The 110965-nt window shown below is 72.3% G+C and carries 104 protein-coding genes, 2 tRNA genes, 3 pseudogenes and 1 riboswitch (1 of these 110 cut by a window edge); of the genes and pseudogenes, 46 read left to right on the forward strand and 63 right to left on the reverse strand.

From position 1 onward, the window contains the following. Positions 1–175 precede the first annotated feature (175 nt). Positions 176–1462: an extracellular solute-binding protein gene (locus tag ACGFYU_RS25840; protein WP_393829702.1), complete on the reverse strand. Its 1287-nt coding sequence runs from the start codon at positions 1460–1462 to the stop codon at positions 176–178. A 292-nt stretch (positions 1463–1754) separates the two neighbouring features. Between ACGFYU_RS25840 and ACGFYU_RS25845 the strand changes: the two genes are divergently transcribed. From ACGFYU_RS25845 to ACGFYU_RS25855, 3 genes are all read left to right on the forward strand, one after another. Next, complete coding sequence (locus ACGFYU_RS25845; protein WP_362393062.1) at positions 1755–2519, forward strand: GntR family transcriptional regulator; 765 nt, start codon at positions 1755–1757, stop codon at positions 2517–2519. Positions 2520–2623: 104 nt separating this feature from the next. Further along, entirely contained in the window at positions 2624–4843 is a 2220-nt protein-coding gene (locus ACGFYU_RS25850; protein ID WP_393829703.1) for a carbon starvation CstA family protein, read from the forward strand. Next, on the forward strand, positions 4843–5037 hold the full coding sequence (locus tag ACGFYU_RS25855; protein WP_393829704.1) for a CstA-like transporter-associated (seleno)protein: 195 nt from the start codon (positions 4843–4845) through the stop codon (positions 5035–5037). The genes ACGFYU_RS25850 and ACGFYU_RS25855 overlap by 1 nt, the downstream gene beginning before the upstream one ends. A 54-nt stretch (positions 5038–5091) precedes the next feature. Here ACGFYU_RS25855 and ACGFYU_RS25860 read toward each other — a convergent pair whose 3' ends face one another. Next, positions 5092–5676 carry a Uma2 family endonuclease gene (locus tag ACGFYU_RS25860; RefSeq protein WP_393829705.1) on the reverse strand — a complete coding sequence of 195 codons (585 nt, stop codon included), beginning with the start codon at positions 5674–5676 and terminating at the stop codon, positions 5092–5094. Positions 5677–5754: 78 nt separating this feature from the next. Between ACGFYU_RS25860 and ACGFYU_RS25865 the strand changes: the two genes are divergently transcribed. The 3 genes from ACGFYU_RS25865 to ACGFYU_RS25875 all read left to right on the forward strand — a co-directional run bounded on the left by ACGFYU_RS25865 (position 5755) and on the right by ACGFYU_RS25875 (position 9963). Next, positions 5755–6255, forward strand: coding sequence for a GNAT family N-acetyltransferase (locus ACGFYU_RS25865; protein WP_393829706.1), 501 nt, complete (start codon positions 5755–5757; stop codon positions 6253–6255). A gap of 44 nt (positions 6256–6299) precedes the next feature. Continuing rightward, positions 6300–6431, forward strand: a riboswitch (cobalamin riboswitch). Between the two features lie 140 nt (positions 6432–6571). Further along, positions 6572–8947 (forward strand): ribonucleoside-diphosphate reductase subunit alpha, encoded by a 2376-nt coding sequence (locus ACGFYU_RS25870; RefSeq protein ID WP_393829707.1) that lies wholly within the window; start codon positions 6572–6574, stop codon positions 8945–8947. Then, on the forward strand, positions 8947–9963 hold the full coding sequence (locus ACGFYU_RS25875; RefSeq protein WP_393829708.1) for a ribonucleotide-diphosphate reductase subunit beta: 1017 nt from the start codon (positions 8947–8949) through the stop codon (positions 9961–9963). The genes ACGFYU_RS25870 and ACGFYU_RS25875 overlap by 1 nt, the downstream gene beginning before the upstream one ends. Here ACGFYU_RS25875 and ACGFYU_RS25880 read toward each other — a convergent pair. Next, a complete protein-coding gene (locus ACGFYU_RS25880; protein ID WP_393829709.1) occupies positions 9915–10115 on the reverse strand; it encodes a hypothetical protein in 201 nt (66 codons plus the stop codon). The two genes, ACGFYU_RS25875 and ACGFYU_RS25880, sit on opposite strands and share 49 nt — an antisense overlap. 81 nt (positions 10116–10196) lie before the next feature. Here ACGFYU_RS25880 and ACGFYU_RS25885 point away from each other — a divergent pair, with 81 nt between their 5' ends. After that, entirely contained in the window at positions 10197–11168 is a 972-nt protein-coding gene (locus ACGFYU_RS25885; protein ID WP_393829710.1) for a helix-turn-helix domain-containing protein, read from the forward strand. A 149-nt stretch (positions 11169–11317) separates the two neighbouring features. Continuing rightward, entirely contained in the window at positions 11318–11518 is a 201-nt protein-coding gene (locus tag ACGFYU_RS25890) for a hypothetical protein (protein ID WP_393829711.1), read from the forward strand. Between the two features lie 85 nt (positions 11519–11603). On the opposite strand, the gene def is transcribed toward ACGFYU_RS25890, so the two are convergent. The 8 genes from def to ACGFYU_RS25930 form a co-directional block, all read right to left on the reverse strand. Next, positions 11604–12236, reverse strand: a complete 633-nt coding sequence (def, locus tag ACGFYU_RS25895; protein WP_393829712.1) for a peptide deformylase — start codon at positions 12234–12236, stop codon at positions 11604–11606. A gap of 82 nt (positions 12237–12318) precedes the next feature. After that, a complete protein-coding gene (locus ACGFYU_RS25900; protein WP_393829713.1) occupies positions 12319–13314 on the reverse strand; it encodes a tetratricopeptide repeat protein in 996 nt (331 codons plus the stop codon). A gap of 130 nt (positions 13315–13444) precedes the next feature. Beyond that, a complete protein-coding gene (locus tag ACGFYU_RS25905) occupies positions 13445–14707 on the reverse strand; it encodes an HD-GYP domain-containing protein (protein ID WP_393829714.1) in 1263 nt (420 codons plus the stop codon). Next, positions 14704–16170 (reverse strand): HD-GYP domain-containing protein, encoded by a 1467-nt coding sequence (locus ACGFYU_RS25910; protein ID WP_393829715.1) that lies wholly within the window; start codon positions 16168–16170, stop codon positions 14704–14706. Before ACGFYU_RS25910 ends, ACGFYU_RS25905 begins: the two co-directional genes overlap by 4 nt. Positions 16171–16362: 192 nt before the next feature. Next, positions 16363–16668 (reverse strand): mycothiol system anti-sigma-R factor, encoded by a 306-nt coding sequence (rsrA, locus tag ACGFYU_RS25915; RefSeq protein ID WP_385171360.1) that lies wholly within the window; start codon positions 16666–16668, stop codon positions 16363–16365. Then, positions 16665–17309 carry a sigma-70 family RNA polymerase sigma factor gene (locus tag ACGFYU_RS25920; RefSeq protein ID WP_030709911.1) on the reverse strand — a complete coding sequence of 215 codons (645 nt, stop codon included), beginning with the start codon at positions 17307–17309 and terminating at the stop codon, positions 16665–16667. The genes rsrA and ACGFYU_RS25920 overlap by 4 nt, the downstream gene beginning before the upstream one ends. A gap of 334 nt (positions 17310–17643) precedes the next feature. Beyond that, positions 17644–18282: an alpha/beta family hydrolase gene (locus tag ACGFYU_RS25925; RefSeq protein WP_393829716.1), complete on the reverse strand. Its 639-nt coding sequence runs from the start codon at positions 18280–18282 to the stop codon at positions 17644–17646. Between the two features lie 25 nt (positions 18283–18307). Next, entirely contained in the window at positions 18308–19126 is an 819-nt protein-coding gene (locus tag ACGFYU_RS25930) for an SOS response-associated peptidase (protein ID WP_393829717.1), read from the reverse strand. Positions 19127–19179: 53 nt separating this feature from the next. On the opposite strand from ACGFYU_RS25930, the gene ACGFYU_RS25935 reads away from it, so the two are divergent. The 4 genes from ACGFYU_RS25935 to ACGFYU_RS25950 all read left to right on the forward strand — a co-directional run bounded on the left by ACGFYU_RS25935 (position 19180) and on the right by ACGFYU_RS25950 (position 22737). Beyond that, entirely contained in the window at positions 19180–19893 is a 714-nt protein-coding gene (locus tag ACGFYU_RS25935) for a M50 family metallopeptidase (protein WP_393829718.1), read from the forward strand. Between the two features lie 53 nt (positions 19894–19946). Further along, entirely contained in the window at positions 19947–21290 is a 1344-nt protein-coding gene (gene aroA, locus ACGFYU_RS25940; protein WP_393829719.1) for a 3-phosphoshikimate 1-carboxyvinyltransferase, read from the forward strand. Between the two features lie 10 nt (positions 21291–21300). Beyond that, positions 21301–22311, forward strand: a complete 1011-nt coding sequence (rsgA, locus tag ACGFYU_RS25945) for a ribosome small subunit-dependent GTPase A (protein ID WP_393829720.1) — start codon at positions 21301–21303, stop codon at positions 22309–22311. 102 nt (positions 22312–22413) lie between these two features. After that, positions 22414–22737: a multidrug efflux SMR transporter gene (locus ACGFYU_RS25950; RefSeq protein WP_069921864.1), complete on the forward strand. Its 324-nt coding sequence runs from the start codon at positions 22414–22416 to the stop codon at positions 22735–22737. Here ACGFYU_RS25950 and ACGFYU_RS25955 read toward each other — a convergent pair. Beyond that, positions 22703–23245, reverse strand: coding sequence for a TetR/AcrR family transcriptional regulator (locus ACGFYU_RS25955; RefSeq protein WP_393829721.1), 543 nt, complete (start codon positions 23243–23245; stop codon positions 22703–22705). The two genes, ACGFYU_RS25950 and ACGFYU_RS25955, sit on opposite strands and share 35 nt — an antisense overlap. A 125-nt stretch (positions 23246–23370) precedes the next feature. On the opposite strand from ACGFYU_RS25955, the gene hisN reads away from it, so the two are divergent. Then, positions 23371–24174 (forward strand): histidinol-phosphatase, encoded by an 804-nt coding sequence (gene hisN, locus ACGFYU_RS25960; RefSeq protein ID WP_393829722.1) that lies wholly within the window; start codon positions 23371–23373, stop codon positions 24172–24174. A 155-nt stretch (positions 24175–24329) separates the two neighbouring features. Then, positions 24330–24722: a cyclic nucleotide-binding/CBS domain-containing protein gene (locus tag ACGFYU_RS25965; protein ID WP_393829723.1), complete on the forward strand. Its 393-nt coding sequence runs from the start codon at positions 24330–24332 to the stop codon at positions 24720–24722. Between the two features lie 71 nt (positions 24723–24793). Here the strand turns inward: ACGFYU_RS25965 and ACGFYU_RS25970 are convergent, their stop codons facing one another. Continuing rightward, positions 24794–26263: a catalase gene (locus tag ACGFYU_RS25970; protein WP_393829724.1), complete on the reverse strand. Its 1470-nt coding sequence runs from the start codon at positions 26261–26263 to the stop codon at positions 24794–24796. A gap of 131 nt (positions 26264–26394) precedes the next feature. Here ACGFYU_RS25970 and ACGFYU_RS25975 point away from each other — a divergent pair, with 131 nt between their 5' ends. Further along, entirely contained in the window at positions 26395–26811 is a 417-nt protein-coding gene (locus tag ACGFYU_RS25975) for a Fur family transcriptional regulator (RefSeq protein WP_393829725.1), read from the forward strand. A gap of 122 nt (positions 26812–26933) precedes the next feature. Here the strand turns inward: ACGFYU_RS25975 and ACGFYU_RS25980 are convergent. The 4 genes from ACGFYU_RS25980 to ACGFYU_RS25995 form a co-directional block, all read right to left on the reverse strand. Then, positions 26934–27007: transfer RNA gene (locus ACGFYU_RS25980), tRNA-Met, on the reverse strand. Positions 27008–27078: 71 nt separating this feature from the next. Next, positions 27079–28935 carry a tetratricopeptide repeat protein gene (locus ACGFYU_RS25985; protein WP_393829726.1) on the reverse strand — a complete coding sequence of 619 codons (1857 nt, stop codon included), beginning with the start codon at positions 28933–28935 and terminating at the stop codon, positions 27079–27081. A 192-nt stretch (positions 28936–29127) separates the two neighbouring features. Beyond that, a tRNA-Met gene (locus tag ACGFYU_RS25990) sits at positions 29128–29201 on the reverse strand. A gap of 49 nt (positions 29202–29250) precedes the next feature. Further along, the gene (locus ACGFYU_RS25995; protein ID WP_393829848.1) at positions 29251–32139 is read right to left on the reverse strand and encodes a UPF0182 family protein; all 2889 of its coding nucleotides are present in this window, start codon (positions 32137–32139) and stop codon (positions 29251–29253) included. A 128-nt stretch (positions 32140–32267) separates the two neighbouring features. On the opposite strand from ACGFYU_RS25995, the gene ACGFYU_RS26000 reads away from it, so the two are divergent. After that, complete coding sequence (locus ACGFYU_RS26000) at positions 32268–32834, forward strand: PPA1309 family protein (protein ID WP_393829727.1); 567 nt, start codon at positions 32268–32270, stop codon at positions 32832–32834. Positions 32835–32853: 19 nt separating this feature from the next. On the opposite strand, the gene ACGFYU_RS26005 is transcribed toward ACGFYU_RS26000, so the two are convergent. The 4 genes from ACGFYU_RS26005 to ACGFYU_RS26020 all read right to left on the reverse strand — a co-directional run bounded on the left by ACGFYU_RS26005 (position 32854) and on the right by ACGFYU_RS26020 (position 36287). Then, on the reverse strand, positions 32854–33945 hold the full coding sequence (locus ACGFYU_RS26005) for a PDZ domain-containing protein (protein ID WP_393829728.1): 1092 nt from the start codon (positions 33943–33945) through the stop codon (positions 32854–32856). A 117-nt stretch (positions 33946–34062) separates the two neighbouring features. Next, the gene (locus ACGFYU_RS26010) at positions 34063–34287 is read right to left on the reverse strand and encodes a hypothetical protein (RefSeq protein ID WP_393829729.1); all 225 of its coding nucleotides are present in this window, start codon (positions 34285–34287) and stop codon (positions 34063–34065) included. Positions 34288–34445: 158 nt separating this feature from the next. Then, positions 34446–34907 (reverse strand): molybdenum cofactor biosynthesis protein MoaE, encoded by a 462-nt coding sequence (locus ACGFYU_RS26015; protein ID WP_393829730.1) that lies wholly within the window; start codon positions 34905–34907, stop codon positions 34446–34448. 201 nt (positions 34908–35108) lie between these two features. After that, positions 35109–36287 carry an SDR family oxidoreductase gene (locus tag ACGFYU_RS26020; protein WP_393829731.1) on the reverse strand — a complete coding sequence of 393 codons (1179 nt, stop codon included), beginning with the start codon at positions 36285–36287 and terminating at the stop codon, positions 35109–35111. A 193-nt stretch (positions 36288–36480) separates the two neighbouring features. Between ACGFYU_RS26020 and ACGFYU_RS26025 the strand changes: the two genes are divergently transcribed. Further along, on the forward strand, positions 36481–37890 hold the full coding sequence (locus ACGFYU_RS26025; protein WP_393829732.1) for a zinc-dependent metalloprotease: 1410 nt from the start codon (positions 36481–36483) through the stop codon (positions 37888–37890). Beyond that, entirely contained in the window at positions 37887–38417 is a 531-nt protein-coding gene (locus ACGFYU_RS26030; RefSeq protein ID WP_393829733.1) for an NUDIX hydrolase, read from the forward strand. The genes ACGFYU_RS26025 and ACGFYU_RS26030 overlap by 4 nt, the downstream gene beginning before the upstream one ends. Before the next feature lie 76 nt (positions 38418–38493). Here ACGFYU_RS26030 and ACGFYU_RS26035 read toward each other — a convergent pair whose 3' ends face one another. From ACGFYU_RS26035 to ACGFYU_RS26050, 4 genes are all read right to left on the reverse strand, one after another. Then, positions 38494–39249: an AIM24 family protein gene (locus ACGFYU_RS26035; protein ID WP_393829734.1), complete on the reverse strand. Its 756-nt coding sequence runs from the start codon at positions 39247–39249 to the stop codon at positions 38494–38496. A gap of 17 nt (positions 39250–39266) precedes the next feature. Continuing rightward, positions 39267–39947 (reverse strand): AIM24 family protein, encoded by a 681-nt coding sequence (locus tag ACGFYU_RS26040; protein ID WP_393829849.1) that lies wholly within the window; start codon positions 39945–39947, stop codon positions 39267–39269. Positions 39948–39967: 20 nt separating this feature from the next. After that, the gene (locus tag ACGFYU_RS26045) at positions 39968–41602 is read right to left on the reverse strand and encodes a TerD family protein (protein WP_393829735.1); all 1635 of its coding nucleotides are present in this window, start codon (positions 41600–41602) and stop codon (positions 39968–39970) included. A gap of 134 nt (positions 41603–41736) precedes the next feature. Beyond that, positions 41737–42333: a M48 family metallopeptidase gene (locus tag ACGFYU_RS26050; protein WP_393829736.1), complete on the reverse strand. Its 597-nt coding sequence runs from the start codon at positions 42331–42333 to the stop codon at positions 41737–41739. 160 nt (positions 42334–42493) lie between these two features. On the opposite strand from ACGFYU_RS26050, the gene ACGFYU_RS26055 reads away from it, so the two are divergent. Then, complete coding sequence (locus tag ACGFYU_RS26055) at positions 42494–43636, forward strand: ThiF family adenylyltransferase (RefSeq protein ID WP_393829850.1); 1143 nt, start codon at positions 42494–42496, stop codon at positions 43634–43636. A gap of 86 nt (positions 43637–43722) precedes the next feature. After that, positions 43723–45051, forward strand: coding sequence for an ABC1 kinase family protein (locus tag ACGFYU_RS26060; RefSeq protein ID WP_393829737.1), 1329 nt, complete (start codon positions 43723–43725; stop codon positions 45049–45051). Between the two features lie 22 nt (positions 45052–45073). Here ACGFYU_RS26060 and ACGFYU_RS26065 read toward each other — a convergent pair whose 3' ends face one another. The 5 genes from ACGFYU_RS26065 to ACGFYU_RS26085 all read right to left on the reverse strand — a co-directional run bounded on the left by ACGFYU_RS26065 (position 45074) and on the right by ACGFYU_RS26085 (position 48967). Continuing rightward, positions 45074–45280, reverse strand: a complete 207-nt coding sequence (locus tag ACGFYU_RS26065; RefSeq protein ID WP_393829738.1) for a hypothetical protein — start codon at positions 45278–45280, stop codon at positions 45074–45076. Positions 45281–45391: 111 nt separating this feature from the next. Then, positions 45392–45721: a hypothetical protein gene (locus ACGFYU_RS26070; protein WP_382646336.1), complete on the reverse strand. Its 330-nt coding sequence runs from the start codon at positions 45719–45721 to the stop codon at positions 45392–45394. Beyond that, positions 45718–46089: a WhiB family transcriptional regulator gene (locus ACGFYU_RS26075; RefSeq protein ID WP_393829739.1), complete on the reverse strand. Its 372-nt coding sequence runs from the start codon at positions 46087–46089 to the stop codon at positions 45718–45720. Before ACGFYU_RS26075 ends, ACGFYU_RS26070 begins: the two co-directional genes overlap by 4 nt. A gap of 199 nt (positions 46090–46288) precedes the next feature. Beyond that, positions 46289–46618: a hypothetical protein gene (locus ACGFYU_RS26080; RefSeq protein ID WP_393829851.1), complete on the reverse strand. Its 330-nt coding sequence runs from the start codon at positions 46616–46618 to the stop codon at positions 46289–46291. A gap of 180 nt (positions 46619–46798) precedes the next feature. After that, complete coding sequence (locus ACGFYU_RS26085; RefSeq protein ID WP_393829740.1) at positions 46799–48967, reverse strand: ATP-dependent DNA helicase UvrD2; 2169 nt, start codon at positions 48965–48967, stop codon at positions 46799–46801. Between the two features lie 177 nt (positions 48968–49144). Here ACGFYU_RS26085 and ACGFYU_RS26090 point away from each other — a divergent pair, with 177 nt between their 5' ends. Continuing rightward, positions 49145–49405 (forward strand): mycoredoxin, encoded by a 261-nt coding sequence (locus ACGFYU_RS26090; protein ID WP_393829741.1) that lies wholly within the window; start codon positions 49145–49147, stop codon positions 49403–49405. 49 nt (positions 49406–49454) lie between these two features. On the opposite strand, the gene nudC is transcribed toward ACGFYU_RS26090, so the two are convergent. From nudC to ACGFYU_RS26115, 5 genes are all read right to left on the reverse strand, one after another. Beyond that, positions 49455–50402, reverse strand: a complete 948-nt coding sequence (nudC, locus tag ACGFYU_RS26095; protein WP_393829742.1) for an NAD(+) diphosphatase — start codon at positions 50400–50402, stop codon at positions 49455–49457. Positions 50403–50463: 61 nt separating this feature from the next. Beyond that, positions 50464–51867, reverse strand: a complete 1404-nt coding sequence (locus ACGFYU_RS26100; RefSeq protein WP_393829743.1) for a dipeptidase — start codon at positions 51865–51867, stop codon at positions 50464–50466. Between the two features lie 10 nt (positions 51868–51877). Further along, positions 51878–55573, reverse strand: a complete 3696-nt coding sequence (locus ACGFYU_RS26105; RefSeq protein WP_393829744.1) for a UvrD-helicase domain-containing protein — start codon at positions 55571–55573, stop codon at positions 51878–51880. Between the two features lie 74 nt (positions 55574–55647). Next, a complete protein-coding gene (locus ACGFYU_RS26110) occupies positions 55648–59169 on the reverse strand; it encodes a UvrD-helicase domain-containing protein (RefSeq protein WP_393829745.1) in 3522 nt (1173 codons plus the stop codon). 174 nt (positions 59170–59343) lie between these two features. Beyond that, entirely contained in the window at positions 59344–59709 is a 366-nt protein-coding gene (locus ACGFYU_RS26115; protein ID WP_393829746.1) for an MGMT family protein, read from the reverse strand. A 110-nt stretch (positions 59710–59819) separates the two neighbouring features. Between ACGFYU_RS26115 and ACGFYU_RS26120 the strand changes: the two genes are divergently transcribed. Next, positions 59820–62597 (forward strand): YbhN family protein, encoded by a 2778-nt coding sequence (locus ACGFYU_RS26120; protein WP_393829747.1) that lies wholly within the window; start codon positions 59820–59822, stop codon positions 62595–62597. 316 nt (positions 62598–62913) lie between these two features. Here the strand turns inward: ACGFYU_RS26120 and ACGFYU_RS26125 are convergent, their stop codons facing one another. Next, positions 62914–63702: a YwiC-like family protein gene (locus ACGFYU_RS26125; RefSeq protein WP_393829748.1), complete on the reverse strand. Its 789-nt coding sequence runs from the start codon at positions 63700–63702 to the stop codon at positions 62914–62916. Positions 63703–63881: 179 nt separating this feature from the next. On the opposite strand from ACGFYU_RS26125, the pseudogene ACGFYU_RS26130 reads away from it, so the two are divergent. The 6 genes and pseudogenes from ACGFYU_RS26130 to hemG form a co-directional block, all read left to right on the forward strand. Then, positions 63882–65819 (forward strand): annotated as a pseudogene (locus tag ACGFYU_RS26130) (molybdopterin-dependent oxidoreductase); the annotation flags it as partial. A 16-nt stretch (positions 65820–65835) separates the two neighbouring features. Beyond that, positions 65836–66606 (forward strand): annotated as a pseudogene (gene narY / locus ACGFYU_RS26135) (nitrate reductase subunit beta); the annotation flags it as partial. Next, positions 66603–67262 (forward strand): nitrate reductase molybdenum cofactor assembly chaperone, encoded by a 660-nt coding sequence (gene narJ, locus ACGFYU_RS26140; RefSeq protein WP_393829749.1) that lies wholly within the window; start codon positions 66603–66605, stop codon positions 67260–67262. The pseudogene narY and the gene narJ, both read left to right, overlap by 4 nt. Then, the gene (gene narI, locus ACGFYU_RS26145) at positions 67262–67987 is read left to right on the forward strand and encodes a respiratory nitrate reductase subunit gamma (RefSeq protein WP_393829852.1); all 726 of its coding nucleotides are present in this window, start codon (positions 67262–67264) and stop codon (positions 67985–67987) included. The genes narJ and narI overlap by 1 nt, the downstream gene beginning before the upstream one ends. Continuing rightward, the gene (locus ACGFYU_RS26150; RefSeq protein ID WP_393829750.1) at positions 67984–69165 is read left to right on the forward strand and encodes a TIGR04053 family radical SAM/SPASM domain-containing protein; all 1182 of its coding nucleotides are present in this window, start codon (positions 67984–67986) and stop codon (positions 69163–69165) included. Before narI ends, ACGFYU_RS26150 begins: the two co-directional genes overlap by 4 nt. Positions 69166–69208: 43 nt before the next feature. Then, positions 69209–70582 carry a protoporphyrinogen oxidase gene (gene hemG, locus ACGFYU_RS26155; protein WP_393829751.1) on the forward strand — a complete coding sequence of 458 codons (1374 nt, stop codon included), beginning with the start codon at positions 69209–69211 and terminating at the stop codon, positions 70580–70582. Between the two features lie 38 nt (positions 70583–70620). On the opposite strand, the gene ACGFYU_RS26160 is transcribed toward hemG, so the two are convergent. Then, positions 70621–71049, reverse strand: coding sequence for a hypothetical protein (locus ACGFYU_RS26160; RefSeq protein ID WP_393829752.1), 429 nt, complete (start codon positions 71047–71049; stop codon positions 70621–70623). A 122-nt stretch (positions 71050–71171) separates the two neighbouring features. Here ACGFYU_RS26160 and ACGFYU_RS26165 point away from each other — a divergent pair, with 122 nt between their 5' ends. Beyond that, positions 71172–72752, forward strand: coding sequence for an alpha/beta hydrolase (locus ACGFYU_RS26165; RefSeq protein WP_393829753.1), 1581 nt, complete (start codon positions 71172–71174; stop codon positions 72750–72752). Between the two features lie 52 nt (positions 72753–72804). Here ACGFYU_RS26165 and moeZ read toward each other — a convergent pair whose 3' ends face one another. From moeZ to ACGFYU_RS26205, 8 genes and pseudogenes are all read right to left on the reverse strand, one after another. Next, positions 72805–73983, reverse strand: a complete 1179-nt coding sequence (moeZ, locus tag ACGFYU_RS26170; protein ID WP_393829754.1) for an adenylyltransferase/sulfurtransferase MoeZ — start codon at positions 73981–73983, stop codon at positions 72805–72807. 62 nt (positions 73984–74045) lie between these two features. Further along, positions 74046–74810, reverse strand: coding sequence for a spherulation-specific family 4 protein (locus ACGFYU_RS26175; RefSeq protein ID WP_393829755.1), 765 nt, complete (start codon positions 74808–74810; stop codon positions 74046–74048). Then, positions 74798–75808, reverse strand: a complete 1011-nt coding sequence (locus ACGFYU_RS26180) for an NAD-dependent epimerase/dehydratase (RefSeq protein ID WP_393829756.1) — start codon at positions 75806–75808, stop codon at positions 74798–74800. The genes ACGFYU_RS26175 and ACGFYU_RS26180 overlap by 13 nt, the downstream gene beginning before the upstream one ends. Further along, positions 75805–76836 carry a hypothetical protein gene (locus tag ACGFYU_RS26185; RefSeq protein ID WP_393829757.1) on the reverse strand — a complete coding sequence of 344 codons (1032 nt, stop codon included), beginning with the start codon at positions 76834–76836 and terminating at the stop codon, positions 75805–75807. The genes ACGFYU_RS26180 and ACGFYU_RS26185 overlap by 4 nt, the downstream gene beginning before the upstream one ends. Then, positions 76833–78413 (reverse strand): DUF3492 domain-containing protein, encoded by a 1581-nt coding sequence (locus ACGFYU_RS26190; protein WP_393829758.1) that lies wholly within the window; start codon positions 78411–78413, stop codon positions 76833–76835. Before ACGFYU_RS26190 ends, ACGFYU_RS26185 begins: the two co-directional genes overlap by 4 nt. Before the next feature lie 176 nt (positions 78414–78589). Further along, positions 78590–79147, reverse strand: a pseudogene (locus ACGFYU_RS26195) (ATP-binding cassette domain-containing protein); the annotation flags it as partial. A gap of 54 nt (positions 79148–79201) precedes the next feature. Next, positions 79202–80566: a DUF3152 domain-containing protein gene (locus ACGFYU_RS26200; RefSeq protein ID WP_393829759.1), complete on the reverse strand. Its 1365-nt coding sequence runs from the start codon at positions 80564–80566 to the stop codon at positions 79202–79204. A gap of 5 nt (positions 80567–80571) precedes the next feature. Next, complete coding sequence (locus ACGFYU_RS26205) at positions 80572–81540, reverse strand: alpha/beta fold hydrolase (protein ID WP_393829760.1); 969 nt, start codon at positions 81538–81540, stop codon at positions 80572–80574. Between the two features lie 131 nt (positions 81541–81671). Here ACGFYU_RS26205 and ACGFYU_RS26210 point away from each other — a divergent pair, with 131 nt between their 5' ends. The 4 genes from ACGFYU_RS26210 to ACGFYU_RS26225 all read left to right on the forward strand — a co-directional run bounded on the left by ACGFYU_RS26210 (position 81672) and on the right by ACGFYU_RS26225 (position 83442). Beyond that, entirely contained in the window at positions 81672–81890 is a 219-nt protein-coding gene (locus ACGFYU_RS26210; protein WP_393829761.1) for a hypothetical protein, read from the forward strand. Positions 81891–82016: 126 nt separating this feature from the next. Then, positions 82017–82655: a TetR/AcrR family transcriptional regulator gene (locus ACGFYU_RS26215; RefSeq protein WP_393829762.1), complete on the forward strand. Its 639-nt coding sequence runs from the start codon at positions 82017–82019 to the stop codon at positions 82653–82655. A gap of 125 nt (positions 82656–82780) precedes the next feature. Continuing rightward, the gene (locus ACGFYU_RS26220) at positions 82781–83008 is read left to right on the forward strand and encodes a DUF3107 domain-containing protein (protein ID WP_393829763.1); all 228 of its coding nucleotides are present in this window, start codon (positions 82781–82783) and stop codon (positions 83006–83008) included. Positions 83009–83142: 134 nt separating this feature from the next. Further along, on the forward strand, positions 83143–83442 hold the full coding sequence (locus ACGFYU_RS26225; protein WP_393829853.1) for a hypothetical protein: 300 nt from the start codon (positions 83143–83145) through the stop codon (positions 83440–83442). Positions 83443–83516: 74 nt separating this feature from the next. On the opposite strand, the gene ACGFYU_RS26230 is transcribed toward ACGFYU_RS26225, so the two are convergent. Then, entirely contained in the window at positions 83517–84275 is a 759-nt protein-coding gene (locus ACGFYU_RS26230) for a ferritin-like fold-containing protein (RefSeq protein ID WP_393829764.1), read from the reverse strand. Positions 84276–84722: 447 nt separating this feature from the next. Here ACGFYU_RS26230 and ACGFYU_RS26235 point away from each other — a divergent pair, with 447 nt between their 5' ends. From ACGFYU_RS26235 to ACGFYU_RS26245, 3 genes are all read left to right on the forward strand, one after another. Next, entirely contained in the window at positions 84723–86747 is a 2025-nt protein-coding gene (locus tag ACGFYU_RS26235; protein WP_393829765.1) for a DEAD/DEAH box helicase, read from the forward strand. Positions 86748–86871: 124 nt separating this feature from the next. Continuing rightward, complete coding sequence (locus ACGFYU_RS26240; protein WP_393829766.1) at positions 86872–87726, forward strand: alpha/beta fold hydrolase; 855 nt, start codon at positions 86872–86874, stop codon at positions 87724–87726. Between the two features lie 99 nt (positions 87727–87825). Continuing rightward, positions 87826–87978 (forward strand): hypothetical protein, encoded by a 153-nt coding sequence (locus ACGFYU_RS26245; RefSeq protein ID WP_164495937.1) that lies wholly within the window; start codon positions 87826–87828, stop codon positions 87976–87978. An 80-nt stretch (positions 87979–88058) separates the two neighbouring features. On the opposite strand, the gene ACGFYU_RS26250 is transcribed toward ACGFYU_RS26245, so the two are convergent. From ACGFYU_RS26250 to ACGFYU_RS26265, 4 genes are all read right to left on the reverse strand, one after another. After that, complete coding sequence (locus tag ACGFYU_RS26250) at positions 88059–88664, reverse strand: MarC family protein (protein WP_393829767.1); 606 nt, start codon at positions 88662–88664, stop codon at positions 88059–88061. Between the two features lie 87 nt (positions 88665–88751). Then, a complete protein-coding gene (locus tag ACGFYU_RS26255) occupies positions 88752–89615 on the reverse strand; it encodes a PHP domain-containing protein (RefSeq protein ID WP_393829768.1) in 864 nt (287 codons plus the stop codon). 200 nt (positions 89616–89815) lie between these two features. Further along, positions 89816–90454 (reverse strand): DUF6758 family protein, encoded by a 639-nt coding sequence (locus tag ACGFYU_RS26260; RefSeq protein WP_393829769.1) that lies wholly within the window; start codon positions 90452–90454, stop codon positions 89816–89818. Between the two features lie 72 nt (positions 90455–90526). Further along, positions 90527–91111, reverse strand: a complete 585-nt coding sequence (locus tag ACGFYU_RS26265; protein WP_393829770.1) for a suppressor of fused domain protein — start codon at positions 91109–91111, stop codon at positions 90527–90529. 413 nt (positions 91112–91524) lie between these two features. Between ACGFYU_RS26265 and ACGFYU_RS26270 the strand changes: the two genes are divergently transcribed. Then, entirely contained in the window at positions 91525–92640 is a 1116-nt protein-coding gene (locus tag ACGFYU_RS26270) for a magnesium and cobalt transport protein CorA (protein ID WP_393829771.1), read from the forward strand. Positions 92641–92671: 31 nt separating this feature from the next. After that, a complete protein-coding gene (locus tag ACGFYU_RS26275) occupies positions 92672–93187 on the forward strand; it encodes a hypothetical protein (RefSeq protein WP_393829772.1) in 516 nt (171 codons plus the stop codon). Positions 93188–93354: 167 nt separating this feature from the next. Here the strand turns inward: ACGFYU_RS26275 and ACGFYU_RS26280 are convergent, their stop codons facing one another. Continuing rightward, the gene (locus ACGFYU_RS26280; RefSeq protein ID WP_393829773.1) at positions 93355–94146 is read right to left on the reverse strand and encodes a hypothetical protein; all 792 of its coding nucleotides are present in this window, start codon (positions 94144–94146) and stop codon (positions 93355–93357) included. A 167-nt stretch (positions 94147–94313) separates the two neighbouring features. Between ACGFYU_RS26280 and ACGFYU_RS26285 the strand changes: the two genes are divergently transcribed. The 3 genes from ACGFYU_RS26285 to ACGFYU_RS26295 all read left to right on the forward strand — a co-directional run bounded on the left by ACGFYU_RS26285 (position 94314) and on the right by ACGFYU_RS26295 (position 97500). Beyond that, positions 94314–95588 (forward strand): magnesium transporter MgtE N-terminal domain-containing protein, encoded by a 1275-nt coding sequence (locus ACGFYU_RS26285; protein WP_393829774.1) that lies wholly within the window; start codon positions 94314–94316, stop codon positions 95586–95588. A 100-nt stretch (positions 95589–95688) separates the two neighbouring features. Next, positions 95689–96288, forward strand: coding sequence for a DUF1003 domain-containing protein (locus tag ACGFYU_RS26290; RefSeq protein WP_393829854.1), 600 nt, complete (start codon positions 95689–95691; stop codon positions 96286–96288). A 42-nt stretch (positions 96289–96330) separates the two neighbouring features. Continuing rightward, positions 96331–97500 (forward strand): Mrp/NBP35 family ATP-binding protein, encoded by a 1170-nt coding sequence (locus ACGFYU_RS26295; protein ID WP_393829775.1) that lies wholly within the window; start codon positions 96331–96333, stop codon positions 97498–97500. 63 nt (positions 97501–97563) lie between these two features. Here ACGFYU_RS26295 and ACGFYU_RS26300 read toward each other — a convergent pair whose 3' ends face one another. The 5 genes from ACGFYU_RS26300 to sigE form a co-directional block, all read right to left on the reverse strand. Further along, complete coding sequence (locus ACGFYU_RS26300; protein WP_393829855.1) at positions 97564–98313, reverse strand: hypothetical protein; 750 nt, start codon at positions 98311–98313, stop codon at positions 97564–97566. 113 nt (positions 98314–98426) lie between these two features. Next, positions 98427–98861, reverse strand: a complete 435-nt coding sequence (locus ACGFYU_RS26305; protein ID WP_393829776.1) for a sec-independent translocase — start codon at positions 98859–98861, stop codon at positions 98427–98429. A gap of 57 nt (positions 98862–98918) precedes the next feature. Next, entirely contained in the window at positions 98919–100253 is a 1335-nt protein-coding gene (locus tag ACGFYU_RS26310; protein WP_393829777.1) for a S1C family serine protease, read from the reverse strand. A 54-nt stretch (positions 100254–100307) separates the two neighbouring features. Beyond that, positions 100308–101012: a zf-HC2 domain-containing protein gene (locus ACGFYU_RS26315; protein WP_393829778.1), complete on the reverse strand. Its 705-nt coding sequence runs from the start codon at positions 101010–101012 to the stop codon at positions 100308–100310. Continuing rightward, entirely contained in the window at positions 101009–101788 is a 780-nt protein-coding gene (sigE, locus tag ACGFYU_RS26320; protein ID WP_382647078.1) for an RNA polymerase sigma factor SigE, read from the reverse strand. Before sigE ends, ACGFYU_RS26315 begins: the two co-directional genes overlap by 4 nt. Before the next feature lie 178 nt (positions 101789–101966). Here sigE and ACGFYU_RS26325 point away from each other — a divergent pair, with 178 nt between their 5' ends. Continuing rightward, a complete protein-coding gene (locus tag ACGFYU_RS26325; RefSeq protein WP_393829779.1) occupies positions 101967–102629 on the forward strand; it encodes an O-methyltransferase in 663 nt (220 codons plus the stop codon). 4 nt (positions 102630–102633) lie between these two features. On the opposite strand, the gene ACGFYU_RS26330 is transcribed toward ACGFYU_RS26325, so the two are convergent. Beyond that, on the reverse strand, positions 102634–103251 hold the full coding sequence (locus tag ACGFYU_RS26330) for a hypothetical protein (RefSeq protein ID WP_393829780.1): 618 nt from the start codon (positions 103249–103251) through the stop codon (positions 102634–102636). A gap of 107 nt (positions 103252–103358) precedes the next feature. Further along, entirely contained in the window at positions 103359–103526 is a 168-nt protein-coding gene (locus ACGFYU_RS26335; RefSeq protein ID WP_003966491.1) for a DUF3117 domain-containing protein, read from the reverse strand. 333 nt (positions 103527–103859) lie between these two features. On the opposite strand from ACGFYU_RS26335, the gene ACGFYU_RS26340 reads away from it, so the two are divergent. Further along, positions 103860–104663: an enoyl-CoA hydratase/isomerase family protein gene (locus tag ACGFYU_RS26340; RefSeq protein ID WP_393829781.1), complete on the forward strand. Its 804-nt coding sequence runs from the start codon at positions 103860–103862 to the stop codon at positions 104661–104663. 51 nt (positions 104664–104714) lie between these two features. Here ACGFYU_RS26340 and ACGFYU_RS26345 read toward each other — a convergent pair whose 3' ends face one another. Continuing rightward, complete coding sequence (locus ACGFYU_RS26345) at positions 104715–105293, reverse strand: DNA-3-methyladenine glycosylase I (RefSeq protein WP_393829782.1); 579 nt, start codon at positions 105291–105293, stop codon at positions 104715–104717. Beyond that, entirely contained in the window at positions 105290–105652 is a 363-nt protein-coding gene (locus ACGFYU_RS26350) for a DivIVA domain-containing protein (RefSeq protein WP_393829783.1), read from the reverse strand. Before ACGFYU_RS26350 ends, ACGFYU_RS26345 begins: the two co-directional genes overlap by 4 nt. A 76-nt stretch (positions 105653–105728) precedes the next feature. On the opposite strand from ACGFYU_RS26350, the gene folP reads away from it, so the two are divergent. Further along, the gene (folP, locus tag ACGFYU_RS26355) at positions 105729–106589 is read left to right on the forward strand and encodes a dihydropteroate synthase (RefSeq protein ID WP_393829784.1); all 861 of its coding nucleotides are present in this window, start codon (positions 105729–105731) and stop codon (positions 106587–106589) included. A 203-nt stretch (positions 106590–106792) separates the two neighbouring features. Here the strand turns inward: folP and ACGFYU_RS26360 are convergent, their stop codons facing one another. Continuing rightward, entirely contained in the window at positions 106793–107551 is a 759-nt protein-coding gene (locus tag ACGFYU_RS26360; protein ID WP_393829785.1) for a TIGR00730 family Rossman fold protein, read from the reverse strand. A 64-nt stretch (positions 107552–107615) separates the two neighbouring features. Continuing rightward, complete coding sequence (dapE, locus tag ACGFYU_RS26365; RefSeq protein ID WP_393829786.1) at positions 107616–108695, reverse strand: succinyl-diaminopimelate desuccinylase; 1080 nt, start codon at positions 108693–108695, stop codon at positions 107616–107618. Between the two features lie 86 nt (positions 108696–108781). Between dapE and ACGFYU_RS26370 the strand changes: the two genes are divergently transcribed. After that, positions 108782–109756: a hypothetical protein gene (locus ACGFYU_RS26370; protein WP_393829787.1), complete on the forward strand. Its 975-nt coding sequence runs from the start codon at positions 108782–108784 to the stop codon at positions 109754–109756. A gap of 215 nt (positions 109757–109971) precedes the next feature. Continuing rightward, on the forward strand, positions 109972–110334 hold the full coding sequence (locus ACGFYU_RS26375) for an ATP-binding protein (protein WP_393829788.1): 363 nt from the start codon (positions 109972–109974) through the stop codon (positions 110332–110334). A gap of 71 nt (positions 110335–110405) precedes the next feature. Here the strand turns inward: ACGFYU_RS26375 and dapC are convergent, their stop codons facing one another. Next, positions 110406–110965 carry the 3' portion of a succinyldiaminopimelate transaminase gene (gene dapC, locus ACGFYU_RS26380; protein ID WP_393829789.1) on the reverse strand. Its footprint extends 535 nt past the window's final position, so 560 of the gene's 1095 nt are visible here — the last part of the coding sequence; its start codon lies beyond the right edge, outside the window; the stop codon is at positions 110406–110408.

Consider the following 110965-nt stretch of genomic DNA (forward strand, 5'->3'; position numbering starts at 1 on the left):
TACTGGTGGTGGGCGGGTGGGCGCCCCGGGGGTGGGCCGGGTCTGGGGTTGGCTCCCTGGGGTTTGAGTGGGGTTAAAATGGCGCGCGGGGGGGGGGGGGGGGCGGCGCCCCCCCCACCGCGCCCCCCGGTGCGTTCACACTGCTGGGCTGTGCGGGTACTGCCGGATGGGGCTGTTACTTGTTGATGCGGTTCGCGATTTCCTTGTCCGCGTCCGCGCCCGCCTTGGCGGCGTCCTCACCCTTCAGGACCTTGGTCATGAACTCCTTGATCGGGTTGGGCTCCGTCTCGACGTTCGCCCATCCCGCGGTGACCGGGGTGATCTTGCCGTTGGCGCCGGCCTTGGCCATCGCCTCGGCGAAGGAGCCCGCGGCCGGGGCGAAGTTGGCGGCGGTCTGGTTCGGGAGCAGCGCGCCCTTGACCTCGGCCGCGTACTTCGTCATCTGGTCCTTGCCGGTGGCGAGGGCCAGCCACTCCTTGGCGAGCTCCTTGTTCTTGGAGCGCTCGGCCACGGCGAGGTTCGAGCCGCCGAGGAAGACGGTGCCGGGCTTGTCGGCGGTCTTGCCCGGGATCGGGAAGTAGCCGAAGTCGGCCTCCTTGCCCGCGTCCTTCAGGGCCTTCTCCGCACCGCCGGCCTCCCAGCCGAGACCGATCCAGGAGGCGACGCCGCCCTTGGGGACGATGTCGGTGGACTGCTGCGGGGTGGCCTCGTCCTTGTCCTTGGGGGCCGTGGAGAAGGACTGCAGCTTCTTGTAGAACTCCATGGCGGAGGCGGCCTGCGGGGTGCCGAGGCCACCCTTCCACTTGCCGCCGTCCTTGACGGCGAGGTCGCCGCCCTCGTCCCAGATGAGGCCGGCGAGGACGTACCAGCTCTGGCCGGGGAGGTAGATCGGCTGAGTGGCCGGGTCGGCCGCCTTCAGCTTCTCCAGGCCGGCCACCCACTCGTCGCGGGTCTTCGGCGGGGTGACGCCAGCCTTCTCGAAGGCCTTCTTGTCGTAGACGACGACGCGGTTGGCGGCGTACCAGGGGGCGGAGTAGAGCTTGCCGTCGATCTCGGCGGAGGCGAGCATGCCCTTCGCCCAGGCGTCGGCGCCGAGCTTGGCCTTGTCCTTCGTCAGGTCGGCGAGGCCGCCGGTGACCGCGTAGCCGGCGGTCTGGGTGTTGCCGAGCTCAAGGACGTCCGGCGGGGTGTTCTCGGAGAGGGCCGTGGTGACCTTCTCCTGGATGCCGGTCCACTTCTGCTCCTCGACCTTGACCGTCACACCGGGGTGCTTGGCCGAGAACTCCTTGTTGACCTCGTCGATCCAGGCCTTCGGTGCGGAGCCGTCCATCACCCAGACGGTGATCTCCTTGGCGCCACCCGACGCGTCGGCCTTCGGCTTGTCGTCGCCGCCGTTGCCGCACGCCGCGACTCCGACCATCATGCCCACGACACCGACCGCCGCAATGAGCTTGCGCTTCACGCCACCCTCCTCAGGGATGCTGCCTGCAACTTCCCTCGCCCGCCGCGGTGACGTACGTACCAAGTACTGCCCGTGGGGCCGGGATCTGATCCATATTGGTTTAGACCAGTAGCTGGAGCTTGGCCTAGACCTTTGGGGGTGTCAAGGGTCTAATGAGCGGGTGCTCGGTCCGTTATCGGACCGACACCTGGACAGAGAGAAGGCCTGTCCCCCCGTACGTGTCACGATGTGACCGCACATATCGGAGGAGCCGGTGACGGCAGCGAAACTGGAGTCGGGAAGGCGGGCGGCGATGGCCACCGAAGGGGCGATCACGGAGCCGGAAGGCGGGGCAGCCACTCGCACGGCGCGCGTTCCCAAGTACTACCGACTCAAGCGGCACTTGCTCGACATGACCGAAACCCTGCCGCCCGGCACCCCGGTGCCGCCGGAGCGGACGCTCGCGGCCGAATTCGACACCTCGCGGACCACCGTCCGCCAGGCCCTCCAGGAACTGGTCGTAGAGGGACGACTGGAACGAATTCAGGGCAAAGGCACCTTCGTCGCCAAGCCCAAGGTCTCCCAGGCGCTCCAACTCACCTCGTACACCGAGGACATGCGGGCCCAGGGGCTGGAGCCGACCTCCCAGCTGCTCGACATCGGCTACGTGACGGCCGACGACACCCTCGCCGGGCTACTCAAGATCAACACCGGCGGACGGGTCCTGCGCATCGAGCGGCTGCGGCTGGCGAGCGGAGAGCCGATGGCCATCGAGACCACCCACCTTTCGGCCAAGCGCTTCCCGGCCCTGCGCCGTTCGCTGGTCAAGTACACCTCCCTCTACACCGCCCTCGCCGAGGTGTACGACGTCCACCTCGCCGAGGCCGAGGAGACCATCGAGACCTCGCTGGCCACCCCGCGCGAGGCCGGCCTGCTCGGCACCGACGTCGGCCTGCCGATGCTGATGCTCTCCCGGCACTCGCTGGACGCCGACGGGGAGCCGGTGGAATGGGTGCGGTCGGTGTACCGCGGCGACCGCTACAAGTTCGTGGCCAGGCTCAAGCGACCTGCGGTCTAGCACTCGTTCCCGCATACCGGAATACGGACGGGGTCTTACGTTCACCGGGCGATCCCCCGTAGATTCCCTGCGCTCACGCAGTGATCAACGAGGGGACGAGAGCCATGGCGGAACCACAAGTTACTGGTACAGAACGGGACACGGCGAGTCCGGGCAGCAGGCCGGGCTCGCCTTCGCCGAAGTCCATCGCCGTGTGGGTGCTCGTCGGACTCGTCGGGGCCATCGGCTGGGGCGTCCTGGCCCTCTCGCGCGGCGAGGAGATCTCGGCCGCCTGGCTGCTCGCCGCCGCGCTGGGCTCGTACGCGATCGGCTACCGCTTCTACGCGCGCTTCATCGCCCACCGCGTCCTGAAGGTGGACAAGACGCGGGCCACCCCGGCCGAACGCCTGGACAACGGTGTCGACTTCCACCCCACCGACCGGCGGGTGCTCTTCGGCCACCACTTCGCCGCCGTCGCCGGCGCCGGCCCGCTCGTCGGGCCCGTGCTCGCCGCGCAGATGGGCTACCTGCCGGGCACCATCTGGATCGTCGTCGGTGTGATCTTCGCGGGCGCCGTCCAGGACATGGTCACCCTGTTCTTCTCCACCCGCCGTGACGGGCGTTCGCTCGGCCAGATGGCGCGGGACGAGATCGGCCCCGTGGGCGGAGCCGCCGCCCTGGTCGCCGTGTTCGCCATCATGATCATCCTGCTGGCGGTGCTGGCACTGGTCATCGTGAACGCCCTCGCGCACTCCCCGTGGGGCGTCTTCTCCATCGGCATGACCATCCCGATCGCCCTCTTCATGGGCTTCTACCTCCGCGTGCTGCGGCCGGGCCGGGTCACCGAGGTCTCGGTGATAGGCGTCGCGCTGCTGCTGCTCGCCATCGTCGCGGGCGGCTGGGTCGCCGAGTCCTCCCTCGCCGACACCTTCACGCTGGAGAAGGAGACGCTGGTCATCTGGATGATCGCGTACGGCTTCGTCGCCTCGGTGCTGCCGGTGTGGATGCTGCTCGCGCCCCGCGACTACCTCTCCACCTTCATGAAGGTCGGCACCATCGCCCTGCTCGCCGTGGGCGTGGTCATCGCGATGCCGACCCTGAAGATGCCCGCGGTCACCGACTTCGCGACCCGCGGCGACGGCCCGGTCTTCGCCGGCTCGATGTTCCCGTTCGTCTTCATCACCATCGCGTGCGGCGCCCTGTCCGGCTTCCACTCGCTGGTCTCCTCGGGCACCACCCCGAAGATGATCCAGAAGGAGACCCAGGTCCGGGTCATCGGCTACGGCGCCATGCTCACCGAGTCCTTCGTCGCCATCATGGCGATGATCGCGGCCACCATCATCGAGCCCGGGCTCTTCTTCGCCGTGAACTCCCCCGGCGGGGTCATCGGCACCACGGTCGAGACGGCTTCCGCGGCGGTGACCAACTTCGGCTTCGCCATCACCCCGGACGCCCTCGCGCAGGCCGCCAAGGACGTCGAGGAGGCCAGCCTGCTGTCCCGTACGGGCGGCGCGCCGACCTTCGCACTCGGAATGTCGGAGATCTTCTCGGCCGTCATCGGCGGCGCCGGCATGAAGGCCTTCTGGTACCACTTCGCCATCATGTTCGAGGCGCTGTTCATCCTGACGACGGTCGACGCGGGCACCCGCGTCGGGCGGTTCATGCTCCAGGACACCCTCGGCAACGTGCACAAGTCCTTCAAGAACGTCAGCTGGAAGCCGGGCGTCTGGCTGGCGAGCGCCATCGTCGTCGGCGGCTGGGGCTACTTCCTGTGGGTCGGCATCAAGGACCCGCTGGGCGGCATCAACCAGCTCTTCCCGCTGTTCGGCATCGCGAACCAGCTGCTCGCGGCCGTGGCCCTGGCCGTCTGCACCACGCTGCTGGTCAAGTCCGGCCGGCTGAAGTGGGCCTGGGTGACGGGCGTTCCGCTGGCGTGGGACGTGGCCGTCACGCTCACCGCGAGCTACCAGAAGATCTTCTCGGAGGACGTGAAGGTCGGCTTCTTCGCCCAGCGCGACAAGTACCAGAGCGGGATCGACGCGGGGAAGGTGCTGCCGCCCGCGAAGAACATGGACGACATGCACACCGTGGTCACCAACGCCACGGTGGACGGCGCGCTGTCCGCGCTGTTCGCGCTCCTGATCATCATCGTGCTGGCGGACGCGGCCCGGACCTGCTTCAAGGCCATCAGCAGCCCCGAGTCCGTGAAGCTCTCCGAGGTCCCGTGGACCGAGTCGAAGATCATCGCCCCGGCCGGGCTGATCCCGACCGCCGAGGAGCGGGCGGAGCTCGCCACGGCGGGCCTCGACTCGGGCGGCGGGCGCCCGAAGGAGCCGGTGGCCTGATGAGCGTGCGCAGCGCGCTGGCGCGGGCCCGGTACTACGTACGGGAGTTCTCGGGCGAGGCGGCGTACGACCGCTACGTCGCCCACGCCCGCTCCCACGACCCGGCCGCCGAGGTCCTGACCCGGCGCGCCTTCGAACGGGCCCGCACGGACTCGCGCGAGGCGGACCCCCGCGAGGGCTTCCGCTGCTGCTGAACACGTACGAAGGGCCCCGCCGTTCCCCGGCGGGGCCCTTCGGCGCGTGCGGGGTCAGCGCACCCAGTCCTTGAGGCGCTCGGTCTGGAGGGTGATGCCGACGGGGTCGGGAAGCTTGACCTCCCTGCCGAAGGGAACGGTGCGCACGGTCTCGTAGCGGCCGCCGTCCGGGTCGCTGTGGACGAGCACCTGGCACTTGAGCCGGTCGATGAGCAGGTAGACGGGGATGCCGGTCTCCGCATAAGCGCGCGGCTTCTCGACCCGGTCACGCTGCTCGGTGTCGGAGTCCCACGAGGTCACCTCGACGGCCATCAGGATCGGGCCCGGTTCCGCCCAGTCACCCTGCCCGACGAACGCGTCCTCGTGCGCCAGAACCCCGTCCGGAATCGCGCGGCCCTCCCGGTACTGTTCCGCCTTGATCCCCTGCCCTTGGTGCAGCCAGAAGTCCGGGTGGTGCTGCATACAGATCCGGGACAGCCACACGATGATCCGCCCGTGGTCCCCGTCTGGCATGGCCTTGCTCCTCAGCACCCCACCGATGAATTCCAGTCGCAGCCCCTCTTCCTCGCGGGCGGCTATGCGGGCCAGGTGCTCGAAGGACTCGGTCGACAGGTGGGGACGTTCGGTCATGACGCTCATGCCTCGCTCGCCTTCCTCGACGGTGCTGTCTCCGACGATAGCGCCGGGCACCGACAGGCGTCCGGCACACTCGACCGCATGGACATCGTGATCAGGGAAGCGCTGCCGGAGGAATACGAGGAGCTCGGGGAGATCACCGCGCGGGCCTACCTCGGGGACGGGCTGCTCACCTACGGCGAGGAGGACCCGTACCTCGCCCGGCTGCGGGACGTGGCCGGGCGGGCCGCCCACAGCGAGATACTCGTCGCCGCGCGCAGCGACGGCCGGCTGCTCGGCGGTGTGGCCTTCGCCCCGCCAGGCAGCGCGTACTGCGACATCGCCGGGGAGGGAGAGGCGGAGTTCCGGATGCTGGCCGTCGCCCGGGAGGGCCGCGGGCAGGGGGCCGGCGAGGCGCTCGTGCGGGCCTGCATCGACCGCGCCCGGGCCCTCGACGGCGTACGGCACCTCGTGCTGTCCACGTCGGACGACATGCCGGCCGCCCACCGGATCTACGAACGCCTCGGCTTCGTACGGACCCCCGCGCGGGACTGGGAGCCCTTCCCCGGCCTCACTCTGCTTACGTACGGTCTCGAACTGTAGCCGCGGCGACACAACATCTAGGGGGTCACACACGAGGCGGCCCCCACATGTATGCTCATGCTCGCTGTCGCCGCAGGGGAATCCGGTGTGAATCCGGAACTGTCCCGCAACGGTATGAAGTACACCCATCGGTGTACTCGCAAGTCCGAAGACCTGCCGACGGTGCGCCCGGCTCGACCGAACCGGGTGCCGATACGTCCGGGCCTCGCGGTTGGGCCGGTGGACGCCATGCGGTGTACGCGTACCTGCCACGCCCGCATGCGCCTCCCCGTGCCCTGCCCACCGACGCCGGGCCGAGCGAGGGAGAGCTCCCGCCGTGACCATCGCGCCTTCCGCACCGCGCGCCGAGTCCACTTCTGGCGACAACACCGAGGGCCCGGGGGCCACGCTGCTGCGTACCCTCACCGAGCTGACGGCCGACCTCCCCGACACCGACCCCGGCCGGGTGGCCGCCGCCGCGCTGCGCGGCCGCAGCTCCGCCGCCGACGAGGCCGAACTGCGCGGGCTGGCCACCGAGTCCGCCGCCGGCCTGATCTCCGAGGACCCGGCGTACTCCAAGCTCGCCGCCCGGCTGCTGACGCTGGCCGTGGCCGACGAGGCCGCGGGCCAGGGTGCCACCTCCTTCTCCACCTCCGTCGAGGTCGGCCACCGCGAGGGCCTCATCGCCGACCGCACGGCCGAGTTCGTACGGATCCACGCGAGCCGCCTCGACGCGCTGGTGGAGCACACCCTCGCCGAGGGCGCCGACGACCGCTTCGGCTTCTTCGGCCTGCGCACCCTGCACAGCCGCTACCTGCTGCGCCACCCGATCACCCGCCAGGTCATCGAGACCCCGCAGTACTTCATGCTGCGCGTGGCCTGCGGCCTCGCGGAGGACGAGAGCGTGCGCGCCGTCGAGGAAGTCGCCTCCCTCTACCGGCTGATGAGCCGCCTCGACTACCTGCCGTCCTCCCCCACGCTCTTCAACTCCGGCACCCGGCACCCGCAGATGTCCTCCTGCTACCTGCTGGACTCCCCGCTGGACGAGCTCGACTCGATCTACGACCGCTACCACCAGGTCGCCCGCCTCTCCAAGCACGCCGGCGGCATCGGCCTCTCGTACTCCCGCATCCGCGCCCGCGGTTCGCTGATCCGCGGTACGAACGGCCACTCCAACGGCATCGTGCCGTTCCTGAAGACCCTCGACGCCTCCGTCGCCGCCGTGAACCAGGGCGGCCGCCGCAAGGGCGCCGCCGCCGTCTACCTGGAGACCTGGCACGCGGACATCGAGGAGTTCCTGGAGCTCCGCGACAACACCGGCGAGGACCAGCGCCGCACGCACAACCTGAACCTCGCCCACTGGATCCCGGACGAGTTCATGCGCCGCGTGAACGCCGACGCCGACTGGTCGCTGTTCTCCCCGGCCGACGTCCCCGAGCTGGTCGACCTGTACGGCGCGGACTTCGACGCCGCCTACGTCAAGGCCGAGGCGGCCGGGCTCGCGAAGAAGACCATGCCGGCCCGCGACCTGTACGGCCGCATGATGCGCACCCTCGCGCAGACCGGCCAGGGCTGGATGACCTTCAAGGACGCCTCCAACCGGACCGCGAACCAGACCGCGCTGCCCGGCACGGTGGTCCACTCCTCCAACCTCTGCACCGAGATCATCGAGGTCACCAACGACGGCGAGACCGCCGTCTGCAACCTCGGCTCGGTCAACCTGGGCGCCTTCGTGGCCGACGGGGAGCTGGACTGGGAGCGCCTGGACGAGACCGTCCGCACGGCGGTCACCTTCCTCGACCGCGTCGTGGACATCAACTTCTACCCGACCGAGCAGGCCGGCCGCTCCAACGCCAAGTGGCGTCCGGTGGGCCTGGGCGCGATGGGCCTCCAGGACGTCTTCTTCAAGCTGCGGCTCCCCTTCGACTCCCCCGAGGCGAAGGCCCTGTCGACGAAGATCTCCGAGCGGATCATGCTGGCCGCGTACGAGGCCTCCTGCGACCTCGCCGAGCGCGGCGGCCCGCTCCCGGCCTGGGCCGAGACCCGCACCGCCCAGGGCGTACTGCACCCCGACCACTACGACGTGACCCTGCACTGGCCCGAGCGTTGGGACGCCCTGCGCGCCCGCATCGCCGAGACCGGCATGCGCAACTCCCTGCTCCTCGCCATCGCCCCGACCGCGACGATCGCCTCGATCGCGGGCGTGTACGAGTGCATCGAGCCGCAGGTCTCCAACCTCTTCAAGCGCGAGACGCTGAGCGGTGAGTTCCTCCAGGTCAACGGCTACCTGGTGGAGGAGCTGAAGCAGCTCGGCGTGTGGGACGCGCAGACCCGCGAGGCGCTGCGCGACTCCTCCGGCTCGGTGCAGGGCTTCGGCTGGATCCCGGCCGAGGTGCGCGAGCTGTACCGCACGGCGTGGGAGATCCCGCAGCGCGGCCTGATCGACATGGCGGCGGCCCGTACGCCGTTCCTGGACCAGAGCCAGTCCCTCAACCTCTTCATGGAGACGCCGACCATCGGGAAGCTCAGCTCGATGTACGCGTACGCCTGGAAGCAGGGCCTGAAGACCACGTACTACCTGCGCTCGCGCCCGGCTACGAAGATCGCCCGCGCCGCGCAGGCCGCCACCCCGGTGGCCCTCCCGCAGGCCGTCGACGCCGAGGCGCTGGCCTGCTCCCTTGAGAACCCCGAGTCCTGCGAGGCCTGCCAGTAATGAGCTCCACCGACAAGAAGAACCTCCTGGACCCGGGCTTCGAGCTCACGCTCCGCCCGATGCGCTACCCGGACTTCTACGAGCGCTACCGCGACGCGATCAAGAACACCTGGACGGTGGAGGAGGTCGACCTCCACTCGGACGTCGCCGACCTCGCGAAGCTGACGCCGGCCGAGCAGCACATGATCGGCCGTCTGGTCGCCTTCTTCGCGACGGGCGACTCGATCGTCGCGAACAACCTCGTCCTGACCCTGTACAAGCACATCAACTCCCCGGAGGCGCGCCTGTACCTGTCGCGCCAGCTGTTCGAGGAGGCCGTGCACGTCCAGTTCTACCTGACGCTGCTCGACACCTACCTGCCCGACCCGGAGGACCGCGCGGCGGCCTTCGACGCGGTCGAGAACATCCCCTCGATCCGCGAGAAGGCACAGTTCTGCTTCAAGTGGATGGACTCGGTCGAGAAGATCGACCGCCTGGAGACCCAGGCCGACCGCCGCCGCTTCCTGCTGAACCTGATCTGCTTCGCGGCGTGCATCGAGGGCCTGTTCTTCTACGGCGCCTTCGCGTACGTCTACTGGTTCCGCTCGCGCGGCCTGCTGCACGGCCTGGCCACGGGGACAAACTGGGTCTTCCGGGACGAAACCATGCACATGAACTTCGCGTTCGAGGTCGTGGACACCGTCCGCAAGGAAGAGCCCGAGCTCTTCGACGACGCCCTCCAGCAGCAGGTCACCGACATGCTGAAGGAGGCCGTGGAGGCGGAGCTGCAGTTCGGCCGCGACCTGTGCGGTGACGGCCTGCCGGGCATGAACACCGAGTCGATGCGCGAGTACCTGGAGTGCGTCGCGGACCAGCGCCTGGTCCGCCTCGGCTTCCCGCCGGTGTACGGCTCGCAGAACCCGTTCTCCTTCATGGAGCTCCAGGGCGTCCAGGAGCTGACCAACTTCTTCGAGCGCCGCCCGTCGGCCTACCAGGTCGCGGTCGAGGGCACCGTCGACCTGGACGAGGACTTCTGAGGCGCCGTCCGTAGCGTCCGACCGGATCGGCCGTCGGCTGCCTCGCGCAGCCGGCGGTCGATTCGGCGGTCGCGGGCGAGGCCGTACAGGGCGGGGGCCAGGAGGAGGGTGGCGAGGGCGAGGACCGTGAGGTAGCTCAGGAATGTGCTCATGGGTCCACGATCGCCGGGGGGACGAAAACCGGACAGTGGCAGGACTGTCATGGATCATCGAATTACTGCCACACTGGGGTCATGCTGACCAACGTGGCGGTGGCGCTCGTCAACGGAGTGGCGCCCTTCGAGTTCGGGATCTTCTGCGAGGTCTTCGGGATCGACCGGAGCGAGCAGGGGCTGCCCGTGTACGACTTCGCCGTGTGCGCGGCCGAGGAAGGGCCGCTGACCATGGCCGACGTCGGCTTCACCGTGCAGCCGGCGCACGGGCTGGAGCGGCTGGACGAGGCCGATCTGATCTGCCTGCCCGCCGACCGGCAGGCGCCCGTACGGGAGTACCCCGAGCCGCTCCTCGACGCCCTGCGCCGGGGCGTCGACCGGGGCGCGCGGGTGCTCAGCGTGTGCAGCGGGGCCTTCGTCCTCGGCGCGGCCGGGCTGTTGGACGGGCGGCGGTGCACCACCCACTGGATGCACGCCCCCACCCTGGCGCGCCGCTACCCGCGCGCCCTGGTCGACCCCGACGTGCTGTACGTGGACGAGGGCCAGGTGGTCACCTCGGCCGGCACCGCCTCCGGCATCGACGCCTGCCTGCACGTGGTCCGCCAGGAGCACGGGGCCGAGGTCGCGAACACCATCGCGCGGCGGATGGTCGTACCGCCGCACCGGGACGGCGGGCAGGCCCAGTACATCCAGCGCCCGCTGCCCCGTACGGCCTGCGACACGGTGGGCGAGGTGATCGGGTGGATGGCCCGGCACCTGGACGAGGAGATCACCGTCGAGCAGCTCGCGGAGCGCGCGCACATGTCCCCGCGCACCTTCGCCCGGCGCTTCCTCCAGGAGACCGGCACCACCCCCTACCAGTGGGTGCTGCGCCAGCGGGTGCTGCTGGCCCAGGAGTTGCTGGAGTCCACCGACGAGACGGTCGACGCGATCGCGGGCCGCTGCGGTTTCGGGAACGCGGCGGCGCTGCGCCACCATTTCCTGCGCACGCTCGGCACCACCCCGAACACCTTCAGGCGCACCTTCCGCGGGCCGGGGGCCGCCGTGGCCTGAGCGGAACCGACTGGCCGAGAATCGTAGAACACTTGACCCAAACCAACCCCCTCTGTAGTCGAATGGTGTCGTAACGTGATGACGCCTGGCCTGACCGCCCCGCACAGCGCCCGGTCGGACACCGCTCACCACAGCCCAGGGGGGCCTGTATGTCCCGCATCTCCCGCACCTCGCGCCTCGTCACCGCCGCCGCGTTCGCCGTTCTGCTCGTCGGTGGTGCGGCCGCCACCGCCTCGGCGGACTCCGGCTGGGGCTCCGCGCCGGCCGGCAGCGGCTGGAACGCCAAGCCCGCCGACTCCGGCTGGGGCTCCGCGCCCGCCGACAGCGGCTGGGGCGTGGCGCCCAAGTAGTCCCGGCGCCTCCACACGGAAGGGCCCCGCTCCGATCCGGAGCGGGGCCCTTCCGTGTGCGCACCGGGCCACAGGGCGCGCGGGATCAGGCGTTCGGGACCGTCTCGTAGCGCGGGGTGCCTTCTTCCATCTGCCGCAGGGCGTCCTTGCGGTCCCGCTTCGAGAGCCGGTCGATGTACAGGTAGCCGTACAGGTGGTCGGTCTCGTGCTGGAGGCAGCGCGCGAAGTAGCCGGTGCCGCGCACCTTGATCGGGTTGCCCTGGGCGTCCTGGCCCTCGACCTCGGCGTAGTCCGGGCGGGCCAGCGAGGCGTAGGCGGTCGGGACCGACAGGCAGCCCTCGTTGGAGTCGTCCAGCACCCGCGCGCCCGCCGGAAGCTCCACGAGCTTCGGGTTGACCACGACACCGGTGTGCCGCACGCCGTCGTCGTCCGGGCAGTCGTAGACGAAGACCTTGGCGTCCACGCCGATCTGGTTCGCGGCCAGGCCCACGCCCTCGGCGGCCTTCTGGCTGGCGAACATGTCGTCGATCAGCTGCGCCAGCTCGTCGCCGAACTCGGTGACGTCCTTGCACTCGCTGTGCAGGACCGGGTTGCCGACGACGGTGATCGGGCGGGCGGTGCCGCGCTCACGGTGGGCGAGCTCGCGCTCCGCGCAGTCCTCCGTGTCCACGACGTACCCGTCGTTCACGACCTCGACTACCTCGTTCTCCTGCGACATGTCCGCCGTACGCCTTCCGTAAGTCCAAGTCACCGGTGGTCGCCAATGGCCACCGACGTGCCCGTACAGCCTACGGCCCGGCTCAGCAGACTTCTTCGAGATCCCGCCACTCGCGGCTGTCCGGGCTGTCGGCGACCCATCCGTCGAGCAGCCCTCGCACCAGACCGGCCGGCGCGGCGATCCCGCACTCACGCTCCGGCACCCACAGCGAGCCGGAGCCGGCCGTGCGGTGCCCCAGCGGTCCGGGATGCCCCGGCTCGCTGTGGTCGTGCGGGTCCAGGTGCTCCCCGTCGCCCTCGTCGCTGGGCATCTCGCTCTCCGAGCAGGTCCGGCACAGCAGCCGTACCGACGAGGACCAGTCCTCGGCTGCGAATCCCGCGTCGGAGGCCAGCTGCTCCAGCGCGTCGCGGTCCGCCTCGGTGGCCGCCTCCAGCAGCACCACCCAGGTCGGCACCGGCGAGGGCGCCCACAGCTCGATCTCGTCGAAGACGGGGTACGAGGGTCCGGCCGCGGTGATCCGCTCGCCGTGCGGGACCCCGTCGTGCAGCACGACCTCGCCCCAGCGTCGCCCCGAGGAGGGCAGCGGGATCGACAGGACCTCCAGCCGTGCCGGGTCCAGCCGGCGGCCCCAGACCACCTCGGCCTCGCCCTCGGGCGACAGCCGTACGGCCGCGCTGCCGAGCTCCATGCCCACCGGTTCGCCGTTGCCACCCGCGCCGTGCGGGTCCCCGGGCACCCTCAGCCCGTACGCCTGCCAGGCCCGCCGGGCCAGCGGCCAGTCCTGGAGCGCGGTGGCGGCGATGCCGACGTTCCACCAGTCCGGGGCGCCCGTCTCGCGGTCGAGCAGGGCCACGGCGCGCAGTCCGGCGGCCCGCGCCTGCTCCCAGTCGTGGCGGAACTTGTGCAGCAGCGCCAGGTTGAACCAGGACTCGGACAGCCAGGGTTCCAGGTCCGCGGCTCTGGTCAGGAGCGCGCCCGCGTCCTCGTACCGCCCGTCGCCGATCAGCGTGAACGCGCGGTCGGTGGCCTGCCGCCACGAGGCGGAGGGCCGATGCCGTACCTTCCCGAAGATCCTCACGATTCCCGCCTGCCTGGGGGCACCTCCCAGCGGTGGCTGGGGGCTACGGTGCAGCCTTGCTGACACTCCTACGGTCCCTCTTACTGGCATCCAACCATGCCCACTCGGACGGCCGCTCATTACCCATGGGTTACCCAGGTGGGACGGGCACCACTCTGTCACGTCCGCCCCTGGCCAGAACCCTCGCCAGGCACTCCACGACCTCCGGCTGGTAGTCGTGCCCGGTGCCCAGGCGGAGGCGTTCCAGGGCGGCCAGTGAGCCGCCCGGGTGAGGGCTTGCGCCGGCGTGCCCGGTGAGGTCCTCGTACGCGTTGACCGTGCGCACGATGCGGGCGGCGACGGGCTGCTCCCGATAAGGGTCCGCCTGCCGCTCCACGACCACGGCGACCTCGGCGGGCACCCCGGTCTGGCGGGCCACCTCCCCGCCGAGCTCGGCGATCCGGCGGGCCTCGGCGGCGGGCAGCTCGGCGGTGGCGCCGGCCGGCACCGGGTCGACGAGGGAGAGCTGCCCGATGTCGTGCATCAGGGCGGCGTACTCCAGCACCGTGAGCTCCCGCTCCGACAGGCCCAGCTCCCGGCCGACGGCGCAGCTCAGGGCGGCGACCCGGCGGGAGTGGCCGGGCGGGGTGTAGCCGGCGATCTCGGTGGCGCGGGCCAGGGAGGTGATGGTCTGGCGGTAGGTGGTGCGGATCGCGGTGATCCGGTGGAAGGACATCTGGGTCAGCAGCAGGGGCACGCAGAAGACGGGCAGGGCCCACAGTCCGGCGACGGCCACGCCGAGAGCCATCACGACGCCGGTGGCGCAGATCGCGGAGCCGATGCCGAGCTGGGAGCGCAGTTCGTCGCGCAGCAGCGGCCCGTACGGCCAGCCGGTCCGGGCGCCGGCCAGGGCCGCGGCGAGCACGGCGTCGCACAGGGCGGTGAGGCCGAGGAGGCAGAGCAGGAAGAGGACGAGGTACGGGCCCTGGCCGACCCGGTCCTCCAGTCGGCCGGAGTTGTAGAGCGGCTGGAAGCAGACGGCGGCGAAGGTGACGGTCAGGACCCGGCGGGCGACGTGGTCGACGGCGGGACCGCGGCCGCGGGCGACGTGCGGGACGATCCCGGCGAGGGCGGCCGCGACGACGACGGCGACGATCTGGAGGACGCCGTGGTGGGTGGGCTGCCCGGCGTTCTGGCCGAGCAGGGCGTAGGCGAGGGCGCCGGCGGAGCCGAGCGGGGCGTGCCGGCGGTCGCCGCCTTCCGCGCGGCGGGCGAACTCGCCGAGGGTGATCAGGGTGCCGAAGGCCAGGGCGATGCCGGGTTCGACGATGCCGTTCCACAGGGTGTGGCCCAGGCCGACGACGGTGAGCAGCCCGGCCGCACCGCGCACGCTCCAGGTGGCGATCCCCCTCACGCCCCGCCCCCCGCCGCGCCGCCGCCGTCCCCGCCGGGGCGAACCCTTTCTCCTGGGGCGGCCTGGGCGGGGGCCGACTGGCGGGAGCCCTGTCCCGGCAGCGCGGGCAGCGTCGACGGACCGATCACCTGGAGGTCCTCGTCCGAGGTGACCACCGGATGCCAGCCGTGCCGCCCGATGGCCCCGGCCAGGGCCCCCACCATGGCGGGGTCGAACTGCGCCCCCGCACACCGCTCCAGCTCGGCCAGGGCGACCGCGACCGGCCGGGCCCTGCTGTACGAGCGGGTGGAGGTCATGGCGTCGAAGGCGTCGGCCACCGCCACCACCCGGGCCAGCACCGGGATCTGGTCGCCGGTCAGCCCGTACGGGTAGCCGGAGCCGTCGACCCGCTCGTGGTGGTGCAGGATCGCGGACCGGGCCTCGCCCAGGAAGCCGATGCCGCGCACCATCTCGTGCCCGTACTCGGGGTGGAGTTCGATGATCCGGCGCTCCTCGGGGGTGAGGGGGCCGTCCTTGCGCAGCAGCCGGGTGGGGACGCCGAGTTTGCCGACGTCGTGCAGGATCCCGGCGATGCGGACCACTTCGAGCCGGTCCTCGGCCATGCCCAGCTCGCGGGCGATCATCGCGGAGGCCTGGCCGACCCGTTCGCTGTGGCCGCGCGTGTAGCGGTCCTTGATGTCGACGGCCTGGACGAGGGCGCGGATGGTGGCCCGGTGGGCGGCGCGCTCGTGGTGGTACTGGGCGAAGACCCAGCAGGAGATGTACATCGGCAGCAGGACGAGCAGTGCGGCCGGGAGTCCGTACGGGCTGCGCCACATGACGGCCATCATCAGGCCGGCGAGGCCGTGCACGCAGTGCGGGGCGAGGGACCGGGTGAGCAGTCCGCGCCAGGCGGTGGCGGCCGGCCGGCGTTCGGCGGCGGCCAGGATGCCCCCGTCGAGCGCGGTGAGGACGAGGCAGAAGGCGACGGCCGCGGCCGCCGCGGGGAGCATCACGTACGGGAAGTCGGCCAACCAGACGGCCGGCTCACCGGGTGCGGGCGGCCCGGATCCTCCTCCGGGCGAGCCCAGCGCGGCCGGGCCCCTCAGCAGCCGGTAGGTCTGCCCCGCGGCCCAGGCGGCTATCGACTGCTGCGCCGCGTGCCACACGCGGCGCACCCAGGCGGGCCGCTGGACCACGGTCCCCGCCAGGCCCCCGGGCAGCGCCACGAGCGCGGCGGCCGCGGGCGGCAGCAGGAAGACGGCGGCCAGGACCACCGGGAAGAAGGAGCCGATGCCCTCGGGGACGCGGCTGCCCAGCGGCGGGCAGACCTTCACGAGCTCGCAGCCGAGGTAGAGCAGGGACAGCAGTGCCACGGCCCCCCAGGGCGTACCGGAATCCGCGAGGGCAGGCGTGACGCAGGCGAGGGCGGCGAGGACGGCGCAGAGGATGTATCCGCGCGCCGCCGGCGGAAGTACCCGCATCGCGCTCTCCTCCCCCTGTGCCGTGCACGCCAGGTACTGAATCAAACCAGCACCGAATGGGGAGAATAAGTGGGGCCCCTTGCGAAGTGGGCCACATTTTCACATTGCGGCATGCGGACGCCCCCGGATTAGCACCTTCGGGTGAATGAAGTACCCGTCCGGGGGCGGTGGTTCAAAGCTCCGGTGGCCGCGTCAACCGGCCGCGGGGTTCTCCGCGGTGATGTCATGATCGGGAACGGCCTGCCCCGACCGGATCAGCTCGATCCGGCCCATCACCTTCGACCGCAGGTCGCTCGGCACGTCGTCCGACCCGCAGCAGCGCTTGACCAGCTTCTTCACGGCCTGCTCCAGGCCGTACTTCTCCAGACAGGGGTTGCACTCGCCGAAATGGGTCTCGAACTTCGTGCAGTCACTGTCGGGCATCTCATGGTCGAGGAACTCGTAAAGGTGGTCCAGGACCTCAGAGCACTCCGTCTCGTGCGGCTCTCCGCAACTCATGAGCCCGAGCCTTTCCGGTCGTTCGACTCTCCCGCGCCCGCGGGGACCAGCCCGCGCTCACGGGCATAGTCCTCCAGCATTCCGCGGAGTTGACGGCGGCCACGGTGCAGTCGCGACATGACCGTACCGATGGGTGTACCCATGATGTCCGCGATCTCCTTGTACGCAAACCCCTCTACGTCGGCAAGATAGACCGCGATGCGGAACTCCTCCGGAATGGCCTGGAGAGCTTCCTTCACGTCGGAATCGGGCAGGTGGTCGAGCGCCTGCGACTCGGCGGAACGCAGTCCGGTCGACATGTGCGACTCGGCGCGCGCCAGCTGCCAGTCCTCGATCTCCTCCGCCGCACTGCGCTGGGGCTCGCGCTGCTTCTTGCGGTAGGAGTTGATGAAGGTGTTGGTCAGGATGCGGTACAGCCACGCCTTCAGGTTGGTGCCCTCGCGGAACTGGTGGAAGGACGCGTATGCCTTCGCGTACGTCTCCTGGACCAGGTCCTCGGCGTCGGCCGGATTGCGCGTCATGCGCAGCGCGGCCGAGTACATCTGGTCGAGGTAGCCGAGGGCGTCCCGCTCGAAGCGCGCGTTGCGCTCCGGGGTCGTCTCCTCCGCGTGGCCTTCGTCGGTCCCAGCGACAGGACCCACCTCCTCCGACTGCGTGGCGGCTCCGAAAGCGGATCCGCTCGAATCGGAGAATAGTCGACCATCCCGGCCCTCCGCCGCCCGAAGCGAGCTGCGCTTGGGGGCGGGCAGCACCGTCCAGTCCAGGTCAGCGGCCTGCGGACGGTTATGGCTGATGACCTGGGTCATGCGCTCCCTCTCCTCCGACGAGTTCCCGTGCGTACCGACATCCGGGACAACAGAAGGGTCGGGCGGCGCATTCCCCCGGGAGCGGCGGTTTTCGGCCCGTGTCGGGCCGCGGGAGCGGGGTGAGTCGCGTCACTGCCCGCCGGGTCCGCCGGAATCTGTCAGGTCGCGGTCATACGGGGAGCCCCGCGAGCCACTCCCCCACCGCCTCGGTGATCAGGCCGAGGGCCTCGTCCTGGGTGAGCTCGGCCTTCTTCGGCACCGCGAAGCCGTGGTCGCCGTACGGGACCTCCACGAGCTCGTACGGGCCCTGCGGGAACTCCTCGGGGCGCCCGAAGGGATCCCGGCCGCCCTGGACCACCAGGGTGGGCCGCCCGGCGCCGAGCAGTTCCTCGGCGCGGGACTTCTCCGGCCGACCCGGCGGGTGCAGCGGGAACGCCAGCGCCAGCACCCCGGCCGCGCCCAGCTCGACGGCGGTGCGGCAGGCCACCCGGGCCCCGGCGCTGCGCCCGCCCGCGACCACCGGCAGCCCGGGCTCGGCGAGGGCCGGCCACAGCCCGCGCCAGCCCTCGTCCAGCACCTTGGGCGCGGCGGCGACCTTCTTCCCGGCGACCCGCCACGGCTGTTCGACCAGCGCCACGGTGATCCCGCGCTCGGGCAGGGCGGCGGCCAGTGCCTGCAGGTCGCGGGCCTCGATGCCCCCGCCGGCGCCGTGGCTCGCGGCCAGGACGAGCCTCGCCTTGCGGGCGGTGTGCCAGGTGATGCGGGCCTGGCCCGCCGGGGTGTCGACCGTCTCGGTCCGCGTGGTCATGCCCCCATGGTGCCCCGTGGCCCGGCTAGAACAGCGTGCCCTCCTCCGGCGCGGCCAGTTCCTCCAGCAGCTCCGGCCCGTTGTTCCGTACGTTGCTCGCGGCGGTGGACACCGGGTAGGCCCGCATCAGCCCGCCCGGCGGGGGTGCCAGCAGGTCCCGCAGCGAGCCCTCGGTGTCGGTGTTCGCGGGGTCCAGCCAGGCGTCCCAGCGGTCCGGGGTCAGCATGAGCGGCATCCGCGGGTGGATGTCGGACAGCGAGCGCGGCCCCTCGGCCGGGGCCACGCCCAGCGGCCCGGTCTCGGCCTCGGTGGTGATCACCGAGCAGGTCACCCACCAGGCGCGGGGGTCGGCGTCGGGCACGGTCCGGTCGCGCCAGAACTCGTATATCCCGGCCATGGCGAAGACGGAGCCGTCGGAGGGGAGCACGAAGTAGGGCTGCTTGCGGGCCCGCTTCCTCTTGCCCTCCACCTCCAGCTGACGTTCGTCGTGGGCGGTGACCCACTCGTAGTAGCCGTCGGCGGGGATGATGCAGCGGCGCTCTGCGAAGGGGCGGCGGAAGGAGGGCTTCTCGGCGACGGTCTCGGCGCGGGCGTTGATCATCCGGGCGGCGCCTGAGGGGTCGGCGGCCCAGGAGGGCACGAGCCCCCATTTCAGGACGCGCAGCTGGCGAACCGGACGCAGGTCCGCGGCGTCTTTCAGGGGACGGTCGAGGACGACGTGGACCTCCTTCGTCGGCGCCACGTTCCAGTCCGGGGCCAGCGTCTCCTCCGGCTCCCACCTCTCGATGCCGAAGGCCTCCACCAGGTCCTCGGGCTTGCGACTCGCCGCATACCTTCCGCACATGGCTGCCACACTGCCATGAGCCCCGACCCCCATCGCAAGGAGTCCTCCACCTTATGGACATCAGCACCGCGTCCGGCCTGTGGGACCGGCTCACGGGTATACAGGCAGCGCCCGACCGGTGGCTGGTGATCGCGACCGGGCTGGTCGCGATCACCGCCGTGACCCCCCGCCCGGTGTGGCGGGTGTCGCGGAACGCGATCACCATCGCGCACGAGGGCGGGCACGGCCTGCTGGCCCTGCTGACCAGGCGGAAGCTCGAGGGCATCCGGCTGCACTCGGACACCAGCGGGGTCACCCTCAGCCGCGGCAAGCCGACCGGGCTCGGGATGATCCTGACCGCCGCCGCCGGATACACGGCGCCCGCGCTGCTGGGGCTGGGCGGGGCGGCACTGCTGTCGGCGCACCGGATCACCCTGCTGCTGTGGGCGGCGACCGCCCTGCTGCTGGCGATGCTGGTGATGATCCGGAACGCGTACGGGGTCCTCACGGTGGTCCTGACCGGCGCGGCGTTCGTCCTGGTGTCCTGGCTGGCCCCGGCGGACGTGCAGGCCGTGTTCGCGTACGGGGTGGTGTGGTTCCTGCTCCTGGGCGGGGTCCGGCCGGTCTTCGAGCTGGGGGCCAAGCGCCGGCACGGCGGGGCGCCGGATTCCGATGCCGACCAGCTGGGCCGGCTCACCCACGTGCACCCGGTGGTGTGGCTGCTCCTGTTCCACGTCGTCGCGCTGTGTTCGCTGGTGGGCGGCGGGCGCTGGCTTCTCGACCTCTGAGACGGCGCAGCGATCAAGATCTGGGGTCGGGGGAAGCCACTAAAGTGGGGGCCATGACCGAGACCCCCGCGCTCCACGCCCTCTGGCCCGCCCCGCTCGCGGACGGAGCCGTCCACGCCACCGTCACCGTGCCGGGGTCCAAATCGGTCACCAACCGGGCCCTCGTGCTCGCCGCGCTGGCCGCCGAGCCGGGCTGGGTCCGCCGCCCGCTGCGTTCGCGCGACTCCCAGCTGATGTCGGACGCGCTGCGCGCGCTGGGCGTCGGCATCGAGGAGACCGTCTCCTCCAGCTCCGCCGACGGCGACAGCGGCGAGGCCTGGCGGATCATCCCGGCCGCCCTGCACGGCCCGGCCACCGTCGACGTCGGCAACGCGGGCACGGTCATGCGCTTCCTGCCGCCCGTGGCCACCCTCGCCGACGGCGACATCCGCTTCGACGGCGACCCGCGCTCCTACGAGCGCCCGCTCGGCCAGGTCATCACCGCCCTGCGCACCCTCGGCGCCCGGATCGACGACGACGGCCGGGGCGCGCTGCCCATGACCGTCCAGGGCGGCGGGGCCCTGGAGGGCGGCACGGTCGAGATCGACGCCTCCAACTCCTCGCAGTTCGTCTCGGCGCTGCTGCTGTCGGCCCCGCGCTTCAACCAGGGCGTCGAGGTCCGGCACGTGGGCGGCAACCTGCCGTCGATGCCGCACATCCGGATGACCGTGGAGATGCTGCGCGCGGCGGGCGCCCAGGTCGACACCCCCGAGGCGGGCGGCGAGAAGGACGTGTGGCGGGTGGCGCCGGGCGCGCTGCTGGGCCGCGACATGGTCGTCGAGCCCGACCTCTCCAACGCCCAGCCCTTCATGGCCGCGGCGCTGATCACCGGCGGCACGGTCACCATCCCGGACTGGCCGCGCCGCACCACGCAGCCCGGTGACGCGCTGCGCCGGATCTTCACCGAGATGGGCGGCTCCTGCGAGCTGACCGACGCCGGTCTGGTCTTCACCGGCACCGGCAAGATCCACGGCATCGACGTGGACCTGAGCGAGGTCGGCGAGCTCACCCCGGGCATCGCCGCGGTGGCGGCCCTGGCCGACTCGGAGTCGGTGCTGCGCGGGGTCGCGCACCTGCGGCTGCACGAGACGGACCGGCTGGCCGCGCTGACCGCCGAGATCAACGGCCTCGGCGGCGATGTCACCGAGACCGAGGACGGCCTGCACATCCGGCCGCGCCCGCTGCACGGCGGCACGTTCCACACGTACGACGACCACCGGATGGCCACCGCGGGAGCGGTGATCGGCCTGGCGGTCGAGGGCGTGCGGATCGAGAACGTGGCGACGACCGCGAAGACCCTGCCGGACTTCCCCAAGATGTGGACAGACATGCTCGCCGGAACGGGAGCGGGAGCGTAGGGGCCCCGTCATGCGCAGGTACGGCAAGCACACCGACGAGGACGACATCCGGCAGCGCCCCAACCCCAAGGGCAACCGGGCCAGGACGAACATCCGGCCCAAGCACGAGGACGCCTCGGAGGGCTTCGTCCTCACCGTGGACCGCGGCCGGCTGACCTGCCTGGTCGAGGACCGCACGGTCACCGCCATGAAGGCCCGCGAGCTGGGCCGCAAGGCGGCGGTGGTCGGGGACCGGGTCTGGATCGTCGGTGACCTGTCCGGCAAGAAGGACACCCTCGCCCGCATCGTGCGGATCGAGGAGCGCAAGTCCGTCCTGCGGCGCACCGCCGACGACGACGACCCGTACGAGCGGGTGGTCGTCGCCAACGCGGACCAGCTGGCCATCGTCACGGCCCTGGCCGACCCGGAGCCGCGGCCCCGGATGATCGACCGCTGCCTGGTGGCGGCGTACGACGCCGGGCTGGAGCCGCTGCTGGTGCTCACCAAGTCCGACCTGACCTCCGCGGACAAGATCCTGGAGATCTACTCGACGCTCGGCCTGAACTACGTGGTGACCAACCGCGAGGAGCTCGCGACGGGCGACGCGGCCGAGCGGGTACGCGAGCGGCTGACGGGCCGTATCACCGCCTTCGTCGGCCACTCGGGCGTCGGCAAGACCACCCTGGTGAACTCGCTGGTGGCCGAGGGCCGCCAGCGTGCCACGGGCCACGTCAACGCGGTGACCGGCCGCGGCCGGCACACCACGACCTCGGCGCTCGCGCTGCCGCTGCCCTCCGGGGACGGCTGGGTCATCGACACCCCGGGCGTGCGTTCCTTCGGCCTGCACCACGTGGACCCGTCCCGGGTGATCCTGGCCTTCCCGGACCTCGTGCCGGGTACGGAGGAGTGCCCGCGGGCGTGCAGCCACGACGAGCCGGACTGCGCGCTCGACACGTGGGTGGAGGACGGCCACGCGGATCCGGCGCGGCTGTATTCGCTGCGGCGGCTGCTGGGCACGCGGGAGCGCCGCGAAGGCGACTGATCGGCCCGCTGATCGCCCGGCGGGTTTGCCGCACGCCATGTCTGGTAAATGCATAATCGCACCAAGTGACGCGACGTCACGTGACGCGGGGAGGCATTCGACATGGCGTGGCTGCTCGTCGTGGTCGCGGGAATCCTGGAGACCGGTTTCGCGGTCTGCCTGAAGCTGTCCCACGGTTTCACCCGACTGTGGCCGACCGTCGCCTTCGCGTGCTTCGCGCTCGGCAGCTTCGGGCTGTTGACGCTGGCCCTCAAGAAGCTGGACGTGGGTCCCGCGTACGCGGTGTGGACCGGCATCGGGGCGGCCGGGACGGCGATCTACGGCATGGTCTTCCTCGGCGACCTGGTCTCCACCCTCAAGCTCGTCTCGATCTCCCTGGTGATCCTCGGGGTCATCGGGCTCCAGCTGTCCGGATCTGCCCACTGAGCAGCCGGAGCAGCTCCGCCGACCCCGGCTCCTCGCCCGGCGCGACCACGTAGGACAGGGCGAGCCGTACGGCGAGCTCGCAGTGCCGCACCCCCTCCCCCGGCGGGAGCGCGGCGGCCGCCCGGTCGCGCACGGCGCGGGCCAGCTCGCCCGGCCCGGGCGCCCGGGCTCCGGCGGCGGGCAGGGCCGCGTCCCAGAACCCCGTCAGCAGGGCCCGTACGAGGGGGTAGGCGCGGGCCGCCCGTACGGTCCACTCCGCGACCGCGGCGAGGCGCTCGGTGGCCGGCGCCGGGGTGGCCAGGGCCCGGTCCACGCCCTCCAGGTAGCGCTGGGCCTCGCGCCGGACCAGCTCGCGGCCCAGGCCCGCCTTGCCCCCGAACTCGTTGTAGAGGGTCTGCCTGGACACCCCGGCGGCGGCCGCCACGTCGACCATCCGCACGGCCGGCCAGGGGCGGGCCGAGAGCGCCGCTCCCGCCGCATCCAGCAAGGACTCCCGGGCTGCCGGCATCCTCACGCCTCCCCGATCGGCTCCCTGACCAGAGTTGACGGGGCGGCAGATCCCGTCAAGGGCGCCTCCCGGCCGCACTGTGGACGTCGTTGGTCGGGGTCGGGGAGTGCCGATACTGTTCTGGCATGCCCGAGTATGACGATGACCTGCGCCTTGCCCTCGAACTCGCCGACGCGGCGGACGCCGCCACGATGGAGCGGTTCGGCGCCCTCGACCTGAAGGTCGAGACGAAGCCGGACATGACCCCGGTGAGCGAGGCCGACCAGGCCGCCGAGGAGATCATCCGGGCCGGCATCGCGGCCGCGCGCCCCGACGACGCCATCCTGGGCGAGGAGTACGGCCTCAAGGGCAGCGGCCCGCGCCGCTGGGTCGTGGACCCGATCGACGGTACGAAGAACTACGTGCGCGGGGTCCCCGTCTGGGCGACCCTGATCTCCCTGATGGCCGAGGGCGCCGACGGCGTCTTCCGCCCGGTCGTCGGCGTGGTGTCCGCACCGGCGCTCGGCCGGCGCTGGTGGGCGACGCGGGGCGGGGGCGCGTACGCCGGCGGCGCGCTCGGTGAGACCACGGAGATCGGCGTGTCGAAGGTGGCCACGCTCGGCGACGCCTCCTTCGCGTACTCCTCGCTGAGCGGCTGGGAGGAGCAGGGGCGGCTCCCCGGATTCCTGGACCTGACCCGCGCGTGCTGGCGTACGCGCGGCTACGGCGACTTCTGGCCGTACATGATGGTCGCGGAGGGCTCGCTGGACCTGTGCGCCGAGCCGGAGCTGAACCTCTGGGACATGGCGGCCATCGCGATCGTGGTCCAGGAGGCGGGCGGCCGGTTCACGAGCCTGGACGGGGTGGACGGGGTGCACGGCGGGAACGCGGCGGCGTCGAACGGACTGCTCCACGAGGAGATGCTGAGCCTGCTGCGCCCGCGCGCCTGAGCCGCCCGTGCGCCGAGCGCGCCCCCTTGATGACGGTGCGTGTCCATGGGAATCTGAGAATCCCCACGCTTGTGCGCTTGTGAATGCCTTCTCAAGAAGGCGTCCCGGGCGCACCCACCCAAGCGGGGGGCTCACCCCAGGAGGTGGCTCTCTTCATGCTCGTCCGTGACGCAATGAGCACCGTGATCCTCACCCTCGGACCCGCTCACACCCTCCGACAGGCGGCCTGCCTGATGTCCGGCCGGCGCGTCGGCGCGGCCGTCGTACTCGATCCCGACCACAGCGGCATCGGCATCCTGACCGAGCGCGACATCCTCAACTCGATCGGCGCCGGCCACGATCCCGACCGGGAGTCCGTGGCCGCGCACACCACCAACAACGTGGTGTTCTGCACCCCCGACGCCACCGTGCAGGAGGCCGCCGAGGCGATGACCCACGGCGGCTTCCGGCATCTGATCGTGCTGGAGCACGGCGGCCCGGTGGGCATCGTCTCCGTACGCGACGTCATCCGCTGCTGGGTGCCGGCGCGGCGGGCGGTCTCCGCGTAACGAACGACGACGGGCCGGAACCCTCCGAGGAGGATTCCGGCCCGTCGTCCTGCTACGGCAAGCGATCCTTATCAGCCGCGAAGGGCCTGGACCGCGGCTTCGAGCCGCTTGCCGAAGTCGCCGTCCGCCTGGCGGAAGTTGTTGATCGCCCGCTCGACGATGTCGTCACGGGAGACCTTGGCGATGAAGCCGGACAGGTTCTCGATCAGGCGGGCCTTCTCGTCCTCCGAGTACAGGCGGTACAGGTTGCCCGCCTGGACGAAGTCGTTGTCCTCGCTGTGCGCGGCGGCGGCGTGGTTGCCCGTGCCGCCGGTGACCTCGATCGGCTGCCACAGCGGGCGGTCGATCTGGTGCGGGCCGCCGAAGCTGTTCGGCTCGTAGTTCTTCGCACCCTTGTGGCGGCCGTCGTACAGGTAGCCGTCACGGGAGTTGGTGCGCGCCTCGGTGGCGTGCGGGCGGTTCACCGGCAGGTGGTCGGCGTTGATGCCGACGCGGTAGCGGTGGGCGTCCCCGTAGCCGAAGAGACGGCCCTGGAGCATCTTGTCCGGGGACGGACCGATGCCGGGGACGAAGTGCGCCGGGGAGAAGATCGACTGCTCGACCTCGGCGAAGACGTTCTCCGGGTTGCGGTTGAGCTCCAGCTTGCCGATCTCGATCGGCGGGTAGTCCTCGTGCGGCCACACCTTGGTGAGGTCGAACGGGTTGAAGCGGTACTCGGCCGCCTCGGCCGCGGGCATGATCTGGACCTGCACGGTCCAGGTCGGGAAGTCGCCGCGCTCGATGGCCTCGCGCAGGTCGCGCTGGTGGCTGTCCGGGTCCTCACCGGCGAGCTGGTTGGCCTCGGCCTGGGTGAGGTTCTTGATGCCCTGGTCGGTCTTGAAGTGGTACTTGACCCAGAAGACCTCGCCGGCCTCGTTGTTCCACTGGAACGTGTGCGAGCCGTAGCCGTTCATGTGGCGGTAGGTCGCCGGGATGCCGCGGTCACCGAACAGCCAGGTCACCTGGTGGGTGGACTCGGGCGACAGACCCCAGAAGTCCCAGACGTTGTCCGCCTCCTGCGAGCCGGTGTACGGGTCGCGCTTCTGGGTGTGGATGAAGTCGGGGAACTTGATGGCGTCCTTGATGAAGAACACCGGGGTGTTGTTGCCGACGAGGTCGTAGTTGCCCTCTTCGGTGTAGAACTTCAGCGCCCAGCCGCGGGGGTCGCGCACGGCGTCGGCCGAGCCGAGGTTGCCGGCGACGGTGGAGAAGCGCAGGAAGGTCTCGGTCTGCTTGCCGACCTCGGAGAGGAACTTGGCGCGGGTCCACTGCGAGACGTCGCGGGTCAGCGTGAAGGTGCCGTAGGCGCCGGCGCCGCGGGCGTGCACCACGCGCTCCGGGATGCGCTCGCGGTTGAAGTGCGCGAGCTTCTCCAGCAGGAGCTGGTCCTGGACCAGGACGGGGCCGCCGACGCCGGCGGTCTCGCTGTTCTGGTTGTCGGCGACCGGAGCCCCGGCCTCCGTGGTGAGCGGTCCCTGCGTCACGTGCGCCTCCTGCGTCATACCTGCGTGTTCCTGTCCTTGGCGTTTGCCGTAACCGATCCTACGATGGACATTGTCTAAGTCAAGTAAGCATCCAAGTCCGCAACGGTTCGGGAGTTACACCGGATCACCTCACTGTTAGGCTGACGTCTATGAGTGACCTGCTGGAACGACTTCGCGGACGCGGCTGGCGCATGACGGCGCAGCGGCGTGTCGTGGCCGAGGTGCTCGACGGTGACCACGTTCACCTGACGGCCGACGAGGTGCACGCGCGCGCGGTGGCCAAGCTGCCCGAGATCTCGCGCGCGACCGTCTACAACACGCTGGGTGAGCTCGTCACGCTCGGCGAGGTCCTGGAGGTCTCCACGGACCGCCGGGCCAAGCGGTACGACCCGAACGCCCACCGGCCCCACCAGCACCTGGTCTGCGCCCAGTGCGGCGCGATCCGCGACGTCCACCCGGCGGGCAATCCGCTGACCGACCTGCCCGACACGGAGCGCTTCGGCTTCGTCGTCTCGGCGGTCGAGGTGACGTACCGCGGGATCTGCCCGAACTGCGCGGGCGCCTAGCCGAAGGTGCGGGGGAAGGGCCCGGGGGCAGCGCCCCCGGGCCCTTCTTCACGATGTACGCCTTCCGTCACCGGAAACGACCGAAGGCCCGGATCCATGGGATCCGGGCCTTCGGCCTTCAGTAGCGGGGACAGGATTTGAACCTGCGACCTCTGGGTTATGAGCCCAGCGAGCTACCGAGCTGCTCCACCCCGCGTCGGTAAACACGACTTTACGTGAGGCCCCCCAGCAGATGCAAATCGCTTAAATCCGGCCCGCCCGGGAAGGTCAGGCCGAGAGCTCCTCGGCGAGGGCCTCCCGGAGACGGGCCGCCCGCTCCGAGACTTCGTCCGGGCCCAACTCCATGGCCCGCACGCACCACTTCTGCCCCTCGGCCAGGTCACCGTGCCGAGCGGCCAGCAGCCCCAGCCGCAGCGCGGCCCGGCCGTGGCCCGCCACCGCCGCGCGCGTCCACCACAGCGCGGCCTCCGGCTCGCTGCCCTCGCGCGCCAGAAGCAGCCCCAGGTTGAAGGCCCCGTTCCGGGACCCGGCCTCGGCCGCCTCCCGGTACCACTGCGCCGCGACCGCCAGGTCACCCCGGGCGGCGGCCAGCATGCCGACCCGCACCTGGGCGCGCCGGTGCCCCAGCTCGGCGGCGCGCTCGTACCACTCCTCGCTCTCGGTCTTCGGGGCGCCGCCCACCGGCTCGCCCAGCGCCACCGGCTCCGGCGGCGGGGCCAGCGACTCCAGCAGCGCGGCCAGCCGGAAGGCCGCCTCCGCGCTGCCGCCGCCCGCCGCGCACCGCAGGTGCCGCTCGGCGGCCCGCTCCTCGCCGTCCCGGACCAGCGCGATGCCGACCTGGAGCGCGGCGTCGGTGTGTCCGGCCGATGCGGCCCGCTCGTACCACTTCAGCGCCGTGCGGTCCTCGTCCCGGCTGGCGAAGAGGATGCCGAGGTTGAAGGCGGCGTCCACGCTGCCCGCCTCCGCGGCCTTCGAGAACCACGGCTCCGCGCCCGCCGCGTCCCCGCCCTGGAGGAGCAGGATGGCCAGCGCGTTGGCCGCCTCGCGGTGTCCCGCGTAGGCGGCGCGCCGGTACCACTGCTCGGCCTGAGCGGTGCGGTCCTGTGCGACGCACAGCAGAGCAAGGTTGTACGCCCCGTTCTGGTCGCCCGCGTCCATGGCGGTCCGGTACCAGCGCTCCGCGGTCTGGGTCTCCCCCCGGGCGGCGTGCAGCGCGCCCAGCGCGTTCGCGGCGTTGCCGTCGCCGTCCTGGGCGGCCCGGTGCCACCACGCGGCCGCGCTGTCCTCGTCGCCGGCGTCGCGCAGCAGGAAGCCGAGGGCGCAGGCCGCCCTGGCCTCGCCCTGCTTGGCGGAGGTCAGGTACCAGCGCCCGGCCTCCTTGAGCTCCCCGCGGGCCTCCAGCAGGGCCCCCAGGTGCAGGGCGGCGCGCCGGTGGCCGCGTGCGGCGGCCTGCCGGTACCACTGCTCGGCCTCGGCCGGGTCGCCCTTCCTGAGGTGCCGGGCCAGCCGGTACGCCGCTTCGCGGTGCCCCTGCTCGGCCGCGGCCCGGAACCACCGCTCGACACCGTTGTCGCCGCGGTGCTCCAGCAGGTCGGCCAGTCCGTACGCGCCCAGGGCGTGGCCGGATTCCGCGGCCTGGCGGAGCCAGTACTCGGCGGCCGGCTCGTCCCCGCGCTCGCGGAAGTGACGGCCCAGGGCGTGCGCGGCGGGCGCGGATCCGGCGACGGCGGCGACCCGCCACCAGCCGGCGGCCTCCTCGGGGTAGCCCCGCTGGTGCAGCAGGACGCCCAGGTTGTTCGCGGCGGCGCGGTCCCCTTCCCCGGTGGCGTTGCGCAGGTACGGCTCGGCCCCGTCCAGGTCTCCGCGGCGCAGCAGCAGCGCCCCGAGCACGCTCATGGCGCCCGGGTCGCCCTTGTCGGCGGCCACCCGGTGCCGCGCCTCCAGCTCGGCGTCGCTCGCCGCGTCGGTCTCGACGAACATGTCTTCCACGAGATCCGCATCGGTCAGTGCGGTCTGCGCGTTGTCAGCATGAGCCGTGGCACCGGCTCCCGTACCCGGCTCGGCTTCCGCCCTCGCAAACCGCCCTGTCTCCAGCAGAGTTGACCTGTCCCCCATAAATCCCATCGTCGCATCACCTGCTACCCGCGTACACCTGGTATGTCGCAGCCAGTGAGGTCACTACAGCGTTTTGTCGACATGCCCATAGAGAGTCAAGTCAAACACGCTCCCGCCCCAACTCACCCGTCCCGGCTACCGCGTGTCCGCGCCGGACATGACGAAGGCCCGGATCCCATGGATCCGGGCCTTCATCTTCAGTAGCGGGGACAGGATTTGAACCTGCGACCTCTGGGTTATGAGCCCAGCGAGCTACCGAGCTGCTCCACCCCGCGTCGGTGAAACCACAGTATCACGACGCGGGACGGAGCCATTACCGAGTGATCACTGCCCTGCCGGCTTGGGGGCCGTCAGCTTCGCCTCCGCGTCGATCGCCCGCTTCAGCGCCGCCTTGATCTCCTCCTGTGCCTTGCCGAAGGCCGCCCAGTCGCCGGCCTGTCGGGCCTTCTCGGCGTCCTCCACGGCCTTCTGCGCGTCGGCGAGCGCCGCCTTGACCGTGGGGTCCTGGCTGACCGGCGGCGTGGTGGTGCCCTCGCCCGGCGGCTGGGTCGTCGGCGGTACGGGCGTGGTCGGCGCCTCGGCCCCGAAGACCACGTTCAACGCCTTCTCCAGGGTGTCCTCGAAGGCCGTCTGGCCGCCGTAGGTCACGAGCACCTTGCGCAGCAGCGGGTACTTGAGCCCCGAGCTGCGCACGTACACCGGCTCCACGTAGAGCATTCCGTCGGCCAGCGGCACCGAGAGCAGGTTTCCGTACTCGACCTCGGAGTCACCGCCGCGCAGCAGGCGGATCGACTCGGCGATCTTGGGTTCGGAGTTGAACTTGCTCTGCACCTGCTTGGGGCCGTCCACCGGGCGGCTGGTCGGCAGCTTCAGGATCCTGATCTTGCCGTAGTCCGGGGTGCCCGGATCGGCGTTGACCGCCATGAAGGCGCTCAGGTTGTCCCGGCCGTTCGGCGTGAAGGTCGTCGTGAGCGAGAAGACCTGGTCCTTCTCCTTCTGCTCCGGCATCTTCATCGACAGGTAGTACGGCGGGACCGCCGTCCCCACCTTGGTCGTCGGGTCGTCCGGGACCGCCCAGGCCTCCGAACCGGAGAGGAAGGTCTGCGGATCGGTGACGTGGTAGCGGGTCAGCAGCTCGCGCTGGACCTTGAAGAGGTCCTGCGGGTAGCGCATGTGGTCCATGAGCGGCTTGGAGATCTCGCTCTTGGGCTTCACCGTGCCGGGGAACGCCTTCATCCAGGTCTTCAGGACCGGGTCCTGGGTGTCCCACTGGTACAGGTCGACCGTGCCGTCGTACGCGTCGACGGTGGCCTTCACCGAGTTGCGGATGTAGTTGACCTGGTTCTCCTGGGCCACCACCGCGCGCTGGCTGTTGGTCAGCGAGTCCGCGGTGCTCTGGCCCAGCGTGGTGCGCGAGGCGTACGGGTAGCCGTTGGTCGTCGTGTACGCGTCGACGATCCACTTGATCCGGCCGTCGACGACCGCCGGGTACGGGGCGCCGTCGATGGTCAGCCACGGCGCGACGGCCTCGACGCGCTGCTTGGGCGTGCGGTTGTACAGGATCCGCGAGCCGTCGCCGATGGCCCCGGAGTACAGGATCTGCGGCTCGGAGAAGGTGAGCGCGTACGCCGCCCGGTTGACCGGGTTGTCGAGGTTGACGCCGGAGCCGCCCTTGTAGCTCGTCTCCTTCTCGCCCTTGTCGTCCGAGTAGTCGAGCTCCTTCTGCGGTCCGCCGACGATCGAGTACTGCTTCGTCTGCTCGCCGTAGTAGATGCGCTGCTCGAAGTCCGTTCCGAACATGCCCTTGGAGGGCAGGTCGGACTGGGTGAAGTCGGGGGCGCCCTGATCGGTGGCGGTGGTGCCCTTGGCGGCGACCACGCCGTAGCCGTGGGTGTAGCGGAAGTGGTCGTTGATCCAGTTGTTCTTCGGGATGCCGCCGATGTTCAGTTCGCGCAGGCCGATGACCGTGTCCTGGCCGCTGTACCGGTCCACGGCGAGCGTGGACGGGAAGGCGTAGTAGCCCTTGACCTGCTGGAGCTGCTGGAAGGCCGGCGAGACGATGTTGGGGTCCAGGAGCCGGATGCTGGCGTTGGTGCCGGCCGCCTGCCGCAGCTGGTTCTTGTCCGCCTTCGGGTCCGGGATGCCCGAGTAGTCCTTGACGTCGGTCCCGTCGATCCCGTAGGCGTCGCGCGTCGCCTTGATGTTCTTCTCGACGTACGGCGATTCCTTGGCCTGCTCGTTCGGCTGGACCTGGAACTTCTGCACGATCGCCGGGTACAGCCCGCCGATGAGGATCGCGGAGAGCACCATCAGGCCGAAGCCGATGACGGGCAGCTGCCAGGTGCGGCGCCACAGGGTCGCGAAGAACAGCAGGGCGCAGATCGCGGCGATGGCGACGAGGATCGTCTTCGCCGGGAGGTACGCGTTCGCGTCGACGTAGCGCAGGCCGGTCCAGTTGTCCGCGGCCTTGAAGTCGCTGGACTTCACGGCGAGGCCGTACCGGTCGAGCCAGTACGCGATCGCCTTGAGGGTGACGAAGAGGCCGAGCAGCACCGACAGGTGCCCGGTCGCCGCGGCGGTGGCCCGGGCGCCGGGGCTGGTCACGCGCAGTCCGCCGTACAGGTAGTGCACGACGGCGGCGGCGATCACCGACAGCACGACCGCGGCGAAGCCGAAGCCGAGCAGGAAGCGGTACCAGGGCAGGTCGAAGGTGTAGAACGACACGTCCAGGTGGAACTCGGGGTCCTTCTGCCCGAAGGGCACCCCGTTCACATACATCAGCCAGGTCTTCCACTGGCCGGCCGCCGAGGCGCCCGCGATCAGGCCTACGAGCACCGAGATGCCCAGGAGCAGCCACTTCTTGTACGGGGCGACGCTCATCCGGTAGCGGTCGAGGCTCTGCTGCTCCATCGACATCGCGCTGAGCGGCGGCCGCAGCCGGTGCGCCAGCCAGATGTTGAAGCCCACGGCACCGGCCATCAGCAGGCCGAAGACGGCGAAGAGGCCGATCTTGGTCCACAGGGTGGTGGTGAAGACGCTGGAGTACTTCACGGAGCGGAACCAGAGCCAGTCCGTCCAGAAGCCCGCGAACATGATGAAGAGCATGGCCAGGACGGCCAGCACGCCCAAGGTCATGAGGAGAGTGCGGGCTCGCCGGGACGGGCGGCCGACTCTCATCCGTGGCCCGGAAGGGCCTCCGCCGCGGTCCGGCATCTGGAAAGCCAAGGTGCGCACCTCGAAAGTCGCTGTCTGGTAATGAACGGGCCCCCGATCGTAGAGCCCACTCATGCAACTTACTGAGGCTTTAGTCAGTTCCCGGTATCCGGGGGAAAGGAGGCAGGATGTTGCCCATGTCCAACCTTCCTTCCCCCGGCACGCCGATGGCGGCCAGCCCGCTGACCCGTGCCTGCCTCGAAATCGACGAGTACGCGGCCGGCCTCGGCTGGGACAAGCCCGCGCGGCTGTTCGCGCTCGTCGACACCGCCCGGCTCAAGAAGCAGGAGCCGCACCTGGCGAGCCAGCTCGGCCTCGACAAGGACGACGCCGGCCAGTCCTCCCTCACCCCGATCGAGCAGGACGAGGTCCCGGCCGGGACCCCGCTCGACAAGTTCCTCGGCACCATCGCCTGGCCCGAGGCCGTCGTCGGCTGCGCGCTGACGGTGGAGCGGCTGATGCTGCCGCCGTCCGCGGAGGCCTCCGTACCGGAGGGGCTCAGCGACAAGCAGCTGGCGAAGTGGGTGGCCGGGCACCCGGAGCGGCAGGAGGTCCGGCTGACCGTGGCCGTCCTGCGCGACGGCTCGCGCGAGTCCGCCGTGCGGCTGCGCGAGAAGGACTCCTCGACGGAGGTCCTCACCGGCGGGAACCTGGTGCCCGGGCTGGCCGAGGCGCTGGCCGCGACCTTCTCCTAGCAGGGGCCGGGGGGACCGGTCAGGGCTTGGCGCCGCACTGCGGCAGCCCGGCCGTGTCCCCCGTGCGGATCTTCTCCAGTGCCTTCGTGGCGTCGTCGATGGTGGAGACCTTGACCAGGGTCAGCCCGCCGGGCACGTTCTTGGCCGCGGAGGCGCAGTTCTCGGCGGGCGTCAGGAAGTACTCGGCGCCGGCCTTGCGGGCGCCGATGGTCTTCATCTGGATGCCGCCGATCGGGCCGACCTTGCCCGCGTCGTCGATGGTGCCGGTGCCCGCGACGAACTTGCCGCCGGTCAGGTCCTCCGGGGTGAGCTTGTCGACGATGCCGAGGGCGAACATCAGGCCGGCGCTGGGGCCGCCCACATCGGCGAGCTTGATGTCGATGGTGAACGGGAAGGTGTGGTCGGTGCCGGCCCGGATGCCGACGATGGCGTGACCGTCGCCCTCGGCCTTGCCCGCGGTGATCGTGACCTTGGTGGAGCCGGTGGGCTCGCGGTTCGCCTTCGCCGCCTCGGCCGCCTCCGCGGCGGGCACGATGGTGAACTCGACCGGCTCGCCGGGCTTGTGCTTGGTGACGAGCTTGGCCACGTCCTCCGGGGCGGTGACGGGCGCGCCGTCCACGGCCTTGATCACGTCACCGGCGTGCAGCTTGCCGTCGGCGGGGCTCGCCTTGACCACGGAGGCGACGATCACGCGGGCGGTGACCGGGATGCCGAGCTGCTTGAGGGCGGCCACCTTGGCGCTCTGCTGCGACTGGCTGAACTCCTCGGCGTTCTCCTGCGTGGACTGCTCTTCCGTCTTGCCGTCCGGGTAGAGGTTCTCGTGCGGCACGACGATGTTGTCGTCGGCCAGCCACCCGTACACCGCCTCCAGCAGGTTCATGTCGTAGTCCGCGCCCGTGACGCGGACCGTCGTCATGTTGAGGTGACCGCTGGTCGGGTACGTCTTGCGCCCCGAGATGTTGAGGACGGGCTCGCCGTGCGAGTCCCCGAGGGTGTTCACGGTGGGGCCCGGGCTCATCTCCGAGTACGGGACCTTGATGAAGACGCCTGCGCAGAGCAGCGCGAACAGCACGAGGGTGGAGGCGAGCATCGTCGCGGTGCGGCGTGGCATGGATCCGACAGTACGGGACGGCCCTGACGGGCGGCCCCCGGGGCCGGTCCGTACGGGGCCCGCGGGCGAAACTCTCAGGCGGATTTCAGATGAGGCCCGGCCCTTCTCACGGGACGCTCAGACGGCGTCGGAACCGGAGTGGGCCCCTGCTTTGGCCCTGACCTCTACGGACCTGTCGGTCTTGCCGGCCTTGTCGGCCTTGTCCATCACTTCACGGAACCGTGCGTATCCGGCCAGCTCGGATATGTCGCCTTGCGTGCGGTCGCGTGCCGCCCAGCTGCCCCATATCCCCGCGCCGATCGCGGCGAACAGCGGAATCAGCAACCACGCCAGAGACGCCATGGGCCTGCCTCCCTACCCCGAAGTGCTTACGTTTCGTTGTGGCTTCAACGCTGGTGCCCGGGAAGGGGTTACGCAAATCGAGGGCGTGTTGCGCGGCCGAACGGGTGCGAGGCTACCCCCTTCCGGGGGCGCCTCCACACGCGGGGCCCGCGCCCGCCTCAGCAGGCGCCGACCCACTCCTCGGTGCCGTCGGCGAACGTCTGGTGCTTCCAGATCGGGACCTCGTGCTTGAGGTCGTCGATCAGCATCCGGCAGGCCTCGAAGGCCTCGCCGCGGTGCGGGCAGGACACGGCGACGACGACCGCCAGGTCGCCGACGGACAGGTCGCCCACGCGGTGCACGGCGGCCAGGGCGCGGACCGGGTACTTCGCCACGACGCGCTCGGCGACCCGGCGCATCTCGGCCTCGGCCGTGGGGTGGCAGGAGTAGCCGAGCGAATCGACGTCCGAGCCGCCGTCGTGGTTGCGCACCGTGCCGACGAAGAGCGTCGTACCGCCCGTCGCATCGTCGCCGACGGCCTTGAAGACCTCGTCGATCGAAAGCGGGGTCTCACGGATCGCGAGCAGCCGGATGGGGTCCGAAGCGGCCTGCTCGCCGGGGTGATCGAAGTGCGGTGCCATACCGTCCATCGTGCCCTAGCCGCTGACGCGGCGGAATAGCAGTTTCGCCCGGGGCGCACCACCCCCCTTGGGAGCAACGTCCAGCCTCGGCCGAATCCAGCCTCGCCGGCGTTTGGGGCGCGGGGTCCGGGGCGGAGCCCCAGGAGCCCGGGCGCAGCCCGGGGGGGGCGCTTGCGCGGCGGCGCCGCGGGCAAAGGGCGGCTACAGCCCGCGCCGCCGACGGGCCCGCCGCACGGCTGCGGCAGCGCCCAGCAGGGCCACCGTCGCGCCGGCGGCCCCGGCAGCGGTGGCCGCGTCCTTGCGGCCCAGCCGGCGGCCGGCCACGGTGTGCCGCCCCGCCACCTCCTGGAGCAGCTCGGCCAGCACCTCCTCGTTGGTCCAGCGCGGCCGCCACCCCGCCGCGTGCAGCCCGCTCACGCTGACCACCCACGGGTGCATCGTGTACGCGAGGTCCCCGGCGGGCGACGGCGTCAGGCCGATCCGGTGCAGCCGGGCCGCCGCGCCCAGGGCCACCGCCGAGGGGAGTTCCATGCGGCGGATACCGCTCAGCTCCTCCACCTCCTCCTGCTCCAGCCACCCCTCGCAGCCCACCGCGAGCTCGCCCTCGACCTTCTCCAGGGCCGCGTACTCCAGCGCGCTGACCAGGTCCTCCACGTGGCAGAACTGCCACGTCGGCCGGGATCCGGCCACCACGAGCAGCCGCGGGGACTCGAAGTACCGGGTCAGGGCCGTGTCCGTACCGCCGACCAGGACCGCCGGGCGGATCACCGTGACGTTCAGGCCCGGGTGCGCCCGCGGGGCCCGCCGCCCCAGCCGTTCGATCTCCAGCAGGTCCCCGACGCCGGTGGCCTCCGCCGTGGCCCGCAGCTCGGAGTCCTCCGAGAGCGGGATGTCGTTGTCGGGCAGGGCCCCGTAGACCATCGCGGAGGTGCAGAGCACGACCCGGTGCACCCCGGCCGCCGCGGCGGCGGTGAGCACGGTCTGGGTCCCGCGCACGTTGTACGCCGTACGGGCCGCCGGGTCCGTCTCCAGATCGAGGTCCAGCGCGAGGTGGACGACCACGTCGGCACCCCGCAGCTTCTCGGCGATCGCGGGGTCCCGTACGTCCAGGACGTGCCACTGGGCGGTCGCGCAGTCCCCGCGCCGCTCGTCGATCGCCACGACCTGCTTGACCTCGTCGGAGGCGGCCAGGCGGCTCACCAGGGCCGCGCCCACCCCCGTCGCGGCGCCGGTCACGGCGATCACCGGGCTGTTCCGGCGGGGCTCGGCCGGGTTTCGCGGCTGGCGAACGCCGGGGGCGCTGTCACCGTGCTCGGGGCGGTTTTCGGGGTCGTGCGGCGTGCTGCGCTCATCCGAAAGGTGCGGATCTGGGGAACTCACCGGGCGTCTCCAGCGGTTGTCTTCAGTGGGGACGCGCCGTGACGCGTACCTACCAGGTGATGTCCATCCTGCCGCAGCCCAGGAGTCGGCGGAGCACCGAGCCCGTAAGCGGGTCAGGTGTCTACGCTTGGTGTGTTGTCGGACCATCCGCCCGTCGGCTCCTCGCCGGCGGCCCTACGAGCCGAGGAAACCCGTGAGCGACACCCCATTCGGATTCGGCCTTCCGCCGGAGGAGCCGGACAACGGCGACGAGGGCAAGAAGAAGGGCAATCAGGGCGGCCAGGGCGGCCCGGCGAATCCGTTCGGGTTCCCCGGCATGGGCCTGCCGGGCGGCGCGGGCGGTCCCGGCGGCGCGGACAATCCGTTCGCCGCGATGTTCGGTTCGATGAACCCGAACGACCTCGGTGCGGCCTTCCAGCAGCTCGGCCAGATGCTCAGCTACGAGGGCGGTCCCGTGAACTGGGACATGGCCAAGGACATCGCCCGCCAGACCGTCGCGCAGGGCACCGCGGACGGCGTGAAGGACACCAGCGTCGGCGTCGCCGAGAAGTCCGCGGTCGAGGAGGCCGTGCGGCTGGCGGACCTGTGGCTGGACGGCGCGACCTCGCTGCCCTCGGGCGCGGGGACGGCCGTGGCGTGGAGCCGCGCCGAGTGGGTCGAGGCGACCCTCCCGGTGTGGAAGGAGCTCGTGGACCCGGTCGCCGAGCGGGTCGGCGCGGCCATGGGCAGCGTGCTGCCCGAGGAGATGCAGGCCATGGCGGGCCCGCTGCTCGGGATGATGCGATCCATGGGCGGCGCCATGTTCGGGCAGCAGATCGGCCAGGCCGTGGGCGTGCTCGCGGGCGAGGTCGTCGGCTCCACCGACATCGGGCTGCCGCTGGGCCCGGCCGGCAAGGCCGCGCTGCTGCCGCTGAACATCGCGGCCTTCGGCAAGGACCTGGGCGTGCCCCCGGAGGAGGTGCGGCTGTACCTGGCGCTGCGCGAGGCGGCGCACGCCCGGCTCTTCGCCCACGTCCCGTGGCTGCGCTCGCACCTGTTCGGCGCGGTCGAGGGCTACGCCCGCGGCATCAAGGTCGACACCTCGAAGCTGGAGGACGTGGTCGGCCAGCTGGACCCGTCGAATCCGGAGCAGCTCCAGGAGGCGCTCCAGGGCGGCATGTTCCAGCCGCAGGACACCCCCGAGCAGAAGGCCGCGCTGGCCCGCCTGGAGACGGCGCTCGCGCTGGTCGAGGGCTGGGTGGACGCGGTCGTGCACGAGGCGGCCAAGCCCCGGCTGACCTCGGCCGACGCCATGCGCGAGACCATGCGCCGGCGGCGCGCCTCGGGCGGCCCGGCGGAGCAGACCTTCGCGACGCTGATCGGCCTGGAGCTGCGCCCGCGCCGGCTGCGCGACGCCTCGCGGCTGTGGGCCTCGCTCACCGACGCGCGCGGTGTCGACGGCCGCGACGGCCTGTGGGAGCACCCGGACATGCTGCCGACCGCCTCCGACCTGGACGACCCGGACGGCTTCGTCCACCGCGAGCAGCTGGACTTCTCGGAGCTGGACAAGATGCTCGGCGAGGCCGCCGAGAAGCGCGACGAGGACGGCGACGAGAAGAAGTGAGCCTGCACGAAGACGCGGTCCTCGTACTGAAGACCTACGAGGAGCAGCCCGAGCTGCGCGACCTCTACCTGGAGCACCTGTCGGCCCACCCGGACGGGGTCTACAAGCCCTGCCGGGCGGGGCACGTCACGGGCAGCGCGCTGGTGATCGACCCGGCGCGGGGGCGCGTCCTGCTGACCCTGCACAAGAAGCTCGGCATGTGGCTGCAGATGGGCGGACACTGCGAGTCCGGCGACGCGACCCTGGCGGAGGTGGCGCTGCGCGAGGCCCGCGAGGAGTCGGGCATCGAGCACGGTCTGACCCTGCTGCCGGGCGGCCCGGTGCGCCTGGACCGGCATCCGATCCCGGCGCCCTGCAACTGGCACCTGGACGTGCAGTACGCGGCGCTGGCGCCGGCCGGTGCGGAGGCGGAGATCAGCGAGGAGTCGCTGGACCTGCGCTGGTTCCCGTACGAGGAGGTGGCGGCGGTCGCCGACACCTCTGTCGTGCGGCTGCTGGAGGCGACCCTGGCGCGGCTGGACGGCTGAGCCGCGGACGTGAGGACGTGACGAAGGGGCGGTCCCTCGCGGGGCCGCCCCTTCGCCGTACCGGTTCCCTGAACGGCTAGTTCCAGGCGTTGTTCTGGTTCTGCGCGTGGGAGCCGTGCTGGCCCATGCCGAACTGCGCCGCGACGCCCTGGCCGAGCTGGGCGTTCTGCGGCGGCAGCACCTCGCTGGGCTGCACCAGCGCGATGCCGGTGCCGAGGAAGCTCAGCTCCCATCCCTCACCGGTGTTGCCGCGCCGCCGCCAGACTCCGCTGGAGTGCGTCTGGGCCTGCATCTGCACCCGCAGGGAGGTGGACCAGGCGACGATGGCGTCCGCGTCGACGTTGACGTACTTGTCGGGCGTGACGTGCATCATCAGCGGCTGCCCGGAGGTCATCAGCGCGACCTTGCCGCGGCCGCTGATGTTGAGCTGGTACTTGCCGGAGCCGGAGATCCCGTACTGGCTGTCCACCGCGATGACCTCGGTGTGCAGGGTGGAGTCCAGGGCCAGGACGTAGCTGCTGTCGACCGTGAGGCCGTCCTGGTCCACGTCCACGACGTGCACGTACTGGGCCAGGTTGGCCAGGTAGACCGTGCCCTGCCCGGAGCAGCGCATGAGGTCCAGGCCCTCGCCGGTGCGGGCGCGGGCGCGGCGCTGGTTGGAGGTCTGGTACTCGCCGTCGAAGTCGATGAGCCCCTGGTAGGCGACCATCGCGCCCTTGCGGGCGAGCACGTCGTCGGAGCCGGTCAGCGAGACCCGCAGCAGCTGCGGGTTCTGGATCGTGTACCGGTCCTGGGACTGGGCTTCGGCGTGGGCGAAAAGTGCGCTCTGCATGATGTGTCCGCTCCCCCTCAGCCCCGTACCCGGAGCCGGTCGGTGCTGTCCTCGCTGGGCTGTACGACGACGAGGCCCTGGCCGGAGAAGGCCATCTGGTAGGCCTCCCCGCTGCCCCGGCCGACCAGCGACGAGGCCTTGAAGCTGCGCTTCCCCTTGACCTTCAGGTTCGGCGACCAGGCGACGAGCGCGTCGGGGTCGACGTAGGTCTCGTCCTCGCCGCGGCCGCAGTCGACCACGATCGGGGTGCCGCGGGAGGTGAGGGCGACCCAGCCGGTGCCCGCGACCTCCACGTTGAACAGGCCCTGGCCCGCGAACTTGGCGAGGCCCTTGACCCGCTCGACGCCCCACTGGAGGTGGGCGTCGAAGGCGAGCAGGTTGGTGCCGTTGACCGAGAGCGAGTCGTTGTTGAGGTTGATGACGACGACGTCGGCGCCGTAGTCGGCGAGGTAGAGCAGGCCGTCGCCGGTGCACTTCATCAGTGGTGCGCCTTCGCCGGTGATCCACTGCGCGGCCATCTGGCGGACGGCCGGCGGGTTGGGCTCGTACTGGACGAAGCCCTCGTAGGCGACCATCGAGCCGGTGCGGGCGAAGAGGTCCTGGCCGCTCTGCATGGCGACCTTGAGCATGGACCGGCCGTGGTTCTCCATGCGGGCCGTGACGGGGGTCGGGGCGTAGCCCGCGAGCTGCTGGTTCATTGCGTTCATGTCGGGCTCCCTCAGACCTCGTACGGCTGGACGACGATGAAGTTGCCGGGAGCACCGCGGAACTGGAGGTTCACGGTCTCCCCGCTGTGGCCGGGGTAGGCGTTGCGCCGGAGCCGGACCTGGCTGGACAGGATCACCTGGGAGGCGGAGGACCACGCGACGATGGCGTTGCTGTCCGCGAAGGTGGTCGGGGTGACGGGCAGGACGACCGGGACGCCGTGCGTCTTGACGATCACCGTGCCGGTGCCCGAGAACTGCATGGTGAACAGGGCGCCGCCGGGGATGCCGTGGCCTTCGATGCGTCGCACCTCGTGCTGGAGGGACTCGTCGAAGGCGAGGACGGCCTCGGCGGAGACGCAGATCCCGTCGCCCTGGAGCTCGATGGCGTGCAGGTGCGCGCCGTTCTCGGCGAGGAAGACCTGGCCGCGGCCGGTGCAGCGCATGAGCTGCATCTCCTGGCCGGTGGCGTTGCCGACGATGCGGCCGGCGAAGCCCGCGCCCTTGTAGCTGAAGTCGACCTTGCCCTGGTAGAGCACCATGCTGCCCTGGCGGGCGAGGACGGCCTGGCCGCCCATGGCCAGGTCGACGCGCATGAGCTGCTGGTTCTGCGGGGTCCAGCGGCTACCGGTGGGGGCTTCCTTGTACGGCTGGAGGGCCGCGGCGAGACCGGCCGCGGCGGGGGCGGCGGCCTGCGGGGCGTAACCCGGCTGCTGGCCGGGGAACTGGCCCGGAACCTGGCCGTAGCCCGGCGGCGGCTGCTGCCCGTAGGGGGCGGGGGCCGGGGCGGGCGGGGGGACCTGGCCGTACGAGGGCTGCTGCGGCGGCTGTCCGTACGGCGCGGGGGCCGGCGGGGCGGCGAGCGGGGCGGCCATGGTGGGCGCCGAGTGCTGCGGGTACGCCTGCGGCTGCGGGGCGGGGGCGGGCACGGGCGGCGTCCCGAAGGAGGGCGCGGGGGCCGGAGCCTGCGGGGCGGGGGCCGGAGCGCCGAACGACGGCGCGGGGGCCGGGGCCTGCGGGGCCGCCGGGGCGCCGAACGACGGCGCGGGAGCGGCTGCCTGCGGCGGCGGGGCGAACCCGGGCGCGGCGCCGGCCTGGGCCGCGGGCTGCTGCTGCTCCTCCTCGGCGACCTCGCCGCCGAAGTTCTTGAGCAGCGCGGCGAGTCCGCCGTCGAAGCCCTGGCCGACGGCGGCGAAGCGCCACACGTCCTTGAGGTAGAAGTCGCCGAGCATCACGGCCCGCTCGGTGGTGAACTCCGAGCCGGTGAAGGCGTAGCGGACGACCTCTTCGCCGCCCGCGACGATGCGGATGTAGCCGGGCCCGATCTGCGACATCTGTCCGGCGCCGTCGATGGTGGCGGTGAAGGACAGCTTGTGGATGGACGCCGGAACGCGGTCCAGGGTCACCCGGAATGATTCGGTGTCACCGGCCTGGGCACCGAGCTGCTGGATCGACTCCTCTGGCGACTTCGGCTGGTTGAAGAAGACGAAGTAGCGGTCGTCCGACAGCTGCTCGTTCGCGTCGAGGCCGAAACAGCTGATGTCGAAGGTGAGTCCGGGCCCGGCGATCTGGACACCGACATACAGATCGGTGCCCGCCGTCAGATCACTGATCTTGGCCTTGTGGCCCCGTTGGAATTCCCTACCCATGCGTAACGACCGTCCCCCATCCCGACTGTGAATGCGTGCCGCTCAGGCTAACGGCAACTGCCGACATCCGGCCAAGTCGGTACCGACCCGGTACACATCTCCGTGTGCGATGTTGCCGGGCGCGTGGGGTCGGGCTATTCCTCGCGCGCGGCGGGGACCTTCGGGAGGCGTTCGGCGGCGACCACGCCCTCCAGGTATCCGCGGGCCCGCTCGGTGCGGGGGTAGGCCTCCAGCAGCTGCCAGAAGCGGGGGCCGTGGCCGGGCACGAGGAGGTGCGCCAGCTCGTGCAGGAGCACGTAGTCGACGACGTACTCCGGCATCCCCTGGAGGCGGTGCGAGAGCCGGATGCTGCCCTCGGCGGGGGTGCAGGAGCCCCAGCGGGTGTTCTGGTTGGTGACCCAGCGGACCGAGCGGGGGCGGGCGCGGCCGCTGAAGAACTGCTCGGACAAACGCTCGGCGCGCTCGGTGAGTTCCGCGTCCCCGAGGGTGCGCTTGCTCTCCTGCGCGGCCAGCTTGTCGAGCATGACGCCCACCCAGCGCTGCTCCTCGGCCTCCGACATGCGGGCAGGGATGAGGACGACCGTACGGTCACCCTCGCGATAGGCGGATACGGTCCTGCGGCGGCGCGCGCTCCGGCGGACTTCTACGGCGCGCTGCGGTGGGTCGGCGGACACGCCACGACGGTACCCGGTAGCCGTGGCGGAAGTCCCGCCCGTCCGGGGTTCGAACATGATCGATTCACGGGGTACACACGGAACGCCCTATTTCTTCATCCCATATGCCTAATACCCCTTGCCTGTGGACAAATTTCTGCGCGGACTTCGGCGGGCGGGCACTGTTGCGGTGGAACGAACGCAGAACGCGGAGGAATTTCGGGAACGGGGGATGGCGATGTATCCGAAGGTGAAGCCGGCGCTGGCTCGGGCCTGGCGGGATATGCAAACGGTGCAGTTCGGGGTGACTCCCGCGCACGCGGTGGTGCTCGGTCCCGTGGACACGGCGACGGGCACGCTCATCGACCGGATCGACGGGACGCGGGGGATGGAGCTGTTGCGGGCGGAGGCCTCGGGGATGGGGCTGCCGGACGGCCAGGCCGACGAGCTGGTCCGGCGGCTGGCGGGGGCGGGGCTGATCGACGACGTCACCGCCGGCGGCCCGCGGGCGCAGGCCGTGCGCGAACGGCCGGAGGCCCTGGAGCGGCTGGCGCCCGATCTGGGCTCGCTGTCGCTGGTCCACCGGGCGCCGGGCGGGGACTTGCGGGGCATCGCCGCACGCCGGGCGATACGGGTGCAGGTGCGCGGGAGCGGCCGCGTCGGCGCCCTGATCGCGGCGGTCCTGGCCGGGGCCGGCGTGGGCGGGGTCGAAGTGCTCGACGGGGGCCGGGTGGAGCCGGCGGACGTGGCCCCGGGCGGGCTGGGTCCCGGAAGCGTGGGCCGGCTGAGAGCCGAGGCCGCGGGAAAGCTGGTGCGCGAGTCCGCCCCGGGACGCGGCCCTCGGGCCGCCGAGAGCGGGGGGCCGGAGCCCGGGCTCGCACTGGTGGTGGTCGCGCCGCGCGACGGTCTGCACGCCTGGGCCCCGGATCCGGACACCGCCGCCGGCTGGGTCGCCACGGGCATCCCGCACCTGTACGCGGGAGTGCTGGAGGGCACGGGGCTGGTGGGGCCGCTGGTCCTGCCGGGGGCGACGGCGTGCGCGGGGTGCATGGAGCGCGACCGGGTGGACCTGGATCCGGCCTGGCCGCGCATGCTGGTGCAGTGGCGTTCGGCCCACCGCCGAAGAGCCCATGCCGCCTGCGACCTCGGCCTGTCCACCGCGGTGGCCGGCCTGGCCGCGGCCCACGCCCTGTCCTTCCTCGACGGCGAACTCCCCGCCTCCACCGCCTCCCGCTGGGAGGCCGCGCTCCCGACCCTGCACTGGGAGCCGAACCCCCTTCGCCCCCACCCCGACTGCCCGTGCGGGGCGAGCGGGGAGGGTCCAGCGGCGCTGGAGCGGTCGGGAGGAGGATCGGGAGCGGATCGCCCCGGAGGGCCATGACAGGATGCTTGGGGTCCGAGGTCTGAGGGTTGCCGGTCCGGCTGAACCGCCGCTGCGGCGCGGCTGTCTGGGAAATGGAGGGGCGTATGTCTGATCTTCCCCGGAAGGCGGTCACCCGTACCGTCAAGCTGGCCGCGCTGCCGCTCGGCATGGCGGGTCGGGCCACGTGGGGGCTGGGCAAGCGGATCGGGGGCAAGTCCGCGGAGATCGTGGCGCGGGAGCTTCAGAACCGCACCGCCGAGCAGTTGTTCCGAACGCTCGGGGAGCTGAAGGGCGGTGCCATGAAGTTCGGGCAGGCCCTGTCGGTCTTCGAGTCGGCTCTGCCCGAGGAGGTCGCGGGGCCCTACCGGGCGGCGCTGACCAAGCTTCAGGAGGCGGCGCCGCCGCTGCCCGCGGCCACCGTGCACCAGGTGCTGGCCGACCGGCTCGGTGCGGACTGGCGGGATCTCTTCGAGGAGTTCGAGGACAAGCCGGCCGCGGCGGCCTCCATCGGGCAGGTGCACCGCGCCGTGTGGCACGACGGCCGACAGGTCGCGGTCAAGGTCCAGTACCCGGGGGCCGGTGAGGCGCTGCTGTCGGACCTGAAGCAGCTGGGCCGGTTCGCGGGGCTGTTGGGGCCGCTGATACCCGGCATGGAGATCAAGCCGCTGATCAAGGAGTTGCGCAACCGGGTCGCGGAGGAGCTCGACTACGAGCTGGAGGCCGAGGCCCAGCGGACGCACGCGGACGCGTTCGAGGGGGACCCGGACGTGGTCGTACCGGATGTCGTGCACCAGGGCGACCAGGTGCTGGTGACCGAGTGGATGGAGGGGACTCCGCTGTCGGAGGTGATATCCGACGGCACACAGGAGGAGCGCGACCGCGCCGGACAGCTCCTGGCCCGGTTCCTCTTCTCCGGGCCCGCGCGGACCGGGCTGCTGCACGCGGATCCGCACCCGGGGAACTTCCGGCTGATATCCGGGCCGGACGGCCGGTTGCAGCTGGGCGTCCTGGACTTCGGCACGGTGGACCGGCTGCCCGGTGGCTGGCCCAAGCCCATCGGCCGGTCGCTGCGGATGACGCTGGACGGTGACGCCGAAGGGGTCTACGGGCACCTGTGCGCCGAGGGGTTCGTGAAGGAGTCCATCGATCTGGACCCCGACGCGGTGCTGGACTACCTGAAGCCGATCATCGAGCCGGCGGAGGCCGAGGAGTTCACCTTCACCCGGCCGTGGCTGCGCGGCCAGGCGGCGCGGATCGCCGATCCCCGGTCCCCCGCACACCAGTTGGGCCGGCAGATCAACCTGCCGCCCTCGTACCTGCTGATCCACCGGGTGACGCTGAGCACCATCGGCGTGCTGTGCCAGCTGGGCGCGACGGTGCGGCTGCGCGACGAACTGGACTCCTGGCTGCCGGGGTTCCCGACCGCGGAGTGAGGGCGGCCAGGGCGGGGCCGGCTCACCACCAGGAGGAGTCGAGCCTGCCCTCGATCGCCCGGAGGTTGGCCCGGGCGCAGTCGACGCAGAAGTACTGTCTCGTCCCGTTCTCCACCGAGCAGGTCCAGGTGGGCGGGGCGCCGTTGGGGGACTGTGTGCCGCAGCGCGCGCAGACGACGGGCTGGGGCTCGGGTCCCGCAGGGCCGGGGTGGGGGGTCTGCTGGTCCACCTCCAGACGATATCCCCGTAGGGGGTGGACTGGCCTCCGCAACGCACCGGGGGGACCGGTCCCTTCGGACCGGTCCCCCCGGGGAGCCTCTTCTCGGCTGGGCGTCAGCTGTCAGTGCATGACGGCCATGGCCAGCGCGCGCCGGGCGCGCATCGAGACGCGCTCGGCTCGCCGCTGCATGCGGCGGGCGGCCAGCAGGCGCAGGGCGTGACGCTCGGCGTCGGCCTCACGCATGCGGTCGTCCATATGGGCACGGGCCAGGGCTTCTGGGATGAGTTGCATTTCGCGGGTCCTGTTCTGACGCGAGGTGATCGCGCCGGCGGTGATGAAGTCTGCGTGGGCGGAGCCGTGCGGCTGCTCGCTCGTCGTGTGGGCGGTCATGAGGGCCTGCTTCAGGGGGTCGTGCGTGAGGGGGCGGTCGATGGTTCCGTTGGCGGTCATGCCGCGACAACCGGGTTCTTGCGCGGACGGCCACGCGGGCGCTTCCGGGCTACGACGACACCCTGGACGAAGAGCTCGCCACCCCAGACACCCCAGGGCTCGCGGCGCTCGGTCGCCCCGGCGAGGCAGGCCTCGACCAGCGGGCAGGTCCGGCACAGGGACTTGGCGTACTCGACGTCGGCCGGGGACTCGGCGAAGAAGACCTCGGGGTCGAAGGTGCGGCACGGAACGGGGACGCCGAGGTTCTCGATGGCGTCGTCGAGCGCGGTCAGCGCGGTGAGCGGGGTCAAGGCGTGGTCCTCCGGGACTGCGGGCGGGGAGATCGTTTGGGTCTGCGTTACGGACGGGGCGTGCGCTTCGAGTTGCACGGTGGTTTCTTCCTCGTCTTGTTCGGCTAGTCGTTCCGGCCGGTTGGCCGGGTGGCGGCTGGGCTGCTTCGCTTCACCGACTGGTCTTGCCAGTCCCGAGGCCCCTTCGCTCCGTCGTTCCCCGTTCGGGGACAAACAGAAGGGCCGCGGATCCCGGGTGGGGTTCCGCGGCCCTGAAGGCGCCGGCCTGATCACGCGATCAGGCTGGATCACTCCAGGGTTCGAGCCCACGGAAGGCCCACATCAGGTGGTGCTGCTGCTTCGTCGTCTGCTTCGTCTGCTGCGTCTTGAATCCGGCACTGGCGGCACCGGCTGCGGCCGCGAATCCATAGGCGCCATGCGCCTGGGCTTCCGCTACTGCCACCAGTGCCTTGGTCGGTCGCTCATTGCGGCGCGCGCCGGCCGCAAGGGCCGCCGAGAGGGCGGGGCTGTCAGCGGCAATCGCGGACAGACCGGTACCCCGGAGGGAGACGGAACCGAGCAGGCAGGAAGCGGTGACCGAGCGATCGGTCATTTTGATGGCGGTCATGAAGCTGGTCACTGGTCTCGCCTCCTCTCGGCGTCTCGGGGACGGTGGCCCGGGGGCCTGTCCCATGCGTATTCGGATAAGTACAGCACGGATCCGGGGCTTCGGAGAAGCCACCGTTTCCGTTGCTAAGAACCTATGGGTCTTCGCTGGGCATGTGCAAACTATTTTTCCGACGAGTTTCTACGCGTCGTCAGGATCCTCGACCCCGGGTTCCTGACCTGCACAGATGGCCAGCACGTCGGCGCCGTACCGCTCGAGCTTGCGGACGCCCACCCCGGAGATCATCGCGAGCTCCCCCGCCTCGGAGGGTCCGGCCTCCGCGATCGCCATCAGCGTCTTGTCCGTGAAGACGCAGTAGGGGGGCAGGCCTTGCTCCTTCGACCGGTCCGACCGCCACACCCTCAGCCGCTCGTAGAGTCCTTCGTCCATGTCGGAAGGACAGTCTTCGCAGCGCATCAGCTTCATCTCGCCGGCCTCGGTCAGCGTCTTGCCGCAGACCCGGCACAGCGCGGGGCCGCGGCGGCCGCGCTTGCGGGCGGCGGCCCGCTCGGCCGCGCCGCCCGGTCCCGTTCCCGGGGCCGCGGAGCCCGGCCGCAGGCCGTTCAGGAAGCGGCTGGGGCGTCGGGAGGTCCGGCCGCCGGGAGCGCGGGAGAGCGCCCAGGAGAGGGTCAGGTGCAAGCGGGCCCGGGTGACGCCGACATAGAGCAGCCGGCGCTCCTCCTCGATCTGATCGTCGGTCTTGGCGTAGGTAATCGGCATCATGCCGTCGGTGAGGCCGACGAGGAACACGGAGTCCCACTCCAGGCCCTTCGCCGCGTGCAGCGAGGCCAGGGTGACGCCCTGGACGGTCGGGGCGTGCTGGGCGGCCTTGCGCTCCTCGAGCTCGATCGTGAGGTCGGCCAGGCTGGCTCCGGGCCGGGCGCGGGCGAAGTCCTCGGCGAGCCGGACCAGCGCGGCGAGCGATTCCCACTGGTCGCGGACGGCGCCGGAGCCGGCCGGCGGCTCGGTGGACCAGCCGGTGGAGCTGAGCACGGCCCGGACCTGGGAGCCGAGCTCGACGACGTCGTCGAGGAGCGGGTCGTTGCCGCCGGAGCGGGCGGCTCCGCGCAGCGCGAGGATGGCCTTCTGGACCTCCTGGCGCTCGAAGAAGCGCTCGGCTCCGCGCAGCTGGTACGGGACGCCGGCATCGGCGAGGGCCTGCTCGTAGACCTCGGACTGGGCGTTGATGCGGTAGAGCACGGCGATCTCGCCGGCCGGGACGCCCGCCGCGATCAGGTCGCGGATCCGCGCGGCGACGCCCTCGGCCTCGGCGGGCTCGTCCGGGTACTCGGCGTAGACGGGGGCGGGGCCGGGCTCGCGCTGCGAGACCAGCTCGAGTCGGTGCTCGGCGGCGCGCCCCTTGGCCTGGTTGAGCAGGCCGTTGGCGAGGTGGACCACCTGCGGGGTGGAGCGGTAGTCGCGGACCAGCTTGACCACGGTGGCCTGCGGGTAGCGGTTGCGGAAGTTCAGCAGGTGGTCGGGGGTGGCCCCGGTGAAGGAGTAGATCGTCTGGCTGGCGTCGCCGACGACGCACAGGCTGTCGCGCTCGCCGAGCCAGAGGTCGAGGAGCCGCTGCTGGAGCGGGCTGACGTCCTGGTACTCGTCGACGACGAAGTGCTGGTACTGGGCGCGGATCTGCTCGGCGATGTCGTGGCGGTCCTGGAGGATGCCGACGGTCAGGAGCAGCACGTCCTCGAAGTCGATCGCACCGCGGTCGCGCTTGAGCTGCTCGTACGTCCCGTAGATCTGGGCGATCTCGGCCATGTCCCGGGGGGCCTCGCGGCCTGCCTTGAGGGCGGCCGCCGGATAGTCGGCGGGCACGGTCTGGGTGACCTTGGCCCACTCGATCTCGCCGGTGACGTCGCGCAGCTCGCCGCGGTCGAGGCGGATGCGGCACCGGGCGCCGGCCTCGGCGACGAACTGGATCTTGCGCTCCAGGAGCCGGGGGACGTCGCCGCCGACCGCCTTGGGCCAGAAGTACTGGAGCTGGCGCAGGGCGGCGGAGTGGAAGGTGCGGGCCTGGACCCCCTCCGCGCCGAGGCCGCGCAGGCGGCCGCGCATCTCGCCGGCGGCGCGGTTGGTGAAGGTGACGGCCAGCACACTGGCCGGCATGAGCTGGCCGGACCGGACGCCGTAGGCGATGCGGTGGGTGATCGCGCGGGTCTTGCCGGTGCCGGCGCCCGCCAGTACGCACACCGGTCCGCGCAGGGTCGTGGCGACCTCGCGCTGCTCCGGGTCCAGGCCCAGGAGCACCGCGTCCGCCGAGTCGGCGGCGGCGGGGAAGGATGAGGAGTGCGTTGCTGCTGTCACCCCGCCATGCTGCCAGGTCTCGTGGGTCGGGCGGGAAACTTGTCCACAGGCCGCCCTTGTCCGTCGTACTTGTCACACCGGCCCGGCCGCCTCCCGTACGGGAATGGCGGCGCGGTGCCGTACGTTCGACTACTCGGACCACCGAGGCCCCCGAGACGCCACAGAGGAGACCGCAGCATGCAGGACAAGGGTTCCGTGACGATGTACAGCACGACCTGGTGCGGCTACTGCCGCCGGCTGAAGACCCAGCTGGACCGGGAAGGCATCGCGTACAACGAGATCAACATCGAGCTGGACCCCGAGTCCGCGGCCTTCGTCGAGAAGGCGAACAACGGCAACCAGACGGTCCCCACCGTCCTCGTGGTCTCCCCCGGCGGCAGCGAGTCGGTCATGACGAACCCGAGCCTGGCCCAGGTCAAGCAGGCCCTCGCCGTCTGACGCCCCCCTCGCTCCAGAAAGGCCCCCGCCCCGGCGGGGGCCTTCTGCGTCAGGCGGCGGGGGCGGGCTTCGGGAGGGGGCGGCCGTACCAGAGTTCGACGAGGCGGGCGGCGATGGAGATGCCCGACGGGGGGATGACCTCGCCGGACTCGAAGGCCTCGCGGAGCTCCTCGCGGGAGAACCAGCGGGCCTCCTGGATCTCCTCGCCGTCGACGTTGATCTCCGAGGTGGTGGCGCGGGCGTTGAAGCCCAGCATCAGGCTGTACGGGAAGGGCCACGGCTGGCTGGCCACGTACTCGACCTCGCCGATCCTGACGCCCGCCTCCTCCCACACCTCGCGGACGACGGACTGCTCGATCGACTCGCCGGGTTCGACGAACCCGGCGAGGGTGGAGAACCGGCCCTCCGGCCAGTGCACCTGGCGGCCCAGCAGCGCGCGGTCCTGGTCGTCCGTGACCAGCATGATCACGGCCGGGTCGGTGCGCGGGTAGTGCTCCGCGCCGCAGCCCGGGCAGCGGCGGATGTGCCCGGCGGCCGCGACCACCGTGCGCTCGCCGCAGCGGGAGCAGAAGCGGTGCATCCGCTGCCAGTTCTCCAGGGCGACCGCGTGCACCATGAGCCCGGCGTCGCGCGGGTTCAGCAGCAGTCCGGCCTCGCGCAGGCCGGCCGGGCGGGCCGACTGGTCCATGCGGCCCGGCAGCGCGTCCTTCTGGAGCGCGAAGTACCGTACGCCGTCCTCGTCGGTGCCCAGGAAGTACCGGTGGGTCTCGGTGACGGGGGCCTCGAAGGCCGGGGTCATGACGATGCCGGTGCTCCCGTCGGGGGTGTCGTCGATCAGGACCTGGCCGCCGGAGACGACGAAGACGCGGGTCGTCGGGTGGCTCCAGGCGGCGGCGAGCCAGGCCTCGTCGAGGCGGTGGTGCGCGGCACGGTCGATTCCGCTGGGCGCGGTGAGCGAGAGAGGGCGCTCGGTATGGGTGCTCACAGGTACTTCCAACTCCCCCGGTGGTGGGACAAGGCAGGCTCAGAGACTCACGTGCTGGGTGCGGGTCGGGCGGTCAGGCGGGCTTCCAGTGGGCGGCCAGGTCGCCCCACAGGTAGGCGGTCGTCTCGACGCCCTTGAGGAGCAGGTCCAGCTCGACCTTCTCGTTCGGCGAGTGCCAGCCGTCGGACGGGACGGAGATGCCGAGGAACAGGACGGGCGCGTCCAGGACGTCCTGGAGGTCCGCCGCCGGGCCGGAGCCGCCCTCGCGGGTGAAGCGGACCTCCTGGCCGAAGGCGCGGCCCATGGACCGTACGACCGACTGCAGCGCCGGGTGGTCCAGCGGCGTCAGGCACGGGCGGGTCGGCGCGCCGAAGACGATGGAGTGCCGGATTCCGTCGGGGATCCGGGCCGCCACCCAGTCCCGTACGGCCGCTTCGACCTCGTACGGGTCCTGCCCCGACACCAGGCGGAACGAGAGCTTCAGGTGGGCGGAGGCGGGCACGATGGTCTTGCCGCCGGGGCCCTGGTAGCCGCCGCCGATGCCGTTGACCTCGGCGGTCGGGCGGGCCCAGACCCGCTCCAGGGTGGAGTAGCCCTTCTCGCCGGCGGCCGCGTGGGACTTGGCCGTACGGAGCCACTCGGACTCGTCGAAGGGGAGCTCGGAGATCAGCCGGCGCTCGGCGTCGGTCAGCTCGGTGATGTTGTCGTAGAAGCCGGGGATCGTGACCCGCTCGTCGGCGTCGTGCAGGGCCGCGACCAGGCGGGCCGCGACGGTGGCCGGGTTGGGGACGGCCCCGCCGAAGGCGCCGGAGTGGATGTCCTGGTCCGGGCCGTGGAAGTCGATCTCGCAGTCGGCGACGCCGCGCATGCCGGTGCAGACGGTGGGGGTGGTCTCGGACCACATGCCGGTGTCGGAGACGATCACGACATCGGCGGCGAGCGCCTCGGCCCGCTCCTCGACCAGGGCGCGGAAGTGGATGGAGCCGGACTCCTCCTCGCCCTCGATGAGGAGCTTGAGGTGCACGGCGGGGGCGGCGGCGCCGGTGGCCGCCAGGTGCGCGCGTACGCCGAGGGTGTGGAAGAAGACCTGGCCCTTGTCGTCGGCGGCGCCGCGGCCGTACATGCGGCCGCCCTGGACCACCGGCTCGAACGGGTCGGTGTGCCAGCCGTCGGCGAGGGCGGCGGGCTGCACGTCGTGGTGCCCGTAGACGAGGACGGTGGGTGCGGCCGGGTCGGCGGCCGGCCAGTGCGCGAAGACGGCGGGGGCGCCGGGGGTCTCCCAGACCTCGGCGACCGGGAAACCGGTCTCCTTGAGCTTCGCCGCGAGCCATTGCGCGCTGCGGCGTACGTCGCCCGCGTGCTCGGGCTGGGCCGAGACGGAGGGGATGCGGAGCCACTCGGCGAGGTCGTCGAGGAAGGCGGCGCGGTGGGTGTCGATGTACGTGCGGACGACGCTGTCCGGCGGGGTGTCGCTCATGCCCACGAGCCTAGCTGTCCGCCTGGTGGGCACCGTCCGGGCCCGGTTCCCCTTGGAGGATCCGCTCAAGGCGGGCGCGGTCGGGGAGGTCGCGGGGGCGGATGACGCGGCCGCTGCGGACGTGGAGGAAGGCGGCGGTGACCTGGTCGAGGGGGGTTCCGGTGGCTTCGGCCCAGGCCAGGCGGTAGATCGCGAGCTGGAGGGGGTCGGCCTCGGTGGTGCGGCCGGTCTTCCAGTCGACGATCTCGTACGAACCGTCCGGGTTCTGGTACACGGCGTCGATCCGGCCGCGGATGACGCGGCCGGCGAGGGTGAGCTGGACCGGGGCCTCCATCCGATGGGGCGGGCGGTCGGCGTACGGGCTGCGCTCGAAGGCGGCCTTGAGGGAGTCGAGGTCGGCCTCGTCTGCGACCTCCTGGTCGGATCCGGGGAGCTCGGTGACGGGGTCGAGGACGTCGAGGAGCGGGAGCGGGAGCTCGTCGAAGCGGGACTCGACCCAGGCGTGGAAGCGGGTGCCCTGGCGGGCGGCGGGCTGGGGGGGCTTGGGCATGGGGCGGGCGAGCTCGCGGACGAAGCCGGGCTCGTCGGCGGCGAGCCGCAGGAGCTGGCTGGCGGAGAGCGCGGCGGGGAGCGGGACGTCGCGGACGGCGGCGCGGGCACGGCGGAGCTCGCCCTCGAGGGCTTCGAGGTCGCGGTCCCAGGAGGCGATGGCCCGCGCCTCTTCGGGGGTGACGGGACCCGACTCGGCCGCGCCGCCGCTCGAGCCGGCAGGGGTGCCCGACTCGGCTGCGCCGCCGCTCCGGCCGGCGGGGATGCCCGACTCGGCTGCGCCGCCGCTCCGGCCGGCGGGGATGCCCGACTCGGCTGCGCCGTGGCGCGGCCCGTGGGTGGGGTCTGCGGCCCCGGCTGCGGGGCGCGAGGGCTGCGGGGTGGCGGCCGCCCAGGGCTCGCCCGCCCACGGGTCCTCAGGGTCCTGCCCCACGGGGGCGGGGCCTTCAGGGCCGGGCGCGACTGCGCCGCCCCGGGGCTCCGCCGGCCACGGTTCGACTGCCCACGGGTCCTCGGGGTTCTGCCCCCCGGCAGGGCCCTCCGGGCCGGGTGCGGTGCCCCAGGGAGCTTCCGGGTCCGGAACGGGTTCGTCCTCGTAGGACGGGTCCTCGCAGTGCGGGGGCCAGAGGTATGAGTCGTCCGGTTCCGGGGGCGGAGTCGCCAGGTAGGACTCCACCAGGGCCGCCGCCTCTCGGCGGAGGGTGAGGGAGCCCCGGTCCAGGGGGAGCGGCCAGGAGTGGTCCGCCTCCGCCGCGGCGGACAGGGACGGGTTCTCGGCGTCGGGCGCCGGTTCGTCCGCCCAGGCCTCGATCTCGCCGAAGCCGGCCGCGCAGTGGTCGTGGAGGGCCGTGAGGAAGGGGGACGGGCCGCGGCGCTTCTTCTGGCTCGGGCCCCACCAGTGGCCCGAGGCCAGCAGGAGGGAGCGGGGGCGGGTGAAGGTCACGTAGCCGAGGCGGAGTTCCTCCGTCGTCTTGTGGTGCTTGAGGGCCGCCTTGAAGGCGCGGAGGCCGGCCGAGGTCCAGGCCGGGTCCCCGGGCAGGGTCGGGGCGTCGCCGCGCAGCGCGTACGGGAGCACCTTCGCGTACGAGGTCCAGGCCTCCGGGGGCTTCTCCTTCGGGAAGGAGCCGGCGCAGAGGTCGGGGACGACGACCACGTCCCACTCCAGGCCCTTGGACTTGTGGGCCGTCAGGACCTTGACCGTGTTCTCCCCGCCGGGCAGGGCGTGGTCCAGGCCCTTCTCGTACTGGGCGGCCGTGCGCAGGAAGGCCAGGAAGGCCAGCAGCGAGGCCTCGCCGTCCAGGGCGGCGAAGCCCGCGGCGACGTCCATGAAGTTCGACAGTGTCTCGCGGCGGCGGGCCGCCAGGGCGTGGGGGGAGGCCGAGAGCTCCACTTCCAGGCCCGTCGCGGCCAGGACGCGGTGCAGGACGTCCATCAGGGGATCGGCCAGCGAGCGCCGCAGGTCGCGCAGTTCCTGGGCGAGGTGGGCGAAGCGGACCCGGGCCTCCGCCGAGAAGGGCAGGTCGTCGGGGGCCGATCCCGCGCCGTCGAGGAAGGTCTCCAACGCGTCGGCCAGGGACACGATCTCCGCCGGGTCGACCCCCTCCACCGCCGCCGCCAGCCGTTCGTCGGGATCCGCGTCGGCCGGCGAGCGGCCCACCAGCAGCCGGGCGCGGCGGCCCAGCAGGGCCAGGTCCCGCGCGCCGATCCGCCAGCGCGGGCCGATGAGGAGCCGGACGAGGGAGGCGTTGGCGCCCGGGTCCTGGAGGACCTCGCAGACGGCGACGAGGTCGGCGACCTCGGGGAGGTGGAGGAGCCCCGACAGGCCGACCACTTCCACGGGGACGTCCCGCTCGACCAAGACGGCCTGGATCCGCGCGAAGTCCCCGGCGGACCGGCACAGTACGGCGATCTCGCGGGGCTCCGTCCCGGTGCGGACCAGGTGCGCGACGGAGTCCGCGAGCCACTCCAGCTCCTCGGCGTGGGTCTCCAGCAGGGCGGCCCGGACGAAGCCGGCGCCCTCCGCGTCGGGCGCGGGGCGCAGCGCCTCGACCCCCTCGTGCATGTCGCGCAGCGGGGCCGCGAGCCCGTTGGCGAGGTCGAGCAGGCGGCCGCCGCTGCGCCGGTTCTCGCTGAGCGAGAACCGGGTGGCGGGGGTTCCGTCGGCGTGCGGGAAGTGCTCGGGGAAGTCGTCGAGGTTGGCCACGGAGGCGCCGCGCCAGCCGTAGATGGCCTGGCAGGGGTCGCCGACGGCGGTCACGGCGTGGCCGGTGCCCGCGCCGAAGAGGCCGGAGAGCAGGAGGCGCTGGGCGACGGAGGTGTCCTGGTACTCGTCCAGGAGGACCACCTTGAACTCTTCGCGCAGCAGGGCGCCGACCTCGGGGCGGGTGGTGGCGAGCCGGGCGGAGAGGGCTATCTGGTCGCTGAAGTCGAAGAGGTCGCGGGAGCGTTTGGCGGCGCGGTAGCGGCTGACGAGCTCCAGCAGTTCCAGGCGGCCGCGCACGGCCTCCGGCACCTTGCGCAGGTCGTCGTTGGTGAGCTTGACCTCGGCGAGGGTGTTCAGCAGCTCGGTGTCGTACGCCCGCAGCGCGTCCGGTTCGACCAGGTGCTCGGAGAGCTCGGCGTCGAGCGCGAGGAGGTCGCCCACGAGGTCGGGGACGGACTTGGTGAGGAAGGGGTACGGGCCGGGGGCCTCGCGCAGCACCTTGGCGGCGAGCTGGAAGCGGGTGGCGTCGGCGAGGAGGCGGGAGCTGGGCTCCAGGCCGATGCGCAGGCCGTGGTCCTTGAGGAGCTGGCCGGCGAAGGCGTGGTAGGTGGAGATCCGCGGTTCGCCGCCGGCCGCCCCGGTGTCGGCCGGGGAAGGGTCCGGGTCGGCGATGCCGGCCCGCGCGAGGGCCTTGCGTACGCGCTCGGACAGCTCGCCGGCAGCCTTGTTGGTGAAGGTCAGGCCGAGGACCTGCTCGGGCGCGACCGCGCCGGTGCCGACCAGCCAGACCACGCGGGCGGCCATGACGGTGGTCTTGCCGGAGCCGGCGCCGGCGACGATGACCTGCGGGGCGGGCGGGGCCGTGACGCAGGCGAGCTGTTCGGGTGTGAAGGGGATGCCGAGGAGCTCCTTGAGCTGCTCGGGGTCGGTGAGGACGGACGGACGCGCGGACACGTGAAGAGGCTAGCCGCACCCACCGACACTCCCCGCCGCCCGCCGCATGCCGGACGCCTCCCGCCCCTCCCGTCTCACTCCACGGTCTGGCGGCCCTCGGGGCGGGCGCTGCACGAGCTGCGGAAGGAGCAGTGGTCGCACTGGCGGCCGGTGACGGGCGCGAAGCGCTCGTCGAGGACGCGGCCGGCGGCGGTGGCGAGCAGATCGCCGACCCACTCCCCCTCCAGCGGCTCCTGCGCCTGGATCTTCGGTTCGGCGGCGCCTTGGCGGAGCTGTACGAGCTCGGCGCCGCCGGGCGCGGGGCGCAGCCCGTCGAAGACCTCGTCGACGGCACCTTCGCGGACCGCGAGCTGGTACACGGCGAGCTGGGGGTGGCGCGCGACCTCGGCCTTCGTGGGCGCGGCCTTGCCGGTCTTGAAGTCGACGACGTACGCACGCCCCTGGGGGTCCGCTTCGACCCGGTCCATGGAACCCCGGATCCGGACGGCGTACTCGCCCGCTTCGAGGGTGACGTCGAACGCGTGCTCCGTGGCCACGGCGGCCCGGCCCCCGCGGTCGGTGGTGTGCCAGCGCAGGAAGCGTTCGAGGGCGGCGCGGGCGTTCTCCTTCTCCTGGGCCGATTTCCAGGGGGCGTCGAAGGCGAGGGCGTCCCAGACGGAGTCGAGGCGTTCCATGAGGACGGCCAGGTCGGCGGGGGTGCGGCCGGAGGCGACCTCGTCGGCGAGGACGTGGACGACGTTGCCGAAGCCCTGGGCGGCGGTGGAGGGGGCGTCGGCCTTGACCTCGCGGCCGAGGAACCACTGGAGGGAGCAGGTGTTGGCGAGCTGGTCCAGGGCGCTGCCGGAGAGGGCGACGGGGCGGTCGCGGTCGCGGAGCGGGACGCTGCTGCGGGTGGGTTCGTACAGGCCCCACCAGCGCTGCGGGTGTGCGGCGGGGACCAGGGGGCGGTCCTCGTCGTCGGTGAGCGCGGCGAGGCGGGCGAGGCGTCGGGCTGCCGCCTCGCGCAGGGCGGGCGAGGCGTCGGGGTCGACGGTGGTGGCGCGCAGTTCGGCGACGAGCGCGGGGACGGCGAGGGGGCGGCGGGGGCGGCCGGTGACGTCCTTCGGGGTGACCCCGAGCTCGGTGAGGAAGCGGGAGGGCTGGTCGCCGTCCTCGGCGGGGGCCTTGACGGCGGTGACGACGAGGCGGTCGCGGGCGCGGGTGGCGGCGACGTAGAAGAGGCGGCGCTCCTCGGCGAGGAGCGCGCCGGGGGTGAGGGGTTCGGCGAGGCCGTCGCGGCCGATGCGGTCCGCTTCCAGGAGGGAGCCGCGACGGCGCAGGTCGGGCCACAGCCCCTCCTGGACGCCGGCGACGACGACGAGGGACCACTCCAGGCCCTTGGAGCGGTGGGCGGTCATCAGCCGGACCGCGTCGGGGCGGGTGGCGCGGGTGGTGAGGGTGTCGGCGGCGATGTCCTCGGCCTCGAGCTGTTCGAGGAAGTTGAGGGCGCCGCGGCCGCCGGTGCGTTCTTCGGCGCGGGCGGCGGTGTCGAAGAGGGCGCAGACGGCGTCGAGGTCGCGGTCGGCGTTGCGGCCGGCGGCGCCGCCGCGGCGGGCGCTGCGCTCCAGGCGCTGGGGCCAGGGGGTGCCGTCCCAGAGGGTCCACAGGGCCTCTTCGGCGGTGCCGCCGCCCTGGAGCAGCTCGCGGGCCTTGCGCAGGAGCAGGCCGAGGCGCTGCGCTCCGCGGGCGTGGGCGGGGTCGTGCGCGGTGAGCCGTTCCGGCTCCGCCAGGGCGCGGGCGAGCAGGACGTCGGAGGGCGCGGGCACCTTGACGCCGGCGGCGCGCTCCTCGTCGCGCAGGGCGCGGCCGAGGCGCCGGAGGTCGGCGGCGTCCATGCCGCCGAGGGGGGAGGCGAGCAGTTCGAGGGCGGCCTCGACCGTGACGCCTCCGGCGGGGCCGGCAGGGTTCTCGGGGCCGGGCCCCGAGCCCGGACCGCCTGCGGCGGACACGCCGGTATCGCCCTGCGGGCCGGCTACGGGGGTCGTTCCCCGCCCGCCCGCCCCAGAAGTGCGAGCGAGCTCGCCCACCTCGGCGCCTCCGGCGCCCGGGCCGGCGGCCGCGGCCTGCGGCTCGGCCGGCATGGCCTCGTCGGCAGGCTCCGGCGCAGCCGGGCCGGGCTCGGCGGCTTCCGGCGCAGCCGGTACGGGTTCGGCCACCGCCCGCGGCCCGGCGGTCTCCGGCGCGGGCAGGCCCGGGGCAGCCGGTACGGGCTCGGTGGCGGCTGTGGCGGTGAGGCGGAGGGCCGTGAGGAGGGGGGATACGGCCGGTTCGTGGCGGAGGGGGGTGTCCGAGCCGCCGGTTTCGGCCGGGACGCCGGCCGTGATCAGGGCGCGGCGCATCGCCGGGAGGGTGCGGCCGCCGGAGCGGACCAGGACGGCCATGTCCTGCCAGGGGACGCCGTCCTCCAGGTGGGCGCGGCGCAGGATGTCGGCGATGTTGTCCAGCTCGGCGCCGGCCGTCGGGTACGTGAAGACCTCCACCCGGCCGCCCTCCCGTACCGGTTCCAGGTTGCGGTGGGCGCGGACCGCCGCCTGCGGGAGGCGGGGTACCGGCATGCGGGTCGTCAGGAGGCGGGTGGCGGCGAGGAGGGACGAGGAGGAGCGCCTGCCGACCGTCAGGGCGTGGACGGCCGCGCCCGGGAAGGCGGACTCGAAGTCGAGGATGTTGTTGATGTCCGCGCCTCGGAAGGCGTAGATCGCCTGGTCCGGGTCGCCGAAGGCGACGAGCGTGCCGCCGGGGCCGGTCAGCGCCCGCAGCAGCCGCAGCTGCGCGGCGTCCGTGTCCTGGTACTCGTCCACGAGGATCGCGTCGTAGGAGGAGGAGAGGGAAGGGGTGCGTTCCGCCAGGAGGACCGCGCGGTGGACCAGTTCCGCGTAGTCCAGGGTGCCCTGCATGTCGAGGACGTCCAGGTACTCGGAGAGGAACGCCGCGGCCGCCTTCCAGTCCGGGCGGCCGATCCGGTCGGCGAAGGAGGAGAGGGCGGAGGGGCCGAGGCCCAGTTCGCGGGCGCGGGCCAGGACGGCCCGGACCTCGTCCGCGAAGCCGCGGGTGGTGAGGGCGGCCCGCAGGTCGTCGGGCCAGCGGATGGAGCGGATCTGCCGCTGGCCCTCCAGGAGGGTGCGGACCATCACGTCCTGCTCCGGGCCGGACAGCAGCCGCAGCGGGTCGGCGAAGAGGTCGGTGTCCTGGTGGGCGCGGACGAGGCCGTAGCAGAAGGAGTGGAAGGTGGTGGCCTGCGGGGCCCGTGCGCCGCCGAGCCGCAGGGCGGTCCGGTCGCGCAGTTCCACGGCCGCCTTGCGGCTGAAGGTGAGGATGAGGATCCGGGCGGGGTCCGTGCCCGCCTCCACGCGGGCGGCCGCCGCCTCGACCAGGGTGGTCGTCTTGCCGGTGCCCGGTCCGGCCAGGACCAGCAGCGGTCCGCCGGTGTGATCAACCACCGCCCGCTGCGCTGCGTCCAGAACAGGGGGATCCACCCGTTCCGGCCCGGTGCGCACGAGGCGGTACGCGTCAGGGGTCCGCGTACGCCGCCGCTCGGTGCGCTCGGAGGAAGAGGTCATCACGTGAAGTGCCGGTCCTGGTGGGTCTGCCTGTGCCGCGGGCGCGGCCCCGGCCGAAGTCGAAGAGGCAACGCTACGGCAAGCCGGGGACCTCGCGCAGTTCCTCCGGGTCCCCCGTACGGTCCTTCGCACGCGCGCTCGACCGCCCGTGCGGGCCTCGTATGGCGGAAGCTGTCAGGTGTGAACCTCGTCGCGGTCCCCGTCGCCACCGTCGGCACCTTCGCCGTCCCAGCGGGCCCGGCGCATGTCGAGCCGGGGTTCGCCGGCCGCCGTCGTGCGCAGCGGGGTGGCCTCGGCCCGGTAGTGCTCCAGGGCGCGCCGCTCGCTGCCGGGCAGCGGTACGCCGTCCGCCCGCACCACGCGCCACCAGGGCACGGCTCCCCCGTACAGGGCCATCACGCGGCCGACTTGGCGCGGCCCTCCCTCGCCGAGCCATTCGGCGACGTCGCCGTACGTCATCACCCGGCCGGGCGGAATCCGCTCGGCCGCGTCCAGCACTCGCTCCGCGTACGCGGGCAGCTCCTCGCTCATTCGGCCCATGGTGCAGCACGTCGGCCGCCCGCCGACGGAAGGCGAGGTTCCGGACCGGCGCGCACCCTGATGCCCCGCTCGCCCGTCGGTCCGTGCCACCATCTTCCGGGCGGTGACTGGTGATACGTGATCAAGAAGAGACGGAAGTGACGACGAAGGAGCTGGGTGTGAGCCCTCCGGACGGCGCGACGGCGGACGACGACGCGCGCCCCGACGACGGTCCGGAGCACAGTCCGCAGCGCGGTCCGGCGGAAACGGGTCCCGAGGAGACCGGTCCCGGGGAAACGGGTCCCGAGGCCGCTCCGCACGGGCACGCCCCCACGGCCGCCGACCGGGTCGAGGTGGACGAACCGCTGCTCGCCGCCCGCGTCCACCGGCCGTCCGACCTCGTACGCCTCCTCGTCGGCATCCTCGGCATCGCCGTCGTGCTCGGCATCTCCGCCTTCGCCCACGGCACCACCGTCGGCCTGGAGGAGGACATCAACAAGGGCACCGGCCAGGCCCCGGACCTGCTGATCAAGGTCGCCGCGCTGGTGTCGAGCATCGCGGTGCTGCTGCTCCCCGTCGCCTTCGCCATCGAGCGGCTGATCAAGCGCGACGGGCTGCGCATCGCCGACGGCGTGCTCGCCGCCGTCCTCGCGCACGGGGTCACGCTCGCCACCGACCTGTGGGTCTCCCAGGCCGCCCCCGAGACCATCCAGGACGCCCTCACCCGTTCCGCCGGTGCCGGCGGGGCCCTGACCGACCCGGTGCACGGCTACCTCGCGCCCGTGATCGCGTACATGTGCGCCGTCGGGATGACCCGCAGACCGCACTGGCGCGTCGCCTTGTGGGTGGTGTTGCTGCTCGACGCGTTCACGATGCTGGTCAGCGGCTACACCACGCCCTTCTCGATCATCCTGACGGTGCTGATCGGGTGGAGCGTCGCGTACGGGACCCTGTACGCCGTCGGCTCCCCCAATGTGCGCCCCACCGGGCAGAACCTCCTCGCCGGACTGCGCCGGGTCGGCTTCCAGCCGGTCAGCGCGATGCGCGCCGAGACGCCCGACGGCCCCGAGGCCTCCGAGGTGAGCGACCGGGGCCGCCGCTACCACGTCACCCTGGAGGACGGCCCGCCGCTCGACGTCACGGTCGTGGACCGGGAGCAGCAGGCGCAGGGCTTCTTCTACCGGGTCTGGCGCCGGCTCACGCTGCGCGGCATCACCACCCGGCGCAGCCTCCAGTCGCTGCGGCAGGCGCTGGAGCAGGAGGCGCTGCTCGCGTACGCGGCCATCGCGGCCGGGGCGAACGCGCCGAAGCTGATCGCCACCTCCGAGCTGGGCCCGGACGCGGTGATGCTCGTGTACGAGCACCTGGGCGGCCGGACCCTGGACTCCCTCGGCGACGAGGAGCTCACCGACGATCTGACGCGCAACGCGTGGGAGCAGGTACGGGCCCTGCAGTCGCGCCGGATCGCGCACCGGCGGCTCACCGGGGACGCGCTGGTGGTGGATCGTTCCGGCAATGTGATCCTCACCGACCTGCGGGGCGGCGAGATCGCCGCGGGCGATCTGGTGCTCCGGATGGACATCGCGCAGATGCTGACGACGCTCGGCCTGCGGGTCGGCGCGGAGCGGGCGGTTGCCTCGGCGGTGTCGGTGCTCGGCCCGGACGCGGTGGCGGACTGCCTGCCGCTGCTCCAGCCGATCGCGCTGAGCCGTTCGACGCGGGCGACGCTGCGCAGGCTGGCCCGGGAGCGGGCGGACCGGCAGCGGGAGGCCGTCCTGGAGTCCTCGCGGGCGGCGAAGGCGGCGCGCGAGGCGGATTCGGCTTCGGGGAAGTCGGCCTCGGCGGCCGCCGACCGGAAGGCCGAGAAGAAGGCGCTGGACGACGCGCTGGAAGGGGCGCGGGAGGAGGACCTGCTGAGCCAGATCCGCCAGCAGGTCCTGCTGATCCGCCCGCAGGCGCCGGTGGAGCCGGCCCGGCTGGAGCGGATCCGGCCGCGGACGCTGGTGTCGTTCATCGCGGGCGCGTTCGGTGCGTACTTCCTGCTGACGCAGCTGGCCCACGTGGACTTCGCGAAGATCATCGGCGAGGCGCAGTGGGGCTGGGTCGGGGCGGCGCTCGCCTTCTCGGCGCTCAGCTACTTCGCGGCGGCGATGAGCCTGCTGGGCTTCGTACCGGAGCGGGTGCCGTTCCTGCGGACGGTCGTGGCGCAGGTGGCCGGGTCCTTCGTGAAGCTGGTGGCTCCGGCGGCGGTCGGCGGTGTCGCGCTGAACACCCGCTTCCTGCAGCGGGCGGGGGTCCGGCCGGGGCTCGCGGTGGCCAGCGTGGGCGCCTCGCAGCTGTTCGGACTGGCCAGCCACATCCTGTTGCTGCTGTCCTTCGGCTACCTGACCGGGACCGAGAAGACCCCGGAGATGACGCCGTCGCGGACGGTGATCGCGGGTCTGCTGACGGTGGCGGTGCTGGTGCTGGTGGTCACGGCCGTCCCGTTCATGCGGAAGTTCGTGGTGACGCGGGTGCGGGCGCTGTTCGCCGGGGTGGTGCCGCGCATGCTGGACGTGCTCCAGCGGCCGCAGAAGCTGATGACGGGCATCGGCGGGATGCTGCTGCTGACGGGCTGCTTCGTGATGTGCCTGGACGCCTCGATCCGGGCGTTCGGCGGCGGCCAGGCCATCAGCTACGCGAGCATCGCGGTGGTGTTCCTCGCGGGCAACGCGCTGGGCTCGGCGGCGCCGACGCCGGGTGGTATCGGCGCGGTGGAGACCACGCTGACGCTGGGGCTGATCGCGGCGGGGCTGGAGAAGGAGGTCGCGATCTCGGCGGTCCTGCTGTTCCGGCTGATGACGTTCTGGCTGCCGGTGCTGCCGGGGTGGGTGTCGTTCAACTTCCTGACCCGCAAGGAAGCGATCTAGCCTCCGGCTCGGTGTGCGGTTCCTCCGCGTCGGGCGCGTCACCGCTGCGGGGGCGCCGCCCCCACACCCCCGCGCCTCAAACGCCGGCGAGGCTGGATGATGCCGGCGTGACCGGGCGAGTGCGGCCCAAAGACCGGGGCTCCGCCCCGCACCCCGCTCCTCAAACGCCGGAGGGGCTGGATTTGGCCCCGCCGTCCTGCAGGTGCGGGCAGACAAAGCCGCGCCGGGCGGGCGGCATCAGCCAAAATCCAGCCCCGCCGGCGTTTGAGGCGCCGCCGGAGGCACATCCAGCCCCGCCGGCGATTGAGGCGCGGGGTCAGAGCGCCAGGGTCAGGGTCAGCAGGAGGGCCGCCGAGCAGGCGAGTTCGAGTGCGCCGATCAGGGGGGCGCGCAGGCCGCGGCCCGGGAGGGTGGCGGCTCGGGTCAGGTAGGCCGTGAAGGGGAGCGCCAGCCAGGGGGAGAGGGCGGCGGCCAGGGCGAGGGCCGCCGCGTGGTAGGCCACCGAACCGGCCCGGTACGCCCGCGAGTTCCGCTCCCGGATCATCGTCTTCACGTACGGGACCGTCCCCGCGAAGTACAGCAGGCAGGCCAGCGCGGCGGGCCAGGCCCCGGCCGGGGAGAGGTCGCCCAGGCGGGCCGCCACCAGGAGCATTCCGCACGCCGGGACCACCGCCGCCAGGCCGTTGGCCAGGGCCCGCTCGCGGCTCCGCCAGGCGTAGTACGTGTTCACCGCCACGAACGGTGTGGCGAGCGGGGCGGCCGCCCACAGCCAGGGGTGCAGGAGCGCCGCCGGGATGCCCGCCGCCGCGCACGCCGCCCCGAACACCACCGCCGGCCGCACGTGCCGCCCCGCCGACCGCAGCCCGCGCCTGCGCAGCCGGAGCCACTGCTGGGCGTGGAACGCCGCCGCGTACCCGAGCAGCCAGGCCGCGAACAGCGCCGCGTGAGCCCATCCCGGCCGCGGGGACAGCACCGTACCCACCACGAACGGGACCGTGAGCATCGCCCACGCCCCGTGCTGGTCCGGGATCCATGCCCTTGGTGCCCGTGATCCCTTTCCCCGTTGTCTCGCCACCGGTCCGCAGCCCCTCGCATTAATCGGCATTGATCCGCGTAATTTGCCGCCGCCCACGCGAAGTTGGGCATTTTCCAGCCTGCCAGCCGGTCGGCCCCCGAAATACCGGGAAGAGGTCACGGCCTCACGGGACCTTTGTCACCGGGTTCGCCTTTTCGACGGGCGTAGCGTCGAATCACCATCCTTTCTTTCCGGCCTGGAGGGTCGTTGTGCACGAGCGTCAGGGACACGGGGACGCCGCCGATTCACTGATCAAGGCGGGCAGTTTCTTCACGCGCGCCGAGGTGTCCGAGGACCTGCGCACCGTCCACCGGACCGGCGGCCGCGCCGCCGAGGCCTTCTACCGCGACCGCTGGAGCCACGACAGGGTCGTGTACTCCACGCACGGCGTGAACTGCACCGGTTCCTGCCGTTGGAAGGTCTACGTCAAGGACGGGATCATCACCTGGGAGACCCAGGCCACCGACTACCCCTCCGTCGGCCCCGACCGCCCCGAGTACGAGCCCCGCGGCTGCCCGCGCGGCGCCTCCTTCTCCTGGTACTCGTACTCGCCGACCCGCGTCCGCTATCCCTACGTGCGCGGCGCCCTGCTGGAGATGTACCGCGAGGCCAAGCGGCGGCTCGGCGACCCCGTCGAGGCCTGGGCCGACATCCAGGCCGATCCCGAGCGCCGCCGCGCGTACCAGAAGGCCCGCGGCAAGGGCGGTCTGGTGCGGGCGACGTGGGAGGAGGCGACCGAGATCGTCGCCGCCGCGCACGTGCACACGATCAAGGAACACGGCCCGGACCGCGTCGCCGGCTTCTCGCCGATCCCCGCGATGTCGATGGCCTCGCACGCCGCCGGCGCCCGCTTCCACTCCCTCATCGGCGCGCCGATGCTGTCCTTCTACGACTGGTACGCCGACCTCCCCGTGGCCTCGCCGCAGGTGTTCGGCGACCAGACCGACGTGCCCGAGTCGGGCGACTGGTGGGACGCCGCCTACCTGATGATGTGGGGCTCGAACGTCCCCGTCACCCGCACCCCGGACGCCCACTGGATGGCCGAGGCCCGCTACCGCGGGCAGAAGGTCGTCGCGGTCTCCCCCGACTACGCGGACAACACGAAATTCGCCGACGAATGGATGCACCCGCACCCCGGTACGGACGGTGCGCTGGCCCTCGCGATGGGCCACGTCATCCTCAAGGAATTCTTCGTCGACCGCGAGACCCCCTTCTTCGGCGATTACGTCCGCAAGTACACCGACCTGCCTTTCCTGGTGTCCCTGAAGGAAACCGGACAAGGCCTCGTCCCGGGAAAGTTCGTCACCGCCGCAGATCTCGGCCAGGACACCGGGAACGCCGAATGGAAGACCGTCCTCGTCGACGACGCGACCGGCGAGCCCGTCGTCCCGAACGGCTCCCTCGGCCACCGCTGGGGCAAGAACGAGACCCCCGAGTGGAATCTCGACCTCGGCGACACCGTCCCCCGGCTCACCCTCCTCGGGGAAGAGGAAGGGGAGAGCGCCGAGATCGTCCTGCCCCGCTTCGAGGACGACGAGCGCGGCGGCACCGTCCGCCGCGGGGTCCCCGTCCGCCGTCTCGGCGGCCGCCTGGTCACCACCGTCTTCGACCTGATGCTCGCCCAGTACGGGGTCGGCCGCGCGGGTCTGCCCGGCGAGTGGCCCACCGGCTACGAGGACGCCTCCCAGCCCGGCACCCCCGGCTGGCAGGAGTCCCTGACCTCGGTCCCGGCGGCCCAGGCCGCCCGCGTGGCACGGGAGTTCGCGCGGACCGCCGAGCAGTCGCAGGGCCGCTGCATGATCCTGATGGGCGCGGGAACCAACCACTGGTTCCACTCCGAGACCATCTACCGCTCCTTCCTCGCCCTGCTCACCCTCACCGGCTGCCAGGGCCGCAACGGCGGCGGCTGGGGCCACTACGTCGGCCAGGAGAAGTGCCGCCCGGTCACCGGCTGGGCCACCCTCGCCGCCGCCTCCGACTGGTCGCGCCCGCCGCGCCAGATGATCGGCGCGGCCTGGTTCTACCTGCACACCGACCAGTGGCGCTACGACACCCTGCCCGCCGAGGCGCTGGCCTCCCCGCTCGCCGAGGGCGCCTTCGCGGGCATGACCGGCTCGGACTGCCTGGCCGCGAGCGCCCGTATGGGCCGAGCGCGGCGAAGGCTTCCCGCGCGTCGAGGTCGGCATGCCGACCGTCTGCTCGGAGACCTGCGTGGGCCGGATGCGCTACCTCGGCGTGATGCTCTACGACGCCGACAAGGTCGCCGAGGCCGCCGCCGTGGCGGACGAGCACGACCTCTACCCCTCCCAGCTGGAGTGCTTCCTCGACCCGCACGACCCGGCCGTGATCGCCGCCGCGCAGAGCGGCGGCCTCACCCGCGAGTGGATCGAGGCCGCGCAGAAATCGCCGGTCTACGACCTCATCGCCACCTACCAGGTCGCCCTCCCCCTCCACCCGGAGTACCGGACCATGCCCATGGTCTGGTACGTGCCCCCGCTCTCCCCCGTCGTCGAGGCGGTCGCCGCCACCGGCGGCGACGGCGAGGACGCGGGCAACCTCTTCGGGGCCATCGACGCCCTGCGCATCCCCGTCGAGTACCTCGCGGCGATCCTCACCGCCGGTGACACGTACGCCGTCGAGGCGGTGCTGCGGCGCATGGCGGCGATGCGCGCGTACATGCGCAGGATCAACCTCGGCGAGGAGAAGGACGAGTCGATCGCGGCGGCCGTCGGCCTGACCGGCATCGAGATGGAGGACATGTTCCGCCTCCTCGCGATCGCCAAGATCGAGGACCGCTTCGTGATCCCGAGCTCGGCCCGCGCCGATGCCGACGCCCTCGCCGAGACGCACCCGCTGGAGGACTCCTGCCCCGTGGGCTCGGTGGGCGAGCCGCCCGTGATGCTCAACATCGGCCCGACGAGGAGGGCTTCGTGACCCCCGACGCGTACGTACGACTGGTGGCGGGCTGTGTCCTGCAGTACCCCGGCGACTACTTCCACGACGAACTCCCGCGGCTCCGTGCGGCCCTCGCCGGGGCGCCCGCCGAACCGGCCGCGCTGCTCGGCGCCTTCCTCGACGAGGCCGAGGCGCAGACCCCGATCGAGCTGTGCGCCCAGTACACCTCGACCTTCGACACCCGCAACCGGCGCTGCCTCTACCTCACCTGGTGGGTGGACGGCGACACGCGGCGCCGCGGGCTGTCCCTGGTCCGGCTGAAGCGGATCTACCGGGACTTCGGGCTGGAGTACGCGGGCGAGGAACTGCCCGACTTCCTGCCCGTGGCCCTGGAGTTCGCCGCCCGCGTGCCGGAGGCGGGCACCGAGCTGCTCCAGGAGCACCGGGCCGGGCTGGAGCTGCTGCGGCTCGCGCTCACCGAGTCCGGGTCCCCGTACGCGCGGGTCCTGGAGGCCGTCTGCGGGACACTGCCCGGGCCCTCCCCCGAGACCAGGGCCGAGGCGAAGGCGCTCGCGCGCAGCGGCCCGCCGCAGGAGCTGGTCGGCGCGGGCTCCCCGCTCGAACCTTTCGGCCCTGGCATCGACATGCCGCAGGACCTCCCGTGGCCCACGACACCCGAAAGGCAGACGGCCTGATGGACCTCCTCCTGTGGGGCGTACTCCCGTACGTATCGGTCGCGCTGCTGATCGCGGGCACGGTCTGGCGGGCCCGGTTCGACCGCTTCGGGTGGACCACCCACTCCTCCCAGCTGCACGAATCGCGCCTGCTGCGCATCGGCTCGCCGCTCTTCCACTTCGGCATGCTCTTCGTGGTCCTCGGCCATGTCGTGGGCCTGCTGATCCCGATGAGCTGGACCGACGCGATCGGGATCGGCGACCACGCCTACCACCTGCTGGCCGTCTCCACCGGCGCCGTCGCGGGCGTCGCGGCCGCCGTCGGCATCGGGATCCTGGTCCACCGCCGCTTCAAGGTCCCGGCCGTCCGCAAGGCCACGCTGCGCAGCGACCACCTGATGTACACCTTCCTGCTCGGCGCGATGGTGCTCGGGCTGACGGCGACGGTCCTCAACTCCACCGGGCAGACGGACGGTTACAACTACCGCGAGGGCATCTCGGTCTGGTTCCGCAGCCTGTTCACCCTCACCCCCGACTACCACCTGATGGCGGGCGCCCCGCTCGCCTTCAAACTGCACGTCCTCTTCGGCTTCACCCTCTTCGCACTGATCCCGTACTCGCGCCTCGTGCACATGTTCTCGGCACCGCTGCAGTACCTGTTCCGGCCCTACGTGGTCTACCGGCGGCGCGATCCCCGGCAGCTGGCGAACCGGCCCGCCAAGCGCGGCTGGGAGCGGGTCTCGTGACCCCGCGCACGGTCGTCCGCACGCCCCGGCACTCCGTCTCCGAGCGCCCGTTCATCGTCATCTGGGAGGCCACCCGGGCCTGCCCGCTGGCCTGTCTGCACTGCCGGGCCGAGGCGCAGACCGCCCGCCACCCCGCCGAGCTCGACGGGGCCGACGCCCGCCGCGTCATGGACCAGATCGCCGCCTTCGGCCGGCCGGGCCCGCTCTTCGTGATCACCGGCGGGGACCCCTTCCAGCGCACCGACCTCACCGACCTGATCACGTACGGGACCTCGCGGGGCCTGCGCGTCGCGGTCTCCCCCTCCGGCACCCCGACCCTCACCCGGGACCGTCTGCTCGCGGTGCGCGAGGCGGGGGCGGTGGCCCTGTCCCTCTCCCTGGACGGTTCGACGGCCGCCCGGCACGATGCCTTCCGGGGCGTGCCCGGGGTCTACGACTGGACCCTGGACGGCTGGCGGACGGCCCGCGCGCTCGGGCTCAAGGTGCAGATCAACACCACGGTCACCCGTAACAGCCTGGAGGACCTGGCCGACATCGCTGCACTGGTCCGGCGCGAGGGGGCGATGCTCTGGTCGGGCTTCGTCCTGGTCCCGACGGGCCGCGGCGAGCAGCTGGACTCCCTGACACCCGCCGAGATCGAGGACGTACTGCACTTCCTCTACGACTGCGGCTCGGTCATGGCGACCAAGACCACCGAGGGCCACCACTTCCGGCGGGTCGCGCTCCAGCGCACCGTCCTCGACGCGCGCGGGGAGCGGCCGCGGCTGGGGCCGCTGTACGGGCGCCTCTCGGCCCGCGCCGCGGAGCTGGGGCTGTTCGACGGGGAGCACCGGCCGGTGCGCCGCCCGCCGATGGACGTGTCCTCGGGCCGCGGCTTCGTCTTCATCTCCCACACGGGAGAGGTCCAGCCGAGCGGCTTCCTGCCCCTCTCGGCGGGGAACGTGAAGACCCGCCCGCTGACCGGGATCTACCGGGAATCGGACCTGTTCACGAAAGTCCGGGACCCTTCCCTCCTGCGCGGGAAGTGCGGGGCCTGCGAGTTCAAGACGGTCTGCGGCGGCTCGCGCTCGCGGGCGTACGGCTTCACCGGGGACGTCCTGGAAGCGGACCCGTACTGCGCGTACGAGCCGGGCAGCTTCCCGTACGAGACAGCTCTGACCAAAAGTACGAGCCGCTAGCACGCACACCCCCCATATCGTCGATGGGGGACAGGAGAAAACCATGCGTTCAGTAATCGTCATCGGTGGGGGCATCAGCGGGCTGGCCGCCGCCTGGCAGTTGCGCGGCCGGGCCGACGTCACCGTCCTGGAGAGCCACTCCAAGGTCGGCGGCAAGCTCCGCACCGGCACCATCGCCGGCATCGCCGTGGACGAGGGCGCGGAATCCCTGATGGCCCTGCGGCCGGAGGCCGTGGAGCTGGCGGCCGCCGTCGGCCTGGGCGACGCCCTGTGCGACCCGGCGCAGGCCCCGACCACCATCTGGACCAACGGAGCGCTGCGCCCGCTGCCCGCCGGGCACGTCATGGGCGTCCCGACCGATCCCCAGGCCCTGACCGGCACCGGCCTCCTCTCCCCCGAGGGCGTGGCCCGCGTGGCGGCGGAGGAGACCCTCCCCGCGACCCCCCTCACCGAGGACTGCTCGGTGACCGACTACCTCTCCTCCCGCTTCGGCCGGGAGGCCGTCGACCGCCTCGTCGAGCCCCTCCTGGGCGGGGTCTACGCCGGGCGCGCCGACCGCCTCTCGCTGCGCGCCGCGATGCCCCGGATCGCGGCGCTGGCCGAACAGGGCGCCCCCCTCCTGCCCGCCCTGCGCCGCATGAAGGCGGCGGGCGCCCCCCGCTCGGCCCCCGTGGCCGTCCAGGGCGTGGTCCGCGGCACGGGCCGCTTCCCCCAGGCAGTGGCACGGTCCTGCGGGGCCCGCATCCTCACCGGCACGACGGCCCGCGCGCTCCAGTGGACGGGCAACCGCTGGCGGGTCCAGGCCATGACGGCCGACGGAGCCCTCACCATGGAGGCTGACGCGGTCATCCTCGCCCTGCCCGCCTTCGCGGCGGCGGAGCTCCTGCGCCCCCACTCCCCGCTCGCCGAGGCGGACCTCTCGGCCATCCCGCACGCCTCCACCGCCGTGATCACGATGGCCTTCTCCCGGGCCCAGGCCCATTTCCTCCCGGAGGGCAACGGCTTCCTGGTCCCCCCGGTGGACGGCCACACCCTGAAGGCGGCCTCCTTCCTGTCGAACAAGTGGTCCTGGCTGGACACCTCGTCCCCGGAGACCTTCGTCGTACGGGCCTCCATCGGCCGCATCGGGGAGGACGAACTCCTCGCCCGCCCGGACCGCCACCTGGTCCGGGCCGCGATCGCCGAACTCCACCACGCGGTCGGCCCGATGGGCGAACCGCTGGCCACCCGCGTGACCCGCTGGGACCGCGGCCTCCCCCAGTACGGCGTCGGCCACCGCGACCGCGTCACCCGCATCCGCGAGGCGGCCTCGAAGCTCCCCGGCCTCGCCCTGTGCGGCGCGGCCTACGAGGGCGTGGGCGTGGCAGCCTGCGTGGCCACCGGCCGCACGGCCGCCCACCAAGTCCTGTCCGCCTAGCCACTTCCCGCCCCGGGGCTGGATGTGCCCGGCAAGCCTCAGTTCTCGTTGTGGATGATGTTCCGCCCGGCCTGGTAGGTCCGCCCGTTCCCGCTCGCCTGGGCATTCCACACGGTGGCTCCGGCCACGGGCTCAGCCTCCTGCTGCTGCGCCAGCCAGTCCAGGAGCTCGCGCAGGCGAGCGGCGGCCTCGGCCCGCTCCGCCTCGTCGAAGGAGTCGAGGAAGTCCTCGACCCGTACCTGCCAGGCAGCCTCCTGCCGCACCGCGACCCGCTCCGCGTCATCCGGCCCGGCGGCCTCCAGCTCCCGCTGGGTCCGGTCCAGGCGTTCGAGCACCGCGGGCACCCGCTCCCGCCCCAGCAGGGCCGCCACCCGGTCCCGGAACCCGGTCCACACATCGGTGCCCGCCGCCTGGACGACCCCCGCCCCCGTGGCCGCGGCCAGTGCCGTCAGCGATTCGGCCAACATCCGTCCCCCTCGGATCGGTTCCCGCTCGATTCCTCCGGCAGCGTACCCACCGGGAGACCTTCCGGCCCCCCGGATGGGTCATCGCGCGGGCGGCCCGGCCCAACGCCGCAGAGGATGGAGGCATGCCGAGAAAAGTCCTGCGGGTCACCGTCACCACCGCCCTCGTGGCCGCGCTGCTCACCACCGCCGCGTGCTCCGACGACGGCGACGGCAAGAAGACGAACGCCGGCGGAACCGAGGAGGCCCGGCCCCTCAAGTGGGGCGAGTGCGAGGCCCCCACCGCGGCGGAGGGCGGCGGCCAGGCCCCGCCCAAGGACTGGCAGTGCGCCACCCTCGACGTCCCGCTCGACTACGCGAAGCCCGAGGGCGAGACCATCCCGATCGCCCTGATCCGCGCGAAGGCCCGGGACAAGAAGAACCGCATCGGCTCGCTCGTCTTCAACTTCGGCGGCCCCGGCGGCTCCGGCATCACCACCCTGCCCGGCGCCGCCAAGGAGTACGAGGCCCTGCGCGCCCGGTACGACCTGGTCAGCTTCGACCCCCGCGGGGTGGGCCGCAGCGCCCCCGTCCGCTGCGAGGACGACAAGCAGCTGGACGCGTACTTCTCCGAGGACTTCACACCGGCGACCCCGGACCAGGAGAAGGTCTTCGTCGACAACATCCGCACCTACCAGAAGGCCTGCGAGAAGAACTCCGGGAAGGTCCTGCCCTACGTGGGCACCGAGAACGCCGCCCGCGACATGGACCGCATCCGCCAGGCCCTCGGCGACGAGAAGCTGCACTACTTCGGCATCTCCTACGGCACCGAGCTCGGCGGGGTCTACGCCCACCTCTTCCCGAAGAACGTCGGCCGGGCCGTCTTCGACGCCGTCGTGGATCCGACCAAGACCTCCGAGGGGGGCGCGCTCGCCCAGGCCAAGGGCTTCCAGCTCGCCCTCGGCAACTTCGCCCAGGACTGCGTGGACCGCGGCGACGAGTGCCGGCTCCAGGGCAGCACCGCGAAGGAGATCGAGGCGAACATCATCAAGCTGCAGAAGCAGCTGGCCGCGAAGCCGATCGCGGGCATCGGCGACCGGCAGCTCACCGAGACCTCCGCGACCAACGGCATCGCGCAGGCCCTGTACTCCAAGGAACTGTGGCCGCTGCTGGAGCAGGGCCTCGACGAGGCCGACGGCGGGCAGGGCCAGCTGCTGCTCGCCCTCTCCGACGCCCTCAACGGCCGTGACCAGCAAGGCCACTACAGCAACATCGGCGCCGCGAACACCGCGATCAACTGCGCCGACTCCAAGGACCGCTACACGCTGGCGGAGACCAAGGCCAAGCTGCCGGCGTTCCGGGCGGCCTCGCCCGTCTTCGGGGACTTCCTCGGCTGGGCGATGATGAGCTGCACCGACTGGCCGGTCACGGGCGCCTGGGAAACCCCGGACGTGTCCGCCCCGGGAGCCGCCCCGATCCTGGTGATCGGCAACACCGGCGACCCGGCCACCCCGTACGAGGGCGCCCGCAGGATGGTGGAGCGGCTGGGCCCCGGCGTCGGCGTGGAGCTCACGTACAAGGGCGAGGGCCACGGGGCGTACAACAGCGGCGACGCGTGCGTACAGAAGGCGGTGAACACGTACCTCCTGGACGGGAAGCCGCCCGCCTCCGGCGCGGTCTGCACCGCGGGGACGGCCCCGACCCCCACGCAGACCGGGGCCGCCTGACATGCCGAAGGGCCGTACCTCCGCTCGGGAGGTACGGCCCTTCGGTACGTGCTTAGTAGACCGGCTTCTCGGGCTCGATCTGGTGGACCCAGCCGATGACGCCGCCACCGACGTGGACCGCGTCCGCGAAGCCCGCGGACTTCAGGACCGCGAGGACCTCCGCACTGCGGACACCCGTCTTGCAGTGCAGCACGATCCGCTTGTCCTGCGGCAGGTCCTGGAGGGCGGTGCCCATCAGGAACTCGCCCTTGGGGATCAGCTTCGCGCCGGGGATCGAGACGATCTCGTACTCGTTGATCTCGCGGACGTCGATGATCTCGATGTTCTCGCCGTCGTCGATCCACTCCTTGAGCTGCTTGGGAGTGATCGTCGAACCGGCGGCCGCCTCCTGGGCCTCCTCCGACACGACGCCGCAGAAGGCCTCGTAGTCGATGAGCTCGGTGACGGTCGCGTTCGGACCGCAGACCGCGCAGTCGGGGTCCTTGCGGACCTTGACCTGGCGGTACTGCATCTCCAGGGCGTCGTAGATCATCAGGCGGCCGACGAGCGGCTCGCCCACGCCCGTGAGGACCTTGATGGCCTCGGTGACCTGGATGGACCCGATGGACGCGCAGAGCACGCCCAGCACGCCGCCCTCGGCGCAGCTCGGGACCATGCCCGGCGGCGGGGGCTCCGGGTAGAGGCAGCGGTAGCACGGGCCGTGCTCGGACCAGAAGACCGAGGCCTGGCCGTCGAAGCGGTAGATCGAACCCCACACGTACGGCTTGTTCAGCAGCACGCAGGCGTCATTGACCAGGTAGCGCGTGGCGAAGTTGTCCGTGCCGTCGACGATCAGGTCGTACTGGCTGAAGATCTCCATCACGTTCTCGGCTTCGAGCCGCTCTTCGTGAAGGACCACGTTCACGTACGGGTTGATGCCCAGTACGCTGTCGCGGGCCGACTCGGCCTTGGAGCGGCCGATGTCCGACTGGCTGTGGATGATCTGGCGCTGGAGGTTCGACTCGTCGACCTCGTCGAACTCCACGATGCCCAGCGTGCCGACGCCGGCCGCGGCCAGGTACATGAGGGCGGGCGAGCCGAGGCCGCCCGCGCCCACGGCCAGCACCTTGGCGTTCTTCAGGCGCTTCTGGCCGTCCATCCCGACATCCGGGATGATCAGGTGGCGGGAGTACCGACGGACCTCGTCAACGGTGAGCTCAGCAGCTGGCTCTACCAGGGGTGGCAGCGACACGGGGACTCCGTAGATGGGTATGACTTCATGGTGGTTCTCCCGTAACACTGCCACGCCCGTCTTCATTCCAAGACACCTGTCCCGATACGTGAGACGATTTCGTCCCAGTACGCGGGCATTGAGGCCCAAGGGTCCCGGTCTCCCGCCCCGCGCCGGTCGGTGAACCAGATGGTCCCGGCGCCCTGCCAGCGGGCGATCCGCAGGGACTCCTCCAGGTGGGTGCGGGGCACTCCGTGGACGAGGTGGCAGAACCGCTCCGCCGGGTGGTCGGCGGTCCACTCCGCCACCTGCGACCAGCGGTAGTCGGCCCAGGCCCCGGAGAAGGTGACCAGCTGGTCGGCCACCTCCACGTAGCCCTCGTACGGGTGGGTGCCGTGCCCGAGGACGATCCGGATGTCCTCGCCGAGGCCGCGCAGGGTGTCCGCGACCCGGCGCACCGAGGCCAGTTCCGCCTTGTCCGCCGGGGCGCCGGCGAGGTAGAAGCCGCCCACCCCGTACCAGTCGCGGAAGCGGTGGGCGTCGGAGATCAGCTCTCCGAAGGTCCGTTCACCGTCTCGCATCGCGAGATGCCCGAGGAGGCGGGGGCCCGCGCCGCTGACCGCGCGCAGCTTCGCGGCGGCCTCCGTGCAGTGCGGGTCGGGTCGCGCGCCCGGGCCGTCCGTGACATTGAGCACGGCCCAGTGCAGCGGGGTGCCGGGGCGGGTCAGCTCGGCCCACTCCACGGGGGCGAGCAGCGGGTGCGCGTAGCCGGGGATGCCGAGGCCGAGGCGGCCGGCCTCCGTCGTGGCGGCCGCCGCGGGCCCCGGCGGGGTGGTCAGATACGGCACGCCGCCTCCATCCAGATGTCCGCGAGGGACTCCTCCAGGTTGATCCGGGGCCGCCAGCCGAGGCGGTCGCGGGCGGTGCGGACATCGGCCTGCTGCCAGGCCCCGCAGCCGTCGGGGTACGGGTACTGCGGCGGGGCCGCGGCGGCGAGCTGCTCGGCCGTCGCCTCGGAGCGGGGGGATCCGATGGCGGCGAGCCCGGCCGGCCGGCCGGGGTGCCCGTGGCCCTGCTGCGGTCCGCCGTGCGGGACGTCCAGCTCGTGCAGGGCGCCCCCGTATCCGGCGACCCGGGCCAGGACGGCGGCCGCGTCGCGCAGCCGGACCGCGCGGCCGGTGCCGATGTTGACGACGCCCTGGGCGGCGGAGAGGGAGGCGGCGTGCACGGCCCGCGCCACGTCCCGCACGTCCACGAAGTCGCGCTGCACGCCGAGCCCGCTCAGCTTGAGCTCCCCGTCGCCGGACTGCATCGCGCGGCGCATGGCCTCGGCGAGCCGGCCGAGCGGGGATCCGGCCGGGGTGCCGGGGCCGACGGGCGAGAAGACCCGCAGGACGACGGCGTCCAGCCCGGAGCCGAGCACCAGCTCGGTGGCGGCCAGCTTGCTGACTCCGTACGGCCCGCCGGGTCTCGGGACGGCGTCCTCGGCCGTGGAGGAGCCGGGCTGGCTGGGCCCGTACTCGGCGGCGCAGCCGAGCTGGACGAGGCGGGCCCCGCACCCGCTGCGGCGCAGCGATTCGCAGATGGTGGCGACGGCGACGGTGTTGTGCCGGGTCAGTTCCCGGGCCCCGCCGCGGGTGGCGCCCGCGCAGTTGATGACGACGCCCGGGTGGACGGCGTCGAGGAACCGGGTCAGCGCGCCGGGGCTGCCGGTGGCGAGGTCGAAGCGGACGTCGGCGTCGTCGCCGCGGCCGAGCGCGGTGAGCTGGACGGCGGGGTCGGCGAGCAGCCGGTCGGCGACGTAGCGGCCGAGGTATCCGTTGGCTCCGATCAGCAGCACCCTCATCGCGTGGCCCCTTGGTTGGTTGGCTGGCCGGTCATCTTCGGTTTCTCCTTGCGGGTGGATGGACGGGGCCGCGCATGGGCGGATGCGCGGGACAGCGCGAGGACGGCGTGTACGAGGAGTCCCGCCGCGGCGGCGGGCGCCGCCGCGGGGACCGGGACCAGGGCGAGGGCCAGGGCGGCGGCGACGGGCCCGCGGTGTGCGCCGTGGCGGAGCAGGAGCCGGGTCAGGAAGAGCACCAGGGCGAGCGGAACGGCGGCGGTGAGCGGTGCTCCGGCGAGCGCGGCCGCCCCGGCGGCGGCCGCGGTCAAGGCGGCGACGGCCGCCAGCAGCAGGGGCCGGGCCCGGTCGGCGAAGTCCTCCAGGGCGCGGCTCGCGGCGAGCCGGGCCCCGGCGCGGGCGGCGAAGGCGGCGGCGAGCAGGTGCCCGGGCGCGACGGCCAGGGCGAGGCCGACGCCGAGGGCGGGGCCGTGCCGGTGCGCGGCCCAGCCGGTGGCGGCCGCGGCGAGCAGGTGCGCGGCGTAGGGGAACCGCCCTCCGGAGGCCCGCCCGGGCCATACGAGGGCGGCGACGGTGACGGCCACGGCGGCGGTCCCGGCCCACGGCAGCCCGGCGGCGGCCGCCCCGAAGGCGAGGGCGCCGGGCAGCAGGGCGTAGCCGAAGCCGCGGAACGCGGAGGCCCGTGCCGGTGGCTGCGCGGCGGCGGGGGCCTCCCCTCGCGGGGTACGGGCGTACATCTCCTCGGCGAGCGAGAACACGTCCCGGTGCCGGAACCGCGCGGCGGTCCGGTCGGTGATCCCGTGCGCCTCCAGCCCGGCGGCGATCTCCAACGGGTCGACGGCGCGCTCGCACAACTCCCGGTGCCGGTGCAGCAGCGCCTTGACGGGATCGCCCTTGCCGCGCCGCCTCGCCTGCGGCGTCGCTTCGCCGGGGGCAACTGCAGCCTCGCCCGGGGGTACCTCCCTGGGGGTCCCCCCGGACGGAGTCTGGGGGAGGTAGCTGGGGGAGTTCGAGGCGGACGTAGTGGTCATGGGGTCGCCTCCGGGACGGGGGCCCAGGTGGGGGTGGTCCAGTGGCCGGGGACCCGGGCCTCAGGGGGTTGGGCGAAGGGGATCTCCCCGTCCGGCCGGGCGGATCCGCGGGCCAGCAGCCGCAGGTAGATCTCCTGGAAGGCGGCCACGTTCTGCTCGACGGTGAACAGCTCCAGGGCGCGGGCCCGTGCGGCGGCCCCCAGCCGCTGGGCGCGCTCGGGGTCGCCCAGCAGGGAGAGGCAGGCCTCGGCGAGGGCCCGCGGGTTCCGCGGCGGAACCACCAGCCCCGTGCCCCCGATGACCTCGCACACCGCGCCGACGTCCGTGGACACGGTGGCCCGGCCGCAGAACATCGCCTCGGCCAGGGTGATCGGGAACCCCTCGATCACGGAGGAGAGCACGACGACCCGCCCGGCCCCGTACGCCTCCGCCGAGGACGGCGCCTCGGGCCCGCCGATCTCCTCGAAGGTGACCGGGTTCTCCCCGACCGTGACGGCGTCGGCGGCCTCGTCGGGGAACAGCTGCGCCGCCAGGGACCTGCAGTCGGCGAGGTAGCCGGGCGCCACCGCCGTGGCGAAGATCCGCAGCCGCGCGTTCGGCGCGGCCCTGCGCACGTCCGCGAAGGCGTGCAGCAGGGCGATCAGGTCCTTGGCGGGCTCTATCCGGCCGACCCACACGAGCGTGTCGGGGTCCCCGCAGTCCGCGGCCTCCCCGACGCCGGCGAATCGGTCCGCCTCCATCCCGGGGTAGACCGTCCGCACCCGCTCCCGGGCGGCCCCGCACCGCTCCTGCCAGCGCCGCGCGTGCGCGTTGCCCGGGGTCAGCAGGTCGGCCCGGTCGTAGATCTCCCCGGCGAGCCGGATGTGGAAGGCCGCGAGGAGGGCCCGTACGGCCGGCCGCGCGTCGGGCCGGTGGTCCAGGTAGTGGGCCCGCAGCTGGACCCCGTACTCGGTGACCAGCAGCGGGACTCCGAAGAAGCGTTTGGCCAGCAGTCCGGGGAGCGCGGCGACCCCGCCCGCGGCCGCGTGGCAGATGTCGGCGGCGCCGAGCCGGTCGGGCTCCTCGTACCAGTCCAGCGACAACGGCCGCAGCATGGTTTCCAGTTCGTCCACGAACTCCAGCAGGTCCGGCACCTGCGCCGCCTGTACGGCCCGGCCCGCGCCGGGCGCCCGGCAGCCGGACTCCAGCAGCCGCACGGCGGACTCGGAGCGCAGGGCCGCGTACAGCCCGCCCTGGTCGCGGGCGAGTTCGGCGAGCCCGTAGAGCCCGGAGGCGAAGGATCCGGGCTCGCCGGCGCAGATCCCGTGGACCAGTTCCCCGAAGCAGTCGGCGAACCGCCGGCGTTCACGCCGGGAGTACGTCCGCCCGTCGTCGGCCGGGGCCCACAGGGGAGCGGTCCGGACCCGGATGACGTGCTCGGGCAGCGGGACCCGTGCGCGTTCCTGCTCGGCGCTGCGGCTCAGCGCGTAGAGCTCGAACTCGTGCTGCGGGAGCCCGCGTACGAGCCGGTCGCACCACAGCCTCGCCTCTCCCGTGGCAAACGGATAACCACCTTCCGTGAGTAGTCCGATCCGCACGAGTGGCACCCCCGATCTCCCGTTCAGGGCGGTCGCCGTCGGTCCGGCGACCCGCCGCGGAAGAACTCAAGCGGATATGCCGAAGGCGCGACGGACGGTTGTCCGTCGCGCCACTGGAAGGGGTGAAGAGTCGTAACTTTCCCGTACGGTTCGCGTTCGAGCACGCTAAGAAGGCGTTACGCGAAAACCTCCTGCCGGGACGTGCGGCGCTCCGCGGCCAGTGCGGGGTCCGGCACCGGTACGGCGGCCAGCAGCTGCCGGGTGTACGGGTGGGCCGGACGGTCGTAGACCTCGTCCACGGGACCCTCCTCCACGATCTCGCCGCCGCGCATGACGGCGACGCGGTCGCTGACCTGCCGGACCACCGCCAGGTCGTGCGCGATGAAGACCAGCGCGATGCCGAGCTCCCGCTGGAGCTCCGCCAGCAGGGCCGTGACCTGCGCCTGCGTGGTCACGTCGAGGGCGGACACCGGCTCGTCGCAGACGATGAGCCGGGGGCGGGGCGCGAGCGCCCGCGCGATCCCGACCCGCTGGCGCTGGCCTCCGCTGAACTCGTGCGGGTAGCGGTCGCAGTGCCCGGCCTCCAGCCCGACGCGGACCAGCAGCTCCCCGACCCGGGCCCGGACGGCGGCCTCGTCCCGTTCCCCGGCGGCGCGCAGCGGGTCGGCGATGGACTCGCCGATGGAGCGGCGCGGATTGAGGGAGGAGACGGGGTCCTGGAACACCATCTGCGCCCCGTGTCCGATCCCGACCACCTCGACACCGTCGTGCCGCACCGACGCCGTCCGTCAACTACCGGGGAACACCCAGGGGTTGGGCTTGCACTGGATGCCGTCGATGTCGAGTGACTTGGTCTGCTGCTGCATGATCGGGGCGAGCGCGCCGGGTGTGCGGCAGCTGACGTGGCCGTGGCCGAGGCGGTGGCCGACCTCGTGGTTGATGAGCATCTGGCGGTAGGCGAACATCTGGTCCGGGCCGTAGGTGGCCGAGCCCTGGGCCCAGCGGAACGCGTTGATCATCACGCGGTCGGTGGACGCGGAGTCGCAGGACACGTTGTCGATGGTGGTGTCGAGGCCGGACTTGGCGCACCAGGCCCCGGTGGTCCCCGGGCTGGCGAGGGTGATCACGAATTCGGCCTCGCCGCCCGGCACCCGCTCGAAGGTCTTCGTCCCGCCGTGGCCCCAGCTGCGGTCGTCGTTGAGGGTGCGGTGGACGGCCTCGGCGAAGAGCTGCGGGTCCAGTCCCAGGCCCTGCTCGACGTCGACCCGGTAGCGCACGACCTTCCCCTTGCCGGGGGCCTTCGCCACGCCCGGCACGGTGTCGAAGGTGCCGGGCCCGGTGAGCTTCTCGTCGATCGGCAGCTGCTGGGCCATCTTCTGTTCGTACGTCAGCTCCGGCGCGGGCGCCGACGAGGGCGCCGACGCCGCCGGAGCCGGGGCGGACCCGACGGGCGCGGCCGCGCCGTCGGGGCGGTGGTCGGCGGGGTCGGCGGCCCGGCCGTCGCCCTTGGCGGCGAGGGTGCCCTGCCGGTCGGCGTCCCCTTCGGAGACCACGTGGACGGCGACCACGACGGCGAGGACGGTGGTGACGGCCGCGGCGGCCATGCCGGTGTACGTGCGGACCTTCAGGCCGCGTCCCGAGCCGGGGTGCTGCGCCGCGGGCGGGGCGGCGTCGGCCGGCTTGCGCGGCCCGGGCACGCGGCGGTGCGAGCCGGTGGAGGTGACGGCGTCGGGCGCGGGCTCGGCGGCCCGCGGCGGCGCTGTGTACGCCGGCGGGTCCAGCGTGACCTGCGGGAAGCCCACCGCGGGGGTGCCGAAGGCGGGGGTGTCGCTGTCCAGGACGGTGGCGGCCGGGGGCGCGCTGCGGGTGCGCGGAGCTCCGCGCCAGTCCCCGTAGACGGCGTCGGCGCCGGTCCCCCAGGCGCCGCCGCGCTCGTACTGCTGGGGGTGGCCGCCGGGGACGGGCGGGTCGTGGGGCACGTAGCCCTGGTGGGTGACGGTGGGTTCCGGCCAGGCCCGGACGCGCGGTTCGCCGTACTTCTCGTAGGGCTCGTACGGCTGGTACGGCTCGTAGGGCTCGTACGGGAGGGGGTCGGGCTCCACCGGTGCGGGCGCCGCGGCAGGGGCGGGGGCCTTGCGACTATGTCGTCCCACGGTCCTCAGCCCTTGCCGTCTTCGGTATCTCGGAGCAGCTCCCGGAAGGCGGCGGCCACCACCTCGGGGTACTCCATCATCGCCACGTGCCCCGCCTCGGGCAGGGTCAGCAGCCGCGAACCCCGGAAGGCCGCGGCGGCCTTGCGCGCCATACGGTAGGAGACGAGCTGGTCCCTGCCACCGTAGACGAGCAGGGTCGGCGCGAGCACACGCTGTGCCTGGCGCCACAGTCCGTGCTGCCCGCCCAGGGTGTAGGCGTCGACGATGCCGCGCGAGGAGCGGGTCATGGCGTCCCAGAAGTACGGCAGGGCCATCCGCCGCTCCATCTCCTCCACGGCGTGGCGGAAGCCCTCCGGTGTCACCCGGGAGGGGTCTCCGTAGCAGAGGTCCGTCACTCCCCTGGTGCGCTCTTCGGCGCTCAGGCCGCGCGTCAGCCGGCCGAAGAGCGCCGCCACGCCCGGTACGGCGAGCAGCGCGGTCGGCACGGCCGACTTCTGCACGCGCAGCTCGGGCAGGGCGGGCGAGATCAGCGTCAGGGTGCGTACGAGGTCGGGGCGGACGGCGGCGACGCGCGTGGAGACGGCGCCGCCGAGGGAGTTCCCGAACAGGTGGACCGGGCCGCGCCCGGCGGCGTCGAGGTGCCGGATGACGGCACGCGCGAAGGCGGTGACGGAGTAGTCCCGGTCGGCGGGCGGCGGGGACCAGCCGAAGCCGGGCAGGTCGACGGCCTCGCCGTCGACGGTGTCCGTGAGGCGCGCCATGAGGTCGGACCAGTTCTGCGAGGAACCGCCGAGTCCGTGGACGAACAGCGCCGGCGGCAGGTCGGTGCGGACCGGCGGGCGCACGCGGACGGCGAGTTCCAGCCCGGGCAGCGCGGCGGTGCGCACCTGCTCCCCGTCGGCCACCCGAACGGCTCCCACCAGGGAGGACGGTTCGGCGGTGGACCGTACACCCGGCAGCTCGGTCGAAGACATGCGGGCAATGTTACGAGACGATCACGTCGGTCTTCTTGTGTTCGCGGTCACAGACGCATACGGATCCATATAGCGGGGTATCCGCGATCCTCCTAGGCTCATAGTGAGCACAAGGAAGCGAGGGGAGCGGAATGACTGTCGACCCCGCGGAGCCGGATACCTTCCGGGAGCCGTTTCCCGAGATCATCGACCCCGAGGCGCCGGAGGCGGACCTGGCGGAGCAGCAGACCGAGGTGGGCCCGTCGCAGGAGGACGACCGGGTCACCGGTGTGGAGCGCGGCGAGGCCAATGACGGTGACGCGGCCGAGCAGGCCCGGGTGGTGCCGATGGACGAGGACGACTACCGCTGACCAGCGCCTCCGACCGGTCCGTACCGCGAGAAAACTCGGCTTGAACCCTACAGATTCGGTTACCGAAAAGTACGATGGCGGCGCGGCGCAGAGCGCACTGTGTTCTTAGAGAAAGTGGGAGGCGGCGTGACAGCCATCGAGCAGACCGAGGCAGCGCGTCCGCGGGGCACGCGACTGCCGCGCCGAGCCCGGCGCAACCAGCTGCTGGGCGCGGCCCAGGAGGTTTTCGTCGCGCAGGGTTACCACGCGGCGGCGATGGACGACATCGCCGAGCGTGCCGGTGTGAGCAAGCCGGTGCTGTACCAGCACTTCCCCGGCAAGCTCGACCTCTACCTGGCCCTGCTGGACCAGCACTGCGAGTCGCTGCTGCTGGCCGTGCGGACCGCGCTCGCGTCGACGACGGACAACAAGCTGCGCGTGGCCGCGACGATGGACGCCTACTTCGCGTACGTGGAGGACGAGGGCGGCGCCTTCCGGCTGGTCTTCGAGTCCGACCTGACGAACGAGCCGACGGTGCGCGAGCGCGTCGACCGCGTCTCGCTCCAGTGCGCCGAGGCCATCTCGGACGTCATCGCGGAGGACACGGGCCTGTCCAAGGACGAGTCGATGCTCCTCGCCGTGGGGCTGGGCGGTGTCTCGCAGGTCGTGGCGCGCTACTGGCTGTCCAGCGAGAGCCCGGTGGCCCGGGACACGGCGGTCGGCCTGCTGACCTCGCTCGCCTGGCGCGGTATCGCGGGCTTCCCGCTGCACGGCAGCGAGGGCTGAGCGTCCCGGTCGCTGTTCGCTGCGAGCGTGTCCGCTCCGCGCGGTTCCCGTCCCCTCTCCGGGCTAATGTGGAGCGCGTACGGCGCGGCTGATCGCGCGAACCGGATCGTCGGAGGGACAAAGCCGTGGAGGTCAAGATCGGCGTGCAGCACGCACCCCGGGAGATCGTGCTGGAGAGCGACCTGAGCGCGGAGGAGCTGGAGAGCATCGTCACCGCCGCCCTTTCGGGTACGTCGCCGTTGCTGAGCCTCACCGACAACAAGGGCCGCAAGGTCCTGGTGCCGTCCGACCGCCTGTCCTACGTGGACCTGGGCGAGCCGAGCGTGCGCAAGGTCGGCTTCGGCGCGCTCTGACGCGGTGGCACCGAGGTGCCGAGAACTGCGAGAAGCGGCCTGGTGGTTCCATCCACCAGGCCGTTTCTCTTTCTTCCGCTTCGGGTAGGACCGCAGTGACCAGGTTTGCCCTGACGTATGGGAGGGACCCCATGCTGCTGATGGAGGCGCTCGGCTCTGCCCTGCTGGGCCTCGCTCTTTCCGCGACAGCCGCGCGAGTGCTCGCACGCAGGCTGCCCTCGGTGAGAGTGGTGCTGGTCAGCGGGGTGCTGGGGGCGTTGTTCGGGGCGTATCTGATGCATTTCGCGCTCGGCCCCGAGCACAACACCCTCACCGCGACCCTGCTCGGCGCCGTGCTGGTGTCGGCGGTGGTCGTGTCGCTGCTGCTCCGGCCGGCCTCAGGGCCCCGCAGGCCTTCCCACAGGACTCCGTTTTCGGTCCCGTCGCGGGGCTGATCCACAAGACACCCACTAGACGCGAACGGCCCCCGAGCGCGTGATCGCGCACCGGGGGCCGGCGTATGTCCGCGTCAGGCGGCGAGGCCGAGGGCCGCCATGCGCTTGGTGTGCGCCTTGGTGATGCGGGTGAACATCTCGCCTACGGCCGCCAGGTCGAAGCCGGCCGCCATCCCGTCCACGCCGCCGACCAGCATGGTGGAGAGCGCGTCGCGTTCGGCGACCACGCGCTGGGCCTGCGAGAGGGCCTCGCCCATCAGCCGGCGCGCCCACAGCGCGAGGCGGCCGCCGACGCGCGGGTCGGCCTCGATCGCGGCGCGCACCTTCTCGACGGCGAAGTTGCCGTGGCCGGTGTCGTCGAGCACGCCGAGGACGAGCGCGCGGGTGTCGGTGTCCAGGTGGCTGGCGACCTCGCGGTAGAAGTCGCTGGCGATCGAGTCGCCGACGTACGCCTTGACCAGGCCCTCCAGCCAGTCCGACGGCGCGGTCTGGCGGTGGAAGTCGTCGACGCCCTTGGCGAAGGGCTCCATGGCGGCCGTGGGCTCGGCGTCGATCGCGGCGAGCCGGTCGCGCAGCCGCTCGAAGTGGTGGAATTCGGCGGAGGCCATGGCGGCGAGCTCGGCCTTGTCGTCGAGGGTGGGCGCGAGCTTCGCGTCCTCGGCGAGGCGCTCGAACGCCGCGAGCTCTCCGTACGCGAGCGCGCCGAGCAGGTCCACGACGGCGGCACGGTACTGCGGCGAGGCGGAGGCCGTCGCCCAGTCCTGGGCGGCGATGCCCGCGGCTTCGGCGGGGGTGCTGTCGTCGGCGGGCGAGGCGTTTTCAACGGTCGACATGCACCGCACAATAGCCCGCCGGAAGGGGCAGTAAGTCACCCCGTCGGGTCGCTGTCAGTCCACCTAAACACGCCTGGACGGTGAATTCGCCCGACACGCCTGCGCGATTCCGGGGTACAGTGGTAATGCGCCTGCCGAATACTCGGCGGGCCATCCGAATGAGGATGCCCGGTCGGTGGCCCGATCGGCTCCAACCGACCGCCCTCGGTGTGGTGCGTACGTTCATGCGTACCGCCTCTTACGAGGGGCCCCCTCAGCGGCAGATGCGCTTGAGCGAAGGCTAGTGGTCCCGCGCAGCTTCGTACGTGGCAGTACTGCAAGCACGGCACGGTACGACCCCCCTCGCCGCCTCGCGCCGCGTCTCACAGAAGAGGCAGCACCCTGACTACGTTCCGAGACCTCGGGATCTTTCCCGAGACGGCCGAGGCCCTTGAGGCCGTCGGCATCGTGTCCCCCTTCCCGATCCAGGAGATGACCCTCCCCGTCGCCCTTTCCGGCACGGACGTCATCGGCCAGGCCAAGACCGGAACCGGCAAGACGCTCGGTTTCGGCCTTCCGCTGCTGGAGCGGGTCGTCGTTCCCGCGGACGTCGAGGCGGGCCGGGCCAAGCCCGAGCAGCTGACCGACTCCCCGCAGGCCCTCGTGGTGGTTCCGACCCGCGAGCTGTGCACCCAGGTCACCAACGACCTGCTGACCGCTGGCAAGGTCCGCAACGTCCGCGTCCTCGCCATATACGGCGGCCGCGCGTACGAGCCCCAGGTCGAGGCGCTCAAGAAGGGCGTCGACGTGATCGTCGGCACCCCGGGCCGCCTGCTCGACCTCGCCGGGCAGAAGAAGCTCGACCTGTCGCGCGTCAGGGCGCTCGTCCTGGACGAGGCCGACGAGATGCTCGACCTGGGCTTCCTGCCCGACGTCGAGAAGATCATCAACTACCTGCCGCCGAAGCGTCAGACCATGCTGTTCTCGGCGACCATGCCGGGCGCGGTCATCGGCCTGGCCCGCCGGTACATGTCGCAGCCGACGCACATCCGCGCCGTCTCCGAGGACGGCGAGGGCGCGACCGTCGCCAACATCGCGCAGCACGTCTTCCGCGCGCACAACATGGACAAGCCGGAGCTCGTCTCCCGCATCCTGCAGGCCGAGGGCCGCGGCCTGGCCATGATCTTCTGCCGCACGAAGCGCACGGCGGCCGACATCGCCGAGCAGCTGGAGAAGCGCGGCTTCGCCTCGGGCGCCGTCCACGGCGACCTGGGCCAGGGCGCCCGCGAGCAGGCCCTGCGCGCGTTCCGCAACGGCAAGGTCGACGTGCTGGTGTGCACCGACGTCGCCGCGCGCGGTATCGATGTCGAGGGTGTCACCCACGTCATCAACTACCAGACGCCGGAGGACGAGAAGACCTTCCTGCACCGTGTGGGCCGTACCGGCCGCGCGGGCAACAAGGGCACCGCCGTCACCCTGGTCGACTGGGACGACATCCCGCGCTGGCAGCTGATCAACAAGGCGCTGGAGCTGGACTTCCACGACCCGGTCGAGACGTACTCCACGTCCCCGCACCTGTTCGAGCAGCTGAACATCCCGGCCGGCACCAAGGGCATCCTGCCGCGCGCCGAGCGCACGCGGGCCGGCCTGAAGGCCGAGGAGCTCGAGGACCTGGGCGAGACCGGCGGCCGCGGTGGCCGCGGCGGACGCGGTCCTGCCGCCGCCGTGGTGACGGAGGAGCGTCCGGCCCGTACGCGGACCCCGCGCCAGCGTCGCCGTACCCGCGGTGGTGCCGAGGTGGGCGCCGAGACCGCGGCCGTGGCCCCGGTGTCGGAGGCCCCCGAGGCTCCCGCCGCCCCGGCCGCCGACGAGCCGCGCAGGCCGCGCCGCCGCCGCACCCGGGTGGGCGCGGTACCGGCCCAGGCCGCCCCGGCCGCTCCGGTGGTCGAGGCCGCCCCGGCCGCCGAGGCCCCGGTCGCCGAGGCCCCGGTCGCCGAGGCCCCCGCCGCGGAGGCCCCGGTCAAGGCGCGCCGCACGCGGACCCGCAAGGCCGCCCCGGCCGCCCCCGAGCCCGACTTCCAGATGGCCCCGCTGGTCGAGCCGGTCAGGGCCCCCCGCCGGCCGGTCCGCAAGGTCGAGACGGCTCCCGAGCCGGACTTCCAGATGGCCCCGCCCGTCGAGCCCGTCAGGGCCCGTCGCACCCGCAAGGCGGCCCCGGCCGCCGCGGTGACCCCGGTCGCCGAGGCCGCGCCGGTCGCCGAGGAGGCGCCCGCCAAGCCGAAGCGCACCCGTACGCGCAAGGTCGCGGAGGCCGCCCCGGCCGTCGCCGAGGCCGCCGCGGTGGCGGAGGAGGCTCCGGCCAAGCCGAAGCGCACCCGCAAGGCCGCGCAGGCCGCCCCGGCCGTCGCCGAGGCCGCCGCCATGGCCGAGGAGGCCCCGGCCAAGCCGAAGCGCACCCGCACCCGCAAGGCCGCGGCCGCGCCGGAGGCGTAAAGCACCGGCGCCGATGGCCCCGGTCCCCTTCCGAGGGGGCCGGGGCCATCGGCGTACCCGGGGGCCTCCGGTCGCGTTCCGGGGGAGGCTGTGTGCTCCCGTACGGGCCGGTAACCTCGGGCCCATGAGCAAGCCGCCGCGCCTCACCCTGCCAGCCGCCGCCCGCGCGTACCGCCTCTCGACCGCCCGCGGCGACTTCGCCGTGCACGAGGCGGGCGAGCCCGTCCGCGGGACCGCGCTGCTGGTTCCCGGCTTCACGGGCAGCAAGGAGGACTTCATCGCCCTCCTGGAACCCCTCTCCGCCGCCGGCTACCGGGTGGTCGCCGTCGACGGGCGCGGCCAGTACGAGACGCCCGGCCCGCGCGAGGAGTCGGCGTACACCCTGGAGGAGCTGGCACTGGACGTGCTGGCGCAGGCCGCCGCGCTGGGCGGGGGCCCGCTGCACCTGGTCGGCCACTCGCTCGGCGGGCTCATCTCGCGCGCCGCCGTGCTGCGCGATCCCGCCCCCTTCGCCTCCCTCACCCTGCTGAGCAGCGGGCCGGCCACGATCTCCGAGGAGCAGCAGGCCCGTACGAAGCTGCTGGTCGGCGCGCTGGAGGCGATGGGGGACGACATGCCGGGCATCTGGGCTCTGATGCGGGCCCAGGACCCTGAGGACGCCGTCGCGGACTCCCCCGAGCTGGCTCGGTTCCTGCGCGCCCGGTGGGTGGCCACGGTCCCCGAGCAGCTGATCGGCACCGGCCGGGTGCTGATCTCCGAGCCCGACCGGGTGGACGACCTGGCGGCGGTCCCGCTGCCGAAGCTGGTGATGTCCGGCGAGGTCGACTACGCCTGGCCGGTCCCGCTGATGGACGACATGGCTCGCCGGCTGGGCGCCGAGCGGGTCGTCGTACCGTCCTCCGAACACTCCCCCAATGCGGAGAATCCGCAGGTCACGGCGGGTGCGCTGGTCGCGTTCTGGGCCTCCTGCACCCACTAGTACTTAGCGAATGAAAAAATTTCCTTAGCGTAGGGAATGTTTGCCTCATACACTTCGTTGAACCAGTGCAAGGAGAACACTGACGAAGGGAGAAGCCCCGTGCGCTTCGAGATTCTGCGCCTGGACGACGTCGACGGATCCGCCGTGGACAGCACCGTCGTGGACGCGGCCTCCGTCAACCGGATCGTGCAGCAGGCGGCCGCCATCGGCCAGCGCATTCTGATCCGACCGGCCGAGAGTGCGTCCTCCTGACGATTCACACACGAACGCCGAACGCCCCCGCACCGATCCGGTGCGGGGGCGTTCGCGTGGGCGGGCGCCGCGGGGCGCGGTCAGGCGCCGCGGACCACCTGGAGCACCCCGTTGATGATCTGCTGGACGGCGATCGCGGAGAGCATCATGCCCGCGAGCCGCGTCACGAGGACGACGCCGCCGTCCTTGATGACCCGGATGATCACCAGCGAGTAGCGCATGGTCAGCCACAGCACGACGTGCATCGCGGCGATCGCGGCCCACACGGAGACCTGCCCGCCGAACCCGTCCGCCTTCTGCACGGCCAGGATGACGGACACGATCGCACCGGGCCCGGCCAGCAGGGGCATGCCCAGCGGGACGAGGGCGACGTTCACGTCCTTGGTCTGCTTCGGCTCGTCGGTCTTGCCGGTGAGCAGGTCGAGCGCGATGAGCAGGAGCAGCAGACCACCGGCGATCATCAGGGCCGGGACGGAGACGTGCAGGTAGTCCAGGATCTGCTGGCCGCAGATACCGAACACGGCGATGACGCCGAAGGCCACACAGACGGCCTGCCAGGCCATGCGGCGCTGCACCTTGGCGGGGCGTCCGGAGGTCAGGGCGAGGAAGATCGGCGTGATCCCCGGGGGGTCCATAATCACAAAAAGCGTGAGAAAAAGGGATCCGAAGACAGCGAAATCAAACACAGTGAGGCCTTGCAGGAGAGAGAGGGGTGGTGCGAAGAAAAGGCGGTGGGACGGATGAAGCGGGCCCGATCCGAGGAAGGGAAAGGCCTAGCGCTCGCGTCCGCCGGCGCCCGGCACGGGGAAGGCCCCGGTCGCGCGGCGCGTGATCTCGCCGTAGATCTCGGGGTCGGTCGTGTACTCCCCGAGGCGGCAGGTCTTGCGGCTGCCGTGGTAGTCGCTGGATCCGGTGGTCAGCAGACCGAGGTCCGCCGCCATGCCGCGCAGTCGCGCGCGGGTGTCGGTGTCGTGGTCCATGTGGTCCACCTCGATGCCGTCCAGACCGGCGGCCGCCAGCTCGGCTATCGCGGCCTCGGGCACGCATTCGCCGCGCTTGACGGCGAGGGGGTGCGCGAAGACGGTGACCCCGCCGGCCGCCTTGACCAGGCGGATGGCGTCGAAGGGGTCGAGCTCGTGCTTCTCGGCGTAGGCGCGGCCGCCGTCGGCGAGCCAGTCGGGCGTGAAGGCGTCCGACACGGTCGGTACGACGCCCAGCTCGACCAGCGCGGTCGCGATGTGCGGCCGCCCCACCGAGCCGTCGCCGGCGATCCGGGCCACCTGCTCCCAGGTGACGTCCACGCCGAGCGCCTGAAGCTTGCCGACCATGGTCCGCGCGCGGGGCGTGCGGTCGTCCCGGACGAGCTCCCGCTCGCGGGCGAGCTCGGACTCCTCGGGGTCGAAGAGGTACGCGAGCATGTGCATGCTGACCCCGTCGAGGCGGCAGGACAGCTCGGCCCCGGTCACCAGCGTCAGCCCGGCCGGCAGCGCGGCGATGGCCTCGGCGTATCCGCCCACGGTGTCGTGGTCGGTCAGGGCGATCACGTCCAGCCCCGCCGCGGCGGCGTTCCGCACCAGCTCGGCGGGGGTGTCCGTACCGTCGGAGGCCGTGGAGTGGGTGTGCAGGTCGATACGCACAGCCGGACTCCAGGGTTTACGCGGACGGGGGACACTCCAGGGTACCGCCACTCTCTCCGGGCTCCCCCCGGCCCCGCGCCGCAGAAGGTGCCCCAGGGCCTGTGGCCGGCCTCCGGCCGCCCGGGTCCGACGGCCGGAGGCCGGCGCAGCGGCGCGAAGCCGGGGAGGCCGCTCGCGGCCGAGCCGCGCGAGCGGCGCGTCTAGGAGAGGATGCGCGGGCTCAGGGCACCGCACGGGAGGAGCTCGACCTCGGCCCCCGATTCGCGCAGGTCGGTGAGGACGAGCTCGTCGTACAGCAGGAGCCCGGACTGCTCCGGCCAGACGACCGCCCACAGCCACAGGCCCCGCGCCTCGCCCGCGAAGACGGCCCGGTCCTCGGGCACCCCGTTGAGGTGCCACAGCGGGGTCGGCCGGCCCGCCGCGACCACCTTGGCGTGCGGCGGGGACGATACGTCGATGTACGAGCCGGGGTCGGGGCCGTCGATCCCCGCGAACCGCGCGCCGAGGCCCACGCCCAGCTCCTCGGCGATCAGCAGCATCTCGCCCATGCCGCCGAGCGGACCGGGACCCGAGCAGGCCACGACCGTCGCCCGGCCCCCGCTGCGGTCGTCACCGGCGGACGCGACCCCGGTGAACAGCCACCCCACCGGCAGCGGCCACGGCATCCACACCGGCACCCGCGCCCGGTGCACGACCACGCCCAGGCCCTCGACGCTGGGCGGGACGGCGGGCTGCAGGGGGTGGACAGCGCCGTGCACCGCGCACTGCCATGAGTCGGAGAAGAGCCCGGGCGCCCTGACCCGGCCACCACACTTCGGGCACGTTGGTTCGCCCCTCATAAGAAGCCACGCTCCTCCCCGCCCGGCGCCCCGTCAAGACGCGATCACCCGTCCGGGCGGCCGGTACCGGTCTCAGTCCAGTGCGACAGCGGTACGCAGAGGATCCCGCAGATCCGTGCCGCGCGCGAGCCAGCGTTCCTGGAGGGCGGCCGCGCCGTGCACCCGCTTCCAGGCCGCCTCGTTCGCCGTCATGGGGAGGAGGGGGAGGAAGCGCACCGGATCCATGGGCTCGTCCAGCTCCAGGTCCTCCACCAGGCCCCCCGGTTCCGCCACGAGGACGCTGCTGAACGCCGCTCCGTCCCAGAGCGGTTCCCCCACGTCGAGCGAGGCCCCGGGGGCCACGATCAGCCCCTCGACCTGCGGGGAGGCGGCCAGCACCGCGAGCGGCCTGAGCAGCTTGTCCGTGGGGGCGACTCCTCCCCGTACGGTCAGCACCAGCTCGGCGCGCGGCCCGCGTACGGGGTCGGCGACGACGTCGGTCGGGTCGGTCATGGGGTGCGCGGACATCCCGAGGGTCGCGTACCGGACGAGGTCGCCCTCGGCGAAGCGGAGTACCTCGATGCGGTCGGTGCCCAGGAAGGTGACGGCGGCGCGTGCGTCGGGTTCGCCGAACGCGGAGCGCAGCCGGGCCTCGACGAGGGCCAGAATTTCTGCCATGGAGCGAGCATAGAACTCGTATCAGCCGGGTAAAGGGCGGGTCTTGACCATCCGTCGGCTGATAGTGTTGACAGCTGTTCGGGGCCTCACCGCAGATGGGGGCACCTCCCAGCGGTAGCTGGGGGAGTTGTTTCGGTGCCCCGGCTACAGGACCTCCCCTACGGGGGACCGGCCGGAGGAGGTGGGGCTGCAATGGACCGAAGTCGATCGTGCAGTACCAATCGCTCTTCCGCTTCTGTGACGGGCGTCTCCCGCCCCCATTGATCTTCTGATCACCGGAAGTCAGTAGAAGAGCGACGGCAGAACGTTGTCCTCCCGTCCTGTTCCTTCCGCCTGCCCGGGCCCGCCCGCCCTCGGCCGCGGAGGGTCTCCCACCCGTACGGTCCGCAGCCGTGCGCGCGAAGGAGCCTGCCATGTCGATGCTGCCCTACCTGCGTGCGGCCGTCCGCCCGTCGCTGCGCAAGTCCACCCCGGCACAGCCCGGATACGACACCACCCGCGATCCCTCGGCGAGCAGCGCGGTGGTCGACTGCGCCGTGTACCGCGCCGGCCGGCGCGTGCTGGGACCCGTGTGTCTGACGCCGCGTGAGGCGATCCGCCGGGTCCGCGAGGACGGCGGCTTCGCGTGGATCGGCCTGCACGAGCCGACCGAGGCCGAGTTCGCGGGGATCGCCGCGACCTTCGGGCTGCACCCGCTGGCCGTGGAGGACGCGGTGCACGCGCACCAGCGGCCGAAGCTGGAGCGCTACGACGACACCCTCTTCACCGTCTTCAAGACGATCCACTACGTCGAGCACGCCGAACTGACCGCCACCAGCGAGGTGGTGGAGACCGGCGAGGTGATGTGCTTCACCGGCCCCGACTTCGTCATCACCGTCCGGCACGGCGGCCAGGGCTCCCTCAAGGGGCTGCGCCACCGGCTCCAGGACGACCCCGACCTGCTGTCCAAGGGCCCCTCGTCGGTCCTGCACTCCATCGCCGACCACGTCGTCGACGGGTACATCGCGGTCGCCGCGGCCGTACAGGACGACATCGACGAGGTGGAGAGCGCGGTCTTCGCCGCCCCCGCCAAGGGCGTCGCGCGCGGCGGCGACGCCGGGCGCATCTACCAGCTCAAGCGCGAGGTGCTGGAGTTCAAGCGGGCGGTCGCGCCGCTGCTGCGGCCGATGGAGCTGCTGAGCGAGCGGCCGATGCGGCTGGTGGACCCGGACATCCAGAAGTACTTCCGCGACGTCGCCGACCACCTCGCCCGCGTGCACGAGCAGGTCGTCGGCTTCGACGAGCTGCTGAACTCGATCCTCCAGGCCAATCTCGCGCAGGCGACGGTCGCGCAGAACGAGGACATGCGCAAGATCACCTCCTGGGCGGCGATCATCGCCGTGCCGACGATGATCTGCGGGGTGTACGGCATGAACTTCGAGCACATGCCCGAGCTCCAGTGGAAGTACGGCTATCCGATGGTGATGGCCTCGATCGTCGGGATCTGCTTCACCATCCACCGCGCGCTTCGCCGCCACGGCTGGCTGTAGCGCCGGCGGGCGGACCCCCTACCCTGTCCGCATGACTCTCAGCACGCTCGACCTGGCCCTCGTCGAGGAGGCCACCAAGAAGTCCGGCCTGATCTGGGTCCGCGGCGCCGGAGCCGATCGGGCCCTGTGGCACGCCTGGGTGGACGGCGCGGCCCATGTGCTCGGCGACGGGCCCGGCGAGCAGCCCTTCCCCGGCCTGGCCGACGGCGCGTCCGCCGAGGTGACCGTGCGGAGCAAGGACAAGGGCGGTCGGCTGGTGGCCTGGACGGCGACCGTACGGGAGCTGCCGCCCCGCGGCGAGGAGTGGGCGGCGGCGGTCGCCGAGCTCAAGGGCAAGCGGCTGAACGCGCCCGACTCGGAGGACATGACGGAGCGGTGGGCGCGGGAGTGCCGACTGCTGCGCCTGGAGCCGCAGGCGGTCCACGCCGAGCTCCCGGCGGGCTCCCTGGCCGCGGCCCCCCTGGCCTCCCCGGCGATCACCCGCCGCCCGATCCCGGCACACCTGCCGAAGCTCCTCCTCAAGCGCAAGAAGTCCGCCCGGGGCTGACCCCCGGTTCCCGCCGGCTGCGACGGGGCCGGGTGTGTGCCGGGGCGCCCCCGCAGGGCGCCGAACGCTGTCCCGCTGTCCATGTCCGGCCCCTGGCCACGTTCGGCGCCCGAGGAGGTGTCCCGGCGCGCGCCCGGCCCCGGCGGAATCGGCCCCGCCCCGCAGGGCTAGGGCTTCGTCGGGTTCGAGCCCTGGCCCGAGCCCTTGGAGGGGGACGGGGCGGGGGCGCCGCTCTCGCCCTTCGTCGTCGGGAGCTGGGAGCCGTAGTCCACGGTCTGGTCCTGCGCGGGCGGGGCGAGCGGGAAGGTCTTGCCCCACTCCGCGAGTTCCACCCGGCCGGCGCCGCCCGCACGCTCCATGAGCAGCGGGTACGGCGTCCCCTCCAGGGACACCGAGAGCTTGCCGCCCTTGCCCTCGTCCGCCGTGACCTGGACCGCGCGGGTGTGCCCGACCTTGGTGTAGGAGCCCTTGGCGAGCTTCCCCTCCAGTCCGAGCAGCCCGTCCAGCAGGACGTCCATGTCGGTGAAGCCGCGGAACTGCTTGTAGGAGGGGTCCCCCTCGGGCACCTTCACGTACTTGTCGCCGAGCTTGCCGGCCGAGTCCGACTTGCCCCAGAAGGCCGCGTTCGCCTTCAGGTACAGCTGCTCCCCCACCCGCAGCAGCTGGAAGGTGTCGTCCTGGGACTTCACCTCGCCGGAACCGCCGTCCGACTTCAGCCTCATGTCGAGGGTGAAGGTCTTGCCGCCGGTTACCAGCGTGCCGGACAGGTGCACCGAGTCCGCCTCGGTGGCGGCCGCCTTCGCCTTCTCCTCGATCTTGTCGGCGGAGAGCTTCCCGACCCCGTTCGTCCCCTCGTCCGGATCCTCCCCGCAGCCCGTGCCGGTGACGGCGAGGCCCGCGCACAGCGCACCGATGAAGGCGGCCCGGCGCAGCCGTGCGGTGGGGAAGTACGCGGTCACGGGCGAGTGCCTCTCGTCGTCGTTGGCGGGCAGCAGGCAGCGTACCCGCCTGTGGGCCCGCCCCCTCCAACCCCCCGGCCGGACCGCCCCACCAGGACGCTTGGTTTGGGCACGGGCTAGCCTGAGGGGCGGTAGGACTGTTGATTGACGCGTCTGGAGGCGCTCGGATGGCTGCAGGCGCCCCGCGGATCTTCGTCTCGCATCTGTCGGGTGTGCCCGTTTTCGACCCCAATGGCGACCAGGTCGGCCGCGTCCGCGACCTCGTCGCGATGCTGCGCGTCGGCGGGCGTCCGCCGCGGCTGCTGGGGCTGGTGGTCGAGGTGGTCAGCCGTCGCCGGATCTTCCTGCCGATGACCCGGGTCACGGGCGTGGAGTCCGGGCAGGTCATCACCACCGGCGTCGTGAACATGCGGCGGTTCGAGCAGCGTCCCACCGAGCGGCTGATCCTCGGCGAGCTGCTGGACCGGCGGGTGAAACTGGTCGCGGACGGCGAGGAGGTCACCGTCCTGGACGTGGCCATCCAGCAGCTGCCGGCCCGCCGGGACTGGGAGATCGACAGGATCTTCGTACGGAAGGGCAAGTCCGGGGCGCTGCGGCGGCGCGGCGAGACCCTGACCGTGGAGTGGTCGGCGGTCACCGGCTTCTCCCTGGAGGAGCACGGGCAGGGCGCCGAGAACCTGGTCGCCACCTTCGAGCAGATGCGCCCGGCCGACGTGGCGAACGTCCTGCACCACCTGACGCCGAAGCGGCGCGCCGAGGTGGCCAACGCCCTCGACGACGACCGGCTCGCGGACGTCATGGAGGAGCTGCCGGAGGACGAGCAGGTGGAGATCCTCGGGAAGCTGAAGGAGGAGCGCGCCGCGGACGTCCTGGAGGCGATGGACCCGGACGACGCGGCCGACCTGCTCTCCGAGCTGCCGGAGGACGACAAGGAGCGGCTGCTCACGCTGATGCAGCCGGACGACGCGGCCGACGTGCGCCGCCTGATGTCCTACGAGGAGCGGACGGCGGGCGGTCTGATGACCACCGAGCCGATCGTGCTGCGTCCGGACGCGACCGTCGCCGACGCGCTGGCCCGCGTACGGCAGGCGGACCTGTCGCCGGCGCTGGCGGCCCAGGTGTACGTGTGCCGGCCGCCGGACGAGACGCCGACGGGCAAGTACCTGGGCACGGTGCACTTCCAGCGGCTGCTGCGGGACCCTCCGTTCACGCTGGTCAGCTCGATCGTGGACACCGACCTGCCGCCGCTGCGGCCGGACGCCTCGCTGCCCGTGGTGACCAGCTACCTGGCCGCGTACAACATGGTGGCGGTGCCCGTGGTCGACGAGAGCGGCTCGCTGCTGGGCGCGGTCACGGTCGACGACGTCCTGGACCACCTGCTGCCCGACGACTGGCGGGAGACGGACTTCCACCACTCCGAGGAGGCCGTGCGTGGGCACTGAGCGGGGGCGCGGCGACCAGTCGCGCGAGCGGCGGCGCGAGCAGATCCGGGAGCGGCGCGAGCAGGCCCGGCTGGCGCGCGAGCACGGTCTGACGGAGCGGCTGGAGGACGCCGCGGAACGGGTCCGTGAGCGGGCGGAACGCGCCGAGCGGGCCGAGGGGGCGAAGGCGACCGTCTCGACCGGTTCGAGCGCGCTGACGCGCTCGCGGGTCCGGCTGGACCTGCCGCGCGCCGCACGGCCCCGGCTGCTGCCCGAGTACGACCCGGAGGCCTTCGGGCGGCTGTCGGAGCGGGTGGCGCGGTTCCTGGGGACGGGCCGGTTCATCGTCTGGATGACGCTGGTCATCATCGTCTGGGTGCTGTGGAACATCTTCGCGCCGGACGACCTGCGGTTCGACGAGTACCCGTTCATCTTCCTCACGCTGATGCTGTCGCTGCAGGCCTCGTACGCCGCTCCGCTGATCCTGCTCGCGCAGAACCGGCAGGACGACCGCGACCGGGTCAACCTGGAGCAGGACCGCAAGCAGAACGAGCGTTCCATCGCCGACACCGAATATCTGACGCGGGAGATCGCGGCCCTGCGGATGGGCCTGGGCGAGGTCGCCACGCGCGACTGGATCAGGTCCGAGTTCCAGGACCTGATCAAGGAGATGGACGAGCGGCGCCTATTCCCGCTCGAGAGTGACGAAGGCGACCGCTGACGGGCTTACCTGAGCCAGGCTACCGAGCCGTACCATCGGGGCATGGCTATCGACACAAGCTCCGCGGACGCCGCCGCCGTGCCTGAGCAGGACGCGATCCTGGACGCGCTGGCGACCGTGAACGACCCCGAGATCCACCGGCCGATCACCGAGCTCGGCATGGTGAAATCGGTGGAGATCGGCGACGGCGGCGCGGTCGCCGTCACCGTCTACCTGACCGTGTCGGGCTGTCCCATGCGCGAGACCATCACCAAGAACGTCACCGAGGCCGTCGAGCGCGTCGCGGGCGTCACCTCCGTCGCCGTCTCCCTGGACGTGATGAGCGACGAGCAGCGCAAGGAGCTGGCCGCCTCGCTGCGCGGCGGCACCGCCGAGCGCGAGGTGCCCTTCGCCAAGCCGGGCTCGCTGACCCGCGTGTACGCGGTCGCCTCCGGCAAGGGCGGCGTCGGCAAGTCCTCGGTCACGGTCAACCTGGCCGCGGCGATGGCGGCCGACGGCCTGAAGGTCGGCGTGGTCGACGCGGACATCTACGGTCACAGCGTGCCGCGCATGCTCGGTGTCGACGGCCGTCCCACGCAGGTCGAGAACATGATCATGCCGCCGTCGGCGAACGGCGTGAAGGTCATCTCCATCGGCATGTTCACCCCGGGCAACGCGCCGGTGGTGTGGCGCGGCCCGATGCTGCACCGCGCGCTCCAGCAGTTCCTGGCGGACGTGTTCTGGGGCGACCTGGACGTGCTGCTGCTGGACCTGCCGCCGGGCACCGGCGACATCGCGATCTCGGTGGCCCAGCTGGTGCCGAACGCGGAGATCCTGGTCGTCACCACCCCGCAGCAGGCTGCCGCCGAGGTGGCCGAGCGAGCCGGTTCGATCGCCGTGCAGACCCACCAGAAGATCGTCGGCGTCGTCGAGAACATGTCGGGCCTGCCGTGCCCGCACTGCGACGAGATGGTGGACGTCTTCGGCTCGGGTGGCGGCCAGAAGGTCGCCGACGGCCTGACCAAGACGGTCGGCGCGACGGTGCCCGTGCTGGGTTCGATCCCGATCGACGTCCGGCTGCGCGAGGGCGGCGACGAGGGCAAGCCCGTCGTCCTGGCCGACCCGGACTCCCCGGCCGGCGCGGCCCTGCGCGCCATCGCGGGCAAGCTCGGCGGCCGCGCCCGCGGCCTCTCGGGCATGTCCCTGGGCATCACCCCGAAGAACAAGTTCTGACGTCCGGAGGGCACCGCCGGCCGGCGGTGCCCTTCTGCTGTGCGGCTACTCGCTGCTGTGCGGCTACTCGTACGCCCCGAGGTCCCCGATCACCGAGAACCCGAGCCCGTACGCACTCATCCCCCGCCCATAGGCACCCAGGTGCACCCCGTTCCCGGTGGAACCGGCGAGCACCCACCCGAACTCCGACTCACGGTAGTGAAACGGCGTCGGCTCCCCGTCCACCGGCAGCGACAGCGTCGACCAGTCCGGCCCCGCCAGATCGTCGGCGAGCTCCCACGCGGCCTCGGTCTGCTGGTCGAGCCAGTCGCTGCGCAGGGAGTGGTCCATCTGGCCGGGCCAGCTGTAGGCCAGCAGCCCGGAGCCGGCCAGCCAGGCGGCCGAGGAGACCGACGTGGCCTCCAGGGTGCCGGTGCCGTCGCCGCTGCGGCGCAGCGGGTTGTCCGCCACGGTGATGACCACCGCGAAGCGCTCCTTCTCGCCGGTGGCGATCTCGCCCCGGGCGGACGGTTCGTCGCCGTGGCCGGTGGAGCCGTGCTCCACGGTTCCGTCGGCGGCGGTGCCCACCTGCATGAGCCAGCGGGGGCCCGTGAAGGCCCCGTCCAGCCCGTACCAGGGGAAGTCGGCCGCCAGGAACCCCTGGGCCGTCCGGCGGCCCGCCGGGACGGGGGCACCGGCCTCCTGCGGCTGCGCGGGCTCGGACGCGGACGTCCGCGGGGGCGTGGTCTGCGCGTCCTGCTCGGGTCCTTCGGCGGCCGGGGCGGGTGCCTCGGCGGTCTGCGCCCCGACCCGGCTACTGCTCGTCGTCTCCATGTGCGCGGCCTCTCGTTCCGTGGGGTCCGGCACGGCCCGCCCCCCACGGGCGTCCTGAATCCGGACTCATGGAGGATAGCCACCCGACCCCGGATCGCCGGGCAGGTCGCGCGTCAGGTGGCGTCGGCGTCGAAGCGGGCGCGCTGTTCGGAGGCGGGTGCGGCGGGCTTCTTCAGCAGGTCGGGACCGGTGGTGTCGGCGGGCGTGGCGACCGGGGCGGACTGCGTGTCCTTGCTGTTGACGGCGTCGGTGACGTCGTTCAGCTCCTTGCGGAGGTCGAAGCTGCTGCGGATCTCCTTGAGGTCCTCGTTCTCGGTCAGCTGCTTGCGGATGAAGGTCTTCGGATTCAGGTCCTCGAATTCGAAGTCCTTGAATTCCGGGCCGAGTTCGGAGCGGATGTCCGCCTTCGCGCTGTCCGAGAACGCGCGGATCTTGCGGATGACCCCCGTGACGTCCTGGATCACCTTGGGCAGCTTGTCCGGCCCGAAGACGAGAATGGCGAGCACCACGATCGTGACCAGTTCGAGTGCGCCTATGTCGTTGAACACCTTGCCGCTCCTCGGCTCTCTTCACTGCGGGCCCGAACACACGGTACCCCAGTGCTCTTACGAGCCGTTCGCCGATCCGAGCACCACTTGCAGCGTGCGCTCGCGGCCCTCGCGCAGCACCGTGAGGGTCAGTGGATCACCCGGCCGGTGGGCCCTGATCTTGATGATCAGCTCGTCGCCGCCGTGCACGCGTACGCCGTCCACCTTGGTGATCACATCACCGGCCTTGATCCCGCCGCGGGCGCCCGGCCCGTCGGCGACGACCGCCGGCTTGCCGTCCTCGCCCTTGTCCCCGACCCGGGCTCCGTCGCCGGTGTACTGCATGTCGAGGGTGACCCCGATGACGGGGTGCGTGGCGCGGCCGGTGCGGATCAGTTCCTCGGCGACGCGCTTGCCCTGGTTGATCGGGATGGCGAAGCCGAGGCCGATGGAGCCGCCCTGGCGGACGCCGTCGTCGCCGTCGCCGCCCTTGTCGGCGCCGCGGATCGCGCTGTTGATGCCGACCACGTGGGCCTTGGCGTCGAGGAGGGGGCCGCCGGAGTTCCCGGGGTTGATCGGGGCGTCGGTCTGGAGGGCGTCGACGTAGCTGATGTCGCTGCCGTCGCCCTTGTCGCCGCCCGCGGTGACGGGCCTGCCGGTGGCGCTGATGATGCCGGCGGTGACGGTGTTGGAGAGGTCGAACGGCGCGCCGATGGCCACCACCGGGTCGCCGACCCGTACGTTCTCGGAGTTGCCGAGGCTGAGCGGCTGGAGCCCCCGGACCCCGCTGACCTTGACCACGGCCAGGTCGTATCCGGAATCGCGGCCCACCAGCTCGGCGGTGACGCTTTCGCCGGTGCTGAAGGTGACCGCTATCTCCTTGGCGTCGGCGACCACGTGGTTGTTGGTCAGGATGTGCCCCTGCGGGTCGAGCACGAAGCCGGTGCCGGTCCCGCTGCTCTTCTCGCCCCGTACGTGGAGGGTGACCACCCCGGGCAGCGCGGTCGCGGCGATGCCGGCCACGCTCTCGGGCGCGCGGCCCTTGTCCGCCGCGGCCGCGGCCTGGGGCAGCTCCAGCCGGGTGCTGCTCCCCCGCTCGGCGAGCACGCCGAGGTACCCGCCGATCCCTCCGGCGAGCAGGGCCGTACCCAGGCCGAAGGCCGCCACCTGCCACAACCGGAATCCGCGCGCGGGCCGGCCGCGGTCCACGACCTGCAACGGCTGGGCGCCCCACGGGTCGTACCGCACCTCGCGGGGGCCGGGCTCCGGGTGCTGCCCGTGCTCCCCCTGGGCCCCGCTGTCGGGGCCGCTTTCGGGCCGCGGGGCGGGCACCCCTTCGCCGCGGGCGTCCGCCGTGCCCTCGGGCCGGCTCCACCACTGCGGCGCCGGATCGGTCTGCTGCCTGTCGGCCATGGGCGCTCCCCGCGTATTCGTGCGCATGTGCCGAAGATTCAACCAGGTCCCGTGTCAGCGCAGCAGGGAGACCGGGCGGGCCGAGCTCGGGGGGGAGGGGTGGAGCGGCGGGAGCGGGGTCGCGGCGGTGGTCAGGACGGTCGGAACGGCCGCGGGGGTGGGGACGCGGTCGCGGATGAACTCGGCGGGCACGGGCAGCCGGCCGTGGACGGACGCGTCGGCCACGGACACGGCCGGTCCGGGCCGGGAGGCGGGCGCGGGGGATTCCCCTCGCGCGTTCGGCTCGACGGTCTCCAGCGGCAGCGAACCGCCCAGCGCGAGCGCGGCCAGCGATACGGCTCCCGCCGCGACGAAGGCGAGGCGGCGCCGCGGACGGCCGACCTCGTGGATCCGGAAGCCGTCGTGACGCGGCCGGGGGGCCTGCAGCCCGTACGCGAACGAGGCGAAGGGGTCGGCGCCGACGGGACCCTGCTGCCCCCGCGGTCCTGCGGGACCCGCGGGACCGGAAGGTCCGTCGAGGCCACCGCCCGGCAGCCCCTGCAACCGTGCCAGCAGCCCCTCGGACAGCGGCGGCGGCGCGCTCTCCACGAACATGGTCTTCAGGCGGCGCTGGGCATCGGCCTCGGCCTTGCACTTGGCGCAGGTGGCCAGGTGGGCCAGGACCCGCTCGCGCGCGTCGTGATCGAGCTCGCCGTCGACGAGGGCGGCGAGACGGTCGCCCAGGTGCTGTTCGGCGGGGGACGGACTGACTCCGCTCACTCGGCTCCGCCCTCTCCCCCGGCGCCCGGCGCGCCCACCGCCACCCCGGCCAGCGCGCGCTGCTCCGCACGGGCCTCGGGCGACCGGTGCTTCAGCGCCTTGCGCAGGTGTGAACGGCCCCGGTGGATACGGCTGCGCACGGTGCCGAGCTTCACGCCGAGCGTCGCGGCGATCTCCTCGTACGACAGGCCCTCGATGTCGCACAGCACCACGGCCGCGCGGAACTCGGGGGCCAGGGTGTCCAGCGCCTGCTGCACGTCCGCGTCGAAGTGCGTGTCGTGCAGCACCTGCTGCGGGGACGGCTCGCGGCTCGGCAGCCGCTCGGCCGCGTCGTCGCCGAGCGCGTCGAAGCGGATCCGCTGCTTGCGGCGGACCATGTCCAGGAACAGGTTCGTGGTGATGCGGTGGAGCCAGCCCTCGAACGTGCCGGGCGTGTACGTGGACAGCGAGCGGAAGACGCGGACGAAGACCTCTTGGGTCAGGTCCTCGGCATCGTGCTGGTTACCCGTCAGACGGTAGGCAAGGCGGTAGACCCGCGCGCTGTGCGTGCTGACGATCTCCTCCCATGAGGGAGGGGTCCACGCCTGCGAGCCCGCATCGGCGGCAAAGGTCGCGGTGGTTGCGGTGTCGGCGGTGTGGAAGCGGTCAGCAATGTAGGTCACGGATTTCGGCTCACCCGCCGACCAGAAGAGGCGTCTCAACACGCCTCCACGATCCACAGGCGCAGCCGCACCTCCCCTGTCGGCTCTGGTGGTGTCCAGTGGAGTCCCTACCATAGCCACCCCCTCCGTCAGCTCCGGATAAGCATTTTTGCAGTAACTTTGCATGGATCTTCGGTCCCGGAAGGGCCCTTGCCGTCGATCTGCCCGGCGCCGTCCCTTCTGATCCCCTCTCCACCCTTCACAACGCCCGGTCCCATCTGCGGGTTCCCGACGTCAACGGATACAGTCACCGTTGCGCCAACTATGGGGACAGGAGAGGGTCATTACCGGCAACCGGCAGACGAGCTGGGCGTTCGCCGACGCGTTTGTCGCCGAGGACGACGCTCTGCGATGGGCCCGCGACCGGTCCAGGGAAGCGGGCCTGCGCTCCGTCTCCCCCGGGACCGGCGCCGCGCTGCGCCTGCTGGCCGCCACCGCGGACGCCAAGGCGGTCGCCGAAATCGGCACCGGAACGGGCGTTTCCGGCATCCACCTGCTCCACGGGATGCGCCCGGACGGGGTCCTGACCACCGTGGATCCCGAGCCCGACCGGCAGGCCTTCGCCCGCCAGGCGTTCCGGGCCGCCGGCTTCGCGGGCAACCGCGCCCGCTTCATCCCCGGCCGCGCACTCGACGTACTGCCCCGCCTCGCCGACGGCGGGTACGACCTCGTCTTCTGCGACGGGGACCCGGCCGAGTCCCTCGACTACCTCGCCGAATCGTTGCGCCTGCTGCGCCCCGGCGGACTCGTCTGCTTCGAAGGGGTCTTCTCCGACGGCCGTACGGTCGACTCCTCGGCCCAGCCCGTGGAGGTGCTCCGCGTCCGCGAGCTGCTGCGCAGCGTCCGGGAGAGCCCTGCCCTGGAGGCGGCCCTGCTCCCGGTGGGCGACGGACTGTTGTGCGCCGTGCGGCGTTAGGCCGTCACCGGAGCAGCGCGAAGGCGAGGGCCGCCGTGCCGCCGAGGGCGGTGCCGGCGAGGAGCTGGGCCCGCGTGTGCGCCTTGAGGACCAGCCGGGACCAGCCGATGGCGGCGGCGATCAGGGCCGCGGGGAGCACGGGCGGCCCGAAGACGAGGAGCAGGATCATCACGGTGCCGCCGGCCACCGACATGTGGATGGATATCTGCCAGCCGATCGTGACCAGCAGGGACGACACGAGGCCCACCAGCATCGCCACGATCAGCGCGAGGACATCGCCCGGGGCGCCGAGGACGTGCAGCAGGGTGATCCCGGCGGCGACGGAGACGAGGCTGAGCGTCATCGGGACGAGCCGCTGACGCCGTATACGGATGTGCTGGTCGGTCAGCGCCCCGCGGCGCACCCCCAGCACGATGATCCCGATCGGTATCACGCCGCAGAACAGGGCGGCGAGCAGCCCCCAGCCGAGCCCGGGCCACGACCGCGTGGCGTGCCGGCCGATCAGCAGGAGCAGGGCGACCACCAGGTTCGCCGGGGCCAGGGCGTCGGAGAGGATCCGGGCGGCCTTCTGGCGGGGGCTGGAGTCGGCGAAGGCGGGCGGCGCCGGCGGGGAGAAGGTCACGTCACTGCTCCGGAGACGGCGTCGGACACAACGCTGCCCCGGCCGCTTGTCGCGGTCGGGGCAGCGCAGAGAATGCGAACTGCGTAGTGCAGATGGTGCCGACGCTGTTAGCCGACGACCTTCTTCAGGGCGTCACCCAGGGCGTCCGCCTCGTCGGGGGTCAGCTCGACGACAAGCCGACCGCCGCCCTCGAGCGGTACGCGCATGACGATGCCCCGCCCCTCCTTGGTGACCTCGAGCGGGCCGTCGCCCGTCCGCGGCTTCATGGCCGCCATGCTCGTTCCCCTTCCTGAAACCAGCTCATCGTCAGCCGACGGCCCCATTCAGGCGCCTGGAACCCGGCATCGAACACATTGCTTCCCGGCCATTATCCCGCATGTCAGGACCCGATGACCAACATCGGCAGTGAACGCTTGGGCAACGCGCTCGGCCAAAACCACTCATTTCGGGGATCCGCCTGCGATACTTCGCCGCCGCACCCGAAGAACGGCGTCCGCTTTCTTTGACGCACATCACATGTCCGCGCGCGCCCCGGTCCGCCATGCTGGCCCTTGCACCGGCCGGTACCGGCCGGTAGCCATCCCGCGACGAAGGGGGACCTCCCTGCCATGGCCGACAGCGTGCTCTACGAAGTGACCGACGGACTCGCGACCGTCACGATCAACCGCCCCGACGCGATGAACGCCATGAACACCGAGGCCAAGGTCGCCCTGCGCGACGCGGTCCAGGCGGCGGCAGCGGATCCCGCGGTACGGGCCGTCCTGCTCACCGCCGCCGGGAACCGGGCCTTCTGCGTGGGCCAGGACCTCAAGGAGCACATCGGGAACCTGGCGGCCGACCGCGAGAGCGGCTCCTCTCTCACGATGAGCACGGTCTCCGAGCACTACAACCCGATCGTGCGGGCGCTCACCGAGATGCGGAAGCCGGTGGTCGCCGGGGTCAACGGCGTGGCGGCCGGGGCGGGCTTCGGGTTCGCGCTGGCGGCCGACTTCCGGGTGGTCGCCGACACCGCCTCCTTCAACACCTCGTTCGCCGGGGTGGCGCTGACCGCCGACTCCGGGGTCTCGTGGACCCTCCCCCGCCTGATCGGCGCATCCCGCGCCTCCGACCTGCTGCTCTTCCCGCGCTCGATCAAGGCCCAGGAGGCCTTCGAGCTCGGCATCGCCAACCGCCTGGTCCCCGCGGACTCCCTGCACGCCGAGGCCGAGGCCGTGGCCCGCGCCCTGGCCTCGGGCCCCACGGTCGCGTACGCCGCGCTGAAGGAGTCCCTGGCCTACGGGGCCTCGCACTCCCTCGCGGAGGCGCTGGAGCACGAGGACGTCCTGCAGACGCGCGCGGGAGCCTCCGAGGACCACTCCATCGCCGTCCAGGCCTTCCTCGCCAAGCAGCCGCCGGAGTACCTGGGCCGCTAGCGGCACCCGCCGGTCCGGCCGGGGCGCGATCCGCGCCCCGGCCGCGCCGGATCAGGCGGGGTCGCGCGCGACGCAGCCGACCAGGTGGTCGTTGACCAGCCCGCAGGCCTGCATCAGGGCGTAGGCCGTCGTGGGGCCGACGAAGCGGATGCCCGCCTTCTTCAGCGCCTTGGCCAGCGCGGTGGACTCCGGGGTGATCGCCGGGATCTCGGTGATGGCCCTCGGTGCCGGTGCCGGCTTCTCCGGCGCGTGCGACCAGATCAGCTCGTCCAGCTCGCCCGGCTTCCAGCCGGCCAGGACCTTCGCGTTGGCCAGGGTCGCCTCGATCTTGGCCCGGTTGCGGATGATCCCCTCGTCGGCGAGGAGCCGCTGCGCGTCCCGCTCGTCGAAGGCGGCGACCTTCGCGATGCCGAAGTCCGAGAAGGCCTTACGGAATCCCTCCCGCCGCCGCAGGATCGTCAGCCAGGACAGCCCCGACTGGAAGGCCTCCAGGCACAGCCGCTCGTACAGCGCGTCGTCGCCGTGGACCGGGCGGCCCCACTCCGTGTCGTGGTAGACGACGTAGTCCTCCGTGGACAGCGCCCAGGGGCAGCGCGGCCGCCCGTCCGCTCCCGCCACCGTGCCGCTCATCGCTCACCGTGCTTGGTGAGGTCGACGTGGGCGTCGGCCGGTACCGCGTCGGCCGGTACGGCGTCGGCCACCGCTCCGGCGGTGAGCTGCGCGATCCGCGCGTCCCGCTCGGCCAGCTCCGCCGCCAGCCGCTCCAGTACGTCGTCCACCTCGGCCATCCGGTAGCCGCGCGGCGCGACCGGCAACCGCAGCGCGTCGACGTCCGCCCGCGTGACGGGCCGGGTCTCCGGCAGCCCGTCGGCCACCCGGTCCGGCTCCGCTTCCGGCAGAACGGCCTCCGAGCCGCCCCCGATCACCGCCAGGGTGACCGCTGCCACGACCACGACCAGCGCGATCATCAAGAAGAAGAACACGATCAACTCCCCTGAGAGACTCCGGCCACCAGGTTAAGGTCGCAAGGGAGGCGCAAGGGCCGCCGAAGGAGGAAAGAGCAGGATGCTGCGACTGGGCAGGCGCGAGTTCGACACCCACGAGCCGGTGATCATGGCCATCGTGAACCGGACTCCGGACTCCTTCTACGACCAGGGCGCGACGTTCCGCGACGAGCCGGCGCTGGACCGCGTCGAGCAGGCGGTCGCCGAGGGCGCCGCGATCATCGACATCGGCGGGGTCAAGGCGGGCCCGGGCGAGCACGTGGACGCGGCCGAGGAGGCCCGGCGCACGGTCGGCTTCGTGGCCGAGGTGCGGCGCCGTCACCCGGACGTGGTGATCAGCGTGGACACCTGGCGGCACGAGGTCGGCGAGGCCGTGTGCGAGGCCGGGGCGGACGTCCTCAACGACGCGTGGGGCGGGGTGGACCCGAAGCTCGCCGAGGTGGCCGCCCGCCACGGGGTGGGCCTGGTGTGCACCCACGCGGGTGGTGTGGAACCGCGTACCCGCCCGCACCGGATCGCGTACGACGACGTCATGGCCGACATCCTGCGCGTGACGGTCGGCCTCGCGGAACGGGCCGCGGCCCTCGGGGTCCGCCGGGACGCGATCATGATCGACCCGGGCCACGACTTCGGCAAGAACACCCGGCACTCGCTGGAAGCCACGCGCCGCCTCGACGAGATGACGGCGACGGGCTGGCCGGTCCTGGTCTCCCTGTCCAACAAGGACTTCGTCGGCGAGACCCTCGACAAGCCGGTCAAGGAGCGCCTGCTGGGCACCCTGGCCACGACGGCGGTCTCGGCCTGGCTGGGCGCGCAGGTCTACCGCGTCCACGAGGTCGCGGAAACCCGCCAGATCCTCGACATGGTCCGCTCGATCCAGGGCCTGCGCCCACCGGCGGTCGCCCGGCGCGGACTGGCCTGACCCCGGACCGCGCCCCGACGGCCGGAGGCCGGCGCAGCCGCCCGAAGCCAGGTGAGGCGCCCCGGCGCCGAACCTCGCGAGGGCGGCGTCAAGAAGGGGACATGGTCCGCTCGATCCAGGGCCTGCGCCCACCGGCGGTCGCCCGGCGCGGACTGGCCTGACCCCGGTCGGCGGCCTGACGGCCGCCGGCCGGCGCGGACTGGCTACTTGCCGACTTCCTTCGTCACCAGGGCGATGGCCTCGTCCACGTCGTCCGTGACGTGGAAGAGGTAGAGGTCCTTCTCCGAGGCCTTGCCCTGGGCGATCACCGTATTGCGCAGCCAGTCGATCAGGCCGCTCCAGTACTCCGTGCCGAAGAGCACGATCGGGAAGCGGGTGATCTTCTGGGTCTGCACCAGGGTCAGCGCCTCGAACAGCTCGTCCAGCGTGCCCAGACCGCCCGGCAGGACCACGAAGCCCTGGCTGTACTTCACGAACATCGTCTTGCGGACGAAGAAGTACCGGAAGTTCAGCCCGAGGTCGACGTGCTGGTTGAGCCCCTGCTCGAAGGGGAGCTCGATGCCGAGGCCGACCGAGATCCCGTTGGCCTCCCGGGCTCCCTTGTTGGCCGCCTCCATCGCGCCGGGCCCGCCGCCGGTGATCACCGCGAAGCCGGCGTCGACGAGCGCGCTCCCGATCCGGACGCCCGCCTCGTACTCGGGCGTGCCCGCGGCGGTCCGGGCGGAGCCGAACACGCTGATGGCGGGCGGCAGCTCGGCCAGCGTCCCGAAGCCCTCGATGAACTCCGACTGGATGCGCAGGACCCGCCAGGGATCGGTGTGCACCCACTCGGAGGGCCCGGCCGAATCCAGCAGCCGCTGGTCGGTCGTACTGCCCGCCTTGATCTGGCTCCGCCTCCTCAGCACCGGCCCGAGCTGCTGCTCCTCGGGCCGGCGACGGGCGGAGTCTTCGGGGTTGCCCATGATGTGCTCCCTCCTGCTGATCGTTGGATCAGGGTAGGCGCACGAAGGTGACGTGAAGGGGAATTTACGAGGTCAGCCAGGCGCGGAGTCGTTCCTCGCAGTGCAGGATCGCCTTCGTCTCGACGCGTTCGTCGACCTTGTGGGCCAGGAGGGCGTCGCCCGGGCCGTAGTTGACCGCCGGAACGCCCAGGGCGCTGAAGCGGGAGACGTCCGTCCAGCCGAACTTGGGCATGGCGCGGCCGCCGACCGCCTCCATGAAGGCCGCGGCCGCCGGGTGGGAGAGGCCGGGGAGGGCGCCGCCGGAGGAGTCGTCGATCACGAACTCGGCGATGTCGCAGTCCGCGAAGACCTCCCGGACGTGGGCGATGGCGTCGGCCTCGCTGCGGTCCGGGGCATAGCGGAAGTTGACCGTCACCGTGCACGCGTCGGGGATGACGTTGTTGGCGACGCCGCCCTCGATGCGGACGGCGTTGAGGCCCTCGTGGTACTCCAGGCCGTCGATGACCGGCTTGCGGGGCTCGTAGGCGGCGAGCTTGGCCAGGATCGGGCTCGCGGCGTGGATGGCGTTGGCGCCCATCCAGCTGCGGGCGGAGTGGGCGCGCTCGCCCTTCGTGCGGAGCAGGACGCGCAGGGTGCCCTGGCAGCCGCCCTCGACCTCGGCGTTGGAGGGCTCCAGGAGCACCGCGAAGTCGCCGGTCAGCCAGTCGGGGTGGGCCTCGGCGACCTTGCCGAGACCGTTGAGGTCGGCGGCGACCTCCTCCTGGTCGTAGAAGACGAAGGTGAGGTCCCGGTTCGGCTCGGGCACGGTCGCCGCGATGCGCAGCTGGACGGCGACACCGGACTTCATGTCGGTCGTGCCGCAGCCCCACAGGACGTCGTTCTCGTCGAGGCGGGAGGGGACGTTGTCCGCGATCGGCACGGTGTCCAGGTGGCCGGCGAGGACCACGCGCTCGGCCCGGTCCAGGTTCGTGCGGGCGACGACGTTGTTGCCGTAGCGGTCCACGCTGAGGTGCGGCAGGGCACGCAGCGCGCTTTCCACGAGATCGGCGAGTACCTTCTCGTCGCCGCTCACGGAGGGAATGTCGACGAGCCGGGCGGTCAGCTCGGCGGCGTCCAGGGTGAGGTCCAGCTCGGATTCGGGCATGAACCGACCCTAACGCCCCGGGATGGGGCGCAGCCTCGAGCGTCCGGCCGGTGGACGCGTCATATGCCTCAAGTACGGTGGGCCGCGTGTCCGAGACCCGTGATCCACGCCCCCGTCGCCGCAGGCCGTTCCGTACGGCGGTCGGTCTGCTCGTCCTGATCGCGGTGATCGGTTATTTCGCCGTGCAGCGGTACTCCAACGGCGGGGCGGGCGCCCCGTACTGCACGGCCACCGCGACCGCGTCCGGCTCGGACGGCACGGTGCAGAGGTACGAGATGACCCCGGAGCAGGCGGCGAACGCGGCGACGATAGCCGCCGTCGGCATCTCCAAGGGGCTGCCGGACCGGGCGGTGACCATCGCGCTGGCGACGGCGATGCAGGAGTCGGCGCTGCGCAACCTCGACCACGGCGACCGGGACTCGCTGGGCCTGTTCCAGCAGCGGCCCTCGCAGGGCTGGGGGACCCCGGAGCAGATCAGGGACCCGGTGTACTCGGCCGGGATCTTCTACGACCACCTCGTCGACGTGCCGGGGTACTCGCGGCTGCCGCTGACGGTGGCCGCGCAGAAGGTGCAGCGCAGCGGCTTCCCGCAGGCGTACGCGAAACACGAGACGGACGCGACGGTGCTGACGGCGGCCTTCGGCGAGGGCGGTACGCCGGCCACGCTGTCCTGTTCCGGGCCGGCCCCGCAGCCGGGCAATCCGGACAAGGTGCGCGAGGAGCTGGCCCGTGCCTTCGGGAAGGACGCGCTGACCGGCAGCCGGGACGGCGCGGCGACCGGGCACAAGGGCTCGGACCGGGCGACGGAGACCGAGGTCAACCTGCAGCTGAAGCGGGACGGCGGTGCGGGCGAGGCGCGCCGCGGCAGGGCGATGGCGCACTGGGCGGTGGCCCGGTCGCAGGAGCTGGGCATCGCTCGGGTCTCCTACGACAGGTCGGCCTGGATCGCGGGCAGCGGGCGGGGCCAGTGGCAGGTCAAGGGCGGCAACGGCGCCAAGGACGGCGACGGGGACCCGCACAACTCGGGGCCGGACGAGGTCCGGATCTTCATCGCCCGCTAGCGCGTACGAGGGATCACTCCTGCGGGGGTGGTCGCGGTGGCGGGCCGAGGGGTCCCGGGCCGGACAGAAGGCCTGGTGGGCGCGCATCCAATGCGCTTGTCGCGGAAGCCGATTAAAAGATGCGTTGCGCATCCTTTACCTACCGGGTCCGCAACTCCACCCGCCCCACGAGCGGTTGTACACGGCGTACTCAGCCGCTACCGCTTAGGAGCATCATGTCCCTCCCCCTGACCCGTCGGATCGCCCGTGCCGCGCTGCTGCTCGCAGCCGGGGCAGCGCCCGTGGTCGGTGCGGCCGGCGCGGCCAGCGCAGCGGACGCCCCCGACGCCGCGGCTGCCACGGCCGCGACGGCCGCGGACACCGCGAGCAGCGCCGTCGAGGCCGTTCCGGCGGCCGCTCCGGCCGCCGACGTGGCCGGCAAGGCGAGCGGCCTGCTGGGCGGTCTGCCCGCCGCGCAGGAGCTGCCGGTGAGCGACCTGCCGGTGAACGAGCTGCCGGTCAACGAGCTGCCGCTGGCCGGTGGCGGCCTGCCCGGCGGTCTGACCGGCGGCCTTCCGGGTGGCCTGCCGCTCGGCTGATCACCGTAGAGACCCCGAAGGGGCCGGGAGTGCGAACTCCCGGCCCCTTCGGGCTGTCCGGACGGTGACGGTCAGCCGAGCCGCTTGACGGCGGCCTCGACCCGCTCGTCGGTGGCGGTGAAGGCCACGCGCACGAACCGCGCGCCCGCCTCGCCGTAGAAGTCTCCCGGCGCGACCAGGATGCCCAGCCCCGCGAGGTAGGCGACGGTGTCCCAGCAGGGCTCGTCGCGGGTCACCCACAGGTAGAGGCTGGCCTCGCTGTGCTCGACCCGGAAGCCGTGCGCCTCCAGGGCGGTGCGCAGCGCCGTGCGGCGGGCGGCGTAGCGGGCCCGCTGCTCCTCCACGTGCGCGTCGTCGCCGAGGGCGGCGACCGTGGCGGCCTGCACCGGGGCGGGGGTCATCATGCCGCCGTGCTTGCGGATCTCCAGCAGCTCGCCGAGCACGTCGGCGTCACCGGCGATGAAGGCCGCCCGGTAACCGGCCAGGTTGGACCGCTTGGAGAGGGAGTGGACGGCGACGATGCCCTCGTACGAACCCCCGCAGACGTCGTCGTGGAGGACGGAGACGGGCTCGGCCTCCCAGCCCAGCTCCAGGTAGCACTCGTCGCTGAAGAGCAGGATCCCGTGCTCGC

It is taken from the genome of Streptomyces sp. NPDC048337 (assembly GCF_043201175.1).
Lineage (GTDB): Bacteria > Actinomycetota > Actinomycetes > Streptomycetales > Streptomycetaceae > Streptomyces.

Bases quoted from the DNA above. Each gene is read 5' to 3' on its own strand.
- ACGFYU_RS25845 (WP_362393062.1), top strand. From the start codon at position 1,755: ATGGCCACCGAAGGGGCGATCACGGAGCCGGAAGGCGGGGCAGCCACT.
- ACGFYU_RS25850 (WP_393829703.1), top strand. From the start codon at position 2,624: ATGGCGGAACCACAAGTTACTGGTACAGAACGGGACACGGCGAGTCCG.
- ACGFYU_RS25855 (WP_393829704.1), top strand. From the start codon at position 4,843: ATGAGCGTGCGCAGCGCGCTGGCGCGGGCCCGGTACTACGTACGGGAG.
- ACGFYU_RS25860 (WP_393829705.1), bottom strand. From the start codon at position 5,676: ATGAGCGTCATGACCGAACGTCCCCACCTGTCGACCGAGTCCTTCGAG.
- ACGFYU_RS25865 (WP_393829706.1), top strand. From the start codon at position 5,755: ATGGACATCGTGATCAGGGAAGCGCTGCCGGAGGAATACGAGGAGCTC.
- ACGFYU_RS25875 (WP_393829708.1), top strand. From the start codon at position 8,947: ATGAGCTCCACCGACAAGAAGAACCTCCTGGACCCGGGCTTCGAGCTC.
- ACGFYU_RS25880 (WP_393829709.1), bottom strand. From the start codon at position 10,115: ATGAGCACATTCCTGAGCTACCTCACGGTCCTCGCCCTCGCCACCCTC.
- ACGFYU_RS25885 (WP_393829710.1), top strand. From the start codon at position 10,197: ATGCTGACCAACGTGGCGGTGGCGCTCGTCAACGGAGTGGCGCCCTTC.
- ACGFYU_RS25890 (WP_393829711.1), top strand. From the start codon at position 11,318: ATGTCCCGCATCTCCCGCACCTCGCGCCTCGTCACCGCCGCCGCGTTC.
- def (WP_393829712.1), bottom strand. From the start codon at position 12,236: ATGTCGCAGGAGAACGAGGTAGTCGAGGTCGTGAACGACGGGTACGTC.
- ACGFYU_RS25910 (WP_393829715.1), bottom strand. From the start codon at position 16,170: ATGCGGGTACTTCCGCCGGCGGCGCGCGGATACATCCTCTGCGCCGTC.
- rsrA (WP_385171360.1), bottom strand. From the start codon at position 16,668: ATGAGTTGCGGAGAGCCGCACGAGACGGAGTGCTCTGAGGTCCTGGAC.
- ACGFYU_RS25925 (WP_393829716.1), bottom strand. From the start codon at position 18,282: ATGACCACGCGGACCGAGACGGTCGACACCCCGGCGGGCCAGGCCCGC.
- ACGFYU_RS25930 (WP_393829717.1), bottom strand. From the start codon at position 19,126: ATGTGCGGAAGGTATGCGGCGAGTCGCAAGCCCGAGGACCTGGTGGAG.
- ACGFYU_RS25935 (WP_393829718.1), top strand. From the start codon at position 19,180: ATGGACATCAGCACCGCGTCCGGCCTGTGGGACCGGCTCACGGGTATA.
- aroA (WP_393829719.1), top strand. From the start codon at position 19,947: ATGACCGAGACCCCCGCGCTCCACGCCCTCTGGCCCGCCCCGCTCGCG.
- rsgA (WP_393829720.1), top strand. From the start codon at position 21,301: ATGCGCAGGTACGGCAAGCACACCGACGAGGACGACATCCGGCAGCGC.
- ACGFYU_RS25950 (WP_069921864.1), top strand. From the start codon at position 22,414: ATGGCGTGGCTGCTCGTCGTGGTCGCGGGAATCCTGGAGACCGGTTTC.
- ACGFYU_RS25955 (WP_393829721.1), bottom strand. From the start codon at position 23,245: ATGCCGGCAGCCCGGGAGTCCTTGCTGGATGCGGCGGGAGCGGCGCTC.
- hisN (WP_393829722.1), top strand. From the start codon at position 23,371: ATGCCCGAGTATGACGATGACCTGCGCCTTGCCCTCGAACTCGCCGAC.
- ACGFYU_RS25965 (WP_393829723.1), top strand. From the start codon at position 24,330: ATGCTCGTCCGTGACGCAATGAGCACCGTGATCCTCACCCTCGGACCC.
- ACGFYU_RS25970 (WP_393829724.1), bottom strand. From the start codon at position 26,263: ATGACGCAGGAGGCGCACGTGACGCAGGGACCGCTCACCACGGAGGCC.
- ACGFYU_RS25975 (WP_393829725.1), top strand. From the start codon at position 26,395: ATGAGTGACCTGCTGGAACGACTTCGCGGACGCGGCTGGCGCATGACG.
- ACGFYU_RS25985 (WP_393829726.1), bottom strand. From the start codon at position 28,935: ATGGGATTTATGGGGGACAGGTCAACTCTGCTGGAGACAGGGCGGTTT.
- ACGFYU_RS25995 (WP_393829848.1), bottom strand. From the start codon at position 32,139: ATGCCGGACCGCGGCGGAGGCCCTTCCGGGCCACGGATGAGAGTCGGC.
- ACGFYU_RS26000 (WP_393829727.1), top strand. From the start codon at position 32,268: ATGTTGCCCATGTCCAACCTTCCTTCCCCCGGCACGCCGATGGCGGCC.
- ACGFYU_RS26005 (WP_393829728.1), bottom strand. From the start codon at position 33,945: ATGCCACGCCGCACCGCGACGATGCTCGCCTCCACCCTCGTGCTGTTC.
- ACGFYU_RS26010 (WP_393829729.1), bottom strand. From the start codon at position 34,287: ATGGCGTCTCTGGCGTGGTTGCTGATTCCGCTGTTCGCCGCGATCGGC.
- ACGFYU_RS26015 (WP_393829730.1), bottom strand. From the start codon at position 34,907: ATGGCACCGCACTTCGATCACCCCGGCGAGCAGGCCGCTTCGGACCCC.
- ACGFYU_RS26035 (WP_393829734.1), bottom strand. From the start codon at position 39,249: ATGCAGAGCGCACTTTTCGCCCACGCCGAAGCCCAGTCCCAGGACCGG.
- ACGFYU_RS26040 (WP_393829849.1), bottom strand. From the start codon at position 39,947: ATGAACCAGCAGCTCGCGGGCTACGCCCCGACCCCCGTCACGGCCCGC.
- ACGFYU_RS26045 (WP_393829735.1), bottom strand. From the start codon at position 41,602: ATGGGTAGGGAATTCCAACGGGGCCACAAGGCCAAGATCAGTGATCTG.
- ACGFYU_RS26050 (WP_393829736.1), bottom strand. From the start codon at position 42,333: ATGTTCGAACCCCGGACGGGCGGGACTTCCGCCACGGCTACCGGGTAC.
- ACGFYU_RS26055 (WP_393829850.1), top strand. From the start codon at position 42,494: ATGTATCCGAAGGTGAAGCCGGCGCTGGCTCGGGCCTGGCGGGATATG.
- ACGFYU_RS26060 (WP_393829737.1), top strand. From the start codon at position 43,723: ATGTCTGATCTTCCCCGGAAGGCGGTCACCCGTACCGTCAAGCTGGCC.
- ACGFYU_RS26070 (WP_382646336.1), bottom strand. From the start codon at position 45,721: ATGACCGCCAACGGAACCATCGACCGCCCCCTCACGCACGACCCCCTG.
- ACGFYU_RS26080 (WP_393829851.1), bottom strand. From the start codon at position 46,618: ATGACCGCCATCAAAATGACCGATCGCTCGGTCACCGCTTCCTGCCTG.
- ACGFYU_RS26090 (WP_393829741.1), top strand. From the start codon at position 49,145: ATGCAGGACAAGGGTTCCGTGACGATGTACAGCACGACCTGGTGCGGC.
- ACGFYU_RS26100 (WP_393829743.1), bottom strand. From the start codon at position 51,867: ATGAGCGACACCCCGCCGGACAGCGTCGTCCGCACGTACATCGACACC.
- ACGFYU_RS26110 (WP_393829745.1), bottom strand. From the start codon at position 59,169: ATGACCTCTTCCTCCGAGCGCACCGAGCGGCGGCGTACGCGGACCCCT.
- ACGFYU_RS26115 (WP_393829746.1), bottom strand. From the start codon at position 59,709: ATGGGCCGAATGAGCGAGGAGCTGCCCGCGTACGCGGAGCGAGTGCTG.
- ACGFYU_RS26125 (WP_393829748.1), bottom strand. From the start codon at position 63,702: ATGCCGATTAATGCGAGGGGCTGCGGACCGGTGGCGAGACAACGGGGA.
- narI (WP_393829852.1), top strand. From the start codon at position 67,262: ATGGACCTCCTCCTGTGGGGCGTACTCCCGTACGTATCGGTCGCGCTG.
- hemG (WP_393829751.1), top strand. From the start codon at position 69,209: ATGCGTTCAGTAATCGTCATCGGTGGGGGCATCAGCGGGCTGGCCGCC.
- ACGFYU_RS26160 (WP_393829752.1), bottom strand. From the start codon at position 71,049: ATGTTGGCCGAATCGCTGACGGCACTGGCCGCGGCCACGGGGGCGGGG.
- ACGFYU_RS26165 (WP_393829753.1), top strand. From the start codon at position 71,172: ATGCCGAGAAAAGTCCTGCGGGTCACCGTCACCACCGCCCTCGTGGCC.
- ACGFYU_RS26180 (WP_393829756.1), bottom strand. From the start codon at position 75,808: ATGAGGGTGCTGCTGATCGGAGCCAACGGATACCTCGGCCGCTACGTC.
- ACGFYU_RS26185 (WP_393829757.1), bottom strand. From the start codon at position 76,836: ATGACCACTACGTCCGCCTCGAACTCCCCCAGCTACCTCCCCCAGACT.
- ACGFYU_RS26205 (WP_393829760.1), bottom strand. From the start codon at position 81,540: ATGTCTTCGACCGAGCTGCCGGGTGTACGGTCCACCGCCGAACCGTCC.
- ACGFYU_RS26210 (WP_393829761.1), top strand. From the start codon at position 81,672: ATGACTGTCGACCCCGCGGAGCCGGATACCTTCCGGGAGCCGTTTCCC.
- ACGFYU_RS26230 (WP_393829764.1), bottom strand. From the start codon at position 84,275: ATGTCGACCGTTGAAAACGCCTCGCCCGCCGACGACAGCACCCCCGCC.
- ACGFYU_RS26240 (WP_393829766.1), top strand. From the start codon at position 86,872: ATGAGCAAGCCGCCGCGCCTCACCCTGCCAGCCGCCGCCCGCGCGTAC.
- ACGFYU_RS26260 (WP_393829769.1), bottom strand. From the start codon at position 90,454: ATGAGGGGCGAACCAACGTGCCCGAAGTGTGGTGGCCGGGTCAGGGCG.
- ACGFYU_RS26265 (WP_393829770.1), bottom strand. From the start codon at position 91,111: ATGGCAGAAATTCTGGCCCTCGTCGAGGCCCGGCTGCGCTCCGCGTTC.
- ACGFYU_RS26270 (WP_393829771.1), top strand. From the start codon at position 91,525: ATGTCGATGCTGCCCTACCTGCGTGCGGCCGTCCGCCCGTCGCTGCGC.
- ACGFYU_RS26275 (WP_393829772.1), top strand. From the start codon at position 92,672: ATGACTCTCAGCACGCTCGACCTGGCCCTCGTCGAGGAGGCCACCAAG.
- ACGFYU_RS26285 (WP_393829774.1), top strand. From the start codon at position 94,314: ATGGCTGCAGGCGCCCCGCGGATCTTCGTCTCGCATCTGTCGGGTGTG.
- ACGFYU_RS26295 (WP_393829775.1), top strand. From the start codon at position 96,331: ATGGCTATCGACACAAGCTCCGCGGACGCCGCCGCCGTGCCTGAGCAG.
- ACGFYU_RS26300 (WP_393829855.1), bottom strand. From the start codon at position 98,313: ATGGAGACGACGAGCAGTAGCCGGGTCGGGGCGCAGACCGCCGAGGCA.
- ACGFYU_RS26310 (WP_393829777.1), bottom strand. From the start codon at position 100,253: ATGGCCGACAGGCAGCAGACCGATCCGGCGCCGCAGTGGTGGAGCCGG.
- sigE (WP_382647078.1), bottom strand. From the start codon at position 101,788: ATGGTAGGGACTCCACTGGACACCACCAGAGCCGACAGGGGAGGTGCG.
- ACGFYU_RS26335 (WP_003966491.1), bottom strand. From the start codon at position 103,526: ATGGCGGCCATGAAGCCGCGGACGGGCGACGGCCCGCTCGAGGTCACC.
- ACGFYU_RS26340 (WP_393829781.1), top strand. From the start codon at position 103,860: ATGGCCGACAGCGTGCTCTACGAAGTGACCGACGGACTCGCGACCGTC.
- ACGFYU_RS26345 (WP_393829782.1), bottom strand. From the start codon at position 105,293: ATGAGCGGCACGGTGGCGGGAGCGGACGGGCGGCCGCGCTGCCCCTGG.
- folP (WP_393829784.1), top strand. From the start codon at position 105,729: ATGCTGCGACTGGGCAGGCGCGAGTTCGACACCCACGAGCCGGTGATC.
- ACGFYU_RS26360 (WP_393829785.1), bottom strand. From the start codon at position 107,551: ATGGGCAACCCCGAAGACTCCGCCCGTCGCCGGCCCGAGGAGCAGCAG.
- dapE (WP_393829786.1), bottom strand. From the start codon at position 108,695: ATGCCCGAATCCGAGCTGGACCTCACCCTGGACGCCGCCGAGCTGACC.
- ACGFYU_RS26375 (WP_393829788.1), top strand. From the start codon at position 109,972: ATGTCCCTCCCCCTGACCCGTCGGATCGCCCGTGCCGCGCTGCTGCTC.